Genomic DNA, 101,185 nt, shown 5'->3' with positions numbered 1-101,185 from the left:
AGCCGCGCCCGCCGCACCACCGTGGCCCGCCACCAGCCGCTGCCGGCCGGGCGGTTCATCCTGCGCTTCGCCGCGGGCTCGCGTCGCGTCCTGCTCGCCGGCGGGGTGCTCACCCTGCTTGGCACGTCGATGTCACTGGCCCAGCCGATCATCGCCCAGCACATTCTGGCCCGGCTCACCGCCGACCAGCCGGTCGGCCGGCTGCTCGGCGTCCTGACCGTCGCGGTCCTCGTCGGCACGGCGGTGTCCGCCGCCGGGTTCTTCCTCATCGAGTCGGTCGGGGAGACCCTGGTGCGGACCGTCCGCATCCGCCTGGTGGAACGCATCCTGCGGCTGCGGCTGTCCGCGACCGACGAGATCAAGCCCGGTGATCTGATGTCGCGGCTCGTCGGCGACACCACGCTGCTGCGCCAGGTGACGACCCAGGCCCTGGTGGCGAGCTGCACGGCGACGATCACCCTGGTCGGGGCGCTGGTGATGATGGCGCTCATCGACGTCGTCCTGCTCGGCGTGACGCTGACCTCGGTCGTCCTGATGAGTACCAGCGTGCGCTGGTCGGCGGCGCGGATCGGGAAGGCCACCGGACAGGCGCAGGCCGCCGTCGGTTTCATGGCCACCCTGCTCGACCGCGACCTCGGCGCGTTGCGCACGGTCAAGGCCTCCGGGGCGGAGGGCCGCGAGATCGGCCTGCTCACCGACGCGGCGCAGACGGCGTTCCGCCGCGGGCTGCGCGTCGCCGCCTGGCAGGCGGGCACCGGGGCGAGCGCCGGCATGCTCATGCAGGCGTCGTTCCTGGGGGTGCTCGGCGTCGGCGGCGCCCGGGTCGCCGCCGGGGACCTGCCCATCGCCGACCTGATCGCGTTCCTGCTCTACATGTTCTTCCTGACCCAGCCGGTGACGACCCTGGTGGGCGCCTGGGGCCAGTTCAAGGCGGGCGGGGCGGCCGCGGAACGCATCCAGGCGGTGCTGCGCCTGGCCGCCGAACCCACCTCGGACCGGCAACGCACCCCCGCCGGTCACCGCGATCCCGCCGCCAGCGGCCCGTTGTCCAGGCGCGGGCCCGCGGTCGTCCGCCGCACCGCCCTGGCCAGGCGCCCCACCGCGGACCGCCCGGCCGGCAGTGCGGCGGTGGCCTTCGACGACGTCGTGTTCGCCTACCGCCGGGACCTGCCGCCGGTGCACCGGGGGGTGTCGTTCACCGTCCCGCCCGACGGGATGACCGCCATCGTCGGCCCGTCGGGTGCCGGCAAGTCGAGCATCTTCCTGCTGCTCGAACGGTTCTACGACGTCACCGCCGGCCGGATCCTCGTCGACGGCCGCGACGTGCGCCACTGGCCGCTGGCGCAGCTTCGCCGCTCGATCGGCTACGTCGAGCAGGAGGCGCCGGTGCTCGCCGGTTCCCTGCGCGAGAACCTCACCCTCGGCCTTTCCGGGGTGAGCGACGAGGCCCTGTACGAGGCGTTGCGCCTGGCCCGGCTGGACCTGTTCGTCGCGGCGCTGCCCGGCGGGCTCGACGGCTGGATCGGCCACCGCGGCGGCACCCTGTCCGGCGGTGAACGCCAGCGCATCGCGATCGCCCGAGCCCTGCTGCGCCGGCCCCGGCTGCTGCTGCTCGACGAGGCGACCTCCGCGCTCGACGCCGGCAACGAGCTCGCCCTGCGCGACACCATCGCCGCCGCGGCCCGCACGACGACGGTGATGGTCGTCGCCCACCGGCTGTCCACCGTCGTCGGCGCCCGGCAGATCGTCGTGATGGAGGCGGGCCGGGTCCGCGCCGTCGGCAGCCACACGGAGCTGCTGGAGACCGACCCCCTCTACCGCGACCTGGCGACCACCCAGCTCCTCGTCCCCACCGGGTGACCCGGGCCAGACGACCTCCGAAGACAGCCGCAGCGATCGCGGCCGGTGGGACTGTAAAAACAACCGCAGGGCGTGGGTCTGGATGGCGGCCCGGGTCCGTGCCTTCCTGCGTTTCTCGCAGGCCAGGCGGTGACGGCGTGGGCCGGGTCCGGGACGGGGTTCAACCCGGGCCGGAGAGTGGCCCGCACGCCTGGCCCGGTTCCGCGGAACACCACGATCACGGGGACCGGCTTCGAGGCCAGGGTCCGGTGGCGGCGTGCGGTTCCGCGGCACCCCTGCGCCCCGGCCGGCCCTTCTACGCGACCGCCCAGCCGTCGCCGACATCCGCGATCAACCGTCGCCTGCCCGGGTGTCGCGGTAGGCTCCGCCCTGGAAAGTTACGATGGGCCGGCTTGCCAACTTTTCGAGTTCGGTCGGATCCACGGCTAAATCTCATTGATCGGGGCGTCATACGCCCGAGTAGTGGGCTACTCGAACGCGGCGACGAAGAGAATTGACCGCCCCGCAGCACGATGGCGAGCCCACGGGGGCCGCATCGGGCTGCCGGCGGGACGGGACTACCGCGGGGATGGCCAGATGAACCGGCCGCGGGCGATTCTGCTGGACTGCTATGGCACCATCGTCGCCGAGGATGACGACGTGGTGGCCGCGGCCTGCCGCAGCATCGCGCAGACCGCGACAGTCCCCGGCAGCGACTCGGCCGCGATTGGCCGGTACTGGTCGGACGTGTTCAGGCGACTGTGCGCCGACGCGGCGGGACCCGCCTTCGCCACCCTGCGGGAGGTAGAACGCCGGTCGTTACGGCACACGGTCCGGCATTTCGGTTCCCGGGCCGACGTCGAATCGCTCAGCCGCCAGCTGTTCGACTACTGGCGGCGGCCACCGATCTTCCCCGACACGGCACCTTTCCTGGCCGAGATCGGGCTGCCGCTCTGTCTCGTCTCGGACGCGCCCCGACGCAGGTGTGGCACGTCGGCGATTCGCCGAGCGCCGACGTGGCCGGCGCGAACGCGCTCGGGATTCCCGCCGTGTGGGTGAACCGCAAGGGCCGGCGGCGTCCGGCAGGGGCGTCGGTCGCCGCGGAGGTCATCGATCTCGCCTCGATCGGGGAACTGATCCGCTCAGCCTCGTGCCCGGCATGACGACGCCGCTCATCAGACCGCGGGGGCCTCACTGCCGGCGGTGGCGCGTCCCGCGGGGGTCAGGCGGGCGGCGCGGGTGATCAGGTATCCGAACACCGCCATGTGGGACGCCGGAAGAAGGCGGGCGACGGCGTCGACCGCCCTGGCCTGACGGGTGATGATCACTCGGGCCTTGCGGGCCTCGACCGCGGCGAGGATCTCCCGGGCGGCGGCGTCGGCCGGGTAGCTCAGCAGTTTCGCGAAATCCCGCCGGCCCGCCTCCGCGGCGTCGCTCGGCACGTCCCGCGCCACCCGTGCCGTCTCGGCGAGCCGGGTGCGAACCCCCCCGGGGAACACGGCCGTGACGCCGACCCGGCCGGCCAGCTCGTGGCGCAGTGCGTCGGTGAAGCCGCGGACGGCGAACTTGCTCGCCGAGTAGGCCGTCTGGCCGGGTGGTCCGATGAGCCCGAACAGGCTCGAGACGTTGACGATGTGGCTGCCCGGACTGGCGAGCAGGGCCGGCAGCAGCAGCCGGGTGAGCCGCACGGGCGCGCGGAAGTTGACGTCCATCACCCAGTCGAACTCCTCCAGCGTGAGGTGTTCGAAGCCGCCGCCAAACGCGACACCGGCGTTGTTGACCAGCAGTGTCACCCCGGGATGGTCGGCCAGTACGCGAGCCGCCGCGGCGTCGACGGCATCGGCGTCGGCGAGATCGACGGTCAGGGAATCGACCAGCAGGCGTGGATGGCGGGCACAGATCCTGGCGGCCACGGCCGCGAGGCGCGGTGCGTCGCGGTCGAGCAGCACGAGGTGGCTGCCGCGGGCGGCCAGCCCGTAGGCCATCTCCTCCCCCATGCCACTCGCGGCGCCGGTCACGACGGCGGTTCCGGCGGCGAACCGGTAGGGACGTAGCGGGGACGGCACGGACGGACTCCTTCGGCCAGGAACGAGGATGCCCAGTATGAGGATGCCCAGTATCCAGAGAGCCCGTCGGCCTGCAGAACCCGACGCTGACGCCGGCGATCGAGGCGAGCCGCCCGCGCACCGGCGAACGCGGCGCCCGCGCCCGACGCCGCCCCGCCACCAGGCTGATCGGCCAGGCTGATCGGCCAGACGGTGCGGGGCGGCGGGGCTGGCCGGCCGGGTAGGCCGGCGGTGGGGTCAGTGGAGCAGGACGTCGGCGAGGCGGCGCCACCAGGTGGACTCGGGCTCGCCGCCGGTGGCGTCGTTGACCTGGACGACGACCTGGTCGGCGCCGGCGGAGAGGTACTCGGCGACCCGCTTGCCGATGGTCTCCACCTCACCCCACACGGTGACCTGGTCGATGAGCCGGTCACTGAGGTCGGCGACGTCGTCGGTGGTGAAGCCCATCCGAGCCAGGTTGCGGACGTAGCCGGGGACGGTGGTCAGGAAGCGGATCGACTCGCGGGCGGCGCCGCGCGCGGCGGCCGGGTCGCGCTCGGGGATGACGGTGACGAGCACGGCCAGCGTCCGGTCGGGCCCGAGCACGGCGCGCGCGTCGGTGACGTACTGCGGGGTGACGAGGAACGGGTACGCCCCGGCGGCGCGGTCGCGGGCGAGGCGGAGCATGGCCGGGCCGAGGGCGGCGAGGACGCGCCCGGGGGCGGGCACCGCCGGCTGCGCGGCGTCGAGCTCGTCGAGGTAGGCGCCGAGGGTGCCCAGCGGATTCGCGCCGTGCGCGCCGCCGAGGCCGGCGAGGTAGCGGCCGGGATGGTCGGCGGCGAGCGCCGCGTAGGTCGCCGCGACCTCGGCGGCGGGGACCTGGTCGACGGACAGGATGCCGTTGGCGACCAGCAGGCTGCCCGTCCCCCGCACGACCTGCTCGACGAGGGAGATGTTGTTGCCCTGGCCGCCGGGCAGCCACAGCGTGGAAAAGCCCAGGTCCTCGACCTCGGCGGCCGCCGCGACGGCGGCGGGGACGTCCGTGTTGAAGGCGATGGTCGAACTAGCGATACCGATGTTGCCGAGAGTGGTCATGACCCGTGCAACCCCCCATACCGGGAGCCTCTTCCGGGTCGGCGGGCAACCTGCGGACCCGCTCGATCGACAACGAATCGCCACGCGCCCGACGCCTGCGGTGCGCGGCCGCCCGCGCGCACGAACCCGGCGACGACGCGCCCCGCCTCGGCGACGTCACCGGCGACCACCAGACGAGGCTGAACGGCAGGACACGATGCGCACCCCCCGACACATCGCCATGATCGGCTGCACCACGCCGAGCCACGTCTATCCCTCGCTCGGCGTCATCGCCGAACTCGTCCGCCGCGGCCACCGGGTGAGCTACGCCGTCGGCGACCGGCTCGCCGGGTTGATCGAGCCCACCGGCGCCCGCCCCGTCACCCACCCCTCGACGCTGCCCGCCGAGGACGGGGACTGGCCGGACAACCCGGCCGCCGAACTCGCCACCCGGCTGTTCCTGAACGAGGGGATCGCCACCCTCCCGCCGCTCGCCCGCCACTTCGACGACGACCGCCCGGACCTGCTGCTTCACGACGTCGCCGCGCAGGCGGGGCCGGTGCTCGCCGCCCGGTGGGACGTTCCCGCGGTGCTGCTGGCCCCGAGCTGGGTGCCGTGGGACGGCTTCGAGCAGGACAACGCCGAGGCCCTGACGGCGCTGCGCACGTCCGTACCGGGCAAGGAGTACCAGGCGGCGTTCACCGCCTGGCTGCGCGACAACGGCCTCGACCGCGACCCCTGGGAGTGGCTGGGCGCCGAACGGCCCGTCGTCTCGCTGATCCCCCCGGTGCTGCAGCCGCGCCTGGACCGGGTCCGGCCGGGCGTGCGTTTCGTCGGCCCGTGCCTGGACCCCGCGCGCCTGGCCGAGCCGACGTGGCCGGTGCCGGCCGGCGCCAGCCGTGTGCTGCTGGTGTCCCTCGGCACCGTCTACAACGACCGGCCGGACATCTACCGGGCCGCCGCCGAGGCGTTCGCCGGCACGGACTGGCACGTGGTCATGGCGCTCGGCCGGCGCGTCGACCCCGCCGAGCTCGGCCCGCTGCCCACCAACGTCGAGGCCCACCGCAGCGTCCCCCAGCTCGCCGTGCTCGCCGCGGCGTCGGCGTTCGTCACCCACGCGGGGATGGGAAGCTGCGTGGAGGCGTTGTGGTTCGGCGTGCCGACGGTCGCGATCCCGCTGGCCGCCGAGCAGTTCGGCAACGCCGCGATCCTCGCCGCCCTCGGCGTCGGCGAGCAGCTCGCCGCCGACCAGGTCAGCCCGCAGCTCCTGCGCGCCGCCGTCGAGTCCGTCGCCTCCCGCGCCGAGGTCGCCGGGCGGCTGGCGGGAATCCGGGCCGCGCTGCGCGCCCACGGCGGGATCGAGGCCGCCGCCGACGCGGTCGAGTCGTTCCTGCCCTGACGGCGAGCTCACCGACGTCCCCGGACCGCTACAGCTTCCGCCGACGGGCGGCCGGAGCAGAGTGTCCCCGCCTCGGGGAGAGCCCGCCGATCCAGGCCCACTCATTGTCCCCGGCTGGCCAGGTGACGTTGCAGCTCGACATGGCGGAACTGGTAGGAGCCGCCGACCTGGCGTAGTAGGCCGCGCTGCTGATGGGCATCAGCGAGAAAACCCATAAGACGCCATGGCAGCTGACGCCGCAACGCCAGCCAGCATCGCGCGAGGGCGAAAGACCCCCAAGCCGCCCGGAAAAAGCCGACCCCGAGCCCGACCGTAAGCCCACCGGCAAGCCCGACCCAAAGCCCGTTCTTCACTATGACGATGAACCCGACTTCCGCATTGCTCTCGCGTACCACGGCAAGCCCGACTATGAGCCCGGCCAGGATCCCGGTCATGAGCCCGACCGAAATTACGGTCACCAGGAAGGTCAACCGGTCCCGAGCCAGCACCTCGGGTGGGCGAACCGCTGCCGTCAAATTTGCTGGAGCGTCCGTAAGCCCGACCACGGGCGCTTCGAGAAGCCCGGCCGCAAGTCCGACCAGCAGGCCCACCATAGGTCTGACCGTGAGCCCGACCGCGAGCCCGACGGCGAGCGCCACGACAAGTGCGCCCACGATGCCGGTGCGCGACCAACGTAGCCCGCGCGCCGGCCTACGCCGACCCGCGAGCCCGACGGCGAGTCCCGTCGTGAGCCCGATCGCGAGCCCGTTGACGATCCCGGCCGTGACTCCCGACCAGAGACTGTCGACGAGTCCACCCGCCAGCCCCCCGACGAATCCGCCCGCTGCGCCGCTCACGAACCCGGCGATGGACCCGACCCCGATACCCGATCCGAGACCTATCGCAAGGGCGCCTGTAACGCCGTCCGCAAGTCCGATTCCGAGTTTGCTCAACAGCCCGGCCGACAGGGCCCCCAAGAGACCACCAGAAATCCCTCCAACAATTCCTCGCGTCTTCCCGTAACCACCCGCGGACCTGTGCGCAAATCGCACCATGAAGGCGACGCCGAGCCCGCAGAGAACCCCGATCCCCATCCCGATCCCGATGTTGGAGCCAAGTAGCGCCGCGAGCCCGCAGACAATTCCGGTAATCAGTCCGACGACAAGACCGGCGAGGGGCCCGGAAATGGTGTACTGGATTTTCCACCAAGAGAGATCGATATTGTCACCCGATTGATTCTCCAAGTAGCCGGCGAGGAAAGACAGCCACCGTTTGGATTGCTCGGCCGCCCAGGGGCAGGGACGGTCCGGGTGGGGCCGGTAGGAAGCGGGGATGAAACCATCGAACAGGTGGCGCTCCACGTCGGTGCGGGTGGAAAACCGCACCGGGTCGAGAAGTTCGATGGGCGAAAGACCGACGGTGGTGGCAGGTTCATCCGGGCGGGGGTTGTAAACGACCCGTGCCAGGCTGGCCATCAAGGGTGTGGTCAGGGCCTGCGATGCCGGCGATGCCGGCGATGCGGTGAGGGTGGCCAGGACCGGGTTCCAGCGATCGGCGGCGACCGGCCCGCCGGCCGAACCCCGCAGGTAGTCCGCCACGTCATCGGCCCGTAGCGGGCGCAACTCGACACCGGCGGCCCCGGTGAGACGAATCTGCACTTCGCCGGGGGGCCGAACCGCATCGCGATAGGGCTTGACCCGGGAGGTCACGACCAGCCGCTGACCCGGACGCAACGCGTCGTTCAACCGGGCCAGCGCCTTACTGCGCACAGCATCCGGAATCTCGTCTAGGCCGTCGAGCAGGAGCAGGATCAACCCGTCGTCCAGCAACGCCCGCGCCCGGGTGCGCTTCCTGTCGTCCGGCGCCGGCCCGGCGAGGCCCGGATAGTCGATGGCCAGCCTGCCCGCCAGCCATTCATACAGATGCGCGCCGGCCGGATCCCACGACGCCAGCGGCACCAGCACAGGCACCGGCCCACCCTGTTCACGGCAGGCGAGCAGATCCAGGACCAACCGGACCAGCAGCATCGTCTTGCCCGCTCCCGGTTCCCCCAGCACCACCAGCCGGCCGGTGGGCACCCGAGCCAGGACGTCGACCAGGTCGCCGTCGCTGCCAGCCAGACCCGCCGGCCCGTCGGCCCACCCTCGTTCCACCGGATCCGCGGACACATGCGGCCGACCCGCCCCGGTGACGGCCAGCCGGACCAGCGCCTCCCACCCGTCGACCAGGTCGGCGGGGGCCGGCTGCCACGACACCGGCAGGGGATGCGGATCGTTCAACCGACGCAGTTCCGCCTCTGTGGTCCACTGGACCCGCACCGCGCTGGCAAGCTGGTCGGCTACCTCGGCCAACGTCGGCACCCGTCTTCCGTCGGACCTGTCGTCGCGGTAGGACGCCCAGGCCAGGTAGAAGCCCGGCAGGCTCAGAACACCGAGCGCGACGGTGAACCAGTCGGCGGATGACTCCGGCTTCAGCATGGCCGCGATCGCCGCGGTCACGGCGGCGGACACGATCAGTAGGCCTGACATGACCCATGCGGTCCGCCTCGTTCGAGATCCCCCCATGTGTTCATCATCGCGACCGGCCGGGCGCCCATAGCAACCAACCCGGAACGCGAGGCAGCTTCACCTCGTCAGGACGGCCGAATTCCCGACGAGACCGAACTACGGCTCGGCGGTCAGGACGGGGGCGGTGTAGAGCACCGCCGGGTCCCGCGGGCCACCGGCGCCGTCGGTGAGGTTCGCCGAGTCGTGGGCGACGACGAGCAGCGTCCCGCCGGGCCCCACCAGGTCCGCGGCGCCGCGCAGCGCGGCCGATAGCGGGCGACCGCGTCCGGCCGATCGCGGCGGCAGGCCGCAGGCGGGGCTCGGCCGCCGGCGCCCGGTGAGCGGCCTCTGCGTCCGGGAAGTCACGCCGCCTGGGCGCCCGCGCGGCGGCGGGTGGCATCCCAGCCGGCCAGGGCGACGGCGACCAGGCCGAACACGGCGCCGGTGACGCTGACGGCGGTCCAGCCGCCACGGCTGTAGGCGGTGCCCGACGCGATCGAGCCGGCGAGGCCGCCGGCGAAGTAGGTCGCCATGTAGGCGGAGGTGAGCCGGCTGCGGGCCGCGGGGTTCAGCCGGTAGATCTCGCTCTGGTTGGCGATGTGCAGGCCCTGCGCCGCGAGGTCGAGGACGAGAATGCCGACGATCAGCGCGGCGAGCGAGTGGCCGCCGAGGCCGAGTGGCAGCCAGCCGGCGAGCAGCAACGCGGCCGTGCCCACGGTCGCCGCCCCGGCGCGCCCGCGGTCGGCGGCCCGGCCGACGAACGACGCGGCCAGCACGCCCATCAGGCCCAGCAGGCCGAACAGGCCGATGACGCCGGTGGAGTAGTGGTAGGGCGCCGCGGACAGCAGGAACGCCAGCGGCGTCCACAGTGCGCTGAACGCCCCGAACGACGCCGCCCCGTAGGCCGCGCGCAGCCGCAGCACCGGCTCGTCGCGCAGCAGCCCGACCACCGAGGCGATCAGCGCCCGGTAGCCGAGCCGCGGTGCCGCGGTGCGCGGCTCGGCCGGCAGCCGGGCGGCGAGCACGGCGCACAGCACGAGCTGGGCGGCCCCGGCGACCCAGAACGGGGTGCGCCAACCGCCGAGGTCGGCCAGGTAGCCGGCGACGGTGCGGGCCAGCAGGATGCCCAGCAGAAGGCCGCTCATCACCGTCCCGACGACCTTGCCCCGCTCCGCGTCGCCGGCCAGCGTCGCGGCGAAGGCGACGCCGATCTGCGCGGTCACGGACAGGGCCCCGACCGCGATGGCGGCGATCAGCAGCTGGGTGGCCGAGGCGGCGGTGGCGAGCACGAACAGGCCGACCGCCTGCGCGGCGACCAGCGCGGGAATCAGGCGGCGACGGGCCACGAGGTCGCCCACCGGGACCAGCAGGCACAGCGCCACCAGGTACCCGGCCTGGGTCACCGACACGACGAGACCGGCGGTGCCGGTGGACAGGCCCAGCGCCGCCCGGATCTCGCCGAGCAGCGGCTGGGCGTAGTACATCGCCGCCACGCACATGCCCGTGCTCACCGCGAGCAGTCCGACCAGGCCGTGACCGAGACCCGGCCCCGCCAGGGGCGCCGTGCCGCCAGAGGATGCACCGTCCCTGGACGCGCCGTCGGAGGATCCATGTGTCGTCACGCCGCCGTCGATCATGCCTTCAGCGTGCCGCGCCCCGGGTAACCTGTCCAACAGAACAATCAGCTTGGCTTCATCTGTCAGGGAGATGTATGGAGCTCCGCCAGCTCGAACACTTCGTCGCCGCCGCCGAGGAGCTGCACTTCACCCGGGCCGCGCAGCGGGTGAACATCGTCCAGTCGGGGCTGTCGTCGTCCATCGGCGCCCTGGAACGCGAGCTCGGCGCGAAGCTGTTCGTGCGCAGCACCCGCGCGGTGCGGCTGACCCAGGAGGGCGAGGTGCTGCTCACCCAGGCCCGTCGGATCCTGTCCGCCGCCGACGCGGCGCGCTCCGCGGTCGCCGGGGTGGCCGGCGGCATGGGGGGCCGGCTGACCGTCGGGATCATGCAGTGTTTCCGCCGTGGCCTCACCGAGGCGCTCGCCGCCTTCCACGCCGAGCACCCGCGGGTGGAGCTACGGCTCGTGCAGGCGCCCAGCGCGGACCTGCTCGACCGGGTCGCGGCCGGCGCGCTCGACCTGGCGTTCGCCTGCGCGCGGACGGCCCCGGCCGGCGTCCACCTGACCCCGCTGGACGACCGGCCGATGGTGTTCGCCTGCCACAGCGGGCACCGGCTGGCCGGCCGAGCGGCGGTGTCGCTGACCGAGACCGCCGACGAGGACTTCGTCGACTATCCGCCCGGCTGGGGGTCGCGCACGGTCGTCGACGCCGTGCTCGCCGACCATGGCCTGCGCCGCCGGCTGGCCTGCGAGGTCGGCGACACCGACACGCTGCTCGACCTCGTCGCGCACGGGCTCGGCGTCGCCGTCCTGCCGCCGAGCCTCGACACCCGCCACCGCGACGAGCTGCGGCTGATCCCGCTCGCCCCGCCCGTCCCCACCTTCCCGACGGGGATCGTCACCCCGGCCGGCGGCTCCTCGACCGCGGCCCGCATCCTGCTCGACACCGTCCTCGCCCGCCAACCTGCCCCGGTGGCCCGGTAAACGACCGGCACCGCGGTGCCCACAACCGCCCATGATCATCAGTGCCCGATCGCACGTCGTCAACAAAGTTGATTATCTTGTGAGGCGATGGAGGGCACGCCGCGGCGGATGCCGCGCCCAACGGGATGGCTCCGCATCGCAACCCCAGGTGCGGAGGACGGGCCAGGGTTGGCTGCCACTGTCGGCGTCTCCGGACAGCGGCTGCTGGGGGACCTGGCCGACGTCGTGGCAGGGCGAGGCGGGTTACGCGGGCGGCGCACGATCGAGTTGGCCGGTCGTGGCGGGTGTGTCACCGTCGGGCGATGCGCCGTTGGCTGTTCGCCGACCAGCTCGGGCCGCACTTCCTCGACGATCCCGACCAGCCGGTCCTGCTCGTCGAGTCGACCCGGGTGCTGGCCCGGCGGCGCTTCCACCGGCAGAAGGCGCAGCTGTTGCTCTCGGCCCTGCGGCATCGGGCGCGCGAGCTGGGCGAGCGCTGCGACCATCGGATCGGCGCGACCTACGGCGAGGTCGTCGCCGACTACGGCGAGCCCCTGGAGGTGCCCGACCCGAGCTCCTGGCCGGCGCGGCGCTTCGTCACGGACCTGCCCGGGGTGACGGTCGTGCCCACGGCCTACACCGCCACGAGCCGGGACGACTTCGCCACCTGGGCCGACGGCGGCGGCACCGGGACGGGCGGTCGGCGACGGCTGCTCATGGAGGACTTCTACCGCTGGCAGCGGCGCCGGTTCGGCGTGCTCATGGACGGCGACTCCCCCGTCGGCGGCCGGTGGAACTTCGACCACGACAACCGTCAGCCCCCGCCCCGGCGCCCCCACCTGGACCTGCCAGAGCCGTGGTCGCCGTCGGAGACCGAGGTCGACGCCGAGGTCCGGGAGCATCTCGAGCGGCTCGAACGCGACGGCCACGCCCGCTTCCGCGGCGCCGACGGCCCGCGCCGGTTCGCCGCGACCCGGGCGGAGGCGGGCCAGGCGCTGGACTGGTTCGTCCGCCACCGCCTCGCCGACTTCGGCCCCTACGAGGACGCGATGCTCGCCGGGGACTGGGCGATGGCCCACTCCACCCTCTCGCCGGCGCTCAACCTGGGCCTGCTGCATCCGCTGGAGGTCGTCGCCGCGGCGGAGCAGGCGTACCGGCGCGGCGAGGCGCCGATCGCCAGCGTCGAGGGGTTCGTCCGCCAGGTCCTCGGCTGGCGCGAGTACATCTGGGGGATCTACTGGTGGGCCGGCGAGGACTACGCCGACCGCAACGCGCTCGGTGCGCGGACCCCGCTGCCGCGCTGGTTCGACGACCTCGACGCGGACGCGGTCGGCGCCGCGTGCCTGTCCGACGTGCTCGCCGGGGTCCGCGACCGCGGCTGGGTTCACCACATCCCCCGGCTGATGGTGCTGGGCAACTGGGCGCTGCAACGCGGCTACGACCCGCGGGCCCTCACCGACTTCTTCCACGAGAGCTTCGTCGACGGCTACGCCTGGGTGATGGCGCCCAACGTCGTCGGGATGAGCCAGTACGCCGACGGCGGCCTGATGGCGACGAAGCCGTACGCGGCCGGTGGCGCCTACATCCACCGGATGAGCGACTACTGCGGCGGCTGCCGTTACCACCCGTCCCACCGCCTCGGCGACGACGCCTGCCCCTTCACCGCCGGCTACTGGGTTTTCCTCGACCGCAACGCCGAGGCGCTGGCCGCCAACCCCCGACTGCGCCGCCCGCTCGCGGGCCTCGCCCGCCTCGCCGACCGGGCCGCCGTCACCGCCGCCGAACACCACCGCGGCCCGGGCCCACCGTGACGGCAGCAGGCCCGGGCCGCGGGGTGCCGGCGGGCCGAGGCCGGCGGGCCGTCACCGGGCCGAGGCCGGCGGGGGTCGGCCGTGCTCCAGCAGCAGCGGGAGGAGCAGGTCGACCAGCTCGACACAGGCCGCGACGATCTCCGCGTCGCTGGCGGTGTCCGTCTCGAGGCCGTGCGCCAGCGCCTTCATGGTGATCGCGCCGTAGAGGCACTCGATGACGCGGGCCTGGGTACCCGGGTTGACGGGTTCGCCGCGCTCGGCGGCCCGGGCGAGCACCACGCCCGCGGCCCGGCGATGGCGATCGGCCACACCGGTGGTGACCTCGCGGGTGGCACGGCTCGCCACGGCCTCGACCGTGAGGCGCAGCGTCGCGAACCCGACGGGGTCGCGCAGGAAGCGCAGCATGTTCGCGCTCAGGGCGATCAGGTCGCCGCGCAGTGATCCGGTGTCGACGTCCTCGATCGTGCGGGATCGCGCCAGGACGCTGTCGACGAGGAGCGTGTCGCGGTCGGGCCAGCGCAGGTAGACCGTGGACTTGCCGACCCCGGCGCGCCGGGCGACGCCGTCGATGGTGAAGCCGGTCGCGCCGCGTTCGAGGTACTCGTCGATGGCGGCGTCGAGGATGCGCCGCTCGGCGTCGGCCCTGCGCGGCCGGCCTGGGGAACGCCGCGCAGCCGTCACGCCGTCACCCATGGATCTCCTCCCCGACGTGTCCCCGAGCCGATTCTCACCGTAGCGGCGAGCTGCGAGTTCCGCGGCGTCGATCTTGTCGCCAGGATTTACGGACGACTTTGTCCGATTCCTTGACACGTGAGGGGCGCCACAGTTCACTAAGGTTACTTAGTCATCCCACTCCTCCCCCTGGGCCACTCGGCCCCTGATCCGCTCACCCCTGATCCGCTCGCCTCTCAGCTGCGCGCCTCTCAGCTGCTCGCCCCTGATCCGCTCATCCACGCCGTCGTGCGCGCGGGAACGTCCCGAGGAGCCCCATGTCCGACATTGACCGCACCCCGCCGAAGGTCCACCTCCGCGTCAACGGCGAGAAACGTTCGTCCGGCTCGGGTGGCACCTACGGTCACGTCAACCCGGCCACCGGCGAGGTCGACGCGCAGATCCCGCTGGCGGACTCCGACGAGATCGACCTCGCCGTCGCCGCGGCGCACGAGGCGTTCCAGAGCTGGAAGCGGACCCCGCCCGCCCAGCGCCGCGCCCTGCTCGCCAGGCTCGCGGACCTGATCGAGGCCCACGCGGACGAGTTCGCCCGGCTCGGGGCGCTCGACAACGGCACGCCGCTCACCGTCGGAGCGGCCTTCCCGGTGCTCTCCGCGGAGTGGACCCGCTACTACGCCGGCTGGGCCGACAAGATCCAGGGCGACCTGACCGGCAATCCCGTCCACGACGGCGAGCTCGGTTACACCCTCGCCCAGCCGTACGGGGTCATCGGGATCATCATCACCTGGAACGGCCCGCTCATCTCGCTGGCGATGAAGATCCCCGCCGCGGTCGCGGCCGGGAACACCGTGGTGGTCAAGCCCTCCGAGCTCACCCCGTTCAGCGGGGAGCTGTTCATGGACCTCGTCGAGCAGGCCGGCTTCCCGCCCGGCGTCGTCAACGTCCTGCCCGGCACCGCCGAGGCGGGCGCGCAGCTCGTCGCCCACCCGCTGGTCAAGAAGGTCACCTTCACCGGTGGCCCGGCCACGGCGACCAGGATCCTCGAGGCGTGCGCGCCCAGCATGAAGCCCGCCGTGCTCGAACTCGGCGGCAAGTCCGCCAACATCATCTTCGCCGACGCCGACCTCGACGTGGCCTGCCAGCTCGGGACGACGTTCTCCCTCATCGCGCTCTCCGGCCAGGGCTGCGCCTTCGCGACCCGGATGATCATCCACGAGGACGTGTACGACGAGGTCGTCGCGCGGGTGACGCTGATCGCGCGGAACATCCCGATCGGCGACCCGTTCGATCCCGCCGTGGCGTCCGGTCCGGTCGTCAACCAGGCGGCCGTCGAGCGGATTCTCGGGATGATCGAGCGGGCCAAGGAGCAGGGCGCGACCCTGTTGGCCGGCGGAAGCCGGATCGACCGGGCCGGCTACTACCTCCAGCCGACGGTCTTCACCGACGTCGACCCGGAATCCGAGCTCGCCCAGACCGAGGTCTTCGGGCCGGTGCTGACGATTTTCAAGTTCCGGACCGAGGAAGAAGCGGTCGCGCTGGCCAACGGCACCCGGTACGCGCTGTCCTCCTACGTCCAGACCCGGGATCTGCAGCGGGCGCTGCGGGTCGCCGCCGAACTCGACGCCGGCGAGACGCTCATCAACGGCGCCACCAATCTGAAGGTCGGCCGGCCGTTCGGCGGATTCGGGCTCTCCGGCGTCGGCAAGGAGGGCGGCCGGCAGGGCATCGAGGAGTTCCTGCGCATCCGCAGCGTCGGCATCACCGTCTGACGCCGGTCGCACCTCGGCCGCGGCTATCCGTCGGCCGGTTCCCCGTCGGCCGGTTCCCCGTCGGCCCCGGCTTCACGTCGGCCCCGGCTTCACGTCGGCCCCGGTTCCCCGTCGGCTTCGGCTTCACGTCGGCCCCGACCTTTTCTTCGGCACGCGAGACAGGACAGGAACACATGACCGGAAAGCTCGAAGGGCGCGTGGCCTTCATCACCGGCGCCGCCCGCGGCCAGGGCCGCGCGCACGCCGTGCGCCTCGCCCGGGAGGGCGTCGACATCATCGGCGTCGACATCTGCGCGGACATCCCGTCGATGAACTACCCGTGCGGCACCTGGGCCGAGCTGGAGGAGACCGCCGACCTGGTGGGGAAGGAGGGCCGCCGGGCGATCATCGGCAGGGCCGACGTCCGTGACCAGGCCGCGCTTCGGGCCGTCTTCGACGAGGGGTACGCCGCGTTCGGTCGGGTCGACATCATCCTGGCCAATGCCGGCATCCTGCGGGTCGGCGACAGCGTCGACCCGGCACGCGAATGGCAGGACACCATCGACATCCTGCTCACCGGCACGTTCAACACCGTCCAGGTGGCCCTGCCGCGCCTGCGGGAGGGTGGGCGTGGCGGCTCGATCGTCATCACCTCCTCAAGCGCGGGGCTGAAGGGCACCGCGAGCGAGGAGCCGAGCGCCCAGGCCTACACGGCGGCCAAGCGGGGGCTCGTCGGCTACATGCAGGTGCTGGCCAACCAGTACGCCGCCGAGATGATCAGGGTCAACACCATCCACCCGACCGGAGTCGTCTCGGGGATGACGATGAACGCCGCGATGCAGGCGGCGATGGCGAAGGCGGACAGCAACGTCTCCGCGATGCAGAACGCCCTGCCGATCCCCATTCTTCAGCCTGAGGACATCGCGGGCGCCGTGGCGTACCTGGTCTCCGACGAGGCGAGGTTCATCACCGGGACCCAGTGGGCGCTCGACGCCGGCTTCTCAGTCCGCTGACGGCCCGGAACGACTGAGGAGAATGCGCGATGACAACGCCCACCACCGAGCTCACCGACCACCGCATCGTCGGAGTCGGCACGGTCGGCGACGCAGGCGACCGCTTCGGCGCGCTGCGTGCCTTACACCGCGTCGTCAGGGTGACCGAACCCGACCGCTCCTACTGGATGGTGCTGGATCACAATCTCGTGCGTGAATGCCTGCAGAATCCGGCGGTCTTCTCCAGCGAGGTCATCACCCCGCTCAGCCCGGACCCGCCGCTGTCGATGATTCCCATCCAGCTCGATCCGCCTGAGCACACGCAGTGGCGGCGGCTGCTGGCGCAGTACTTCTCCCCGCGCACGATGGGGCTGCTGCGGCCGCGCCTGGAGGAACGCACCGCCGAGCTCGTGGCGGCGATCCGCGCCAGGGGCGACTGTGACTACGTCGAGGACTTCGCGCTGGAGCTGCCGACGGTGGTCTTCCTCGAGCTGATGGGGCTGCCGATCGACGAGTTGCCGACCTTCCTGGAGTGGGAGAAGCAGGCGCTCGCCCCGACCGACAACGGTGACTTCGACAAGGATCGGCAGATCGGCGGGATCTTCTCGGTCGTCGGATACTTCCAGGCCGAGATCGCCCGTCGGCGGGAGAGCGGCGAGCGGGGGGACGGCCTGCTCGGCGCGATGCTCGACTGGGAGCTCGACGGTGCGCCGGCCCCCGACGACGCGCTGGTCAACTGCTCCCTGCTGCTTTTCCTGGCGGGCCTGGACACCGTGGCGATGAGCCTGTCCTTCGCGATGCACCACCTCGCGACGCACGACGCCGACCGCCGGCACGTCGCGGCGCTGGCCACCGCCGGTGAGTCGCTCGACGGCGTCGTCGAGGAGCTGCTCCGGTTCTACGCCGTGCCCGAGGTCGGCCGGAAGGTGAAGCAGGACATCGAGATCGGCGGCCAGCAGCTGCGGGCCGGTGATCTCGTGCTCTTCCCGCTGGTCGCCGCGAACCGGGACGAGGCGCTCGTCGCCGGCGCGGGCACCGTCGACCTCGTCTCCCGGCCGCCCGCCCCGCACCTGGCGTTCGGCGCTGGCCCCCACCGATGCCTGGGGTCCCACCTCGCCCGGATCGAGATGAACGTCGCGCTCGCCGGCTGGCACCGCGTCATCCCGGACTACGCCCTGCGCGAGGGCACCACGCCCCAGGCGTACTGGGGCAACGTCCACGGCATCTTCTCCCTGCCCCTGGCGGAGTTCGGGCCCTGACCCGGCGGAAAGGACGACCGATGAGGAAGGACGACCGATGAGGATCGTGGTCGACGCCGGGCTCTGCTCGGGCCACGCCCGCTGCAACGCCACCGCCGAGGACCTCTTCCCCCTCGACGACCTGGGCTACGTCGCCGTCACCGACCCGCAGATACCGCCAGGCCAGGACAAACGCGCCCGTGATGCCGTCGCCGCCTGCCCCGAGCGCGCCCTGAGCCTCGTCGACGAGTGACGGCAGACGGAGCCCTCGTAGGCTGATCGCCTGACCACCGGTCGGGTACGGATGGGCCCGATCTCGCTGCCAGGAGGATGTGACGTGCTCCTACGACGCGTGGTGACGGGTGTGGGCCCGGACGGTGCCGGGATCTTCGTCCAGGACGGGCCGGCGCCCCATGTGATCACCAACGACGACCGGCCAGGCCTCGAGGTGAGCTACCTGTGGTCCACCGAGGAGCCGCCCTCGGTGCCCGGCAGCGGCGCGGAAAGCACCCGGCTCGACCAGGAGCCCGTCCCGCCTGTGGGGGGAACCCGCCTCATCTCCGTGACGTATCCGCCCGGGTTCGGGCCTCGCGAGCCTGCCGCGAGGCCGCCCGCGGACGTCGACGACGCGGCTGCCGCCCCGTTCGACGACAGTCTGCTTCACACGACGGAGACGGTCGACTACGGCGTGGTGCTGCGGGGTGAGATCTGCATCGTGCTGACCGGCGGCGAGGAACGCGCGCTTGCAGCCGGGGACGTGCTGGTCCACAACGGCGCCGCGCACGGCTGGCGCAACCGCCGCGACGAACCCGCGGTCGTGCTCTACGTGATCGTGGGAGGTCGAGCCGTCGAGCGCTGAGGAGAACGTCACCGACGGAGGTGTGGAACGCTGCATCTGTGGCGGATGCGAACAATCTGATCGATGTGGCGGCGCTGACCGGCTGGTTGGACGAGCACGTCCCGAGTCTGGGCGACGGGCCCCTGAGGACGGCCCTGGTCTCCGGCGGGTCGACCAACCTGATCCTGAGCCTGGACCGGGGCGGCCGGAAGGCGATCTTCCGCAGCCCGCCCCTGGCGGGCAGCCCGCAGGGCGCACGCACGATCCAGCGCGAGGCCACCGTCCTGCGCGCGCTGACCGGGACGGACGTGCCGAGCCCGGAGTTCCTCGGCTTCTGCGCGGACGAGTCGCTGCTCGGGGTCAGCTTCTACGTCATGGAGCTGGTGGACGGCTGGGCGGCGACCATCACCGCGGAGAACGAGACGATCTGGCCGGCGGGTTTCGACGGCGGCCCCGACCAGCACTACATCTGCTGGGCGATGACCGACGGGCTGGTCGCGCTGGCCAACCTCGACTACACCGCGGTCGGGCTGGGCGGGTTCGGCCGGCCCGAGGGGTTCCTTGAGCGCCAGCCGGACCGCTGGCTGGGCCAGGTCGACGGCTACCAGCGGCGCTACCCGAAGTACGAGCGGCGTGACCTGCCCGGGTTGACGTACGTGGCGGACTGGCTGCGGGACAACGTCCCCGCGGGGTCGCGTCCCGCGCTCATCCACGCCGACTACGCGCCGAACAACGCGCTGTTCCACCACCGCCCGCCGGCCCGCCTCGCCGCGATCATCGACTGGGAGACCGCGACCATCGGCGATCCCCTGCTCGACCTCGCCGCCTTCGCGAACAACCTCGTCACCGAGGCGGAGGACGACGGCGCCATGCGGTACTTCGCGCCCGGGCGCTTCCCGCACCGCGACGACGTCATCGCCTACTACGGCGAGCGGACCGGCCGCGACGTCTCGACGATCGGCTACTACTCGGTGCTCGCCAAGTGGCGCGCGGCCTGCATGATCGAATACAAGGTCGCCGAGTCGATCCAGGGGCTGTCACCGAAGGCCAAGGGCGACCGCTTCGACGCCATCGTCCGCCGCCTGCTCCTCGACTCCGAGGCCCTGGCCCGCTCCCTGACCTGACCGCCAGACCCGCCGGCACCAACCACCGCCGCTACCGCCTGTTTGTCACCTCCAGACGAACGCCCCCAGCGCAGGCATGCCACCCCATGAGCTGACCAAGGCCGGCTGGTTGGCCCCTGGCTGCGGGCCGACGAGACCGAACCTCTGCCCGCAGCGGTGGTCAGACCTGCGCGGACGCGGCGAGGAGCTCGTCGGTGGCCTGGCGCAGGCGGCGGCGGGCGGCGGGGTCGTACGCCTGGGCCAGGGCGAGGGTCTGGCCCAGGCCGGCGAAGTAGCGGCCGGTGCCCGTGGCGGCGGCGGGGCCGTCGATCAGGTTCAGGGTGGCGTCGCCGCCCTCGGCGACGGTGCTGCTCACGGGGGATCCGGCCTGGCGGACCATCGTGGTGTCCATGAACGTCGCGGGGTGCAGGGCGTCGACGGTGACGCCGGTGCCGGCCAGCTCCTCGGCCAGGTCGAACGTGCCCATGATCTGCGCGAGCTTGCTGCGGCGGTAGGCACGGACGCCGTCGTAGTCGCGGGTGGTGAGCAGGTCGGCGAAGTCGAGCGGCTCCTGCCCGGCGGAGGCGACGTTGACGATCCTCGCCGGGGCGGACCGGGTCAGCAGCGCCAGCAGCAGCCGGGTGAGCCGGTAGCCGGCCAGGTAGTTGACGGCGAAGCGCAGCTCGATGCCGTCGGCGCTGGTCTCGCGGGTGGCGCCCGGCGTGCCAAACCCGACGCCGGCGTTGTTCACCAGCACGTCGAGGCGGTCGGTGTGCCGCTCGACGTCGGCGGCGAGGCGGGTGACGTCGCCCAGGTCGGCCAGGTCGGCGAGCAGCACCGCCGGCTCGGGGCCGCCGGCGGCCTCGATGCGGGCGCGCACCCGCTCGGCGCGCTCGGCGTCCCGGCCGTGGACGAGCACCCGCCAGCCCGCCGCGCCCAGCCGCTCGGCGAGATGGGCGCCCAGGCCGTCGGTCGCACCGGTGATGAGAATCGCTCGCCCGTCCATCGCGTGTTCTCCCGCTCGGTCGATCTTGGATTTCGATTGGTCGCGGATCCCGGTTGTTCCCGGGAACCCTGCCACTGCCTTCCTGCGGAAAACCCGCCGGCCGCCGCCGGTCTTCCGCGGCGATCGTGGATCGCCGGCCTGATCCTCGACGCCATCCCCCTGCCGATCCCCGGGGCGGCAGGCTCCTGACTTGTCCGGTGCCACGTCACCACCGCCGCCGGCCACCTGGCTGGCCACCCTGACGTCACCGAGCCCGAGGGGTGATGCTGCGGCCGGCTGCGACCAGGCGGCGAAACCGATCAGCCGAGCACACGGGTAGGAACGTTCGGTGCGGGAATAGGCACTATCAGTGATCGCCAGGTGTCGCCGAACCGGGACGACCTGAGGGCGCGGTCACCGGTCCGTCTGCGCGCGAGCCGGCGCGTGGGTTGCAGCGTGCGAGCCGGCGCGTGGGTCTGCGGCGTGCGACGGGCCGAGGGTTCCCGACAGCGCAAGAGACCCGACAGCGCAGGAGAGAGGTCGATCCAGATGACCACGACCGTGGAGCACGGAAGCATCACCGGGACGAAGGACACCCAGTACGACCTGCTGTGGTTCACCGAGATCTGCCTGAGCAACGCACTGCGGCTGGAGACCTACGCCGCCGACGCCGAGCGCGACGGCGACCAGGAGCTGCGCGACCTGTTCCGCCGGGCGCAGACCGAGAGCCGCAAGGGCGCCGAGCAGGGCAAGCAGCTCCTGCGCAACCGGCTCTGACCGCCGGCGGTTCCGGCCCCCGGCGGCGTCACGGCGCGCCGGGCGGGACGAACGGAAGGCCGGGCGGGGCTCCCTCGTCGAGCAGGCGGCGCAGGGCGGCGGTGTCGAGATGGTCGGCGACCAGATCACCGAGGACGTCGAGGCGGCGTCGACGCACGTCGGCAAACCGGGTGCGGGCGGGTACGAACGCCCGCCCGGCCGCGCGGGCGACATCGGTGAGGTAGGCGCGGCGGAACTCGTCGTTCTCCAGCAGCCCGTGCCAGCTCGTGCCGGCGACCGCGCCGACCCGGACCCCGTCGGCGGCGAACGGCTCCGCGGCGGGATGGTCGGCGATGGCCAGCCGGCCGTGGCGGATCTCGTAGCCGGTCAGCGGGCGACCTTCGGCGTCGGTCGCCGCGCGGCGGCCGAGCAGCTTCGACGCCTCGAACGTGGTCGTCACCGGCAGCAGGCCGAGGCCGGCGACCTCCCCCGCACCCGACTCGACGTCGTCGTGGATGCGCCGGCCGAGCATCTGGTAGCCGCCGCAGATACCCAGCACCGGCCGGCCGGCGGCGACGCGGGCGGCGACGGCGTCGGCGAGCCCGCGGCGGCGCAGCCAGCGCAGGTCCTCGACGGTGGAGCGGGTGCCGGGCAGCACCACCAGGTCGGCGTCGGCCAGCTCGTCCGGCCCGGTGACCAGCCGCACCACGACGCCCGGCTCGGCGCGCAGCGCGTCCAGGTCGGTCACGTTCGACAAACGGGGCAGCCGAACCACCGCCACCCGCAGGCTCTCCCGCCGCCCACCCTCCCTCGTCGACGCCTTCTCCCCCGCCGACGCGCCCATCTCCGCCGACGCGCCCATCTCCGCCGGCGCGCCCGCCCCTGCCAGCCCGGAGTCGGCGTCCGGCTCGGCGTCGGGCTCGGCGTCGGGGTAGGAGGCCAGGTCGAGGGAGTCCTCGACGTCGAGCCAGAGGCCGGAGCGGAACGGGACGACGCCGTGCACGGGGCGGCCGGTCAGCGCCTCGATCTGGCGCAGCCCGGGTTCGAGCAGCCGGGCGTCACCGCGGAAGCGGTTGATCACCCAGCCGGCGACGAGGGCCTGATCTGCGCGGTCGAGCAGCGCCAGGGTGCCGAACAGGGCGGCGAAGACCCCGCCCTTGTCGATGTCGCCGACGACGATCACCGGCAGGTTCGCCGCGCGGGCCAGGCCCATGTTCGCGATGTCGGTGGACCGCAGGTTGATCTCCGCCGGCGACCCGGCGCCCTCGCAGATCACCGCGTCGAACCGGCCACGCAGATCGTCGAGACACTCCAGGACGATCTTCGCGAGCCGTTCCTTGTGCGGACGGTAGCCCAGGGCGTCGACCTCGGCGACGGGACGGCCCAGCACGATGAGCTGGCTGTGGCGGTCGCCGCCCGGCTTGAGCAGCACCGGGTTCATCGCCGCCTCCGGCTCCACCCCGGCCGCCGCGGCCTGCATCGCCTGCGCCCGGCCGATCTCCGCCCCGTCCGCGGTGACGGTGGAGTTCAACGCCATGTTCTGTGCCTTGAACGGCGCGACGCGCACGCCCTCGCGGGCCAGCCACCGGCAGATGCCCGCGGTCAGCACGCTCTTGCCGGCATCCGACGCCGTTCCGGCGACCAGCAGTCCCCCGCTCACCGGCGCCACCCCCCCTCGACCACGGTGCGGCGCGCCCGGCGCGAGCCGGCGGCCAACAGCGCGCCCGCCGCGCCGCCCGGGCAGCGCCGTCACCGCGAGGCACAGCGCGCTGACCGCGCCGGACAGCCGCGCGGCGGCGACGACGTCTGCGCCCCGCGGCGGGCGGCCGAACCCCAGCTCGGGCCGGTGTTCGACCCGGTACGGATAGCGCACCTCCCCGCCGAGGCGCAGACCCACCGCCCCGGCGAACGCGGCCTCGGCCATCCCGGCGTTCGGGCTGGGGTGGGACCGGCCGTCGCGGCGCATCACCCAGAACGCGTCGGCGACGCTGCCCCCGACGACCGGCGCGCACACACAGGTCGCCACCGCGCACAGCCGGGCCGGCAGCAGGTTCACCAGGTCGTCGAGGCGGGCCGCCGCCCAGCCGAACCGTTCATAGCGGTCGCTGTGATGGCCGATCATCGCGTCGAGGGTGTTCACCACCCGGTAGCCGGCCAGCCCCGGCAGCCCGGCGAGCGCCCCCCACCACAGCGGGGCGACGACGGCGTCGCAGGTGTTCTCGGCGATCGACTCGATCGCGCCGCGGGCGATCCCCGCGGCGTCGAGCTGCGACGGGTCCCACCCTTCACAGCGTCGGCAGCCGCTGCCGGGCGGTGGCCAGGTCGTCGGCGAGCAGCTCCGCGCCGAGGCGCCTGCCCTGCCGGCGCAGAGACGCCCCGCCGAGCACCATCCAGGTCACCGAGGTGGTCATCGCGACCGGCGCGGCCGGCGCGACCGCCTCGCCGCCGCCCGCCCGTGCGCAGGCGCGCTCGGCGACGGCGGCGGGCACGGCGACCGCGGCCAGCAGCACGGTGGTGTGCGAGCGCCCCGGCCGCGCGGTCGTCCCGGTAGAGCAGCCGTTCGAGCCGGCCGGCGGCCCGCCCGAAGCCGGCGACCGGATGCAACCGCGCCGGATCGGCGAGCAGCGCGTCGAGGGCCGCGCCGAGCATCAGCCCACCGACTCGCGCCACCACACGCCGACGCCCCCAACCGCCAGAACGCACAGCACCGCCAGAACGCACAGCACCGCCAGAACGCACAGCACCGCCGGACGTGGCCGCCCCGCGCCGACCCACCGCACCGTCCACCGGCACCGGCTCAGACACTGGTGGCGTAGGCGACGACGCCGCGGCGCAGCGCGTCCATCGCGGCGCGGGCGGTGCGGCGCACCCGGGAGTCGTCAGGGGCGACCTTGGCGATCTGGTCGAGCAGGTCGAGCAGTTGGCGCATCCAGCGGACGAAGTCGCCGGCGGTCAGCTCCAGTCCGCTGTCGGTGAGGACCCGTTCCAGTGGCCGGCCCACCGCCCAGTCGTGGGCGGCGGGGACGAAGCCGAGCTCGGGCGGGCGCAGGAACGCCAGCCGGTGGCCCTGCTCGGTCTCGGCGAGCCGGAACGCCAGGCGGCCCATCTCGTCCAGACAGTCGCGCAGCGCCGCGCCGCCGGGCAGCGCCGGGACGCCCACGTCGTCGCCACGCGGCTCGAAGACCAGGCTGGACACGGCGGCGGCGAGCGCCGGCGCGCTCAGGTCCTCCCAGATGCCGGTACGCAGGCACTCGGCGACCAGCAGGTCCTGCTCGGAGTAGATGCGCGCCAGCACCCGGCCGGCGTCGGTGACCGTGTCGCCGTCGAGGTAGCCGAGCTCCGCCAGCGCCGCGCGGACCCGGTCGAACGTCTTCGCGACCGTGTTCGTGCGGCCCTCGACCTTCCGCGAGATCGCCGTGGTCTCCTTGACGAGCCGGTTGGCCTGCTCGGCGGAGCGCAGATGCTCCTCGCGCCGCGGGCAGTCGTGCACCGGGTGGGCGCGCAGCGCACGGCGCAGCCGGGCGAGCTCGGCGTCGTCCGCGGCCGCGGAGCGCGCCTTGGCCCGCCGGCCGGGCGGGCCGTCGGGGTCGACGTCCGCGGCCCGCAGCGAGGAGGCCAGATCCCGGCGGGACTGCGGCGAGCGCGGGTTGAACGACCGCGGCACCCGGACCCGCCCGAGCGGCTCCACCGCGACCGGGAAGTCGACCAGCGACAGCCGCCGCACCTGCTTGTCCGCGGTCAGCACGACGGGACGCGGCCCGTCGGCGCCGATCGCACCCGCGTCGGCGTCGAGGACGACGGCGAGCCCGCTGCGCCGCCCGGCGGGCACCCGCACGATGTCGCCGGTGCGCAGCCGGCCCAGCGCCGCCGCCGACTCGGCGCGCCGGCGCGCCGACCCTTCCCGGGACAGCGCCGCCTCCCGCTCGCGGATGTCGCGGCGGATCCGGTCGTACTCGGCGGCGTCCCCGCGGTCGCAGCTCAGCTGCGCGCGCATCTCGTCGATCGCCTCGGTGTTGCGCCGCACCACCCGCGCGAGACCCACCACGTCCCGGTCGGCCTGGAACTGCGCGAACGACGATTCGAGCACGGTGCGGGCCCGATCGGCGCCGAGCCGGCCGACGAGGTTCACCGCCATGTTGTAGGAGGGACGGAACGACGAGCGCAGCGGATAGGTGCGGGTGGAGGCGAGCCCGGCGAGCGCCAGCGGGTCCAGCCCCGGCTGCCACAGCACGACGGCGTGCCCCTCGACGTCGATGCCACGGCGGCCGGCACGGCCGGTGAGCTGCGTGTACTCCCCCGGGGTGATGTCGACGCGGCTCTCGCCGTTGAACTTCGTCAGCCGTTCCAGGACGACGGTGCGGGCCGGCATGTTGATGCCGAGCGCCAGGGTCTCGGTGGCGAACACGACCCGGACCAGCCCCTGGACGAACAGCTCCTCGACGATCTCCTTGAACGTGGGCAGCATCCCGGCGTGGTGGGAGGCGATGCCCCGCTCCAGGCCCTCCAGCCACGCCCAGTAGCCGAGGACGCCGAGGTCGGACTCGGGGATCCCGGCGGTACGCTCGCGGACGAGCGCCCGGATCCGCTGCTGCTCGGCCGGCCCGACCAGCCGCAGCCCGGCGCGCACGCAGGAGGTGACCGCGTCGTCGCAGCCGGCCCGGCTGAACACGAACACGATCGCGGGCAGCAGGCCGTCGCGGTCGAGGCGTTCGACGACCTCCGGCCGACCCGGCACCCACATGCGCCGCCGCGGTCCGGGCCCGCCGCGGCCCCGGCCGTTGCCGTAGCCGCCGGGCACCGCCCGGCTCTCCTCGCGGGCGAGCCGGACCAGGTCGGGGTTGACCACTCGGCCACCCACCGCGGCCGTCGCCCCGCGGGCCCCGCCGCCGGGACGAACGCCACCGCCCGACCGAGCGCCACCGGCGGGCCCGCCCGCGCCGTTGCCCTCGGCACGCGCCGCCGGCACCGACGGCGACCAGGCGCGAGCCCCGCCTGCGGCGCGCCCCCGCCCGTCGCGGCGCCGGCCGCGCTCACCACCGCGGCCCCGGTCCCGGGACCGCCCGCCCGCGCCGCGGGACTCCCCCGCCCCGCCGGACCGGGACGGGCCGCGATCCCCGGCAGGGCCGGCCTCGCCGGACGGTGACGCATCCCCGGGCGGTGCCGACGCGGCGGACGGTGATGCTTTGGCGGACGGTGATGCTTTGGCGGGCGGTGACGACTCGCCGGGGATGATCGCGCCGGCGGAACCGCCCGCGGGCGGGGAACCCCAGCCGGGCCGGGCGAGCTCCTCCTCGGACACCGCCCGGGCGAGCGCCGGCGCGCCGGGACCGTCCTCGAGGAACAGGTCGTGCAGGGTGCGGTCGGCGAGGACGTGCTGCCATAGCGGCACGGGCCGGTGATCGCTGACGATGACCCGGGTGTGCCCGCGGACGGTGACGAGCCACTCGCCGAACTCCTCGGCGTTGCTCACCGTCGCCGACAGCGACACCAGCCGGACGTGCGCCGGCAGGTGGATGATGACCTCTTCCCACACGGCGCCACGCTGGCGATCGGCGAGGTAATGCACCTCGTCCATGACCACGTAGGCAAGGTTGTCGAGGCCGCCGCCGCCGACCGGGCCGGCGTAGAGCATGTTGCGCAGCACCTCGGTCGTCATGACGACGACCGGCGCGGAGCCGTTGCGGGACGTGTCGCCGGTCAGCAGGCCGACCTTGTCGGCGCCGTAGCGGGCGACGAGGTCGGTGTACTTCTGGTTGGACAACGCCTTGATCGGCGTCGTGTAGAAGCAGCGCGTTCCCGTGCTTAGGGCGAGGTGGGCGGCGAACTCGCCGACGACCGTCTTGCCCGCTCCCGTGGGCGCCGCGACCAGGACCCCTTCGCCTGCCGCCAGCGCCGACAGCGCCTCGAGCTGGAACGGGTCGAACCCGAAGGGGAGGCTGGCGGCGAACTCCACGAGAGCCTCAGGCGTGGAGGACACATTGCCACCCTACGGGACGCGGCGCCCGCGCACCGGCCGCCACGGCAGGTGGGGATGCCCGTTGCGCGGGCCGCGGGGCGAGGCAACCGCCCCGGGCCGACCGGTGGGCGGTCGGCCGGGCGGCCGGGACGCGTCAGGTGATGTCGAGGTGCGACGGATCGCCGCCCATGGCCGCGGAGCCGGTCCCCGCGCCGACCGGCGACGACGGGGCCGCCTCGGCCGGCCGCCCGACGCCGGCCGCGCGGGGCGGGGCGTCGTCGTAGTCCAGCGGCGAGGTCTCGTCGTCGCCGAGGCCGGCGTACGGGGAGTCGTCGCCGCGGCGGGCCTTGCGCCGGTCGTTGATCCAGCCGACGATCAGCGCGACCTCGTAGAGGATCACCATCGGCAGGCCCAGCGCCAGCATGGTGAACGGGTCCTGGCTGGGTGTGACGATGGCGGCGAAGACGAACACGAGGAAGATCTCGGCGCGCCGCCAGGACCGCAGTTTGGCGGTGGTGACGACGCCGGCCAGGTTCAGCATGGTGACGAGCAGCGGCACCTCGAACGACAGCCCGAAGATCAGCAGCATCGCCTGGACGTAGCTGAGGTACTTGTTGCCGTCGAGGACGCTGACCAGACCGTTGCCGCCGAACCCGAGCAGCAGGCTCAGGCCGGTGGACAGGGTGTAATAGGCGAAGAAGGCGCCGGTGGCGAACAGGATCAGCGAGATCCCGACGAACGTGAGCGACCAGCGCCGCTCGTGGCGGTGCAGGCCGGGGGTGATGAACGACCAGAGCTGGTAGAGCCACACCGGGGAGGACACCACCGCCGCCGCGATCATCGAGATCTTCAGCCGGATGGTGAACGCGTCGAGGATGCCGAAGAAGTACAGCGTGCAGTCGGTGGCCGCCGCGCCGTCAGGGCTGAACCGCTTGCTGGCCGGCAGGTCGCAGTAGGGCGCCTTGAGCCAGTTGAAGATGTGCGGTTCGAGGATGAAGCACACGACCGCGGCGATCGCGAACCCCACGAGCGCGATCGCGATCCGGTTCCGCAGCTCACGAAGGTGTTCCGTGAGTGGCATCCGGCTGTCCTCGACCGTGCGGGTCCGCCGCTGGTTCACCGAGGCAAGGAGCCTCCGCGGCGTGGGGATCCCTGACACGTCGGCGTCTCCTGGTCGAGGGGGCGAGGGACGGGCGCCGGCGACTGGCACCCACCGGCCGGACGCTCAGGAGCCCGGCCGGCACGTGCGGTCAGTGCCGGTCGGCCACTGGGGCGGAGCCGTTCACCGCGACGCCGGGCTGGGCGCTCGGGGCGGGAGCGGCGGTCGGAGCCGGGGCCTCGATCGGCAGCGGGGCTGGCTGGGCGGCCGGGGCCGGGTGCTCGTCGTCACGCAGGCCCTTGGTCTCGGCCTTGAAGATGCGCAACGAGCGACCGAAGGAACGCGCCGCATCGGGAAGCTTCTTCGATCCGAACAGCACCAGCACGACGAGGGCGATGATGATGATCTCGGTGGTGCCAAGGGTTGGCATGGTCGGCGTCCTCCGATGAGCGGTACCGGCCCGGTCCCACGACCGGTGCGATCGATGCTACGTCCGCCAGCCTAGGAGGAGATAGAAGGCATACGGGTATCTCGCAGATGACGGCTGCACGACGAAGCGAGTGTGCCGGACGAATTGTAACCAGATCAGAACCCTTCGCGAGCGGGATCCTGCAGCGCAACCGACGATATCGCTCACAGCCATCGGATTGCGGCACCAAGTCAACGCCGTCGTGACCCTTTGTCGCGAGCCCGAACCCCGCAACCGCCAACCATGGATCACAACGGGACCACACTTGGGCCCGCCCGCCCACGCCCGGCATCCGGCCCGGTCGGGCTGGTCAGGAGGTGCGCTCGGCCAGCCGGGATGTGACCTCGGCGTGGTCCAGCCGGGCGGAGAGCTCCGCGGTGTCGGCGGCGAGACCCGACACCCGCGTCGACAGCTCGCCGAGGGCCCGGCGCACGCCGCGCACCTTCTGCCACACCCGCCAGGCGCACAGCGCGAGCAGGACGAGCCCGCCGAGGATGAGCACGAGGTAGACGAGCGCCCAGAACATGCCGATCACCCTACCGTTCGTCGCCGGCGCCGCCGGACGGGGCGTCGAGCCCGTAGGCGGCCAGCGCCTGGCGCGCCAGGGCGTGCACCTGCGCGGCGAGCCCGAGCGGCTCGACGACCCGCACGTCGGCGCCGAGGCCGAGCACGAGCCGGTGCAGCCAGGACGTCTCCCGCGCGTGCAGGATGACCTCCAGGCGGCCGCCGGGCAGCTCGCGCACCCCCGTGACGGGGTAGTAGTCGGCGACCCAGCGGGCCGGCGAGGCGAGTTCGAGGACGACCCGGACGTCGGCCGGGCCGGGCCGGTAGATCCCCTCGCTGGTGTCACGGGACACCGCCCCCGGCGGTGGGGCGGCCGGGATGTCGAGCACCTCGACTCCGCCGGGGCCGTCGATGCGGTCCAGCCGGAACAGCCGCACCGCCTCCGCCCGGTGGCACCAGCCCTCCAGGTACCAGTTGCCCTCCCGGACCAGCACCCGCATCGGATCGACGTCACGCTCGGTCAGCTCGTCCCGGGACCAGACGAGGTAGCGAAGGTGCACGCGGAGGCGTTCCCGCACCGCCCGCTGCACCGCCGCGAGCACCTCGGCGTGGGTGTCGAGGCTGACCCGCACCTGACCGGCGACGCTGCCCGCCGCGCCGACCGCCTTCTCCAGCTTCTCCAGCGCCCGGTCGAGGGCCTCCCGGCCGGCGAGCCCCGGCACGTCGGCGAGCGCGCGGGCGGCGACGACCAACGCCGTCGCCTCGTCCACGGACAGGCGCAACGGCCGGTCGAGGGTCTGCGGATCGGCTACGGTGATCCGGTCGCCGGAGTAGCTCAGGTCGATGAGGTCGCCCGGCGCCCCGCCGGGCAGCCCGCACACGAACAGCAGATCCAGGTCATCGCGCAGCTGTCGCGGGGTGACCCCGAAGGCCTCGGCGGCCGCCGGCAGCGGGATGCCGGGATGCGCCCGCAGCCAGGGGACGAGGGCGAGCAGCCGGCTCAACCGGTCGGTCGCGGCGCTCATCGATCATCGCCCGCCGGGGACCGGGGCGGTCTCGCGCGCGCCGGCGGTGCCCGCGGCCGCGGCCCGCAGCCGGGCGACGACGGCGGCGCGCAGCTCCGACGGGCCCAGCACGATCACGTCCGGCCCCGACCCGACGATCCAGCGGGCGAACCCCTCGGTGTCGGCGAACTCCATCTCCACCAGGTCCATGTCCGTCGGCACGACCAGCCGCCGCCCCAGGTCGGACGGCAGGTCGGACGGCAGGCAGGCGGGGCGGGCTCCGCGGCGCAGCGCGTGGCCGGTGCCGCGGCGCACGGCGAGCGTCGCGGTGCGCACCCGGTCCGGCGGGGCCTGGGTGGAGACCATGGCGTGCAGGTCGACGTCGGGCGGGACCCGCACGGCCCCGCCGGACCCGACCGCCCGCACGGGCCCGGCGAACCGGGACAACCGGAACACCCGCGGGGCACCGCGGACGACGTCGTGGCCCGCCAGGTACCAGCGGCCCCGCCAGGACAGCACGCCCCACGGCTCGACATGCCGCTCGGCGACGGCAGTCTCGCCGACCTTGCGGTAAGGGAAGCGGATCGCCCGGCCGGCCTGCACCGCGGCGAGGCACGGCTCGAACGCGGGCTCCGTCGCGTCGACCCGCGGCTCGAACCCGTCCAGGGCACCGAGGCCGTCGTCACCCACCGCGGCGCCGCCCGCGGCCAGCTTGCGCAGGGCGCTCGCCGCCGGCCCGGCCAGCGCCGTCGTCGACCACAGCGACCCGGCCAGCGCCAGCGCGGCGGCCTCGTCCGGCGCCAGGGCGATGTCGGGCAGGGCGTAGTCGCCGCGGCGGATTCGGTAGCCGACCTCGTCGCTGAACACCGAGTCCGTCCCGGTCTCCAGCGGGATGCCGATCTCTCGCAGGTACGCCTTGTCCCGTTCGAACATCCGCCGGAAGGCTTCCTGCTCCTCCTCGGTGACGCCGGGCTCGTAGCCATCCACCAGCTCGCCGAGCTGGGACACGGTGAGGAAGCGCGATGTCGCCATCAGGCACATCGTCAGGTTCAGCAGACGCTCCACCCGTCGCCGGGACACCTGACACACGCTAGTCGGCCTGCGGCGCCGGCCCGGCACCGCCCCCGCCGGCGACCCGCCACCCGGTCCGCCAGCAGCAGGGACGGCAGGGTCCGGTGGGCAGCGACACGGGCCAGGGATCCGCCCGGACGCGTGGCCCGGTTCCGCCGCCCGCTTGCCCGCCCGCTCGGCCGCCAGCTCGGATTGCGGCCGGATGGCGGCCAGATCGTGCCGAGGCTTACGCGCGGTTTGCGGCCCCAAAACCGCGACGAAGCCTCGGCATGACTCCATGAGTGCGACTGGTAACAGATAAGGCGCGGCGGCCGGTGGGGCGCGCCGAACCCGGAATGACCCAGAGTCCGCGGGCATCACGGCCGAGCCCGACCGCACTGCCGCGGCCGGCTAGGGCTGGACGGTCACCCCGCCGCTGCCCCCGTCGTTCGCGCCACCCTGGACGGCGAGCAGGTCGACCACGAAGACCAGGGTGTCGTCGGCGAGGATCGTCGGCGGCTGGCCGCCCACCGGCCCGTAGCCGAGGTCGGGCGGGATGACGATCTGGCGCCGGCCGCCGACGCGCATCCCGTCGATGCCCCGCCCGAAGCCGGCGACCGTGCTGCCCAGCGGGAAGGTGGCGGTCTGGCCGCTGCCCCACGTGGTGTCGAACTCCTGGCCGTTGCGCCACAGCACGCCGGAGTACTGGATGGCCACGGTGCTGGTGGCCGAGGCGCGCGCCCCGTGGCCGGTGACGAGGTCGTCGGTGACCAGCATGGTCGGTGGGGTGCCCTGCCCGGCAGCGGACAGCGGCTTGCGGGTCAGATCGTTGCCGTTGCGCACCGCGGGGAGCCGGGCGATCACCGGCGCGGCGCTCGTGCCGTCGGGGGCGTCCGAGGCGGAGCAGCCCGCGAGTACCGGGACGAGCAGCACGACGGGCAGCAACACGCCGGCGAGCAGGTTCCGGCGGCGCGCGGCCCGCACGGGCGGGGCCGTCGCGCGCAGGGTGGTCAGGGCGGCGCGGGCACGCCGCGAAACGGACATCACAGGGGGCGGGTCCTCACATGCTGGCGATAAGCTTGTCGACCCGGTCGTCGACGGAGCGGAACGGGTCCTTGCACAGGACCGTACGCTGGGCCTGATCGTTGAGCTTGAGGTGGACCCAGTCGACCGTGAAGTCGCGCCGCTTCTCCTGGGCCCGCTTGATGAACTCGCCGCGCAGCCGGGCGCGGGTGGTCTGCGGCGGGCGCGACTTGGCCTCGAACACGTCGAGGTCGCGGGTCACCCGCTCGACGAGGCCGGCCCGCTCCATGCGGTAGTACAGCCCGCGATCGCGGTGGATGTCGTGGTACTTCAGGTCGAGCTCGGCGACCCGCGGCGAGGCCAGCGACAGCCCGTGCTTGTGCCGGAACCGCTCGATGAGCACGTACTTCGTCACCCAGTCGATCTCCCGGGCGACGAGTTCGAGGTCGTCGGTCTCGATCGCGAGCAGCGTGCGGCCCCACAGGTCGAGCACCCGCTTGGCGACCTCGTCGCCGCCGCGGCGCTCGACGAACTCGACGGCCTTCGAGTGGTACTCCCGCTGGATGTCCAGCGCGCTGACCTCGCGACCGTTCGCCAGCTTGATCTTGCGCTGGCAGGTCATGTCGTGGCTGACCTCGCGGATCGCCCGGATCGGGTTCTCCAGCGTCATGTCGCGTAGCATGACGCCGGCCTCGATCATGCGCAGCACCAGGTCGGTGGAGCCGAGCTTGAGCAGCATCGTCGTCTCGCTCATGTTCGAGTCGCCGACGATGACGTGCAGGCGGCGGAAGCGCTCGGCGTCCGCGTGCGGCTCGTCCCGGGTGTTGATGATCGGGCGGGACCGGGTGGTCGCCGACGACACCGACTCCCAGATGTGCTCGGCGCGCTGGGAGATGCAGTAGACCGCCCCGCGCGGGGTCTGGAGCACCTTGCCGGCCCCGCAGAGGATCTGCCGGCTGACCAGGAACGGCACCAGCACGTCGGCGAGCTTGGAGAACTCGCCGTGCCGGCCGACGAGGTAGTTCTCGTGGCAGCCGTAGCTGTTGCCGGCGGAGTCGGTGTTGTTCTTGAACAGATGGATGTCGCCGGCGATGCCCTCCTCCCGCAGCCGCCGTTCGGCCTCGACGAGCAGACCCTCCAGGATCCGCTCGCCGGCCTTGTCGTGGGTGACGAGATCGGGGACGGAGTCGCATTCCGGGGTGGCGTACTCCGGATGGCTCCCGACGTCGAGGTAGAGGCGGGCGCCGTTTTTGAGGAACACGTTGCTGCTGCGTCCCCATGACACGACACGACGGAACAGGTACCGCGCCACCTCGTCCGGGGACAGCCGCCGCTGCCCCCGGAACACGCAGGTGACGCCGTACTCGTTCTCCAGTCCGAAGATGCGGCGATCCACGTCTGTGACCCTATGCTCGGATGGCACCCTGGCGTGGCCAGACGCTCGGGCTCGAGGTCACCGGGATTGCGATCCGCCCGCCGCAGCACCCCCCGCATGGCCTGGCGGCGGGCCGCCCGGACGGGTCGGGGGCACCAGCCGGACGCCGCCCGACGGCTCGATCGGCACGGTGCGTTCCAGCGGCGAACGCCACGTCGGCAGGGGCGCCGCGACCGCCGCCGGTGGCCCGCCGGGCCTGCTCCCGGCGCGCGCCGCCGGCGGTGAGTCCGCCGCCGCCCCGGGCAGAGCGGGGCCAGCCGGTCCAAGGGGCGCCCACGCCTCGTCCGCCGCGGTCGCGCCGGCCCGCGCGGGCACCGCCGCGCCCAGCCCCGGGTTCGCCGCGCCCGTGCCCGAACCTGCCGCGGTCGCGCCGGCCATATGCCGTTGCGGAGCCTGGCCCGGCCGGGGGGCCCCGCGGTTACCCGGGTACAGCGCCGGGGCGGCGCCGCGCTCGCCCACGAAGGCCAGCCAGAGGCCGACTATCAGCCAGACAGCCAGCACGACCACCGGGCGGCCACCGGCCGCGCCGTCGAAGTAGTTGGTGGAGCGCAACAGGGTCACCCCCGCCCCGGGCGGGGCGAACTGGCCGATGTCCCCCCACGGCCGGGGCAGCATCTCCGGCGCGGACTCCGCCGCCGACAGCGCGGCGCCCACGACCGTCACCAGGACGATGCCGACCAGACCCGGCGTCCCCGCCACCGCGCCGACGCCGACGACCGGCCCGGCGACCGCCAGGGCCAGCAGGGTCAGCACCGCCATCGTCGCCAGGAAGGAGCCCGGCAGGACGTCCAGTGCGCCCTGCAGTGCCACCGTCCCGGCGAAGCCGCAGAGCACCGCAAGCGCCGCGATCCCGGCCAGCCGGACCGCCCGCGAGCGGATCAGCCGGGTCAGCAGCACGCCGGCGGCCGCGATGACGAGCACGAGCGGCAGGTAACCGGCGGCCAGGCCCCCGCCGGCCTGGTCTCGGGACGCGTTCGCGACCACGTCGACGACGGGGATCTCCAGGCCGGGCATGAACACCCGGATGCCGCGGGTGATCGCCTCGGTCACCGCGGGACTGGCGGCGGAGGCGACCCGCAGCGTCAGCCCGTCGTCCCCGATGACGATCGCCGCGTAGGCGTCCCGATCGCGCAGCGCCCGGTCTGCGGCGGCGACCGTCGGCACGGTGCGCACCGTGAGGGCGCCGGGCTCGACCCGGCTGATCTGGTCGGCGAGCGCGGTCGCCGCGGGCGCCGGCCCGACGGTGAGGATCGGCAGATCCCGTGGCCGCAGGCTGGTCACCGACGTCCCGTAGAGCCAGACCAGCAGCCCCAGCAGCACGGCCATCCCGACGGTGATGGCACCGGCCCGGCGCACCCCGCGCAGCCCGAGCGGGTCGCGACCCGGGACGTGCTCCGCCGTGGCCCGGGGCCCAGGGCCCCCCGACCCCACGGCGCCCCGTCCCGCGGGGATCGGCCCGGTCGCACCCGACTCCACGGCGGCGAACCCGCCTTTCCCCGCACCGGCGCCATGCGGCGCGACGAGGCCGGTCCCGCCCGGCTCCGTGACGCCGCGCCCGGCCGCGCTGTCGGAGTGCCTACCGGCGGCCGCCGCCGCGCCGCGATGGACGCCCGCCACGAGATCATCGGGCGCATCGTCCGCGCCGGCGACTGCCTCCCCCGAATCAGGGACACCAACCGGGCCAGGGGCACCGACCGAACCAGGGGCACCGACCGAACCAGCGACACCGGGACCGACACCGGCCGGGGGCTCGCCCTGCAGGTTGCCATCGGTGGGGACGCTGCCGTCCGGGGTCGGGAGCACGCTGCCGTCGGCGGCATGGCGGTGGCGGTACGCCGGTCGTTGGTCCGGCGAGCCGGGAACGCCCGGACCGTGATCGTGCGGCGGGTAACCGGGATGGGCGTGCCGCCCGGCGGCGGGACCGACCCCGTCCGCACCGCGGTGGCCGTCCGGCCCGCGGTGGCCGTCAGGGCCGCGGTGGCCCTCCGGCTCGGCGTTCGGACCGGGGTCGCCGTCCACCGGCGGGCCGGGCTGGTGACGTTGCCCGGGCAGGGGACCGTGGTCGCCCTCCCGGTTGCGCCCGCCCGTCACCACGGGGCCGCTCCCCCGGTCGCGCCGGCCCGCGCCGCGCCCGCCGTACCCCGCGAGTCCGCCGTCGCACGCGCACTCACCGTCCTGTTCGGCAGCGGTCTGCTCACCGCATCCTCCCCTCCGTCCGGCGGAGCCCGCCGAGACGCTACGGGGAGTAGCGTGACGCCTTCGCGGTGTCGCGGCCTGTCCGACGGCGTGTCGCGGCACGGCGTTTCGCGGCGGATCCGCCATCACCCGGCGGTTCCCGGCGCCGTCCGGCAGCCTGCGGGTGAGGGCGGATCCGCCATCACCCGGCGGTTCCCGGCGCCGTCCGGCAGCCTGCGGACGGGAGCGCGTGGGCGCCTGGGTGGGGGGATCCGCGCCGGTCGTCGCGGTTGTTGCGCGCCGACATCTGCCGCGACGGTGGCCTGTCTGATGCCAGTCGGGCGGTCACGGGCGCGGCGACGGGGAAGGATGGCCGCCATGACAACCGGAACGAACGACACGACGTCCAGCCGAGCCAGCCAGACCGGCACCCTGAAGAGCCACCTGCGGGCGGAGGTCGCCCGGCGGGGCTCGGTGCCACTGACGATCATCGCCCCCGCGGCGGACGATCCGCCCCGGGGTGGCGTGGTCGTCGTGCAGGACGCCCGTGGCATCACCCCGTACCTGGTGTCCGTGTGCGACCGGCTGGCCGGGGCCGGCTGGCTGACCGTGGCCCCGCACCTGTATCACCGCGACGGGCGGGACGAGGTCGACCCGGCCGGCGGCTGGCCGGGGGCGATCCCGGCGATGGAGGGTCTGACCGGGACGGGCATCGACGCGGATGTGGATGCCGCCCTGGCCCATCTCGCCGACTCCGGCTTCGACGCCGGGCAGAGCGCGATCGTCGGGTTCTGCATGGGCGGTACCGTCGCGCTGCACACCGCCACCCGCCACCCGCTGGCCGCGGCGGTGTCGTTCTACGGCGGCGGGGTGAGCACGCCGTACTGGCCGGGGGTGGCGCCGCTGGTGGAGGCGGCCCCGGCGCTGCGCGGCCCGTGGCTCGGTCTGTACGGCGAACAGGACGACCTGATCAGCACGGACGAGATCGCCGCGCTGCGGGCCGCGGCGGCCCGCAGCGGCGTGCCGACGGAGCTCGTCAGCTACCCGGGCGCGGGACACGCCTTCCACAGCGACGACCGGGAGGCGGTGTACCGCCCGGTCGCCGCGGCGGACGCCTGGTCCCGGGCGCTCGCCTTCCTCGACGAGCACGTCCGCCCGCGCTGAGCGGCCACCCGGCCGGTCCGGCGGTCGCCCCATGGGCCCCGACCGGACCGACCGACGCGGTCGGTCAGGAGGACGTGGCGGTCTGGGCGAGCAGCTCGGCGAGGGCGGTGCCGGCGATCCGCTTGAACTGCCGCCTGGAGCGGGTGCGGTCGAGCATCCCGACCTCCAGGTTGGCCTCGGTGAGCACCCGCTCGCCGTTCTGCGGCAGGCCCGGCGGCACGCTGACGGTCAGCGCCCGCACGGCGACCCGCAGGGCGTCGGCGAGGGGCTGGCCGTCCCGGTGGTGCTCCTTCAGCGAGGTCGTGACCTGGTCGGAGGCCCCGCCGATCGCGACGAAGCCCCGTTCGTCGGCGATCGATCCGTCGAACGTCAGCTTGTAGATCTTGTCATCGCCGCTGGTCCGACCGACCTCGGCCACCACGATCTCGACCTCGTAGGGCTTCACGCTCTCGGTGAAGATCGCGCCGAGGGTCTGCGCGTAGGCGTTGGCCAGGGCGCGGCTGGTCACGTCGCGCCGGTCGTACATGTAGCCGCGGGAGTCCATCAGGCGGATGCCCGCCGTGCGCAGGTTCTCGAACTCGTTGTACTTGCCCACGGCGGCGAACGCGATGCGGTCGTAGATCTCGCTGATCTTGTGCAGGGTCGCCGAGGGGTTCTCGGCGACGAACAGGATCCCGTCCGCGTAGGTGATGACGACGACGCTGCGCCCGCGCGCGATGCCCTTGCGCGCGTACTCGGACTTGTCGCGGACCTGCTGTTCGGGGCTCGCGTATCCGAACGGCATGGTCACGTCAGCCTCCCGCGCTCGTGGAACGGTCCGCGATGATGGCGGTCACCACGGGTTCTACCTCATCGTCGCCGTAGCGCCGGTACCCGTCGGACGTGACCGACGCGACGATCGGGTACAGCTTGCGGATCGAGTCCGGGCCGCCGGTGGCCGAGTCGTCGTCGGCGGCGTCGTAGAGGGCCTCCAGCGCGATGCGGACCGCGTCGGCCTGGGACTGGTCGGCGCGGAAGAGCTTCTTCAGCGAGCCCTTCGCGAACACCGAGCCGGAGCCGATGGACTCGTACGTCCGCTCCTCGGACTTAGCCGCGGCGATGTCGTAGGAGAAGATCCGGCCCTTGTCCAGGTCCGGGTCGTAGCCGGCGAACAGGGGAACGACGGCGAGACCCTGCAGGGCCATCGGAAGGTTGCCCTTGACCATGGCCGCCAGCCGGTTGGCCTTGGCGTCCAGGCTCAGGGTCGCGCCCTCGATCTTCTCGTAGTGCTCCAGCTCCACCTGGAACAGCCGGATCAGCTCGGCGCCGACCCCGGCCGTGCCGGCGTAGCCCACGCAGGAGAAGTCGTCGGCGTGGTGCACCTTCTCGACGTCCCGCTGGGCGATCATGTGCCCCTGCGTCGCCCGCCGGTCACCGGCCATGATCACACCACCGGGAAAGGTCACCGCCACGATCGTCGTGCCGTGCGCCACCTCGGTGACAGGGCCCGGCAGGCCACCCTGGGCCCCAGGCAGCAGGTGCGGCGCCGACTGCGACAGGAAATCGGTGAACGACGAGGTTCCCGGTGTCATGAACACAGCCGGTAGGCGCCCGGCGCCACCCAATGGATCAGCCACGCATCCCCCTTCCGATAGACGGTCACACGGGCCCCGGCCTCCCGGTCGTCTCCGGGAACCGCGGGCGACGTGCGCATGAGCACAACATAGGGCCATCGCCTCCCGGTGCGGTCCGCCAGGGCGACCGGCCGGGTGATCGACAGCGATCAGCCCGCGGCGCACCGACCTCGCATCGGCCCCGCGGAGCACCCGCGGGACGTCCGCCGGCGCCCGGCCGATCCGGCGGCAGCGCCTGGCCGCACCCGGCGGCCCGCCGCACAGCGGATCACGGTTGTCCGGGCACGCTCGGGACGCCGCCGACGCGACCAGCAACGATCCGCACCCCGCGGACCGCCTCGGCGCGGCACAACGGTGAGCGAAAACACGGTTCCCCAGTGCGGCGGATCACCTGCGACCCGGCCTCACCCACCGGCGGTGCCGGCGGGCGGCGCGCGGGAGGCGGGTGGCGACCCGGCCGGCGGCGGTCAGGCGACCTGGAGCGACCGCCACGATCGGGAGGCACCTTCGGTGCCCCGGGCGTTCGGTGCCCCGGGCGCGCCCGGCGCCCGGGGCAGACCGTCTGCGCGGCGAGGGCCTCAGCCCTGCCGGCGCCGGGGCCAGCGCCCCGCGGTCACTCGCCGCCCTTCTGGACGTAGCCCTTCACAAACTCCTCGGCGTTCTCCTCGAGGACGTCGTCGATCTCGTCGAGGAGCGAGTCGACGTCCTCGGACAGCTTCTCGTGCCGCTCCTTGAGGTCGGAGGCGTCGTTGTCCTCGGTCGTGACCTCGTCGGCCTCGTCCGCACGCCGGTTGGTGTGCTGCTGCCCGCCGCTGTCCCTGGTGGCCATGAAGCCCTCCTTCGATCGCCTGGCGCGACACTATCCCGCCCCACCGACACCATCAGCCGGATCGGTGAGAGGTCCACTCCATCACGAACTGACCGTCTCGTCGCGACGTCCGCCCAGGGCGCAACGCGCGCAGGTCAGCAGGCAGCAATCACCGGCCCGGCGCGGTCGGCCCGGCGCGGTCGGCCCGGCGCGGTCGGCCCGGCGCGGGCCGCTGGCCGAGGGCGGCGGGAACCGGCCGCGCCGGTCGGCTCAGCGGCCGGCCAACGCGTCGACCAGGTCCGTGGCGGTGGCGCAGCGGTCCAGCAGCTCGCCCACGTGTGCCTTGGTCCCCCGCAGCGGCTCCAGCGTCGGCACCCGCTGCAGCGAGTCCCGGCCGATGTCGAAGATGACCGAGTCCCAGGACGCCGCGGCGACCTGCTGCGGGTAGCGGGCGAGGCAGCGGCCACGGAAGAACGCCCGAGTGTCCTCCGGCGGCTCGGTCATCGCCCGAGTCACCTCGTCCTCGCTGACGACCAGATCGAACCGGCCCCGGGCGACCAGGCGGTTGTACAGACCCTTGTCCGGCCGCACGTCGTGGTACTGCAGGTCGACGAGCTCCAGGCGGGGCGAATCCCAGTCCAGGCTGTCACGCGAGCGGTACCCCTCCAGGATCGACAGCTTGGCGACCCAGTCGAGTTCCCGGGCGCAGCTCATCGGGTCCACCTCGAGGCGGCCGAGGACCGACTCCCAGCGGGAGAGGATGTCGGCGGTCTGCGGGTCGACGTCCGAACCGAACCGGTTCTCCACGTACTTGCGGGCCTGCTCGAAGTACTCCATCTGCAGCTGGACGCCGGTCATCTTCCGCCCGTCGCGCAGCGTCACCAGGTGCTTGAGCGAGGGGTCGTGCGAGATCGCCCGCAGCGCCGCCACCGGGCCGTCCACGGACAGGTCGACGCTGAACCAGCCATCCTCGATCATGGCGAGGACCAGCGACGTCGTCCCCACCTTCAGGTAGGTGGCGACCTCGCTCATGTTCGCGTCGCCGATGATGACGTGCAGCCGGCGGTACTTTTCCGGGTCGGCGTGCGGCTCGTCGCGGGTGTTGATGATCGGCCGCTTCAGCGTCGTCTCCAAGCCCACCTCGACCTCGAAGAAGTCGGCCCGCTGGCTGATCTGGAAGCCGGCCGCGCGGCTGTCTACACCGAGGCCGACCCGGCCGGCACCGCAGACGACCTGGCGGGAGACGAAAAACGGGGTGAGGTTGCGGACGATCTCCCCGAACGGGGTCGACCGGGCCATGAGGTAGTTCTCGTGGCAGCCGTAGGAGACGCCCTTGTTGTCGGTGTTGTTCTTGTACAGGTTCACGGGCTTCGAGCCCGGCACCGTCAGGGCGCGCCGCGCCGCCTCCGCCATCACCCTTTCACCGGCCTTGTCCCACAGCACGACGTCACGCGGGTTGGTGACCTCGGGCGAGGAGAACTCCGGATGCGCGTGATCGACATAGAGCCGCGCCCCGTTGGTCAGGATGACGTTGGCGAGGCCCAGGTCGTCCTCGTTGGCAGGCGCGCTGGGATCGACCGCGGGCTCCCGGGGCAGCTCGAAGCCTCTCGCGTCCCGCAGCGGCGATTCCTCTTCGAAGTCCCACCGGGCGCGACTGCCCGAGGCCGACGTTCGGTTGGCATAGGAGTTCACCACCAACGACGAGGCCAACATCTGATTGGTGTTCGGCTGACCGGGCACCGACACTCCGTACTCGGTCTCGATTCCCATGATCCGGCGCGCGCTCACTCTGCAAGCGTAGGTGCTGCGCGGGCGGTCGGTTAGCCGGACGTCCGGCTTGTTTGTTCTGGGCGATGCGGGCGGTCCCCTCCCGGGCTACACAGATCCGCGCCGCGAACATCCGACCCGGACCCGCCCGGGGCCCGGGGATCCCCCGATCGGGGGCACCCTGGGCCGGGCCGAATCGCGCCGCAACCGGCCCGCGGGTGGCACCCCATGCAGGTGGCGGCGCACCTCGGCGACGGCCCTCCTCAGTGGGCCGCAGCCGCACGAACGAGGCCGCGCGGCCTCACCGACAGGGCCACAGCCTCAGCGACACGCCACAGCCTCACCGACAGGGCCACAGCCTCAGCGACACGGCCACAGCCTCAGAAGCGAGCCACCGCCTCAGGGGCGGACCGCAGTCTCAGGGGCGGACCGCAGCCCGGCGAGGGCAGCGCCACACGGCAGGCGGCCTCCTGCCGTGTGGGGGGCTGTACCTCACAGGTGGGTGGCCGCGACCTCACAGGTGGGTGGCCGCGGCGTCCCGCGCATGCCGCGGCGCCCGGGACCGCTTGGGGTCCCGGGCGCCGGAGTGCAGGACGTGCCGCCCACCGCGGTCACACCGTCAGTGTGACCGCGGTGGAACCGCGCGGCGTGGTCCGCCGGCCGTTACAGGTACTGGCCGGTGTTCGCGATGGTGTCGATGGAGCGGCCGGCCTCGGTGCCCTTCGTCCCGGTGACGAGCGTACGGATGTAGACGATCCGCTCGCCCTTCTTGCCGGAGATCCGGGCCCAGTCGTCCGGGTTGGTCGTGTTCGGCAGGTCCTCGTTCTCCTTGAACTCGTCCAAGCAGGCAGCGAGCAGGTACTGCATGCGCAGACCCTTGAGACCGCCCTCGATGTGCGCCTTGACCGACATCTTCTTGGCGCGGGCAACGATGTTCTCGATCATCGCGCCCGAGTTGAAGTCCTTGAAGTACAGGACCTCCTTGTCGCCGTTGGCGTAGGTCACCTCGAGGAAGCGGTTCTCCTCGCTCTCCGCGTACATCCGCTCGACAACGCGCTGGATCATCGCGGCGACCGTGGCATCTCGGTTGCCCTCGAACTCGGCGAGGTCCTCCGGGTAGAGCGGCAGGCTGGGCAGGACGTACTTCGCGAAGATGTCGCGAGCCGCCTCGGCGTCGGGGCGCTCCACCTTGATCTTCACGTCGAGCCGGCCCGGCCGCAGGATCGCCGGGTCGATCATGTCCTCGCGGTTGGACGCGCCGATCACGATGACGTTCTCGAGCTGCTCGACGCCGTCGATCTCGCTGAGCAGCTGCGGAACGATCGTGTTCTCCACGTCCGAGGACACACCCGAGCCGCGGGTCCGGAAGATCGAGTCCATCTCATCGAAGAACACGATCACCGGCATCCCCTCGGATGCCTTCTCGCGCGCCCGCTGGAACACCAGCCGGATCTGCCGCTCGGTCTCGCCGACGAACTTGTTGAGCAGCTCGGGGCCCTTGATATTGAGGAAGAACGCCCGGCCGTTGCCCTGGCCGGTGATCGCCTCAACCTTCTTGGCCAACGAGTTGGCGACCGCCTTCGCGATCAGCGTCTTGCCACAGCCGGGCGGGCCGTAGAGCAGCACACCCTTCGGCGGCTTGAGCTGATGCTCCCGGTAGAGATCCTTGTGCAGGAACGGCAACTCCACCGAGTCGCGGATCGACTCGATCTGGCTCTTCAGCCCGCCGATCTGCTCGTACCCGATGTCGGGGACCTCTTCGAGCACGAGCTCCTCGACCTCGGACTTCGGGACCCGCTCGAAGGCGTAGCCGGAGCGGGGCTCGATCAACAACGAGTCCCCTGCGCGGATCGGACCGTCGAGCAGCGGCTGGGCCAGCATGACCACCCGCTCCTCGTCGGTATGACCGACCACCAGTGCTCGGTCACCGCTTTCGAGGACTTCCTTGAGCAGGACGATCTCGCCCTGCCGCTCGAACGAGCGCGCCTCGACGACGTTGAGGGCCTCGTTGAGCATGACCTCCTGGCCAGGCAGGAGCGATCCGACGTCGACACTCGGCGACACGGTCACCCGGAGCTTTCTGCCCTGAGTGAACACGTCGACGGTGCCGTCGTCATACCGGGAGACGAAGATCCCGTAGCCGCTGGGCGGCTGCGCGAGTCTGTCGACCTCCTCCTTCAGGGTGACGATCTGGTCGCGCGCCTCCCGGAGGGTGGCGACGAGTCTGTCGTTCTGTCCCGTGGCGGACGACAGCTCGGCCTGAACCTCCGCGAGGCGTTCCTCCAGCACCCTGACCTGCCTGGGCGATTCGGACAACCTACGCCGCAGCATGGCCACTTCCTCTTCCAGGAAGGCGACCTGCGTCGTGAGCTCGTGTGCTTCCTTCTCGTACGCCGACCGCCGTGATTCGGCATCACCTGGACGACCCGTGCTCCCACCGGAGCCAGAGCCCGAACGGGGACCGGACACTGCGCCTCCACCTCCCCCGTGCTGACCGGGACGCACCCACACTACCGTTGTGACCGCCGCTGGCAGGCCGGTCGCGCAAGGACGGCCAAGCTTTGCCGTAAACAGCGGGTTACGGTGCCATGGTGACAGAAGATCGGAGCCCTGTGGCAACTCCAGCGAAGCCGGGCGTTTCGGCAGGCCTGCGCGTGCGGGTCGACCAGAACGCCTGCACCGGCGACGGTCTGTGCGTCCAGCTCGCCCCGAGCGTCTTCGAGTTCGACGTCGACGGGCTGGCCTACGTCAAGGATGAGGTCGGCGAGCTCCAGACAGCCGCAGGAGCGTACGTGCCAATCCCCCTCCCCGTCGTGGACGCGGTCGTCGACGCGGCCGACGAGTGTCCGGGGACGTGCATCTACGTCGAGCGCCCGGACGGCACCCTGGAGGCCGGCGGCCCCCTGAGCTGACGTCGCGGGGCGATCCGGCCACCGGACGAGCGGTTCCGCACCGTCCTCGTGACCCCGGCCAGGGCTCGTCGGACCCTGCCGGCATGCCAGCGTGATTCCCGGCCAGATCGCGGCCAGATCGCGCCGAGGCTTCGGCACGGTTGTCGGGCCGAAAACCGTATCCAGGCCTCGGCGTGACTCCGTGCGCGGCTAGTCACCGAAACACACGAATATCCGATGATCGGTGGCTCGCCCCGAGCCCGGGGCAACCCCGTCTCCCGAGTCACCCGATCAGCGCCCGCGGCGACTGCTCGCTCAGGAATCACTCGCCGCGAGGCCACTCGGGCCAGGGGCGGAGTCAGCCCTCGCCCGCAGCCCCCCGTGCGGGCCCCACACCCGCCGGCCCCGGCCTGATCCAGGGCCTGGGTTGCCTAGTCGGCGGAGTTGATCCCGTCCTCCGCGGTCCCGTCGGCCGAGGGCTGCGCACCGGGAGGGGCCACGGCGACCGGCTCGCCGAGGGCGCCCTTCGCTGGCCGCCGGCGGCGGACCGGGGGGGTGACCCCGTCGGCGAGGCGGCGCGCGGTGACGAGGAAGCCCGTGTGGCCGACCATGCGGTGGCCGGGGCGGACCGCAAGGCCCTCGACATGCCAGTCCCGCATCATCGTCTCCCAGGCGGCGGGCTCGGCGAACGTGCCGTGCGCCCGCAGGGTCTCCACGATGCGGGACAGCTGCGTCGTGGTGGCGACGTAGGCGCAGACCACCCCACCGGGCACGAGCGCCGCGCTGACGGCGTCCACGACGTCCCAGGGCGCGAGCATGTCGAGGACGACCCGGTCGATGTCCCGCTCGGTCGTCTCGGCCAGGTCGCCGACGATCACCGTGTGCGCCGGATGCGGACCGCCGAAGAACGTCTCGATGTTGCGCTGGGCGATGGCGGCGAAGTCCTCCCGCCGCTCGTAGGAGACCAGCCGCCCCGCATCGCCGATGGTGCGCAGCAGGGAGCAGGACAGCGCGCCCGAACCGACGCCGGCCTCGAGCACCCGGGCCCCGGGGAAGATGTCCGCGTAGGTGACGATCTGGGCCGCGTCCTTGGGGTAGACGACGGTCGCCCCGCGGGGCATGGACAGCACGAAGTCGACGAGCAGGGGGCGCAGCGCAAGGTAGTCGGTGCCGCCGGTGCTGGTGACGACGATGCCCTCGGGCTGGCCGAGCAGCGCGTCGTGCTCGACGGCGCCGCGGTGGGTGTGGAACTGCTTGCCCGGTTCCAGGACGACGGTGTGCTTACGCCCCTTGGGATCGGTGAGCTGCACCCGGTCGCCCTTGGTGAACGGTCCTCGCCGATGGGCCGCGCCGGTGGGGCTGGGGCGAAGGTCGGGAGCGGTCACCGCTGCGCCACCATGCGCGCGGCGGCGGCCGGGTCGAGGCGGGCGACCAGGTCGACCATGGCGAGCACGCCCACCGGCCGGCCGTGCTGCAGCACCAGGTACTCCGAGGCGGGCACGCGCTGCACGGCGGCGAGCAGGTCCTCGCCTTCCAGATCGGCCTCGAGCACCATCCCGGGCGCGATCGCCCGGCTCACCTCGTCCACGGACATCCACGGCCTCCGATGCTCGGGCAGCGCGTCGACCGCCGAGCCATTCATGATCTTGATGGGGTTACCGTCACGGTCGATCACCGCGACGGCGGTGGCGCCGACCTCCTGGGCCCGCCGCAGCGCCTCCGCCAGCGGCACGGCGCCCTCGACGGGCAGCGTCCGGCGCACCAGCCGGCCGGCGGACAGCCCTGGCAGCCGCCCGCGCAGCTGAGCCGCCCGCAGCGACTGGTATGCCGCGAACGCCAGGAACGCCGCCAGAGCATACGTGTAGAACAGGCCGAAGCTGTCGCCGGAAATCGTCGTACCCCACACGACCATGCCCGCGGCCACCACGAAGCCGCCGTAGGCGCCGGCCCGCAGCCCGCGCAGCTTGTCTCCGGTCACCGCCCACACGGCGGCGATGACCACCCTCCCGCCGTCCAACGGCACACCGGGGGCCAGGTTGAACACGAACAGCGCCAGGTTGATGATCCCGAGATCCCGCAGCACCACCCCGACGTGGGTGTCGTCACCGATGCCGAGCAGGCCGAGGTAGCACAGCCCGGCGAGCAGACCGTTCGCCGCCGGACCGACGAAGGCGATGAGGAACTCGCGGCCGGGGCTGCGGGGCTCGGGCTCGAACTCGGTGAACCCGGCGAACCCGTGCAGCGTCACCGAGCGGACGGTGTGACCGAAGGCGAGCGCGGTCAGGCAGTGGCCGATCTCGTGGACGAGCAGGGAGACCAGGAAACCGACGGAGATCACCGTGGCTATCGCGAGGACCTGGCCGTCCGACGCGGTCGGCAGCCGGTCCCGGATGGAGCCGGAGAGCAGGTAGGCCACCAGCAGAGCGAAGATCAGCGCGAGCGGCGACACCATGATCGGGACACCTCGGATGCGCCCGATCATCACTCCCGACGGGCGTTCACCCGGATGCCGCGACGCACCACCCGTGCCGCCATGGGCATCCGAGCCGGCGCCACCGCGCTGATCCGTCATGGAACCGATGCTACGGACCAGATCCGGCCGCGTCTGCCGGCCCTGTCCGCGCCGGTGACCAGCGGGGGGCCGGGGGCCTCCGGCCAGGGCGGCCAGGGCGCGCCGGTGCCCGCCCGGACGCCAGCGACCGGGGCCACGCCGGCGACCGGGGCCACGCCGGCGACGCCGCCACCGGCCGGACCGCCACCCGCCGGACCCCACGCGCCGGACCGCCACGGGCGTCGGCCGCCATCGGCCGGGACCAGCGGGGGTCGACCGCCGCCGGCCGGGGCCGACCCGCGGGAGTGTCGGTGGCGGGTTCTAGGGTCGGTTCATGACCACGACGCCGCCGCCCGGTTCCGCGGCATCCAGCGGGTCCCCGGCGCCGCCCACCGCGCCGGCGGCCGTCGACGCGTCGGCCGGGCCTGCGCCCTGCGGGCCGCGGGGCGCCGACCGGCCGCTGATCGGGTCGTTGTCCCCGTCGCGGGCGGCGGACTTCGTCAACTGCCCGCTGCGCTACCGCTTCCGGGTCGTCGACCGGCTGCCCGAGCCGCCGAGCGAGGCGGCCAGCCGCGGGACCGTCGTGCACGCGGTGCTGGAGAACCTGTTCGACCTGCCCCCGGCCGGGCGGACCCTCGAGGCGGCGCGCACGCTGGTCGAGCCGGCCTGGCAGGCGCTGCGCGAACGGGAGCCGGCGGTCGAGGCGCTCTTCGACGACCCGGCCGCGCTGGCCGCGTGGCTGGATTCGGCGCGCGAGCTGCTCGCCGGGTACTTCGCGCTGGAGGATCCGGCCCGGCTCGCCCCGTCGGCCCGCGAGCTCTACGTCGAGCATGTGCTCGACTCCGGGCTGCGACTGCGCGGCTACGTGGACCGGCTCGACGAGGCGACGACCCCGCAGGGCCTGGCCCTGCGGGTGGTCGACTACAAGACCGGCCGCTCCCCGGGCCCGGCGTTCGAGGGTTCGGCGATGTTCCAGATGAGGTTCTACGCCCTGCTGCTGTGGCGGATCCGCGGCGTGATCCCCCGGGAGCTGCGCCTGTACTACCTCGGCGACCGCACGTGGCTGCGGGCCGCCCCGGACGAGGCGGACCTGCGGGCCACCGAGCGGCGGATCGAGGCGCTGTGGGCGGCGATCGACCGGGCGCACCGCACCGGGGACTGGCGGGCCACCCCGAGCCGCCTGTGCTCATGGTGCCACCACCAGGCGCTGTGCCCGGCGTTCGGCGGCACGCCGCCGCCGCTGCCCCGGCAGGCGCCCGCGGTCCCCCTCGACGACACGGCGCCGGCTGTCTGCGAGGCGGACGGCTGAGCTCCCGCAGGGGATGGCGGGCCCGCAGGGGACGACGGTGGGACGAGGGATGTGTCCGGGGTTTCTGGATCGGTCCCGAGATGCGGATCATCCCTCGGTCGTTGGGGACTCCGACGGCGCAATCGGGGTGATCCGGGCCAACCGGCCGGTGGCCGCACCCTGCCGAGAGCGGCAGTCCGCGCGCCGATACACGTACATAGGACGATGGGACGGCCCTATCCCCCAGCGGCGGGCAGGGGCATCGGCAGACGCGCCGAGCGCGCGAGGAGAGGACGTCACGATGGCCCGACGGACCGAATCATCCCCAGGCGGGAGGCGGGACGCGGGCAGGGGCGCTCCGCCCGGGCGCCCGCAGCGGGTGGCGCGGGCCGCCGAGCGCGGGGACGACCGCCGCGATCAGCCCGCCGCGACCGGCGGCGCGGTCCCGGCGGCGCGGGCCGACCGGCTGACGAAGGTCTACGGCTCCGGGGACACCACCGTCACGGCGCTGCGCGGGATCGACCTGGACTTCCCCCGCGGTCGCTTCACGGCGATCATGGGACCGTCGGGTTCGGGCAAGTCCACGCTCATGCACTGCCTGGCCGGCCTGGACACGGTGACCCGCGGGCGGGTGTTCATCGGCGACGTCGACCTGTCGCGGCTGTCGGACAAGGAGCTCACCCGACTGCGCCGGGACCGGATCGGTTTCATCTTCCAACAGTTCAACCTGCTGCCGACGCTGACCGCGGCGGAGAACATCACGCTGCCGCTGAGCATCGCGGGCCGCTCCCCGGACCAGGCGTGGATGCGCACCGTCGTCGACGCGGTCGGTCTGGCCCCCCGGCTGGGGCACCGGCCGAGCGAGCTGTCCGGCGGCCAGCAGCAGCGGGTCGCCTGTGCCCGCGCCCTCGTCACCCGACCCGAGATCATTTTCGCCGACGAGCCGACCGGCAACCTGGACTCCCGCTCGGGCGCCGAGGTGCTGTCGTTCCTGCGGGACTCGGTCACCGAGCTCGGGCAGACGATCGTCATGGTGACGCACGACGCCACGGCCGCCTCCTATTCGGACGAGGTGATCTTCCTCGCGGACGGCCGGCTCGTCGACGCGATCGAACAGCCGACCGCGGACGAGGTGCTCGACCGGATGAAGCACCTCGACGCCGCCCAGCGCGGGCTGCTCCCGGACGACGCCGACGCGGCCCGAGAACAGGACGGCTACGACGACCGGGACCACCGAGACGACCGGGACCACCGAGACGACCGGGACCACCGAGACGACCGGGACCATCGCGGCGACCGGGACCACCGCGACGACCGGGACCACCGCGAGCGTCAGGCAGACCGCGGCCGCCACGACGGCTACCCGACCGGTCCGCGGGGCTACCCGGACGGCGACGACCAGTACGGCGACTACGACTACCCAGGTCAGCGCTACGGCAACGACGGCCGGCCGGCGCGGCCGGCGCCCTATGACGGCCGCTACGCCGAACCGTTCACCGGGGAGTTCGACCCGGTCACCGGCCATGAGACCGCGCAGCTGGACGAGACCGGACCGCTGGACGAGGGCGGGCCGGGCGGCGGCCGCTACGGCGGCCCGGCGGGCGCCCCGAGGCGGCACCGGCCGGTGCCGCGTCCCACCGGCCCGCGCGATTCCGACGACGCCGGCGGCTACGGCGCCCCGGGCGGCTACCGGGCGGACGAGCCGGGGTCGGCGGGCTGGGCCTGAGCCGATGCTGCGCGCCACTCTCAAGAGCCTGCTGGCCCGCAAGATCCGGCTGGCCCTGTCCATGCTGGCGGTCGTCGTCGGCGTGAGTTTCGTCACCGGGACCCTGGTCCTGACGGACACGCTCAACCGGACGTTCGACACCCTGTTCGCCGACATCAACAAGAACGTCAGCGTCGCGGTCCGGGCGGTCAACCAGATCGACCCGACGAGCGACTCCGGCCGACCGCCGCTGCCCGCGTCGGTCCTCGACACCGTCGCCAGGGTCGACGGGGTGCGGGCGGCCGTCGGGTCGGTCGACGGCCAGGCGGTGCTCATCAACCCGCGCACCGGCAAGCCTGCGAAGGAGGGCGGGGCTCCGGGGCTCGGCACCAACTGGACGGGCGGCCAGCCGACCGCGTCCGAGCAGCTCGCCGAGGGCCGCGCTCCGGGCCCCGGGGAGATCGTGGTGGATCGGGCGACCGCGCAGGATCTGCACCTCGCCCTCGGGACGCGGATCTCCGTGCAGACCAAGGGGGCGCCCGCGACCTACACGCTGGTCGGCACGTTCCGCGTGGCCGGGCAGGACAGCCTCGGCGGCGCCGCGGTGACCGCCTTCGACACCGCGACCGCCCAGCGGGTGCTGCTGGCCCCCGGCCAGTTCAGCTCCGTCCACCTGGCGGCCGCCCCCGGCCTCGGCCAGCAGGAGCTGCGCACGCGGGTCGCCGCCGTGCTCCCCGCCGGCGTGGAGGCGATCACCGGCGCGCAGCTGTCGGAGGAGAACGCCAGCGCCGTGCAGCAGGCGATCAGCGGCTTCTCGACCTTCCTGCTGATCTTCGCGGCGATCTCGGTGTTCGTCGGAGCGTTCATCATCTTCAACACGTTCACGATGCTGGTGGCGCAGCGGGTGCGGGAGCTGGCGCTGCTGCGGGCGATCGGCGCGAGCCGACGTCAGGTGCAGGTGTCGCTGCAGGTCGAGGCGGCTCTGGTCGGCTTCGCCGGGGCGAGCGTGGGACTGCTGTTCGGCGCGGGGCTCGCCGTGCTGCTGCGGGCCGCGGTCGGGGCGTTCGGCGTCGACCTGCCCAGCGGCTCGCTGGTGTTCGAGGCGCGCACGATCATCGTGGCCTACGCCGTGGGGGTCCTGATCACCTCGGCCGCGGCCTTCGTGCCGGCGCGCAAGGCGGCGTCCGTGCCGCCGATCGCGGCGATGCGGGAGACCTACGTGCTGCCGACGCGCTCGCTGCGCACCCGGGCCGTCGCCGGGACCGCCCTCACGGCGCTCGGGGTGCTGCTGCTCGTCCTCGGGACCGCGTCGGCGGGCAAGTCGGGAGCCACCGCCGTCGGGGGCGGCGCCGCGGGGATCTTCCTCGGTATCGCCACCCTGTCGCCCCTGCTGTCCGGCCCGATCATCCGGGTGCTCGGCGCGCCGTTCGTCTCGCTGTTCGGCACCACGGGCCGGCTCGGCCGGGAGAACGCGATGCGCAACCCGCGGCGCACCGCCTCGACCGCCTCCGCCCTCATGATCGGACTGGCCCTGGTCAGCGCCTTCTCGATCCTCGGGCAGTCGATCAAGGAGTCGGTGCGGACGACCGTGCAGGACAGTCTCGGCGCCGACTTCTTCCTGACCGCCCAGGGCTTCGGCCAGGGCTTCAGCGGCCAGGTGGCACGCGACCTGGCCGGCAAGCCCGGCATCGAGGTCGCGACCGGGCTGCGCGGCGGCCTGGTGAAGGTCGCCGGACGCGACGCCCAGGTGCTCGCCGGGGATCCGGCCGGCCTGCCCAAGGTGCTGGCGCTCAAGAAGGTGTCCGGGGACATCCATGCCCTCGGCGACGGCACGATCCTCGTGGAGGACACCACCGCCGCCGACCGCCACCTCACCGTCGGCCAGAAGATCCCCGTCACCTTCCCCGACGGCGCCCAGGACCTCACCCTCGTCGGGACGTACAAGAAGAGCCAGGTGGCCGGCTCGTGGATCATCTCGACCGGCCAGCTCGCCCGGCACTCCACCGACGACCTCGACCTGTTCGTGCTGGTCAAACGCGCCGACGGGGCCGACCCCGCGGCCGTGCGCGCCGAGATCGACAAGGTGGTCAAGCCGTACGCCACGGTGGAGGTGCGCGACCAGTCGGAGTTCGTCGCCCAGCAGGAGAAGCAGATCGACCAGCTGCTCGGCTTCATCTACGTCCTGCTGGCCCTGGCGGTGATCATCGCGCTGTTCGGCATCGTGAACACGCTCGCCCTGTCCGTGATCGAACGAACCCGGGAGATCGGGCTGCTGCGCGCCGTGGGCATGAGCCGCGGGCAGATGCGGGCCATGGTCGTCATGGAGTCGACGATCATCTCGGTCTTCGGCGCCGTGCTGGGGGTGGCCGTCGGCAGCGTCTTCGGCTGGGCCCTGACCAAGGCCCTGGCCTCCCAGGGCATCAGCACGTTCGCCTACCCGGTCCCGACGATCATCGTCGTCATCATCGTCGGCGTCCTGCTCGGCATCCTCGCCGCCGTCTTCCCCGCCCGCCGCGCCGCCAGAATGGACGTCCTGCGCGCCATCTCCGCCACCTGACCCGCCCGGCAAGCTCCCAGCGCCACCGGGCAGCGCACCCCGCTCGTGGGAGCGGCCGACAGCGCAGCCTCCGCGACACGGACCTGGCGGCCGCGGCGCTGGCGGACCTCCGGACGCCACCGGCCCGCCGGCGCCTCGGCACGTCGCCACGTCGCCACGTCGGCACGTCGGCACGTCGAACCGGCCCAGTCCGTCGTCTACCCCCCGTAGCACGGCCCGGCCACATTGCTGCCAAATCATGCCGAGGGTTAGGCACGGTTTTCGGGCGAAAAACCGTGCCTAGCCCTCGGCACGGCTCCGTACACGGGCGATTACGGAAAAACCTGCCTCCAAAGTCCTCATCCACAGGCTTCCGGCTCGTCCACAGATGGCCATGTGCCGCTGCCCGGGAGCCGAAGGGCGGGCCAGGCTGGCGGGGTGGACCTTCCCGTGCTCCCGCACTCCGTGCGTCGGCTCGCTGCCCGACAGGACGGCCTGCTCAGGTGGGCGAGGAGGACCGGGGCGGCCCGTCGGGACCGGACGCGCCGGCGCACCGCCCGACGCGCGCATCCTCGGGCGCGGGGAGGACGACCCGCGCGCAGGCCGACCGGCGAGTCACGGCGCCCTCCGGCGAACCGGTCCACCTTCTGCTCCCCCGATCCGCTCACGCGGCCGCCGACATCGTCGGTCTCATCCGGCATCTGGGCGCCTGTCGCCCCGACGAATGGCAGCTATGGCGCGGCATCCCCGTCACCACCGCCGAGCGCACGCTGGCGGACCTGGTCCTGGCCGGCGATCGGGAGACCGCCGTGAGCCTGCTGGACGCCGCGCTGCACCAACGGCGAGTGCCGGACATCGACGCCGTGCTCAGGTCGGCAGCCGGCCGACGGGGAGTGGTCGCGCGTCGGGACTGGTTTCGCGCTCGTCGACGGGCGGGCCGAGTCGCCCCTGGAGACGCGGCTACGCCTGCTGCTGCTCGACGCCGGCCTGCCGCCGGAGGAGCTGCAGTGGCAGGTGTGGGGTCCCAGGAGCCCGACGACGGACAAGCCGACGGGGCTCGTGGGCGTCGGCCTCCTCGAAGGGACGCCGGACGACCTGCCGCAGCAGGACCGGGCCCTGGGAGGCCGTCCAGTCGCCCGGCTCGACCTCGCCTGGCCGAGCCGGCTGGTCGCCGTGGAGGCGGACGGCGCCGCCTACCACCGCCAGCCGCGCGCGCTGTTCCGCGACCGCGCGCGGCAGAACGACCTGCTCTCGGTCGGCTGGACCCTGCTGCGTTTCACCTGGGCCGATGTGCTGGGCCGCCCGGCGGGCGTCGTCGATCTGGTGGGACGCGCGCTGGCACTGGCAGATGCCGCGGTCAGCTCGCCACCGGCCGGGCGCTCAGCAGCTCGTCGAGCAGATCGAGGGTGACGTCGTGCAGGCTGGCGACGATCGCGGCGAGGCCGGCGGGCACGGGCTCGGCGGTATCCGGACCGGCGGGGTGGCTCGGGCCGGAACCGGTCGCGGCGCCGGCGGGGATGACCGAGGGCGCCACATCGGCGGGCGGCGCGGGGGCGGGCGGCGCGGGGGCGGTGGGGGCGAGCAGGTCCGGCATGGAGGGGACCAGGACGGTCGCGCAGCCGGCGGCCACGCCGGCGCGGGCGCCCGACGGGCTGTCCTCCAGGACGACGCAGCGCCGCGGGTCCACGCCGAGCAGGCGGGCGGCGGTCAGGTAGGGCTCGGGATCCGGCTTGCGCCGGCTCACCTCGTCGCCGGCCACCGTCGTCGCGAAGAGGTCGCGGCCGATGACGCCGAGCACGGGGTCCATCAGGTCCCGGAAGGACGAGGAGACCAGCGCCGCCGGGACGGCGCGCTCCCGCAGGGTGGCGAGCAGCTCGACGGCGCCGGGCTGCGGGACGATCACACCAGGCTCGCGGAACAGTTCGGCGGAGCGTCGCAGCAGGAAACGCTCCGTAGCCGGGACGTCGGCCGGCGGCCGGCCGAGCATCGACACCATGATCGGCACTGCCGTGTCGATGCCGTGGCCGATCATCGCCCGCTTCATCGCCGGCGTGAACTCGCCGCCGAGACGCGCCGCAGCCTCGTGCTCGGCGACGGTCCAGATCGGTTCGGTGTCGACGAGCAGGCCGTCCATGTCGAAGAAGACCGCCGCGAGGCTTCCCACGTTCGCTCCTAGCTCGAATCGGCGCGCCCCGGATGGTTCCGGATGCGCGGGACGACATGCCTTGCCTGGACGCGGGTCGCCGCCTGCCGATTGCCCACGCCGGCCGGTCGCGCCCGGGGGATCTCCGGCCTGGAGAGGGCCCCGCTCCGCCCGGTACGGACCGGTCCTGTCCGTATGCTGCCGGATCGCGGCCGCACATCGGCGGGCGGGCGGCACACCGGGCTCGGAAAGCCGGGCTTGCCGAAGGCGAGCCGGGCCGGGGCAGACGGGACTCGGGACCCGGCCTACGGTGCTCGAGACACGGCACACGGGGCTCGAGACACGGCCTACGGGCTCGAGACACGGCCTACGGGCTCGAGACACGGCCCACGGGCTCGAGACACGGCCCACGGGCTCGAGACACGGCACAAGGGGCTCGGATTACGGCGCTCGGGATACGGGGCCTCGGGGCACGGGCGGGCCTCGGGGCACGGGGCCCTGGATCCGGGGCGCGGCCCGTCCGGGCGACCGGGACCTGAGGATCTCGTTACACCGCTCGTCGGCGGGAATGCCGCACGGGAAGGGGGCGGCGCCCGGCAACATGGGGACCATGGCGCCAGAGGGCCTCCGGCACACGTCGGGACAGGACGGACAGCGGATCATCGGACATCCGCCGGGCACCGCGGCAGCGGTCGCCTCAGTGCGGGCGGCCGCCGCGCCGGGGCAGCCCGCCGCGGGCGCCGATCGCCGCGGGCCTGCGCCCGTCCGCTCGGCGGCGCGCCCGGCCGGGAATGGTGTCGTCGGACCGCGGGTTGGCGAGGACGCGGCCAGGGGTGGCCGGGTGAGCGTGGCCATCCGTTGGGGTGGTAGGACGGGCGGCGCGGGAGTCAACGGTGGCGGTGCGGCTGGGCGCGGCGGGCGCGCGCTGCCCCTACCGGAGCGGGCGGGGCCGCGGCGGACGCCGGGGTTGAGAGACGAGCCGGGAGACGGGAGTGAGCGGGTGTCGCAACGACGACAGTCCTCGCTGCGACCGTTCGCCTTCCCGCGGCAGCGGGTACTCGTCGGGAGCCGGTACGGTGCAGCCACCGCGTCGATCCGGAACGGATGTCCGATCCGCCCGGCGTTGTTCGTCATCGCCAGACCGAGGAAAGGCGTTCCCACGAGAACACCGGCAGACTGGTCCCGCGGAGGTTCACCGCGGGCGAGGGCAGGTTCCCCACCGGATGCAAGGAGGGCTGACGTAACGGATGTCGGCTCTGGGCAGGAGTCGTCTCCGTGAGGACGTACCGTTGCACTGTCACGGGGGCAGTGGGCCGCCGCTGGGCGGCAGGAGGTGGTAGGTGATCGAGTTCTCCGGCGTCGGTCAACTGCGGTCGCCGGTCGTGGTAGCCGCCTTCGAGGGTTGGAACGACGCCGCCGACGCGTCCTCTGCCGCCGTGGAGCATCTGGAGACGGCGTTCAAGGCCCGGGTGATCGGTGCGATCGACCCGGACGACTACTACGACTTCCAGGTGAACCGGCCGACGGTGAGCGGAACCGACGGGGCGTCCCGGAAGATCACCTGGCCGACCACCCGGCTGTCGGTGGCGCGGCCGCCGAAGTCGGAGACGGACCTGGTGCTCATCCGCGGGCTGGAGCCGAACATGCGCTGGCGCGGCTTCACCGACGAGCTGATCGAGGCGGTGCACGCCCTCGGTAGCGACATGGTGATCTCGCTCGGTGCGCTGCTCGCGGACTCCCCCCACACCCGTCCGGTGCCCATCAGCGGGACGGCCGGGGACGCGGCGACGGCGGCGAGGCTCGGGTTGGAGCCGTCGCGCTACGAGGGTCCGACCGGCATCGTCGGCGTCTTCGGTGAGGCGTGCGCGCGGGCGGAGCTGGCGTCGGTGTCATTCTGGGCGGCGGTGCCGCACTACGTCGCGAACCCGCCGTGCCCGAAGGCGACGCTCGCCCTGCTGCGGCGGGTGGAGGACCTGCTCGACATCGAGATCCCGCTCGGGGATCTGCCGGAGCGGGCGAAGGCGTGGGAGCGTCAGGTCGACGAGCTCGCCGCGGGGGACACCGAGGTCGCCGAGTACGTCCGCTCGCTGGAGTCCCGGGAGCCGGAGACGGCGCTACCGGAGGCCAGCGGCGACGCGATCGCCCGCGAGTTCGAACGCTACCTGCGACGCCGCGGGCAGTAATTCCGCTCACACCCTGACTCCGCCCGGCGGCCGGACCCGCCCAGTCCGACCAGGTCCGGGCCGCCGGCAGTCCAGGTGGTCGGGACCTGCCCGCAGTCCAGGTGGTCGGGACCGAACGGCCGCCCGGACGGTCGGGGCCTCGACGGTCCCGGGCCGAGCCGGCCGGGCGGTCCCAAGCCGGGCCGGGCGGCGGCGCGTGGAATCCGCCGCCGCCGCGGACGGGGGCGGCGGCCTACTCCTCGACGATCTCGGCGTCGATGATGTCCTCGTCGGCGCCTCGCCGGAAGGGGACGCCGGCGGTGCTGGCCGCCGGCTCCCGCGGCGCGGTGCTCACCGGGTACGGCTCGGCGTCGGCGACGTCGCCCTGCCGATGCCGGCCAGGCGGGCGCCGGCCGAGCCCGGATGCGCCCGCGCGGCCCGCGACCCGACCGGCCGCCGCGCCAGCACCGACGGTCGGGCCGGCGGCGCCCACGGCCGGCCCACCGGCGTCGGCGGCACCGCCGGACGCCCCGAAGACGCCAGCCGCCTCCCAGGCCGAACCGGCGCCCGCCGCCCCCGGCCAGCCCGGGCCGTGCTGGCCGGGGGCGGCTGGGGACGTCGCCGCGTCGGGGTTACCGGCCGCCCTGGGCGGCGGGGGTGGCGCGCCGACGGGGGGCGTGGACGGCATCGTCGGCCCGTCCACCACCGTCGGCGCCGTCGTCTCCGGCCCGCCCGGGAAGCCGCCGCCGGTTGCCTGCGCCGCGGAGGCGCCGGGAACGAAACCGTCCGGCGTAGCGCCGGTGGGGAAGCCGCCGGCGGCTGCCGGGTCGCCGGGTCCGCCCGCTTCCGGCGGGGCCGTGCCGGCGCGGGCCAGGTCGGTGACGGCGCGGTCGACCTCGTCGGAGCCGAGGATGCGGCGCAGCCGCAGCACCGCTCCGATGATCTCGCCCTGTTGGTGGCGAAGCGTGTCGAGGGACGCGGAGCTGCGGGCGATCTCGTCCGCCAGCTCCCGGTGGCGTTCGAGGGCGAGCCGACGGCTCTCCTCCACCGCGTCGAGCAGAAGCTTCTCGGCCTGCTCGCGGGCCTCGCGGACGATCGGATGGTTCGCCCCGGCGTCCTCGATCACCTCCTCCAGGGCCGACTCGGCGATCTGGCGGGCGCCGTCGATGATCTCGTCGGCCTCCCGCTGGGCGATGGCGAGCATCTGCCCGATCCGGCCGCCGGCCTGGGCGGCGAACTCCTCGGTGCCGGCGACGCCCGCATTGCGCTCCCGCTCGTGCCTCAGCGCGCTCTCGGCGGCGGCCGCGCGCGAGGTCACCTGGCTGGCGTAGCGCCACAGCGTGGCGAGGTAGTCGTCCACCTGGCGCGGGTCGTAGCCGTGGGCGACCTCGTCGAAGGCGGGTCGTTCGGTCGCTGCCCCGGGATCTGTCCTGCGGTGGTGAGCCCCCATCCCTCAGCTCCCTCTGGGTCGGACGGGTTCAAGGTCTACACCGAGCAGTGTGTCAACGAGACGAGCGACGAGTGCGGGCGCCTCCCCCCCGGCACCCGCCGCACCGCCGAAACCGCGAGAGGACGTGCCGGCCGGGCCACCGGCGTCGGTTCCACCGGCGTCGGCGAGCGCCGCCTCGACCCAGGCATCGACCGCGGCGAGGGCGCCGGGGGCGTCGAGGTCGTCGGCGAGCCGCTCCCGGACGGTGGCCAGCACGGGCGTCGCGTCCGGGCCGGCGGGCAGGGCGACGGCGGCCCGCCACCGCTCGACCCGGGCCACCGCGTCCGCCAGCAGGCCCGCGGTCCACTCCCAGTCGTCGGTGTGGCGGTGGTCGAGCAGGGCGAGGCGCAGCGCGGCCAGGTCCGTCCCGGCGCGGCGCAGCCGGGAGACGAACTCCAGGTTGCCGCGCGACTTCGACATCTTGTGGCCGTCGAGGCTGACCATCGCGGTGTGCACGTAGCTGCGGGCGAACGGGCGGGCACCGGCGGCGACCTCGGCGTGCGCGGCGCTGCACTCGTGGTGCGGGAAGGACAGGTCGGTGCCCCCGCCCTGGATGTCGACGACACCGCCGAGGTGGTGGCGGGCGATCGCCGAGCACTCGATGTGCCAGCCCGGGCGGCCGGGACCGAACGGGGAGGGCCACGACGGCTCCCCGGGGCGCTGCGCCCGCCACAGCAGCGGGTCCAGGGGGTCCTTCTTGCCGGCGCGCTGCGGATCGCCGCCCCGCTCGGTGCAGATCGCGAGCATCTCGGCCCTGGACAGGTGGGAGATGTCGCCGAAGGCGGGGGCGGCGGCGATGGAGAAGTACAGGTCGTCGTCGACGTGGTAGGCCGCGCCCCGGTCGACGAGCTCGGCGACCATGTCGACGATCATCGGGATGGCCTCGACCACACCGACGTAGGCGTCCGGGGGGAGCATCCGCAGCGCGGTCATGTCCTCGCGGAACAGCGCGATCTCCCGGGCGGCGAGGTCACGCCAGTCCAGGCCGTCCCGGTCGGCCCGCTCCAGCAGGGGATCATCAATATCTGTAACATTCTGTACATAAAGGACGGTATGACCGGCATCCCGCAGGACCCGCTGCGCGAGGTCATACGTCAGATACGTGAAGGCATGGCCCAGGTGCGTCGCGTCATACGGCGTGATGCCGCAGACGTAGAGGCGAGCCGTGGGCGCGGAATCCAGGGCCCGCACGCTCGACGTGGCCGTGTCGAAGATCCGCAAGGGCCGGCCGCGGCCTGGAAGTGGACGTATCGGAGGAGATGGCCACGCCTGCATGCGTGTCAGAGTAACCGCGAACGGCTCCGCCGGCGGGCACAAGACGGGTAACCACCCCGTAACCGACCTGCGAAAACGGCCAGCCGAGCAGACGTCACCGTCAGTAAGCTGACGATTTAGAACGGCGGCCACGGGATCGGCGGCCAGTCCCCCGAGGGCAGCGGGAAACGGCCCTCGTCGAGCAGCCGGTCCACCCGGGCGGCCAACGCGTCGACCTCGGTGACGGTGAGCAGCTGCGCGAGCCGGTCGCCGAGGTCGCCGGCGAGCGCCTCGCGCAGGCAGCCGAGCAGGGCCGTCTCCTCGGCGACCAGCCGCCGGCCCCGCCACGTCCACAGCAGCGTGCGCAGCTTGACCTCGGCGTGGAAGGTGACGCCGTGGTCGATGCCGTGGATGCGCCCAGACGGCGCGGGCAGCAGGTGGCCGCCCTTGCGGTCGGCGTTGTTGATGACGGCGTCGAACAGCGCGATCCGGCGCAGCTGCGGGTCGTCGGAGCGGGTGAGGGCGACCAGGTCGACGGTGACGTCGGTGTCGATCCACAGCTGGACCATGCCCTCGCCGAACGGACCGTCGCGCACGATCGTCGGCGGCACGATCCCGAGGTCGAGATGGGCGGAGACCTCGTAGGCGGCCAGCTCGCGGGCGGCGAGGGTGCCGTCGGGGAAGTCCCACAGCGCCCGTTCGCCGCGCACCGGCTTGTAGACGCAGCGCCCGGCCACCTCGCCCGCGGTGATGTCGCAGTACAGCGTCGTGTTGCTGGCGTCGGTGAGCCTGGCGCTGACCGTCAGCTCGCCGCGGCGCAGCAGGTCGAGGGCGGCGGGGGCGTCGAGGCCGCCGCCGTCGATCGGATCGAGTGACGGCCGCCGCCCCGGAGTGGGACCCGCCGCGGGAACACCCATCAGCCCAGTGTGTCCGCTGTGCGCCGGCTCTGTCGCCGGGTCCGGATAGTGAGCGGGGTCTCTCCAGCCCGAACCCGCACGCCGCGGTCCCGGCCGGTCCCCGGGGCCGGCGCCCGACCGGGCGTGCCGCGCAGGGGCAGGGCGCGCAGGGTCAGGGGCAGGGCGTGCAGGGGCAGGGCGTGCAGGGGCAGGGCGTGCAGGGGCAGGGCGTGCAGGGGCAGGGCGTGCAGGGGCAGGGCGCGCATCAGTGCCGGTGCCCGTTCTGTCGCGGGCAGACGTGGCCGTCGTCGAGCGGCAGGCCGCACAGCGGACACGCCGGGCGACCGGCGGCGACGAGCAGCCCCGCCCGACGGGCGAAGGCCCGGGCGGGGCCCGCCTGCAGCAGAACCCGCAGCGCGTCGGGGCCGTCGGGGTCGTCGCTGAACCCGGGGACCGACTCGTCGCCACCTGCCGCCTGCGCCTCGACGACGACCCGGCTGCCGCGCGGATCCCACCCGAGGGCGATCGTGGCGACCCGGAACTCCGCCTCGATCGGCTGCTCCAGCGGCGAGGTGTCAGGCGCGGCCGCGGGGTCGGCCGACCCGATCGCGACCCCGCGGCGGCCCAGCTCGTCGAGCAGCTCGGTGAGCTGCTCGGCCAGCAGGGCGACCTGGGTCTTCTCGACCGCGACCGTGACGAGCCGCGCGTCGGTCCGGGCCTGCAGGTAGAACACGCGGGCGCCGGGCGAGCCGACGGTGCCCGCGACGAACCGTTGCGGCGGGTCGAAGACGTGTATCCGGCGCGCCATGGTGGGTCAGACCGCCCCGCCGCCCGCGGGGGGCGGGTAGGACCCGGCGCCGCCGCCGACGACCTCGTCGGGACTCAGTGCCGGACGGGGCGCCGCCTCGTCCCCGGCGGCCGAGCCGACGGCGCCGTCAGTGCCGGCGCCGCCCGCGCCGCCCGCGCCGGCCTCCCCCTCGGGCTTGGGGGGCGCCGGGAGCAGCTCGGCGACATCGCCACCGATGTCGTTGATCCGCCGGACGAACGGTCGCCGCTCGCCGTAGCGGATCACCGTCAGCGAGCACGGGTCGACGGTGATGCGGTGGTACATGTCGAGGTGCATGCCCAGGGCGTCGGCGACGATCGTGCGGATGACGTCGCCGTGCGAGCACAGCAGCCAGGTCGCGTCCGGGCCGAGCCGGTCGTTCCACTCCCGCACCGCGGTGACGCCGCGGGCCTGGGTGTCGCGCAGCGCCTCCCCCTCGGGGCCGGGGAACACCACGGCGCTGGGATGGCTCTGCACCACCGCCCACAGCGGGTCCTTGGCCAGGACGGCGAGCTCCTGCCCGGTCCAGTCGCCGTAGCGGCACTCCCCGAACCGCTCGTCGACGGCGACCGGCTGGACGCCGCCGGCGGCCTGCGGACCGTCGGGCCGGCGGGCCGCGATCGTGCCCGCCGTCTCCCGGCAGCGCTCCAACGGGCTGCTGACGATCGCGGCGAGCGGGATGTCCGCGAGCCGACCCGCCAGGTCCGAGGCCTGCCGCCGGCCCCGCTCGTCCAGGCTGACGCCGGGGGTCCAGCCGAGGAGGATCTTGCCCGTGACGGCGGTCAGGCCGTGGCGGACCAGCAACACAGTGGTCAACCGGTCGGTCCCTTCAAGGTAGGACGGGTCCGCGACGCAGCCGGACCCGCGGGCGGCCAGGACCGGGCTCGGCGCGAGGCCGCGGCGCCGGACACGCCGGGTGCGGACCACGGCGCGCCCTGGCACGGCCACCGGTGGTACCACGCTACCCAGCGGGCTTCGTCGGGCGCCGAGTGGTGCGTCGTTACGCTTCCCGGCATGCCCGACGAGTACCTGACCGCCGCCCCGGGACCCGATCCCGCCCCGGGAGCCGACTCCACCGGGCGGCCCGGCCCCGCCGCCGGACCAGACCCGGGTCACGCTGCCATCTCAGGTCACGCTGCCACCTCAGGTCACGCTGCCACCTCAGGTCACGCTGCCACCTCGGGTCACGAGGCCGGCACCGGAACCGGCGTGGGAGCCGATCCGGCCGGTGCCGAGGCCTCCGCGGACCCGGCGGCGGTGTTCTCCGCGTTCTGCGAGGCCGCGCTGTGGCCGGGGCTGGGCCGCACGACGGCCACCCGCCTGCCCGCCGCCGGCATCACCCGGCCCGAGCATGTCGACGTCGGCCGGCTCGGCGCCGTCGAGGGGGTCAACGGCCCGCGGGCCCGCCGGCTCGCGGACAGCTTCCGCGCCGCGGCGGGCACGTACGCGGTCGTCGAGCTGCTCGTCGCGGCGGACCTCCCGGCCCGCCTGGCCCGCGGGGCCACCGACCGGCTCGGCCCGACTGCCGCCGAGGTCCTGCGGGCCGACCCGTGGATGCTGCTGACCGCCGCCGACGCCGAGATCGGCCAGGCCGACCGGTTCGCCCGCCGCCGCGGGCTGCACCGCGACGACCCGCGGCGCGGCCCGGCGGTGCTCACCCATCTGCTGGGCCGGGCGGCGACGCGGGCCGGGGACACCGCCGGCCCGGTCGACGCCGTGCTGCGCGCCGCCGCCCGGGAGGGGGTGGCCGATCCGCGCCGGGCGCTGGACGCCGCTCTCGACGACGGGCGGATCATCGCCGTCGGCGACCGGATAGCGCTGGAGCGCTACGCGATGGCCGAGCAGTCCATCGCCGACGGCGTCGAACGGCTGGTGGCCACCGCCGAGCCGCTGCGCGCGGGCGTGCCCAGGGTGCGCCGCCGCCCGGAGGACGACGACGGCGACGATGAAGCGGACGGTTCGCACGCCGCGGCCGCGCCGCCGCCGACCGCGCTGATGTTCGACGACGAGGACGCCGCGGGCGACGACCCGCCGACCGCGGGGAACCGCGCGCAGGACGACACCGGGCCGGGCGACGGGTCCGAGGCCGGGGACGCGGATGGCCCGGCCGGCCCGACAGACCCGGCAGGATCGGCCGGCGGGGCCGGGGACGACCCGGTGGGCGACCTGGACGAGGTGCAGCTCGCCGCGGCGCGGGCGGCACTGGAGTCGGGGGTCAGCGTGCTCACCGGCGGGCCGGGAACGGGCAAGAGCCGCACCGTCGCCGCCGTCGTCCGCCTCGCCTGGGCGGCGGACGCGCAGGTCGCGCTCGCCGCGCCGACCGGTCGGGCCGCCAAGCGGCTGGAGGAGCTGTGCGGGGCGCCGGCGAGCACCCTGCACCGGCTGCTCGGCGCGCAGGGGCGCAGCGGCGGCTTCGCCCGTGGCGAGCACAACCCGATCGACGCCGACCTGGTCGTCGTCGACGAGGCGTCGATGCTCGACGCGGAGCTCGCCGCCGCGCTGCTCGACGCCTGCGCCGACGGCACCCACCTGATGTTCGTCGGGGACCCCGCCCAGTTGCCGAGCATCGGACCGGGCCAGGTCCTCACCGATCTGCTGGAGTCCGGCGAGGTCCCGGTGACGGAGCTGCGCCGGCTCTACCGGCAGGTCGACGGCGGGGCGATCGCGATGATGGCCGCCGCGGTGCGCGGCGGGGAGCTGCCGCCGCCACCACCGGGCCCCGGCCGCGAGGTGGTCGTCGTCCCCTCGGGCAGCTCCGGGGAGGCAGCGCACCGCACCGTGCAGCTCGTCACCGACTCGATCCCGCGGGCGTTGGGAATCCCCGTCGCCGACATCCAGGTCGTCACGCCGGTGCATGCCGGGCCGGCCGGCACGAGAGCGCTGAACGCGGCGCTCAAACGCGTCCTCAACCCGGGCGCGGGCGCCGTGTCGGGGTTCGACGTCGGGGACCGGGTGGTGGCCACGGCCAACCACATCGACGTGGGGTTCGCCAACGGCGAGATCGGCACCGTCGTCGCCGCGGGCGAGCGCGGGGCGTTGCGGGTCGCCTTCCCGGGCGGGGTCGTCGAGGCGCCCGCGGGGGTCCTCGGGGATCTGCGGCACGGCTGGGCGGTGACGGTGCATCGGGCGCAGGGCAGCGAGTGGCCGGCGGTCGTCGCCGTCTTCCCGCCGGAGGCCGGCCGGATGCTGACCCGCCCGCTGATCTACACCGCGCTCACCCGGGCGGCGACGCACCTGTCGATCGTCACCGTGAACGGCCCCGCCGTGCGCAACGCGGTGCGCAACGCAGGCGGGCGGCGGCGGCTGACGTCGCTTGCCGCCCTGCTCGCCGGGGAGATTGCCGGCGAGCTGGCCGAGGACGACGAGGACCTGGAGGACGGGGACCTGGAGGACGGGGACCTGGAGGACGGGGACCTGGACGGCCGGGGCCCGAACCGCGAGGGCCCGGACGGCGCCCGGTCCGGCGGTGCGGCGGCGGGGAGCGGCCTCGAACGTCTCGGGACCGGTGCCGCGGCGTTGCGCGCACGGGCCGCCGGCGCCGGGGTGACCGGCGGATGACAGGCTGATGGCGGGGCGACGGCGGACGGACATCGCCGCCGCGGGAGCCTGCGCTACCCCCGACGCGTCGGGGGCCCCCGACGGGAGGCAAGATCGTGCATCATGAGGGTGACTACTCCACCCCGTGAAGGGGGCGGCTTCTCAGACTGCGAACGCGGCTTGTGTTCTGCGGTTGTCGGCGTGGCAGTGTCCGCACGCCGCGCAGGTACGGGAAGTGTTGGCGGGGTTCACCCCGGCCGCCGCGCCGGTCGCCGGGAGCGGCTCGGCGGGCACCCCGTCGCAGGACAGCAGCGCATACCAGCGACAGCCCTCCCGTTTGACCCTGATCGTCTCGACGGTGCCGAGCACAGGCCGGTGCTGGTTGACCTTGACGTGGCCGTCCTTCGGCCACTCCACGCTGTCGAACCAGCCGGCGCCCTTGCAGCGGGGGTAGCCGGGCTTCTTCCCGGCCTTGACGCGCCCGAACGTCCGCCTCACAGCCGCTGCCTGTGCCACGGCCGCTCGTACTGGGTGTCGATGTACCGGCGGACCGTGTCCGCCGAGACCGCACCCACAACGGCGACGCCACACGACCGCGACCACACAGTCACCAGCCGACTGTGCACCTGCGGGAACTCGACACGCAGGACCCGGCCAGTGAACCCCTTGAGCTGGTTGGCCACATACGACGGGGAGTGCTTCGGATGAGCCTTCACGAACAGCTACACATGACCGGGCACGACGTCCAACGCGACGACCGGCCAGTCGTGCTCCGCACACTTCTCGCGGACCAGCTCGTCACACCGGTCACGGACCGGGCCGGTGAACACGGGTCGGCGGTACTTCGGACACCACACGACGTGATACCCAAGGTCGTCAACATACCCAAGGTCGTCAACGTACCCAAGGTCGTCAACGTACCCAAGGTCGTCAACGCCTCCCGCGCCCGCCGTCACCCGACAGACCATGATCCGAGTATGCCAGTGCCGTACATCTATCAGGGTTACGGTCCGTTCCCGATTCCCCGGACGCCTGAAGGCGTCAGGCTCCTCGGGGGTCTCTGATGAGTAGCGTTCCCATCGTGGACGCAGACGCACCCGGGACGCCGGCCACCGGGTCCGGGCCGACGGTTCTGCCCGGTCCGCGCTCGCCCCAGGCCTCGGACGGCGTCCCGCACGAGGGCCCCCCGAGCGACGCAGGCGTGGCGACCGTCCCCGCCGTGCCCGCCGCAGCGACCACGACGACGGCACCGGCGACGGCGACGGACACGGCGACGGACACGGCGACGGACACGGCGACGGCGACGGCGACGGCGACGGACACGGACACGGCGCCGACCAAACCCGGCGAAGGTGTGTCCGGCGACCGGCTGGCCGGCGAGGTCGTGGCCGGCGATCGGGCGCCGGCGGCCTGGCGGCGTCGGGTCGAGCGCGTCGAGCGGCTGGGGCGCGCCGCGGGGACCCGTATCGTCTCGCTGGTCCCGCGGCTGCTGCTGGCCGTCGTCGCGGTCGCGGTCGCCGTCGGCGCGGTCATGCGGTTCGCGACGCCGAGCCACCTGTGGCTGGACGAGTCGCTGACGGTCGCGATCGCCTCCCGGCCGGTGCCGGACCTGCTGCACGCGCTGCGCCACGACGGCTCACCGCCGCTGTACTACCTGCTGCTGCACGGCTGGATCCACGTCTTCGGCGACGGCGACGTCGCGGTGCGGGCCCTGTCGGGCGTGCTGTCGCTGCTCACGCTGCCGCTGGCGTGGCTCGCCGGGCGTCGCGTGGGGCGCACCGCCTTCGCCGCCGGCAACGGCGAGCGCGATGCCCCGCTGTGGGTGGGCGTGGCGACGCTGCTGATGTTCGCCTGCTCCCCGTACGCCATCCGCTACGGCAGCGAAACCCGGATGTACTCGCTGGTCGTGCTGCTGGTGCTGGTGTTCGGGTTCGCGGCGGTGCGCGCGCTGGAGCGCTCGACCCTGCCCCGGCTGGGGACACTGACGCTGGCCACGGCGGCGTTGGTCTACACCCACTACTGGACGTTCCTGCTGATCTTCACTGTGGCGGCGTTCCTGCTGTTGCAGGCCCGCCGGCGCCCGCACTACCGCCGGGTCACGCTGCGGGCGTTCGCGGCGATGGCGGCCTCGGCGGCGCTGTTCGCCCCGTGGATGCCGTCGTTCCTGTTCCAGATGCTGCACACCGGCACCCCGTGGGCGCCGAAGGTGCAGGCCCAGGTGCTGCTGGACACGGTGTTCGACTGGGCGGGGCCGCAGTCGACGGGGGCGCTGCTCGGCGTGGTGCTGCTCGGCGGGGCGCTCATCGGCCTGACCGCCCGGCCGGTCGGCAGGCAGGAGCTCGCGGTCAGGGTGACCGGCCGGGTGCCGGGCCGCTACCTGGCGGCGATCTGGCTGCTGCCGCTGGTGCTGGCGTACTTCGTGAACATGTTCGGCGGCAGCGCCTACGCCGAGCGGTACACCGGCATCGCGCTGCCGGCGTGCCTGCTGCTGGCCTCCCTGGGCATCGCCCAGCTGCCGGGGGCGAAGGTGCGGGCGATCGTGCTGGTCGTGGCCGTGTTCAGCGGTCTGGCCGGCGGCTGGCAGCTGGCCCGCACCGAACGCACCCAGGCCGGGGAGATCGCCGGGCGGATCGTCGCGCTCGCCCGGCCGGGCGACGTGGTGGCCTACTGCCCCGACCAGCTCGGCCCGGCCGTGCACCGGGCGCTGGTCCGGCACGGCCCGCTGACCGTCCGGGAGATCGTGTACGCGGACACCGCCGGCCCGGCGCTCGTCGACTGGGTCGACTACGCCGACCGGATGCAGCGGGCCAACGGCACGGCGTTCGCCGCCGAGGTCAACGGACTCGCCGGCCCCGACCACGCGGTGCTGCTCGTGCGCGCCGACGGGTACCGGTTCCTGGAAGGTGCCTGCGCGGTGCTGTCCGACCAGCTCGCGACCCTGCGCGACCGGACCGTCCAGGTCGAGCGGCGCGACCTCTACGAGGGCGCGTCCCTGGAACGCTTCTCCACGCTGCGCTGACCAGCGACGCCGCGCTGAACGGCGATGCCATCCCGAGCGACGACGCGCTGACCGGCGGCGGCCTGGGCGGGCACGATCCCGCCCAGGCCGCCGCGGCCGGAGCCAAGGGCCGCCGCGGCGAGGATCAGCAGGCCCATCGGCAGCGTGTAATGGTTGAAGAACGTCTGTTTGTTCATCAGGTTCAGGGCGAGCAGGACCAGCGCGGCCCCGAGACAGAAGCCGGTGGCGTCGCCGCGCGCCCGCCAGGCGGCGGCGTACGCCGCGACCAGCGCCACCGCGGCCGGCGCGAAGCCGAGCGTGACCCCGAAGTGCGACGCCCAGCCCGGCACGGACAGGGAGTGGCCGAGTACCCGGTAGTGCAGGTTCGTCCAGACGGCGTCGTCGACGAAGTCCCGCGGCCCGGCCAGCACCCAGGGGGCGACGAGCAGCGCCGCCGCGCCCGCGGCCACCACCGTGCGCCGCGGCCCGAACGCCGGCCAGGCCGCCGCGACCGGCAGCAGCAGGGCGATGTGCTGCTTGGTGGCCAGCGCCAAAGCAAGGGCGACGGCCGCCGTGCACCCGTGGCCGCCGCGGACGGCCAGCACCATCATGGCGAGGCAGGCGACGAGCAGCGGCTCGGTCCACGACTGCTGCAACGCGTACATCGACTCGGGAAAGATCACGACCAGCAGCGGCAGCACGGCGACCGCGACCGGCCCCCCGGCCCTGCCGCGCAGGCCGGTGGCGAGGCCGCGCGCGCAGACCGCCGCCGCCATGAGCGCCAGCAGCAGGCCGTAGCGGACGTCACCCAGCAACAGCCGCAGCGGCGCCAGCAGCACCGAGGTCAGCGGCAGGTAGGGGTAGACGTCGAACAGGCCGTCGACGGGATAGGCGGCCCGGCTCGGCGCCCACTGCTGGCGGTACATGTCCGCGCCGTGCGCCAGCCCCGACGCGGAGACCTGCAGCAGGTGGAACACGTCGATGCGGGGCGCGGGCGCCGCCCGGATCGTGGCGATCCCCGCGGCGCCCCCAAGGCCCAGCACGGCCCAGAACAGCGCGGGCGAGCCGAGCGCCCCCCGCAGCGCCACGAGGCCCGCGGCTCGCCGGCCTGTGCCGGCCGGCGGCGCGGGCAGCGCCACCAGGATCGCGGCGGCGGCGAGCAGGCCGGCGACGATCGCGAGCGCGTCGGCGGCCGCGGCCAGCGGCCCGGCGGCGTAGTAGCGGGGATGGCGCACGATCGGCCCCAGCCCGACGGTGAGCGCGACGAGCAGCCAGCCACCGACCCACGCTCGCCCGCCGGTGGAAACGCCGGCCGCGGGAGCGGGAGCGACGCCCGCAGAAGCAGCGGGCACGGCGGAAGCAGCGGGCACGGCGGGAGCAGCGGGCACGGCGGGAGCAGGAACGCCGTCCGCGGGCGCGGGCGCGGCGGTCTCGGGTCGTGGGCGGTGGCGGACGGTGGCGAGCGCGGCGGCGGCGACGCCGAGCAGGACGCCGGCCATCGCCCACGCGCCGTACCGGCCGTCCTTCGCCGCGATGCCCCAGGCGACGGCGCACCAGCCGACGAGGATCGCCGGCAGCGTCCGGCGCGGACCCGGGTCGCCACCTTCGGGCCGCGCCACGGCTGGCCGCCGCGTGCCGGCTACAGGCAAGCCCATGTCACGCACGATGCCAGAGCCGGGACAGGGTCCGGGCGGCGGACTCACCCGGGTGGACGGGTGGACAGGGGGAATAGTCCGGATGTACCACGGATGATCGTGCCGGTGACGGCGAGGGGGTGCGGGTGGGTCACAGCCGTCCGCATGCAAGACTTGCCCCCCGAGGCCGGTCCCAGGGTCCGGCGCCCCCGGTGGCCGATGCCCGGCATCCGGCCGCGGGAGTGACCATGAAGGTGTTTTGAGGAGAGGTCCGGCACAGTGACCGAAAAGCCAGAGGTAGTCGTCATCGGAGCCGGGCCGGCAGGTCTGACCGCCGGCTGGGAGCTGGTGAAACGGGACGTGCCCGTGACGATTATCGAGGGTGACTCGGTCGTCGGCGGAATCAGCCGTACCGCGGAGCGGGACGGCTGGCGTTTCGACATCGGCGGCCACCGTTTCTTCACCAAGGTGCCCGAGGTCGAGAAGCTCTGGCACGAGATCCTGCCAGACGAGGACTTCCTGCTCCGGCCACGGTCCAGCCGCATCTACTACAACGGGAAGTTCTTCGACTACCCGCTCAAGGCGACGAACGCGCTCGGCGGGTTGGGCCTGCTGGAGGCGGCGCGCTGCATCGCCTCCTACGCCGCGGCCCGGGTGCGCCCGCCGCAGGACCAGAGCAACTACGAGAACTGGTTGGTGGCCCGCTTCGGCTGGCGGCTGTACCGCACGTTCTTCAAGACCTACACCGAGAAGCTGTGGGGCGTTCCGGTCAGCGAGATGCCCTCGGACTGGGCGGCGCAGCGCATCAAGAGCCTGTCCATGATGAATGCCATCGTGAACTCGGTGATGCCCAAGCGGAACCAGACGGACATCACCTCCCTCATCGAGCAGTTCCAGTACCCGAAGTTCGGGCCCGGAATGATGTGGGAGACCGCCACCGACAAGATCGTCAAGCAGGGCGGTCGGGTGGTCTTCGAGGAAAAGGTCCGCAAGATCCACCACGCCGACGGCCGGGCGACCGGCGTCACCACCACGGTGACCGGCGGATACGGCCCGGGGGCCGGCGCGCCGGAATCGTCGCGCACCGACATCGGCAGCGAGTACCAGTACGCCGCCGACCAGATCATCTCGTCGATGTCGTTCTCGTCGCTGGTTCGCGTGATGGACCCGCCGGTGCCCGACCACGTTCTGGCCGCGGCGAACGCGCTGAAGTACCGCGACTTCCTCACCGTCGCCCTCGTGGTGCCGGAGGAGGCCGGGTTCCCGGACAACTGGATCTACATCCACTCCCCCACGGTCAAGGTCGGGCGGATCCAGAACTTCGCCTCCTGGTCGCCGTTCCTGGTGAAGGACGGGCGGACCTGCCTGGGGCTGGAGTACTTCGTCTTCGAGGGCGACGAGACGTGGAGCAGCTCGGACGAGGACCTCATCAAGCTCGCCACCAAGGAACTCGTCGAGCTCGGGCTCATCCGGGCGTCCCAGGTCGAGCAGGGATTCGTCGTGCGGATGCCGAAGGCGTACCCGTACTACGACATGCAGTACAAGAACAATGTCGATATCATTCGGGCCTGGCTGGCTGAGAACGCGCCGAACGTGCACCCGGTCGGCCGTAACGGCATGCACCGCTACAACAACCAGGACCACTCGATGCTGACCGCCATGCTGACCGTCGAGAACATCGTCGACGGTACGAAGCACGACGTCTGGGAGGTCAACGTCGAGGAGGACTACCACGAGGAGGTGTCGTCGCCCGGCGGCGGCGCGGCCAAGCGCTGACGCCCGGACCGACCGGCTGAGCGCGGCGGCTCGGCCCTCCGGGACATCCGGGTGGGCCAAGCCGCCGCGCGGCCGACGGAAGACCCGGCCGGGATCCTCGATCGCCGGCGGACGGCCGCGTCCGGCGTGCCGTCGGCGGCGGACCCGGCCAGAATGCGGGACGGTACGCTCCGCGGCGCCCACCCGGCGCGCCCTGGCGGCGGCACAGTGGCCAGCCCACCGCCCCGGCACCTCACGCAATCCGCGGTCTGCCCCCCGCGCCCGCCCGGCATTGCCGCGGCGCGGGGAGCTGCCGCACGAGACCAGCACCGGGTGCGCACCTGCCTGGTCGGCCGATCGTGGCCCGGCTGACCCGCCGCACCGCGGGCAACGTGGACGGAAGGGACTGACCGTGACGGATGTCGCGGTCCGGCCGGCGGAGCAGCTCCCCGAGCCGGTCGATCAGGTCGGGGACGCACCCGACCGCACGGCGCGGGTGTTCGCCGCGGTGATGGGGGTGCTTGTCGCCGCCGCGGTCATCGTGCGTTTCACCGCCGACCAGGCGCTGTGGCTGGACGAGGCGCAGAGCGTCGCCATCGCGCGGCTCCCCCTCGGCGGGTCGGGCGTGACCATGTGGGACGGCCTGCTGCAGGACGGCTCACCGCCGCTGTACTACCTGGTACTGCACGGGTGGATCACCGTGTTCGGGGAGGGCAACCTCGCCGTCCGGTCCCTGTCCGCGCTGATCAACATCGCCGCGGCGTGGCCGCTGTTCCTGCTGGGCCGCCGGGTGGTGAACGCCCGCGCGGCGAAGGTCACCGTTGTGCTGTACCTGACCTCGCCGTTCGCGCTGTACTTCGGCACCGAGACCCGGATGTACAGCCTCATCGTGCTGCTCACCGCGCTCGGCGGGCTCGCCCTGGAACGGGTGCTGCGGGCACCGTCGGTACGCTCGGTGATCGGCCTGGCCCTCGCCGCCGGCTGCCTGGCGCTGACCCACTACTGGTGCCTGTACCTGTTGCTCACCGTCGCGGTGTGGCTGATCGGGCTGCTCACTCTGCGGCCCTGGTACCGCGCTCGCCGCTCCCGACAGCTCGGCGCGGCGTCGCCGACCGGGCCGGTCTCCTCGCCCACCGGGCCGGCGTCGGCTCCGAGGCCGGGAGCCGGGGCGGCCGACCGCGGGCCGGTAGCCCGCCCGGGCGGCACGCGTAGCCATCGTTCCTCCGGCCGGTACCTGACGCCGCAGCGGCGCGGGCCGGTCTACGGGCTGCTCGGCATCGTCGGCGGCGCGATCGTCTTCTCCCCGTGGCTGCCGAACTTCTTCGACCAGCTCGCCCACACCGGCACCCCCTGGGGCGAGCCGGCCAGCTACGCGGCGATCTCCCACGCCTACGGCCAGTGGGCCGGCGGGCCGACGACGCTCGGCCGGCTGCTGCTGTTCCTCATCACGGGCCTGGCCGCCGCCGGGATCGCCGGGCGCAGCCGCGGCAGCCGGTTCGTCCTGATCGACCTGCGCGGCCTCGAACCGGGCCGCACCATGTTCTTCCTGGCGACGGGCACCCTCGTCGTCGCGGTCACGGCGGGCAAGCTCGTCGGCAACGCCTGGGCGGACCGGTACACGGCCACCGCCTTCGTCCCCTTCCTGCTCGTCATCGGCCTCGGTGCGACGGTCATCGGGGAACGGCGGGTGTTCCACGGGGTCATCGCCGTCGCGGCGCTGGTCGGCCTGCTGGCCGGCACCTCCGACGTCCAGCGGGAACGTTCACAGGCCGGCGAGGCCGCCCAGGTACTCGAACGGCTCGCCCGGCCCGGCGACGTCATGCTGGTCTGCCCGGACCAGCTCGGCCCGGGGCTCGCCCGCACCGTGCCGCCGTGGATGAAGGTGTACGTGGTACCGACCTACGCGCCACCGGACCGGGTCGACTGGGTCGACTACGAGGAGCGCAACGAAAGCGCCGACGGCCAGGCGATCGCGCGGCGCGCGCTGAACGAGGCCGGCCCGCAGCACACCGTCTTCCTCGCCGGCTCCGGCTCCTACCGGACCTACGAGGAGCTGTGCACGGTGGTCCGCGCGACCCTGCAGAACGCCCGCCCGCACGCGGACGAGGTCATGAAGCAGGGCTTGCCGGCGAAGGTGTACGAGAACTACTCGCTGCTGCGCTTCCAGGCGTCTTGACCAGCGCGCGGGGGACGTCCGCCCACTCCGGACCGCAGCCGGGCCCGGCGACCGGGACGGGGACGCCCCCCGCGCAGAACCCCGCTGTCACTGCGCACGACCCCGCCGTCTCCCCGCTCGACCCCGTCTCCCCGCTCGACCCCGCCACCCCGCGCGACCCCTCAGTCCCACGCGACCCCTCAGTCCCGGGCGACCGCCGAGCCGCGTCGCGGCGGCGCACCACATCCCGCCGGGGCGCCGGGTCCCGCCGGCACACCACATCCCGACGACGCGCCGTGGTCCCCCGGGACGACCCGTGGTGCCTGCGCGAGGTCGTGCTCGCCTGGCTCGCCGCCCGGCTCGTCGTCGGCGCCGCCCTGGCGATGACGAAGTTCATCGCCGACAACGCCCGCGGCGACCAGGGCGCCCGGCTGCAGACCACCGACCTGCTCGGCTGGGACGCCGGCTGGTACAGGACGATCGCCGAGGTCGGTTACAGCGGCGCCGGTGACGAGAGCCGCCGGTTCTTCCCGTTGCTGCCCATGCTGGTGCGGGCCCTGTCCCACCTGCCGGGCGCCGGCGGCCACGTCGGCATCGTGCTGCTGCTGCTGGTCAACCTGTGCGCCCTCGGCTTCGCCCTGCTGCTGGTCCGCCTCGCCCGCATCGAGGGGCTCGGCTCCGACGCGACCTTCCGGCTGATCTGGTTCACCGCCCTCGCACCACCCGCGTTCGTCCTGGTCATGGGGTACGCCGAGGCACTGGCCGGGCTCCTGGCCGTGGCGGTGTTCCTCGGTGCGCGCAGTGGCCGGTGGGAGCTCGCGGCCGTAGCCGGCCTGCTCGGCGGGCTCTGCCGGCCGCTCGGCGTGCTGCTGGCCATCCCCATCGCCGTGGAGGCCGCCCGCGGGTTGCCCTGGCCGGGTCTGCGCCGCCTCGGCCCGCCCCCGCGCCGGCGGGCGGCGTCGGCGGGCGGGAGCTGCTACGCCGGCTGGTGGCCCTGATCGCGGCACCGGCCGGCGCCGCGATCTACGTGCTCTGGTCGGCCCGGACCTACGGCGACGGCCTGGCGCCGTTCACCCTCCAGCGCGACGAGGCCCGCCATGGCAGCACCGGCAACCCGCTGTCGGTGCTGTGGCACGCCGCCCGCGGGGCCTTCTCCGGCGAGCTGGGCACGGGCCTGCACGTGCCGTGGCTGCTGCTGGCCCTGGTCGCCCTGGTGGTGATGGCCCGGCGGCTGCCGGTCTCCTACGTGCTGTGGAGCGCGCTGGTGCTCGCGGCCGTACTCACCGGCAGCAACCTCGACTCGGCGGAGCGCTACGTGTACGGCGCCTTCCCGTTCCTGCTGGTCGCGGCGCTGGTCACCGCCCGCCGGGAGGTCTTCACGTTCGCGCTCGTCGCCTCGACGGCGGCGATGACGCTCTACGCCACGCTGGCCTTCACCCTCTCCTACGTGCCCTGAGACCTCCTACGTGCCCTGAGACCTCCTACGTGCTCTGAGGTTCCTCGAGCGTCGCTCGCGCGTCGGCCCGTCCCGACGTGCCATGATCGGCAGGTCGGTACGAACCCGCAACAGCCGGGCCCCCATCGCGCCGAGAACCCTTGCGGGAGGTAGCGGGACGGTTAACGTGGTGGGACCGAGCGGTGGTCCTGCCCCCGCCGGGACGGGACATCCGCACGTCGCGCCGTCCGCAACGTCCCATCGTCCGCAACGTCGAGGTCAGGTCGCTTTGGCTGGGGTCGAGCTGGAATACCAGAAGCTGTACATGCCGCCGGGCACGGACCGCCGGGCGGCCGTCCAGATCCTGACGATGCACGCCGAGTTCGGCGACTGGGAGCTGGAACGCCTGCGGCTGTTCCCGGACGGGTCGCGCCGCGTCGTACTGCGCCGCCGCCGGCGCCCGGGCGGCCTGCCCGGCTACCTGCCCACCTGAGGCCGCCTCTCCCACCCAACGCCGCGCGACACGGCCCACGCCCGTCGCCCCACCACGCGGCGCCGCCCCGCCATCCGGCGCCGCCCCGCCATCCGGCGTTGCCCCCGCGCGACGCGCCTCGCCGTTCGCCGAGGCCTCGCCACTCCCGGCCGGCCGTCGCTGGTCAGCGGCCGACCTCGCGGCGGACCTGGGCGGGAGTGCGCACCTCCACGGCGTCCGGGACGATTCCGCGGCTTTGGAGATGCCGCCCCGACAGCGCCCAACCGACCGGGACCGCCGGCGTGTCCGGCTGGCCGGCGCGGTCCGGGCCGGCGGGTCGGCCCAGGGACCAGACGTCGGCGCGGAACCACAGGTCGCGCCACCGGGCGTCCTCGTCGGCCCGCAACTGGACGAAGCGACGGTGCAGGACCTGCCAGGCGACCTGCGCCGCGGTCCCCGGGCTGTGTTCGAAACCGCCGGACGGCTCCGTCCGGTCGGCCACCCACCGGCTGCCGTCCGGGCTGACCTGGACGAGGTAGGCGAAGGTGACCGCCGGGCGGTCCGGCTCGGCCTCCACGGGCGGGCCGAGACCGAGGCCGAAAGCGGACAGTGCGTCGTCGGTCACACCCACCATGATGTCACGTAACGACGTTAACAATTACACGATGAGTAACAGTTTGCGAAGAACGGCCAGGAAAGTCCCCGGGATTCCCCGCGGGCGGGGCAGGCGGGGGCTCGGGGTCAGCAGGCGCGCAGGAAGCGATCCAGGACCCGGACGCCGAAGCGCAGGGAGTCGACCGGCACCCGCTCGTCCACGCCGTGGAACATCCCGGAGAAGTCCAGGTCCGGGGGCAGCAGCAGGGGGGAGAAGCCGAAGCAGCGGATCCCCAGGCGGGAGAACGACTTCGCGTCCGTCCCGCCGGAGAGCATGTAGGGAACCGGCCGGGCGATCGGGTCCTCCGCACGCAGCGAGGCGGCCATCGCCTCCACCAGCGCCCCGTCGAAACCGGTCTCGACGGCTCCGTCGTGGACGACCCACTCGCGGCGGATGTCCGGTCCGAGGATCTCGTCGAGCTGGCGGATGAACTCCTCCTCCTGGCCCGGCAGGTAGCGACCGTCGACGTAGGCGATGGCCTCGCCCGGGATGACGTTGACCTTCTCGCCGGCCTGAAGCTGGGTGGGGTTGACGGTGTTGCGCAGCGTCGCGCCGATCATCCGGGCGACCGGGCCGAGCTTGCTGACCGTGGTCTGCAGGTCGTCGAGGTCGAACTCGATGCCGAGCGCCTCCCCCAGCTCGTTGAGGAACACCCGCACCGTCGGCGTGAGCACCAGCGGGAACTCGTGGCGGCCCAGGCGCGCCACCGCCTCGCACAGCGCCGTGACCGCGTTGTCGTCACTGATCATCGACCCGTGCCCGGCCCGGCCGGACGCGGTCAGCTTCATCCAGGCCAGGCCCTTCTCGGCCGTCTCGATGAGGTAGAGCCGCAGGTCGTCGGAGACGGTGTAGGAGAAGCCGCCGACCTCGCCGATCGCCTCGGAGCAGTCGGCGAACAGGTCGGGATGGTGCTCGACGAGCCAGCGGGCGCCGAGCACGCCGCCGGCCTCCTCGTCGGCGAGGAAGGCGACGACGAGGTCACGCGGCGGCCGGCGGCCGGAGCGGGCGAGGTCGCGCACGACCGCCAGGGTCATCGCGTCCATGTCCTTCATGTCGACGGCGCCGCGCCCCCACAGGCAGCCGTCGACCTCCTCGCCCGCGAACGGCGGCACCCGCCACTGGCTGGCGTCGGCGGGCACCACGTCGAGATGGCCGTGGATGAGCAGCGGCGCGCGGGACGGGTCGGTGCCCTCGATCCGGGCGACGACGCTGGTGCGCCCCGGCTCCGACTCCAGAATGGTCGGTTCGATCCCCACCTCGGCGAGCTTCGCGGCGACGTACTCGGCGATCGGGCGCTCGTGGCCGTCGCCGTTGCCGCGGTTGACCGACTCGAAGCGGAGCATCTCCCGACAGAGCTCGACCACCTCGGTCTCGGCGTCCGGTGCGGTCACCGGCAGCCGGATGCCACCGGTCGGGTCGGGGGACGATGACGGCGCGCTAGGCATGCCACCAGTCTGCTCCGCCGGGGATGCGTATGCCGGCCGTGGCCCGTACCGTGAAACATTGCCGTAGCCGGCCAGCAGCATTGCGTCGCCGCGTCCCCGACCGAGGTGGCCCCACGGTGATCGTTCGAGGCGTGATCGTCCGAGGCGTGATCCACGGCGGCGACCGCGACTGCGCCAGTGGGAGGTCCCCGTGACCATCTATCCGTGCCCGCGCACCGACCTCGCCTGCACCGCCCGCTTCCCCAGCACCGGCGACCTCGACTACCACTTCCGCCTGGCGCACGGCTACCGGGGCGTGTGGCGGATCGCGGCGAGCCTGCGCCCCGCCCATTCGCTGCCGGTCGGCCCCCGCCCGGCCCGGCACGTCCCCGACGGCCTGGTCGAGGGCCAGGGCACCCCCACCATGGGCGGGCGGGAGTCGACCCCGCAGCTCGTCGCCGCCCCAGGTGAACGCCAGCCGGTGCGGCGGCTCGAAGGCGCGGCGCCCGCCAGCGCGCGGCGACGCGCCGGCCGACGGACCCATGCCCGGAACCGGACGGACGCCCACGGTCGAACGGACGCCCACGGCCAGCGGAACCGGGCGCGCACTGGCTGATCAGCGTTCGACGTGGGCTATGAAGCGACCGGGCGGCCAGGTTTGGCGGCCCGCAGCGAATACATGAGCGGCACCCGGTGACGCCCCTCGGGCAGCCGGAAGCCGTCCGGGCCGCGGACCAGCGCATCGAACTGGGCGAACAAGGCGAGGTCGTGCTCGTGCAGGAACTCGATCCGCAGCCCGGCACCGGCGATCGCCGAGATCACGCTGCCGAGCCGGTGCTCGTACTGCACGGTGGTGTTCTGCGTCGTGGCGGCGAGCCGATCGGCGTAGCTACCCGCCTCGGTCGAGACGTGCGGACCCTCGTCGAAGTAGTCGGAGGCCACCGTGGTGCCCGCGGCCTCGTCCAGGGTGTGGGCGAACGGATGGGATTCGGCCAGGTGGAGGAACCCGCCGGGCGCGAGCAGACGTTCCACCACCCGGGCCCACCGGCGCAGATCCGGCAACCAGGGCAGGGCCCCGCTGCCCGTGTAGACGACGTCGAAGGTCTCGCCGTCCAGCGCCTGCGCCGCGTCGTACACGTCGGCCACGACGAACCGGGCGTCCACTCGCTCGGCCAGGCATACCGGATGTCGATCGGATAGGTGCGCACCCCGTCCGACCCGATCGTGAGGTGGTGGCTGCGGACCCGCTGGGAGCCCGGATCGTGGAGCGAGACGCTGAGGCGCGTCGTCTCCCCGTCCAGATCGTCCACCCGCACGCGCTGGCCCCGGTCATACATGGCGACGTCGGCGAAATCGCCGACCACGACATCGACTTTGGATCCGCCGGGCTTGTTCCACGGCGGCCGGGGGCGATCCCTACCGCGTGCGGCCCCGGGCCGGCAGGATGAACGGCAGTCACCGACGTTCCCCAACGTGCCCTGACGCGCGGGGCTCCCCGACCCGACGCCTCCCAAGCCGATGCACTCCGAGCCGATGCACTCCGAGCCGATGCCTCCCGACCCGAAGCTCCTCGACCCGAAGGATGGCGCATCCATGTCCCCGCACGCGGCGCACGCCCCGCACCCCACCGGTTCGGCGTCCGGGACGGCACCGGCGCCGCAGCCGGAGGTGCTGGTGCAGCCGGACGTGCTGGTGCAGCCGGACGTGCTGGTGCGGCGGGAGGGGCGCGATGGGCGGCTCGGGCGGCTCACCCTCAACCGGCCGCGGGCGATCAACGCGCTGACCGGGACCATGGTCGACCTGCTCGACGCGGCGCTGCGGGACTGGGCGGACGACCCGACGGTGACCGCGGTCGTCATCGACGGCGCGGGCGAGCGCGGGCTGTGCGCCGGCGGGGACATCCGGGCGATCCGCGAGGCGGTGCTCGCCGGGACGCCCGAGCGGGCGCTGGCGTTCTGGGCCGACGAGTACCGGCTCAACGCCCGCATCAGCCGCTTCCCCAAGCCGTACATCGCGATCATGGACGGGATCGTGATGGGCGGCGGCATCGGCGTCTCGGCGCACGGCGGGGTCCGCGTCGTCACCGAGCGGTCGGTGCTGAGCATGCCCGAGGTCGGCATCGGCTTCATCCCCGACGTCGGCGGCACGTGGCTGCTGTCCCACGCCCCCGGCGAGCTCGGGACGCACCTCGCGCTGACCGCCGCCCGCATCGGCGCCGCCGACGCGATCACCGCCGGCCTCGCCGACCACTACCTGCCCGCCGATCGCCTCCCCGACCTGCTCGACACGCTGCGCCGCGCGCCCGACCCGGCCGCCGCGATCGCCGCCTTCGACTTCGCCGCCCACACCCCGCCGCCCGGCCGGCTCACCGCCGACCGGGCGTGGATCGACGAGCTCTACCGCGGCGACAAGGTCACCGAGATCGTCGCGGCGCTCGCGGCGAGCCCCGTACCGGCGGCGGGCGCCGCAGCGGCGGAGATCGCCGGCAAGTCCCCGACGTCGCTGGCCGTCACGCTGCGCGCGCTGCGGACCGCCCGGTCGATGACGAGCCTGGAGGCGGCGCTCGACCAGGAGTACCGGCTGGCCCGGGCGACCCTCGCGACGGCGGACCTCGTCGAGGGCATCCGGGCGGCCGTCGTCGACAAGGACCGCAACCCCCGCTGGTCCCCGGCCCGCCTCGACGACGTCGATCCGGCCGACGTCGACCGCTTCTTCGCCCCCGTCGACGTCGATCTCGGCCTCGCCGCCGCGCTCACCGCCGCCCTCGCAGCCGCCCCGGACGCCGGCCGCTGACCGTCGACCCGCTGGCAGCCGCCTGCTCGCGGCGGCTCGGGTCGACCTCCGGTCAGCCGGGCGGCGAGTTCGACCAGCTGGTAGGGGTCGAAGGTGCGAGCGAAGCCGAGCAGGGCCTGTTCTGCTGCGACCCGCTGCTCGGGCGTCACCCCGGCGGGCAGGGACCGCATCGAGCCTGTCAGATGACCACCGCGTGTCTCATAGTTCAATTGAGGCACTGCTCGTTTTAGAATAGTCCTATAACGATTACTGATCCTTTCGTCTCTGCTGGTTCAAATGTCGGGCTGTTGCGTCCGGTGGGGTATGTTCGTATCTCGCTGGATCGGGAGGGCGCGGGTCTGGGGGTTGCCCGTCAGACTGCGGACTTGAACGATGTGGCGGATCGGCTGGGGATGCCGCGTCCGGAGGTCGTGACGGACAACGATGTGTCGGCGTATTCACGGAAGCGGCGTCCGGGGTATAAGGAGTTGCTGTCCGGGATCGCGTCGGGCCGGTGGAACTTTCTCCTCATCTGGCATGTGGACCGGTTGACCCGTAACCCGAAGGAACTCGAAGAGATCGTCGATTTGGCGAATCAGACCGGGTTGCGTATCGAGACGGTCAAGGGCGGTCGGGTTGACCTGTCGACCGGTGAGGGCCGGTTGCATGCTCGGATCCTCGGGGGGTTGGCGCGTTACGAGTCGGAACATCGTTCGGACCGGATCCGGCGGAAGATGTTGCAGAACGCTGAGGCGGGTCTTCCGCATGGGGGCATGCGGCGCCCGTTCGGCTACGACAAGGATGGGATGACGGTCCGCCCGGATGAGGCGGAAGTGATCCGCTGGGCGATCGGCGGAGTGATCGCGGGCCGTACGCATCCCGTGCTGGGCGCTGTGCGTCCCTTGCGCGGGCGGGAGGTTCCGAGGTAGCCCTCCGGGGACCGGGCGGCGGAGGCGATCAGCGGACGTACCGCATCCTCGCTCCTCCAGAGAGAGGGCCGGGGCGCGGGGCAGAGCCCCGCCAACACAGAGTCCTGGATACGGCGGCATTGGCGGCTCTCAAAGAGCGTGAAGGGTTCACCTGGCTCACGGAGAACACCGGGAACTTCTGGTGCGCGGCAGCAGACTAGCCAAGGTCCCACAGCCGCACCGCATGATCGTAACCTGTGCTGGCGAGGGTCCGGCCGTCGGCCGCAAACACGACTGGCCCTCCCTCGGTGGTGGGGACGACAAGAGATGCCAGGAGTTGAGGTCGGGTGGGATCATGAACATTCCACAGCCGCATCGTGTCATCGATGCTGGCGCTGGCGAGGATGCGACTGTCGGCTACGAACGCCACAGAGAACACCCAGTTGGGGTGGCCAGTAAGGGTGGCGAGAGACTGAGGCCGGGCAGGGTCACGGACGTCCCAAAGCCGCACGGTGAGATCGTTGCTGCCGCTGGCGAGGATGTTGCCGTCGGCGCTGAAGGCAACCGACAGCACCGGCCCGGTGTGGTCGGCAAGGATGGAGAGAGGCTGAGGCCGGGCGGGGTTGCGGACATCCCATAGCCACACGGTGTGATCGAAGCTGGGGCTGGCAAGAACGCGGCCGTCGGCAGTGAACGCCACAGACAAGACGCCGCTGGTGTGGCCGGTGAGGGTGGAGAGATGCTGGGGTTGGGCGCGGGCACGGACATCCCACAGCCACACGGTGTCATCCTTGCTGCTATTGGCGAGGATGCGGCCGTCGGCCGTCAACGCCACGCTGCCGCTGGTGTGACCGGTGAGGGTAGAGAGATGTTGAGGTCGGGTGGGATCACGGACGTCCCACAGCCGCACCGAGCCATCGGCACTGGCGCCGCTAGCGCTGGCGAGGGTGTAGCCATCGGCTGTGAACGCCAACCAGTGCACCACACTGGTGTGGCCGGTGAAGGTGGCAAGAGGTTGAGGCCGGGTGGGGTTACGGACGTCCCACAGCCGCACTGTGCCATCCTCCTCGCCGCTGGCCAGCATGGAGCCGTCGGCCGTGAACGCCACCGACAGCACCAAGCCGGAGTAGCCGGTGAGAGTGCTGAGGGGGCGGAGGATCCCTTGGATCGGTGTCCGACCGGGGAAGGACGGCGGCTCGACCAGTAGCGGTGCAGGGCGCGGGTGTACCGGGAACTCTGGTTCGATGTCGGGTTTCAGTCGGCCGGCCAGTGCTCCGCGTACTCCGGCGAGCAGGCGGCGTCGTGCGACGTCTGGGGCGACGTTGAATAGGTCGACCGACACCACGGTCTTGAGGACTCCGGGGCGGTCGCACTCCTCTATCCGGACGGGAAGGAGCTGGCGGGCGAGTCCTTCGGGGTCGGCAGCTCGGGCGGCCCGCCACTCCTCCCCCCCGTAGACGGAGGACAGATACGCCTTGGAGAGCACGGCGATGGTCCGCGTGGCCCGGGAGATGCCCTGTTCCATCTTGAACCGCCAGTCCGAGCCGGGCACGAAGTCCCAAGCCTGGATCAGCACCCGGTAGCCGGCAGTTTCCAACTGCCAGGCCACCCACTCGGCCCACCGATGATCATCTCTGGTGTAGGAGATGAAGAAGTCCCACCCGGCCACAGAGTCGCGATTCCCCGACATACCGCAGCATCTTCTACCACTCAAACCCTGACCCGCACATCAGAGCCAGGCGGACGATCCGGTGCTCGAACTCGCGAGGGCGGTGACGCTCCGACGTATCGACGCCCCGCCGCGCCCATGGGGGCGACGCTCCGGCGGGGTGCCGACCGGAGGGAGGCGGGGCCTCGTCGTGGTGCGGCGACCCTATCGGCGCGGCGCGGGCGGCGAAGCGCGGCGCGTGCGGAACCACCCTCGCGGCGGCCCGGAGGGCCGCCCTTGAAAGTCTGCGATGGATCTTCTTCGTCTGTTTGTGGTGGTCAGACGGTTGTAGCTCCGGTGGTTGCTCGGAGGTGTTCGGCTAGGTCCTTCGCGCCGGGGTGGCCGGTGGCGTGTACCTCTCGGCAGACTTCGGCGAAGCTGTCGCCGAAGAGGGCGGAGGACGTCAGGGGCGTTGTATCGATCGCGTCGTGGGCGAGGCGGACCGCGGCGTCGGGGTCTCCGGATCGTGCGTGGGCCACGGCGAGGCTTGCCTGGAATTCGAGTAGGTCACGGGGCATGTCCGGGTCGACGTGGTCGATGGCGGATCGGACGTGGGGGATCGCGGCGGCGGGGTCACCGCTGAAGATCATGGAGACGCCGGTTTGGTAGGTGATGTGGTGGGCGGATACCCAGTAGACGTGGGGTGGGTCCTCGTCGGGCCGGGCCTGCGCGATGTGGTCGCGGGCTTCGTCGGCGGCGGCTTGGGCTGCGTGGCGGTCCTGGGCGCGGCCGTGGGCGACGGCGAGTTGTCCGGCGAGGATGGCGTTCTCGGTGGCGGTGAGTCGTCCGCGTGCGCCGGCTCGGGCTGAGCGGAGGAGTTCGATGCCGGTGCGGGGGTCACCTCGGCCGCATGCCTGTTCGGCCATGCAGCGCAGGATGTTCGCGCCGATGCCGGGGTCGTCGGCTTCGTGGGCGGCGCGCAGGCCGAGCAGGTAGAACCGTTGGGCGGTGCCGTGGGCGCCGGTGTCCTGGGCGGTCCAGCCGGCCATGCGGGACAGTTCGGCGGCGATGGCGTGCAATGCCTTTCCGTCCGCCTGGCTGTAGCTGGCGTTGCGGAGGAGTCCGACGACTAGCCGTAGCTGTTCGACGGTCATGCCGTAGACGGCCTGGCCACCGAGTTTGTCGTCAAGGCGGCGGAGGAGATCAACGCCGCTGTTCAGGTCGGCGATCACGCTCGCGTCGGCTTGACGGCCGGTCAGAGCCGCGGAGATCCGCGCGGGGTCGGCAACCAGCCATTCATGGGCGGCGGCGGCCAGCGCGACGCCGGACAGGGTGAGGAACTGGCGGCGTGGGAGGGGGGAGGCGGTCAGGGTGGCCGTCACCTCCTCGAACACCGCGGGCAGCGTGCCGGGCTGCCAGAGCCGTTCCAACCCGATGTTGGCTGGCACGGCGCCGGTTCTCCTATGGTGACCCAGCCGGCCGGGGGTTTCCACCCCGTCACCGGTGAGCGACGGGTCACTCTGGCGGATGGCAGGGTGGTGCGGGCCGCTGAGCTGGGGCGGGCCGAATCCGAGGGCGGAGCGGGTGGTGCGGTAGAGGGCGGCGTAGGCGCGCTGGTAGCCGATCCCGGGGTGGACCTGGCCGCGTTCGTGGCGGCCGATCATCTGGAACGTCGCGGCGGGTGGCGTGGTGCCGTCGGGGAAGGACAGGTTACGGATCTTCTCGGCGGCCTGTTCCATGGTCAGGCCGGCGGCGTGGCGGTGTTCCCGGAGCAGGGCCGGGTTCCACTGCGGGTGCTCGGTCTGTGCCACCGTCCCCCCGTTCGCGTGACCGTGTTGCGCCGTGTGGTGAGGACGCTAACGGATCACGAACGGTTCCGCCCCGTGTCCACGCGGATACCCGAAATCCGAATTCGGATCATGGCTAAATGGCTCGGCGGATGACTAAATCTGGGCGACGGCGCACGGATGGCTCATGGATGACTAACGCGGGATGGAGCAGGACGGTCGAGTGCTCCTGTGCCGTCTCCCTCGCGGCGCGTATGACGTAGAGCTGGCCATACATGACACACGGTTAAAGGTGCTGCTAACGGGTGCGCTGTCGTGCTGTCGGTCTGCGGGTTGGACTTGTCGGTGACGGTTCCGGTCGGGTTGACCGCGTATCCCCGGCCGGAGCCGTCGTTCACCGTCCGGCGACAGAGGGGAGGTTCTGGCGTGGGTGCCTGGGAGGACGAGCATTTCGCGCAGGTCGAGTGTGAGTTGGGGGTCTGGGGCCGGGACCGCCTGCTGTGGCTGCGGTCGTCGCGGGCCGGGCCGGGTGCGGTGGAGGTGGCGGCGGTGCCAGGCTGGTCGCCGGTGTCGAGGCTGGCCGGGCCGGGGGTGGCTGTGCGGCATGGCCGGGGTCCGCTGGCGGGGGCGGCGTTGCTGTTCGAGCTGTCGGAATGGTCGGCGTTCGTCGCCGGTCTGCGTAGCGGGGAGTTCGCGCGGCTGCGTCGGATGGCGCTGGCGTCGGCGCCGCACCGGGAGGGTTCCGCGGAACCGCGGCAGGCGGCGGCCGGCGATGGGTGAGGCGGCCGGTGCGCCGGTGCTGTGGTCGGTTGCCGTGTTGCAGGGCTCGGCCCGGGTGGTGACCGGGACGGTCGGCCCGTTCCCGACGCCTGGGGCGGCGGAAGGCTACGCGCAGGAACACCATTACGGGGACTGGCGCATTGTGCCGCTGGTGCTGTTGCCGCTCCCGGTAGAAGTGGCCGGCCGATGAGCGGCCTTCCGCCGGTGCAGGACGACCGATATTACTCGCTGGTGGACATGGAGGTTCCCGACCGCAACGGGCTGCTGGTCGCGGCGCCGCTGTCGTATGACGTGGGCCGGGGTTGGGCGCCGGTGGAAGCGGAATTCATCCCGGTGTCGGCCGATCGGCTGGTCGAGGTCGCCATGGGCCTGGTGACCATGGCGGACGTGGGGATTGTCGCGATGCATTCGCAGGACACTGCGGCGGAGGCGACCCGGTTGGCGTTCACGGTCGGGTTGCGGCTGGGAGTGCTCGCCCGGCCGTTCGGACTGGTCCTCGCCGGGGTGGAACCGGTAGGACCTGAGACGTTCGCCCATGGCCGTCGGGTGGTCGTGCACGGCGTCGAGGTGCTCGCCGATGCCGGGCAGGGGGTCGGTGTTCCGGAAGCGGCGCCGTGGGTGCGCCGACAGGTGTGGGAGGTCATGCCGGCTGGCCGGTATGCGGCGTGGCAGGCGGCCGGTCGCTCCGGCTGACCGAACCTGGTGGCGGCGGAACCCTCTCTCCCTCGACCGTCGCCGCTATCGGGAGGACCCTGCCCCTCCAGCGGGGTCCTCCATCCTCGTGACCGGCACCCGATTCGGCTGCGCACGGTGGAGGGCTGGGCCAGCACCGCGTTCGTCGAACGCGCGATTTTGGAGGGTGCGGAGTCGTCGCCCGACCTGTCGGCGCTGGCGTTTCAGTGATAGGGCTGGCACGGAAAGACGCATGCCCCTACCCTCTGCGTCGGGTACTTACGCCTAGATTGACTGATATCGATCACTTCGGTGAGGGCTGACCCTGGGCAAGGTCACCATGTCAGGAGGAAGCGGTGCGCGCGAACAGCCACACCTGGACGGCTCTGGGTGCCCTGCTCGCCGCCGCGACCCTTCTGGCCACCGGCTGCTCCGCGAGCGGAAGCACCCCAGGGCCGACCTCGACCGCCAGCAGCTCGACGGCGGCAGCCACCCCCCAGCCGGCCACTTCACCGTCGCCAAGTCCGTCCTCGACCTTCGGGAACACCGGGGATCCGATCGACGACGCCTACGAGCAGTTCTGGCTGGGGTTTCTTAACGCCCAAACACTCGGCGATCCGACCTATCGGGACATGACCCGGCGCGCCACTGGTCAGGCCCTCGCCTGGGCCCAGGAGGTGGTCCGCGCCTACGTGGCCAACGGCTGGGTCCGCTCGGTCAAACCGGGCTTCGCGCTCCACGAACGGGTCACCAGCAGATCGGAGCAGCAGGCACGAGTCACCGACGTCCAGGACTGGACATTGTGGCCGCTGGTCGTCCGCAGCACCGGGCAGCAGGTGCCCAACTCGACGCCCCGCCAGTGCATTACCGCAGACCTCACCCGGCAGGACGGCACCTGGCTCGTCACCACGCTCGTGTTCACGCAGAGCGGGTGCTAGCGGGGGTACAGGGGCATTGGTACTGGCGGCCGTGGGCCTGGCTGCCAGTCTTCTCCTTCTCCCGAACATCGTCGCGGCGCTAACGGCCTCGCTCTCACCATGCCCCGCGTCTTGTGCGGCGGCTGGTCACGTGCGCCCCGGGCGGGATGTTGTCATCTGCCCGGGGTCTTTTTGCATGTCGGGGAACCCATGTACGTCGTGATGCGTTGATATGGGTGGCTGAGCTATTGCTATTGCCATTACTTAGAACGGGTCACGCCAATAAGACGGGCTGCCAATAGCTGGCCGGGCTCGGGGCGTCAACGACCGCCCTTGCCCGTTGACCTGTGTGCCGCCTGGTGTGAACCGGAGTTGGCCCGGGTCCGCCTGGAAGCGGTATCTCCCTATGTCCCAGGGTGTTCCCGACTCTCGTCGTGTTCCTGTTGTTGCTGGTGGTTGTTCTTCTCCGATTCGCCTGACCGGTCATACCGATCATGTTGATCGGAGTTCCGGCGAGGTCCGGCGGGTGTTCTCGTCCGCTGGTCAACCCGGCGGTGTGGTGCATGTGCGGTGTAACAATCGGCGGGAGTCGGTGTGTCCGGCGTGCTCGCAGGTTTACAAGCGTGATGCCCGGCGGATTGTGCTGTCCGGGTTGGCCGGGGGCGGCGGGGTTCCCGACACGGTGGCGGGTCATCCGGCGTTGTTCGTCACGCTGACCGCGCCCAGCTTCGGCCCGGTGCATTCCCGCCGCTCGCCCGGGAAGGACGGGCAGGCGCGGGCGTGCCGGCCCCGGCGGGGCACGTGTCCGCATGGCCGGGCGGCGGGATGTCATGCCCGGCACGGTGACGGGGATCCGCTGCTCGGGTCGCCGTTGTGCGCGGACTGCTTCGACTATCCCGGTGCGGTGGTGTGGAACAGCCTGGTTCCCCGGTTGTGGAAGGCGACCCGGGACGGCGTCGAGTCCGCGGTGGCCCGGTCGGCGGGGCTGACCGTGGCGGGGCTGCGCCGGCAGTTGCGGATCACGTTCGTGAAAGCAGCGGAAATGCAGGCCCGCGGACTGGTTCACCTGCACGCCGTGATCCGGCTCGACGGACAGGCCGAAGATCCCGAGCAGATCACGGCGCCACCCGCGTGGGCGACCACGGACATGGTCGGTGACTGCCTGCGCGGCGTCCTGGCGGACGTGACCGTGCCCGCCCCGGACCCACGCGACCTGGCCGGAACCGGAACGTGGGCGGTGCGCTGGGGTGCGCAGGTCGACATCTCCCCGATCGTCCTGGACCGTTCGACCGACGCCGGCCGGATTGCGAACTACCTGGCGAAGTATCTGACGAAGAGTGTGCAGGCCGGGGGGATGCTCGACCGGCCGGTGCGCAGCCTCGCGCACCTGGAACGGCTACCGCTGAACGCGCACGGGCGGCGGCTGGTCGAGACCTGCTGGCAGCTCGGCGCTGACGAACGGTATGCCGCCGCACTTGATGAGGCGGCCGGACGGCTGCCCGCGCGGACGGTGGGGCTGCTGCGCTGGTCGCATCAGTGGGGCTTCGGAGGTCACTGGCTCACGAAAGCCCGCCGCTACTCCACCACGTTCACGGTCCTGCGCGACGGACGGCGCGTCTGGGCTCGCACGATGATCGCTGCACAGTCCGGGCGGCCTCTTGGTGACGCCTTCGGCCGTGCGGACGGCGATCCGGCGACGGTCACCGTCCGGGCCTGGAGCTACGCCGGCAGGGGCGGCCCGGACAGTCCACCACCACGGGTGGTCGGGTCGGGAAGCGTCCGCGGGGTGCAGCGGTGAACGGGCCGGGAGTACAGCCGTCCCTGTTCGACGATGACGCTCGGGGCGGGAACGACCCGGATCGGCTGGACGCCGGCCGGGACATGAGCACCGAAGGTCCCTGCTCGACACCAGCCCCGGACGTCACGCACGTCCCGCAGCGACCGGAACCGGCGGACGGGTGGGTGGGTGGGTGGGCGGGCCCCGGCCCGATCTGGGGTTGAGGATCATGTGGCGCGGCTGCTCGCGTGGGCCCCGCGGCTGACCGACCGGCAGAAAGCGGATCTTCGGCGGCTGCTGGGTCCTCCGTCCCGGTGGGCATCATGATCGAATGGTGGTGCCTCAACCGAACTGTGAGCTGCTCGACCGTGAGCTCGCCGCCGGCCAACGCCGCGCCGGTGGCCTGACACACCTCGTGGACATCGCGGGCGAGGGCGACCTGCCGGCGCGCCTCCCCGGGCGCGAGGGACAGCCGGTTCCGTAACCAGCCGGCGGTGGCCACCGCCCCCTGACGCAGCGCGAACCCCCGATCCTGCGCCTCGACCAGCAGCCGGCCACGCGCGGGCGCCACCCGCCCGACCAGCCGGCAGACCCCCTCCATCAGCGCCTCCAACTCGCCGTCCGACAGCCGCCAGGTCGCATCCGACAGCAATCCGTCGAGCTGCCCGGCGATCACCGCCAGCCGCGCCGGTGGCGCCGGCCCGTCTCGCGCACCGCCCTCGAAGCTCAGGGATCAACGGTAGGCCAACCCGCGCCCGATGTCGAACCTATGTTCGCCTGCGTTAGCGCGCAGCGCCGTGATCCCGAGTTCGCGCACGGCGGTCACGGCCTCCGTGAGAACGCCGGTTTGGCCGGTCAGGCCGGCGATGATGTCGTCTACGCCACGCATTCCCCCGCGGTCCAGCAGCCGCTTCTCGTTGGTGACCCCTGCGCCCCTCGCGGCGAGGACCGCGTGCGCGTAGTCGGAGGCGGCGAGCGCCAGGAGGCCCGCGCACTGCGCTGCTCGCCCGTGCGGAGCGTGGTTGTGCTCGGCGTACGAGAGCGTCAGCGCCGCACGATCGGACCAGATCCGTGGCGCCGACAGCCGCAGCGCCTCGGGATAGCCGGGCCTGGGCAGCGATCCGACCAGCACCCGGTTGATCGCGAGTTCGCCGACGACGAGATAGCTCGGGATGCCGGCCAGGTGGAACATCAGCGGCTCGCTGTGGAACTCCCCGCGTTCCGCCTTCGCGAGCTGTTCCTCCACCACGTCGAGGTCGCGGTAGTGCACGTCCACGGGCCGACCGGCGATGCGCAGCCAGGCGCCGCCGTTGAAGACCCCGCCGCCCCAGCCACCGACCTCGGACACCTCACCGTCGTAGCCGAGGTCCCGCAGACACTGCGGGTCGAAATCGCCGCGGTAGTAGATCGCAAGGTCCCAGTCACTGTCCGGTCGATGGGCCCCCTGCGCCCGCGACCCGCCAAGCGTCACCGCCTCGACCGTGGGCAGACCGGCCAGCGTTTCGGCGACCTCGGCGAGGAAACGACCGTCGTTCATGACTGTTCGCCGGCCAGCGCACTCAGTCGAGGATGTCGGCGTCGGCCGTGGAGGCGGACGGGCGGCGGTCGACCGGGGCGGGCCCGGCCGCGGATGGGCGGCGGCGCAGCAGGTAGATGTCCATGATCCAGCCTTTGCGGCGGCGGGCGTCGGCGCGGGTGCGGGCGATGGAGCTGCCGACGTCGCCGACCCGGCCGTGCATGAGCATCTCGTCGGGCGTGCCGAGGTAGGCACCCCAGTAGATGTCGACGTCGGGGTCGTCGAGGGTGCGGAAGGTGGTGTCCGCGTCGAGCATGACGACGACGTCGTCGACCCCGGACGGGAACCCCTCGGCCAGGCGCCGGCCGGTGGTGATCTCGACGGGGCCGCCGATGCGGTTGAGCACCAGCCGGTGGCTCGCGGCCAGCGCCTGCACGCTGGTGATCCCGGGGATCACCTCGTAGTCGAACGCCACCCGGCCGCGCGCGGCGACCCGCTCGATGATGCGCAGCGTGCTGTCGTACAGCGACGGGTCGCCCCAGACGAGGAACGCACCGCAGCCGTCCCCGGGCAGCTCGTCTATGATCATCCGCTCGTACAGCTCGGCGCGGCGGTCATGCCAGTCCTCGACCGCGGCGGCGTAGGCGGCCGAGTCCGCGGGATTGCGGTCGCGGCGTGGGTCGCGGGCCTCGACGATCCGGTAGCCGCCCGCGCCGACGTGTCGGTCGAGGATCTCCCGACGCAGCCTGACCAGGTCGTCCTTGGCCGGGCCCTTGTCGAGCACGAAGAACACGTCGGCGCGGCCCAGTGCCTTGACCGCCTGGATCGTGAGCTGGTCGGGATCCCCGGCCCCGATCCCGACCACCAGGATCGTGCGCATGGCCACCGTCCTTCCGCCTGCCCGCCTGCCCGCCTGCCCGCCTGGCCGCCTGGCCGCCATAAACGGTCGTGCCGCTCCAGCGGTTCGCCGCGCGGCCGGTCCCGAAGCCGGGGGCTAGTCCCCCGCCGGCCCGCCGCCGACGGCCGCACCCGCGTCCGCGCCGTCCGGGATGATCTTGCCGGGGTTGAGGTTGCGGCCGGGGTCGATGCCGTCGAACAGGGCCGACAGCAGGCGCACGCCGGCCGGCGAGATGTCGTCGCCGAGCCAGGAGGCGTGCTCGACGCCGACCGCGTGGTGGTGCGACAGGGTGCCCGCGAGGTCGAGGAAGCCCTGCTGGATCGCGGACTTCACCGTGTCGTAGCCCTCGATCGCCGCGAGGGTGACCGGGGATTCGTAGGCGAACGTGAAGTACAGGCAGGCGCCGGAATGGTACGAGTGCGACAGGTGGCACATGATCCAGCCGTCGACGCCGATCTCGGCGAACGCCTTGTTGGCCCGGGCGACCACACCCCGGTAGAGCGGGCCGAGCTGGGACCAGGACGCCGACGTCTCCGACACGTCCGCGACCGCGCCCTGGCCGAGCAGGAAGTCGCGGATGTAGGGGGTGTCGAACTTCTTCTGGTCGTAGAGCTGCCCGGGACCGGTGCCGACGCAGATGCCACCGTGGCGCCCGACGATCTCGCCGACGAGCTTGCGCTGGGCCTTGACGTGCGCCGGCGTCCCCTCGAACCCGATGAACGACAGGCACATCTGGTCCAGGTCGTAGTTGCGGACCCGGCGCAGGTACTGCTTCAGCCCGGCGGAGACCAGCCCCGAGGCGAGCGAGCCCTTCTTACGCGTGGCGAAGGAGAACCGGGTCTCGTTCGCGTCGGACACCCGGGTGACGGTCGGGCTGGCCTCGCTTTCGGCGATCTGGCGCATGGCGACGAGCGCGTCGTCCCAGGTGGGGAAGAAGTAGCCGAGGATGACACGTTCCTCGGGCACCCGGTGGACCTGCACCGTCGCCTCGGTGATGATGCCGAGCCGACCCTCGCTGCCGAGGATCATCTCCCGCACGCTCGGCCCGGTCGACTGGCTCGGCACGGGACGGGTCGCGAGGACGCCCGCGGGGGTGACGACGCGCACCGCCCGGGTGATCTCGGCGATGTCTCCGTACTTGTCGGACTGCATGCCCGACGAGCGGGTGGCGATCCACCCGCCCAGGGTGGAGTGGGAGAAGCTGTCCGGGAAGTGGCCCAGCGTCCAGCCCTGGGCGTTGAGCTGCTCCTCCAGGTGCGGGCCGAGAGCCCCGGCCTGGATGCGGGCGAGCCGGGCGTCGGTGTCGATCTCCAGGACGCGGTCGAGGCGCCCCAGGTCCACGGAGATCACCGGCCGGGTCTCCGCGCGCGGCGCCTCCAGGCTGCCGGAGATGTTGGTGCCGCCGCCGAACGGGATCACCACGGCGTCGGCGTCGAGCGCCGCGGCGAGCACGGCGAGCACCGCCTGTTCCCCGTCCGGGTAGACGACGGCGTCGGGCAGCCGGCCGAGGTCGGCGTTACGGATCCGGACCAGGTCACGCAGGCTCTTGCCGTAGGCGTGCACCACCCGGGCGTGGGCGTCGGTGTGGACGTGCTGCGCGCCGACGGCAGCGACGAGCGCGGCGCGCAGCGGCTGCGGCAGCGTCGGCTCGGGGATCTTCAGGTCCGCGAAGGCCGGCGGCTGCGCGGGCGGACGGGTGATGTCGAGACCGATGTGCGTGCGCACGAACGGCGCCAGGTCGGGCTTGTCGCCGTGGCTGAAGGAGACGCTCTCCTGGCCCCAACCCCACCACTTCATGTGCTCGACCAACGCTGGCTCCTCGACGACGACGGACGTTCGGACGGATTCGGGACGTACCGGCGGACCGGCAGGGACGGGGCGCAGCCCGGCGGCCGGGTCAGGTACCCGCGAGCCGCGCCACGACGGGTGCCAGCGCGGTCAGCGAGTCGAGGGCGACGCCGATGGTGCTGATCCCGAACCGCTCCCGGCGTTCGACGAGATCGTCGACGATCTGGTCGACCGAGCCGCACAGCGCGTGCGGGGTGGCGTATGCCTGTTCGGTGGTCAGCCCGAACCCGGCGGCAAGCTGCTCGACGATCTCGTGGCGGTTGTCGGTGACGATCGCCAGGTGGATGCGCACCTGCAGGGTGAGCTCATCCCACCGGGCGCCGGCGGCCTCGCGGATCCAGCCGATCTTCTCCTCGGTGGCGGCCGTCGTCGCGTTCGGGCCGAGGGAGGCGTCGATCACCCCGCCGACCATGTTCATGTTCAGCCCGATGATGTCGGCCTCCCGCGCGGCCAGCGACAGCAGCCGCCGCCCGCCGCCGCCGATGACGATCGGCGGGTGGGGACGCTGCACCGGCTTCGGCGTGCCGCTGAGCCCCGCCACCTGGTAATGCGTGCCGTGGTAGGTGAGCGGGCCGTCGGCGAACATGCCCTTGATGACGGCGAGGGACTCGGCGAGGCGGCTGATCCGCACCCCCGGTGGGTCCAGCGGCAGGCCGGCGCGCTCGTAGTCCGAGGTCATCCAGCCGGCGCCCAGGCCGAGCTCGAACCGGCCCCCGGACAGCGCGTCGAGGGTGGCCGCCTCCTTCGCGAGCACGACCGGATGCCGATAGTCGTTGCTGAAAACCATCGCGCCGATACGCAACGTGGTCGTGGCGTCGGCCGCGGCCATCAGCGCCGCGATCGGGGCGACCTGCTCGTCGAGGTGGTCGGAGACGGTCAGCGTCGCGTACCCCAGGTCCTCGACCTGCCGGGCGAGGTCCGCCCACGAACGGGCGTCGACCTGCGCGGGCGAGGAACACTGGATGTTGAACCGGAACGGCCGTTTGTACGGCCCGCCGGAGAACTCCGTCACCGCGGCCACTCCTCACTCCCCGACATCACTCGCCGACATCGTCGACGCACCGGCGCTCTCCCGGGCGGCGCTCTCCCGGGCGGCGTTCTCGCGATTCTCGCGGGCGGGAGGATGCCAAGATAGCCCGCCCCGCGTCTGGTGCGCCGCCGTCACCGGCGCGCCCGGCTTCACCCGTCCGCCCGCGTCACCCGTCCGCCCGCGTCACCCGTCCGCCCGCGTCACTGGTCCGCGCGGCGCAGAGCGCGCAGCTCCTCGCCGGCCGCGCGCACCTGCTCCGGACTCGGCGGCGGCTCGCGCAACGCCTGCACGGCCGCCCTGCGGTCCTCGCCGGTCAGCCGGTCGAGATACAGGGTGCCGTCGAGATGGTCGACCTCGTGCTGGAAGCAGCGGGCCAGCAGACCCTCGCCGGCGTACTCCACGGCTTCCCCCGTGGCATCCACCCCGCGGACGCTCGCCCGCAGCGCCCGCGTCGTCGGGAAGTGCAGGCCCGGCACGGACAGGCAGCCCTCCGGGCCGTGCTGGCGCTCGCCGTCGGCGTCCAGCTCCAGCACCGGGTTCACCACCACGCGCGGCACGCGGGGCACTTCTGCGTCGCGCGGGTCGTAGCCGACGTCGAAGACGAACACCCGTAGGCCGACGCCGATCTGCGGGGCGGCCAACCCCACGCCGGGCGCGTCGTACATGGTGTCGATCATGTCTGCGACGAGCCGCGCCAGGGCGGCGTCGAACGTCGTCACGAGCGCGGTCGGGGTGCGCAGCACGGGGTCGCCGACGGTACGGATGGGGAGCACGGCCATGGCGGACACTGTGTCATAAGGCGGCCCACCGCCGTGAGCCCACCGCCGGGCACCGGTCACCCGGCGCCCGGCGTGGCCAGGTCGCCAGCCCTTCGAGCAGCTGTACCCGTCAGGACCCGTCAGGCCGGGCGGGGCCGGCCCGACGGGCGGCCCACGCACCGGTCGATCACGAAGGCGTTTTTCTCATAACCGTTCCGGTGACCGGACCGACGCCTTACCTCCCACGGATTCAGAACTTACTTTCGGGGTGACGGGCTCCCGGCCACCAGACGGTGTCCCACCATCAATGCCTGGCGCAGGCGCGGCCGGCCGGCGGACCCGTCGGTTCGGATTCACCATGGCGGCGACGCGTCCGGATTCCGGCGTGCACGCGCCCCGCGTTTCCGCGTCTCGAGCATTGGCGTCCACCGGATTCCCAGAGCGAGCTTCCCAGACCGGGGCTCCCAGACCAGATTCCCGGACCGAGGCTCCCCGATCGCGGTCACCGACGACCGGGCCTGCGGCGGTCGAAGTTGGCGATGGTCGGGTCCTCGGTCGCGCATCCACCGACTTCAGGAGGAGAAAGCGTGTCCCTCATCAGACGAGTGATGATCATGCTGGCCGTGGCCGTGGCCGCGGCGGTCTCGATGATCGCGATCGGCCCCGGCACCGCCTCCGCGGCCGGCCCGTGTGATCCCCGGCTGGCACCCTACGGACTGATCGGCGAGCGGTGGCACCAGCTCGGCGGCGCCGGCAGCGCCCTGGCCTGTCCGACGACCGGCGAACGCGACGTGTACCTCACCAACGGCGAATGGGCCGGCAAGCGTCAGTACTTCCAGGGCGGGGAGATCACCTGGTCGCCCCGCCAGGGGTCGCGCATGGTGATCGCCGCCTGGGAGAGCGGCGGCTACGCCCACGTGAACTGGGGCCCGACCGATCCCTACCACTACGACCGGTTCCTCGTGCGCTACACCGCCCACGGCAGCACCGTGCAGCGGGAGGTCCGGGGCGGGACCTCCGGCCAGTTCCGCGTCGTCAGGGAGACCACCGGCGGCTACCGGTTCATCATCGAGGGCTGCGACGGCGGCGGCATCGGCGGCTCGAAGTGCCGCCAGGGCTGGACCCTGTCCACCGCGACCTACCGCTAGCCCTGTTCACCGCGGCCTACCGCCAGAGCGTCGACCACGGACGTAGGCCGGTCGCGGTGCGCGCCGGGCACGGCACGGCACGGTGCGGTGCGGTGCGAGAGGACCGCGGGAGGGCCGGGTAGGACGTGAGGGGATGGTTCGGTGCGGCCGGCGGGGCCACCGCGGCAGGCGGGAGCGTCGCCGGCCGGCCGATCGTTGTCCGGAGGTGGACGTCATGCAGGACCGCCGGCCCGCCGGTGCCGCCGGTGCCGCCGAGCGAGACGCCGTCGCCGGCCGGCAGGACCTGGCCGCGGCCGGGATCGCCGAGCTGCGGGCGCTCGGTGAGCGGGTGACCCCGGCGCGCCGGGCGGTGCTGCGGGTCCTCGCCGAGACCAGCGAGCACCTCTCCGTCGACGACGTCCTCGCCCGCGCCGACGCGATCGTCCCGGGGCTGCACCGCACCACCGTCTACCGGGCGGTGGAGACCCTCGGGGACCTCGGCCTGGTCACCCACGTGCATCCCGACCACGGGCCCGCCGTCTACCATCTCGCCTCGTCCCTGACCGGCAGCGGCCACCTGCACGTGCGCTGCCGCCGCTGCGGGGAGATCCGCGACATTCCCGCCGACCTGCTCGACGACGTCGCCGCGCGGCTGGCCCGCCAGATCGGCTTCCGGCTCCAGCCCGATCACGCCGCGCTCACCGGCCTGTGCCGGACCTGCGCCGACGCGGCCGACAGCACGCAGGCCGGGCCCGCGGAACCCCCGGTCGACGACCCACGCTGACCTGGGCTGACTCGCCAGCCCGGGGCCGGCGTAGTCTCACCGAAGAGACATCTGTCCCTTCGTTCGGGACAGCGCTGGTAGGGGCGGTGGCGGTCCGCCATCGCCCGAGGGAGGCCACAAACGATGCCGGTGCAGCCCAGCCCGGTGGTGATGGGCATCGAGACGTCCTGCGACGAGACCGGGGTCGCCCTCGTCCGCGACGGCGTCCTGCTCGGCGAGGCGCTGTCGACGAGCATGGACCAGCACGCCCGCTACGGCGGCGTGGTGCCGGAGATCGCGGCGCGGGCACACGTGCAGGCGCTGGTCCCGTGCGTGCGCGCGGCGCTGTCGTCGGCCGGGCTGACCACGGCCGACATCGGCGCCGTCGCCGTCACCGCGGGCCCCGGCCTCGCCACCGCGCTGCACGTCGGGGTGTCCGCGGCCAAGGCGTACGCCACCGCCCTCGACGTGCCGCTCTACGGCGTGCACCACCTCGCCGGCCACCTCGCCGCGGACCTCGTCGACGGCGAGCCGCTGCCCGACCCGCTCATCGCGCTGATCGTCTCCGGCGGGCACACGTCGCTGCTGCGCGTCGGTGACCTGGCCCGGGACCCGATCGTCCATCTGGGCGACACCCTCGACGACGCCGCCGGCGAGTGCTTCGACAAGGTCGCCCGCGTGCTCGGCCTGCCCTACCCGGGCGGGCCGGCGGTCGACCGCGAGGCGGTCGGCAACGACCCGGCGGCGCTGGCGTTCCCGCGGCCGCTGACCGGCCGCACCGACTCGCCGTACACCTTCTCCTTCTCCGGGCTGAAGACGGCCGTCGCCCGCTGGGTGGAGGCCCATCCCGACTCCACCGTCCCTGCCGGGGACGTGATCGCGTCGTTCCAGGAGGCGGTGGTCGACGTGCTCACCGCCAAGGCGATCCGCGCCTGCCGCGACCACGAGATCGGCGACCTGCTCATCGTCGGCGGCGTCGCGGCGAACAGCCGGCTGCGGGCCCTGGCAGCGCAGCGGTGCGAACGGGCCGGCATCCGGCTGCGGATCCCGGCCCGCAAGCGGTGCACCGACAACGGGGTGATGATCGCCGCACTCGGCGATCTGCTGGTGCGCTCGGGGGCGGCGCCGTCCCGGCCGGACCTCGCGGCGATGCCCGGCGCCTTCCTCGACCAGGCCCAGCTCGGCGTCGCGCACCCGGCGCGCCGCGCCGCCTGACGCCCGCCGCCCCGTCCGACCGCACCCGGGAGACCTCCGACGATGCACCTCGGTCACGACGAACTGCACCCGCCGCACGCGCACGGCGGCGGCGGCCCGGTGCCGCTCGGGCGGGCGCCGCGCATCGGCGTCGGCGGGCCGGTGGGCAGCGGCAAGACGGCGCTCGTCGCCGCGCTGTGCCGCTCCCTGTCGCCGAGCCTGCGCCTCGGCGTCGTCACGAACGACATCTACACGACCGAGGACGCCGACTTCCTGCGCCGCGCCGGGGTGCTGGACCCGCGGCGGATCCGCGCGGTGGAGACCGGCTGCTGCCCGCACACGGCGATCCGCGACGACATCACGGCCAACCTGGACACGGTCGAGGATCTGGAGGCCGACACGGGCCCCCTCGACCTCGTCCTCGTCGAATCCGGCGGCGACAACCTCACCGCGACGTTCAGCTACGGCCTCATCGACCGGCAGATCTTCGTCGTCGATGTGGCCGGCGGCGACAAGGTGCCGCGCAAGGGCGGCCCGGGGGTCACCCTCAGCGACCTGCTGGTCATCAACAAGACGGATCTCGCGCCCCTGGTCGGCGCGGATCTCGGGGTGATGGCCCGCGACGCGGCGGCGGCCCGCGGCAGCCGTCCGGTGCTGTTCACCTCACTGAGCGCCGACCCCGCGGCCGTCGACGTGACAGCCTGGGTGCGGGCCCAGCTCGCCGACCTGTCCCCGCACGGCCCCCGAGGCGCCGCCCCGGCCGCCGCCGGGTAAGCCGAGCGGCCGCGTCACGACCCGCGGCAGCGGCCCCGGTCCGACCGCCGGACCAGCTCGCGTGGCCGGACGCCGGCCGCGGGGCGAGCGCGAGGGGAGCCGCGATGACAGCAGCCGTGCCGGTGCACCGCAGGACGATCGACATCGAGGTCTGCCAGGTCGACGACCTGCTGGTCGCCCAGGCGAGGCTGCGCGACACCCGGCCCTGGCACCCCGACCCGGCCCGGGTGCTGCTGCACGACATGGAGCTCGCCCTGCACGTGCGGACGGCGGACCTGACGATCGTCGCCGTCGAGTCGCGCATGAACGCCTTCCCGCACACCGAGTGCCCGCTGATCAGGCCGAGCTTCGACCGCCTCGTCGGGTTGTCGGTGCGCCGCGGATTCACCCGCGCGCTGCGGGAGACCGTGTCCGGCGTGCACGGCTGCTCGCACCTGCACGAGATCGCCCGCGCCGCCGGCCCCGCCATCATCCAGGCGACGCTGAGCGCCGCCGACGCCCGCCGCCGCGGCCTGACCCCCGGCGCCGAGCCGCCGGACCGGCGCCAGTCCCCCACGGACGCCGAGACGAACGACCGGCGCCGACCCCCGACGGACGTCCACCCGCCGGAGGAACCCGCATCGACGGAGGGACCCGTATCGACGGACGGGCCTGCTTCGACGGACGGCGCAACGCCGAACGGGCCCGGAACCTCGGCGCCCGTGGTGAGCGGGCGACAGGCCGCCGCCCTCACCGGAAGCTGCCACATCTGGGCGCCCGACGGCATCGCCACGCGGAAACTCGCCGCCGGCTGGCGCCCGGGATTCGACCCCTACCCCGCGCCGCCGCTCACCGCGTACGAGCCGAGCTGACCGTCCCCCGACCGGCGGACCATCGGCCGTCCGACCGACATGTCGGGGCGTTTTCCCGCGCCGGAGGCGGCCGCAAGAAAGGAGAAACACGGACTGATTCCCGCGTGTCGCGAGCACGACGAAATGCGGCGGAAACCGGTGGTTGAGCGCAGTCTCACAAGTGTTCCGAACCACCTCCATCCACCTCCACTCACGCGACGCGGGAGACCTCCTCATGGCACTTGTCTGGCCCATTCAGAAGCCCGGTGATGCCGGACTCACCGTGCAGCTCGTGCAGTATCTTCTCGGCGCGCACGACCTGCGCGTCCCGGTTGACGGCGCGTACGGACCGCGGACCGCGGCCGCCGTGCGCGATTTCCAGACCCGGCACCGGCTGACGCCCGACGGGCAGGTCGGCCAGCGGACCTGGCCGGTGCTGATCGTGCCGGTGCGGTCCGGTTCGCGCGGCCAGGCCGTCCACGCCGTGCAGGACGCCTCCCACACGCTCGACCCCCACTACCAGCCGAAGCTGGCGGTGGACGGCGAGTTCGGGCCGCGCACCGTCGCCTGGGTGCGGCACTACCAGGGAGCCCTCCACGCCGTCGTCGACGGGGAGGTCGGCCCCACCACCTGGAACCACCTGGCCAAGGGCGACCGGGCCAGCTGACCGCGCCGCCCAGGCGGCGCCCGGAACCGACCGGCCCCTCGCCCGCGACCGGCAGTTCGCGGGGGCCGGTCGGATCCCCGCCCTCAGACGGTCGCCTGCGGCCGCCGAGCAGGAGAACTGTGGGCGCCTACTCGACGGTCTCGGGCGCGGTGAACACCGAGGCGGGCTGGATCGGCGGCCCGGCCGCAGCGTCGCCGTCGCGGCGGGCCAGACCGTGCAGCAGCAGGCCGGCGAGCTGGGCGTAGGCGTCGGCGTCGGCGAGGCCCGTCTCGCGTTCGATCGTGCCCTGCTGGATGCCGACCATCGCGAGCGTGGCGACCTGGCCGACGAAGCGCGCGTCGACCTCCCGGAAGACGCCCGCGGCCACCCCCTCGGCGACCAGGGTGCGCAGCCTCGCCGCGGCGAAGCTGGTGTTGCGCTCGTAGATGGCGCGGGCCGGCGGGAACGCGGCGAGGTCGGCGCGGAACGCCGCGGAGGCGGGGCGCAGCTCGGCGGCGACCCCGTCGAGATAGCGGCGGAGCCGGTCGGCCGGGTCGGGCGCGCCGCACAGGCTGTCGTCGATCCGCTCGGCGGCGGTACGGAAGAAGTGCACCACGACGGCGACGGCGAGTTGTTCCTTGCTGTGGGCCAGCGTGTACAGCGTCGACTTCGAGCATCGCAGCCGCCCGGCGAGGTCCGCGAGGGTGAACCGGGCGAACCCCTCCGCGAGGAAGATCTCCACGAGGGCGTCGAACAGGTCCGACTGGCGGCTGGTCCTCGGCCCACCAGCCGTCGCGGCCGACCAGGTGTCGACGTCCCAGTTCACCGTCATGATCGATCAATCTACCCCAGCACCGGACAGTACCCAGGTACTCCGTGCGGTACCGTTGGCGTTGCGTCGCACGGCACGCGCCGGACGACTCCCCGTTCCTCGGTGCGATCCCTGGAGGCACGCCATGGCGGCCGAACGCCTACTCCCTTCCTCCGAGGCCGGCGAGCTGATCGACCTCGTCCGCACCATCGGCGAGAAGGAGATCGAGCCCCGGGTCGTCGACGACGAGGCC

88 protein-coding genes and 2 pseudogenes (1 of these 90 cut by a window edge) are annotated in these 101,185 nt (G+C 73.2%); 42 read left to right on the top strand and 48 right to left on the bottom strand.

Going from position 1 to position 101,185, the window contains the following annotated elements; translation table 11 throughout:
• The first annotated feature begins 21 nt into the window (after window positions 1-21).
• The 3 genes from FRAQA3DRAFT_RS04155 to FRAQA3DRAFT_RS38400 all read left to right on the top strand — a co-directional run bounded on the left by FRAQA3DRAFT_RS04155 (window position 22) and on the right by FRAQA3DRAFT_RS38400 (window position 3,002).
• On the top strand, window positions 22-1,860 hold the full coding sequence (locus FRAQA3DRAFT_RS04155) for an ABC transporter ATP-binding protein (RefSeq protein ID WP_232292086.1): 1,839 nt from the start codon (window positions 22-24) through the stop codon (window positions 1,858-1,860).
• A 576-nt stretch (window positions 1,861-2,436) separates the two neighbouring features.
• Complete coding sequence (locus tag FRAQA3DRAFT_RS04150) at window positions 2,437-2,898, top strand: hypothetical protein (protein ID WP_009737816.1); 462 nt, start codon at window positions 2,437-2,439, stop codon at window positions 2,896-2,898.
• Window positions 2,823-3,002: an HAD hydrolase-like protein gene (locus FRAQA3DRAFT_RS38400; RefSeq protein ID WP_198287022.1), complete on the top strand. Its 180-nt coding sequence runs from the start codon at window positions 2,823-2,825 to the stop codon at window positions 3,000-3,002. Before FRAQA3DRAFT_RS04150 ends, FRAQA3DRAFT_RS38400 begins: the two co-directional genes overlap by 76 nt.
• 12 nt (window positions 3,003-3,014) lie before the next feature.
• Here the strand turns inward: FRAQA3DRAFT_RS38400 and FRAQA3DRAFT_RS04145 are convergent, their stop codons facing one another.
• Entirely contained in the window at window positions 3,015-3,905 is an 891-nt protein-coding gene (locus FRAQA3DRAFT_RS04145; RefSeq protein ID WP_009737815.1) for an SDR family oxidoreductase, read from the bottom strand.
• Window positions 3,906-4,142: 237 nt separating this feature from the next.
• Window positions 4,143-4,979, bottom strand: coding sequence for a TIGR03620 family F420-dependent LLM class oxidoreductase (locus tag FRAQA3DRAFT_RS04140; protein WP_009737814.1), 837 nt, complete (start codon window positions 4,977-4,979; stop codon window positions 4,143-4,145).
• Between the two features lie 196 nt (window positions 4,980-5,175).
• On the opposite strand from FRAQA3DRAFT_RS04140, the gene FRAQA3DRAFT_RS04135 reads away from it, so the two are divergent.
• A complete protein-coding gene (locus tag FRAQA3DRAFT_RS04135) occupies window positions 5,176-6,357 on the top strand; it encodes a macrolide family glycosyltransferase (protein WP_009737813.1) in 1,182 nt (393 codons plus the stop codon).
• A gap of 101 nt (window positions 6,358-6,458) precedes the next feature.
• On the opposite strand, the gene FRAQA3DRAFT_RS36640 is transcribed toward FRAQA3DRAFT_RS04135, so the two are convergent.
• The 3 genes from FRAQA3DRAFT_RS36640 to FRAQA3DRAFT_RS04120 all read right to left on the bottom strand — a co-directional run bounded on the left by FRAQA3DRAFT_RS36640 (window position 6,459) and on the right by FRAQA3DRAFT_RS04120 (window position 10,519).
• Window positions 6,459-8,864 carry an NACHT domain-containing protein gene (locus FRAQA3DRAFT_RS36640; protein ID WP_009737812.1) on the bottom strand — a complete coding sequence of 802 codons (2,406 nt, stop codon included), beginning with the start codon at window positions 8,862-8,864 and terminating at the stop codon, window positions 6,459-6,461.
• A gap of 135 nt (window positions 8,865-8,999) precedes the next feature.
• Entirely contained in the window at window positions 9,000-9,248 is a 249-nt protein-coding gene (locus FRAQA3DRAFT_RS35730; RefSeq protein ID WP_035920553.1) for a hypothetical protein, read from the bottom strand.
• Entirely contained in the window at window positions 9,245-10,519 is a 1,275-nt protein-coding gene (locus tag FRAQA3DRAFT_RS04120) for an MFS transporter (protein ID WP_009737811.1), read from the bottom strand. Before FRAQA3DRAFT_RS04120 ends, FRAQA3DRAFT_RS35730 begins: the two co-directional genes overlap by 4 nt.
• A 74-nt stretch (window positions 10,520-10,593) precedes the next feature.
• On the opposite strand from FRAQA3DRAFT_RS04120, the gene FRAQA3DRAFT_RS04115 reads away from it, so the two are divergent.
• Together FRAQA3DRAFT_RS04115 and FRAQA3DRAFT_RS04110 are read left to right on the top strand one after the other, a co-directional pair.
• A complete protein-coding gene (locus tag FRAQA3DRAFT_RS04115; protein WP_009737810.1) occupies window positions 10,594-11,481 on the top strand; it encodes a LysR family transcriptional regulator in 888 nt (295 codons plus the stop codon).
• 302 nt (window positions 11,482-11,783) lie between these two features.
• A complete protein-coding gene (locus tag FRAQA3DRAFT_RS04110; protein WP_009737809.1) occupies window positions 11,784-13,271 on the top strand; it encodes a cryptochrome/photolyase family protein in 1,488 nt (495 codons plus the stop codon).
• Between the two features lie 51 nt (window positions 13,272-13,322).
• On the opposite strand, the gene FRAQA3DRAFT_RS04105 is transcribed toward FRAQA3DRAFT_RS04110, so the two are convergent.
• On the bottom strand, window positions 13,323-13,964 hold the full coding sequence (locus FRAQA3DRAFT_RS04105; RefSeq protein WP_009737808.1) for a TetR/AcrR family transcriptional regulator: 642 nt from the start codon (window positions 13,962-13,964) through the stop codon (window positions 13,323-13,325).
• A 296-nt stretch (window positions 13,965-14,260) separates the two neighbouring features.
• On the opposite strand from FRAQA3DRAFT_RS04105, the gene FRAQA3DRAFT_RS04100 reads away from it, so the two are divergent.
• The 6 genes from FRAQA3DRAFT_RS04100 to FRAQA3DRAFT_RS04075 all read left to right on the top strand — a co-directional run bounded on the left by FRAQA3DRAFT_RS04100 (window position 14,261) and on the right by FRAQA3DRAFT_RS04075 (window position 19,883).
• Window positions 14,261-15,712: an aldehyde dehydrogenase gene (locus FRAQA3DRAFT_RS04100; RefSeq protein WP_009737807.1), complete on the top strand. Its 1,452-nt coding sequence runs from the start codon at window positions 14,261-14,263 to the stop codon at window positions 15,710-15,712.
• A 173-nt stretch (window positions 15,713-15,885) separates the two neighbouring features.
• The gene (locus FRAQA3DRAFT_RS04095) at window positions 15,886-16,704 is read left to right on the top strand and encodes a mycofactocin-coupled SDR family oxidoreductase (RefSeq protein WP_009737806.1); all 819 of its coding nucleotides are present in this window, start codon (window positions 15,886-15,888) and stop codon (window positions 16,702-16,704) included.
• Between the two features lie 29 nt (window positions 16,705-16,733).
• On the top strand, window positions 16,734-17,942 hold the full coding sequence (locus FRAQA3DRAFT_RS04090; RefSeq protein ID WP_009737805.1) for a cytochrome P450: 1,209 nt from the start codon (window positions 16,734-16,736) through the stop codon (window positions 17,940-17,942).
• Between the two features lie 37 nt (window positions 17,943-17,979).
• Window positions 17,980-18,174, top strand: coding sequence for a ferredoxin (locus FRAQA3DRAFT_RS04085; protein WP_009737804.1), 195 nt, complete (start codon window positions 17,980-17,982; stop codon window positions 18,172-18,174).
• 84 nt (window positions 18,175-18,258) lie between these two features.
• The gene (locus FRAQA3DRAFT_RS04080) at window positions 18,259-18,780 is read left to right on the top strand and encodes a cupin domain-containing protein (protein ID WP_009737803.1); all 522 of its coding nucleotides are present in this window, start codon (window positions 18,259-18,261) and stop codon (window positions 18,778-18,780) included.
• A 38-nt stretch (window positions 18,781-18,818) separates the two neighbouring features.
• Complete coding sequence (locus FRAQA3DRAFT_RS04075) at window positions 18,819-19,883, top strand: phosphotransferase family protein (RefSeq protein WP_009737802.1); 1,065 nt, start codon at window positions 18,819-18,821, stop codon at window positions 19,881-19,883.
• A 160-nt stretch (window positions 19,884-20,043) separates the two neighbouring features.
• Here FRAQA3DRAFT_RS04075 and FRAQA3DRAFT_RS04070 read toward each other — a convergent pair whose 3' ends face one another.
• Window positions 20,044-20,868 (bottom strand): SDR family NAD(P)-dependent oxidoreductase, encoded by an 825-nt coding sequence (locus tag FRAQA3DRAFT_RS04070; protein ID WP_009737801.1) that lies wholly within the window; start codon window positions 20,866-20,868, stop codon window positions 20,044-20,046.
• A gap of 528 nt (window positions 20,869-21,396) precedes the next feature.
• On the opposite strand from FRAQA3DRAFT_RS04070, the gene FRAQA3DRAFT_RS04065 reads away from it, so the two are divergent.
• Window positions 21,397-21,624, top strand: a complete 228-nt coding sequence (locus FRAQA3DRAFT_RS04065; RefSeq protein WP_009737800.1) for a hypothetical protein — start codon at window positions 21,397-21,399, stop codon at window positions 21,622-21,624.
• Between the two features lie 28 nt (window positions 21,625-21,652).
• Here the strand turns inward: FRAQA3DRAFT_RS04065 and FRAQA3DRAFT_RS04060 are convergent, their stop codons facing one another.
• From FRAQA3DRAFT_RS04060 to FRAQA3DRAFT_RS35725, 12 genes and pseudogenes are all read right to left on the bottom strand, one after another.
• Entirely contained in the window at window positions 21,653-23,263 is a 1,611-nt protein-coding gene (locus tag FRAQA3DRAFT_RS04060; RefSeq protein ID WP_035922155.1) for a cobyric acid synthase, read from the bottom strand.
• Window positions 23,264-23,446: 183 nt separating this feature from the next.
• Window positions 23,447-23,830 (bottom strand): annotated as a pseudogene (locus tag FRAQA3DRAFT_RS38395) (cobalamin biosynthesis protein); the annotation flags it as partial.
• Between the two features lie 58 nt (window positions 23,831-23,888).
• Window positions 23,889-24,113, bottom strand: a complete 225-nt coding sequence (locus FRAQA3DRAFT_RS36630; RefSeq protein ID WP_063820780.1) for a hypothetical protein — start codon at window positions 24,111-24,113, stop codon at window positions 23,889-23,891.
• A gap of 287 nt (window positions 24,114-24,400) precedes the next feature.
• Complete coding sequence (locus FRAQA3DRAFT_RS04050) at window positions 24,401-27,580, bottom strand: RNA helicase (protein WP_035920551.1); 3,180 nt, start codon at window positions 27,578-27,580, stop codon at window positions 24,401-24,403.
• Window positions 27,581-27,713: 133 nt separating this feature from the next.
• Entirely contained in the window at window positions 27,714-28,718 is a 1,005-nt protein-coding gene (gene tatC, locus FRAQA3DRAFT_RS04045; protein ID WP_009737797.1) for a twin-arginine translocase subunit TatC, read from the bottom strand.
• Window positions 28,719-28,809: 91 nt separating this feature from the next.
• Window positions 28,810-29,088, bottom strand: coding sequence for a Sec-independent protein translocase subunit TatA (gene tatA / locus FRAQA3DRAFT_RS04040; RefSeq protein WP_009737796.1), 279 nt, complete (start codon window positions 29,086-29,088; stop codon window positions 28,810-28,812).
• 349 nt (window positions 29,089-29,437) lie between these two features.
• Complete coding sequence (locus FRAQA3DRAFT_RS04035; RefSeq protein WP_009737795.1) at window positions 29,438-29,653, bottom strand: hypothetical protein; 216 nt, start codon at window positions 29,651-29,653, stop codon at window positions 29,438-29,440.
• A 10-nt stretch (window positions 29,654-29,663) separates the two neighbouring features.
• Window positions 29,664-30,656, bottom strand: coding sequence for a YafY family protein (locus FRAQA3DRAFT_RS04030; protein ID WP_009737794.1), 993 nt, complete (start codon window positions 30,654-30,656; stop codon window positions 29,664-29,666).
• Between the two features lie 3 nt (window positions 30,657-30,659).
• Entirely contained in the window at window positions 30,660-31,667 is a 1,008-nt protein-coding gene (locus tag FRAQA3DRAFT_RS04025; protein ID WP_232291908.1) for a YafY family protein, read from the bottom strand.
• A 429-nt stretch (window positions 31,668-32,096) separates the two neighbouring features.
• Entirely contained in the window at window positions 32,097-32,732 is a 636-nt protein-coding gene (locus FRAQA3DRAFT_RS04020; protein WP_009737792.1) for an FKBP-type peptidyl-prolyl cis-trans isomerase, read from the bottom strand.
• A 13-nt stretch (window positions 32,733-32,745) separates the two neighbouring features.
• Window positions 32,746-34,104 (bottom strand): Pup--protein ligase, encoded by a 1,359-nt coding sequence (pafA, locus tag FRAQA3DRAFT_RS04015; RefSeq protein ID WP_009737791.1) that lies wholly within the window; start codon window positions 34,102-34,104, stop codon window positions 32,746-32,748.
• A gap of 57 nt (window positions 34,105-34,161) precedes the next feature.
• Entirely contained in the window at window positions 34,162-35,760 is a 1,599-nt protein-coding gene (locus tag FRAQA3DRAFT_RS35725) for a hypothetical protein (protein ID WP_198287020.1), read from the bottom strand.
• A 936-nt stretch (window positions 35,761-36,696) separates the two neighbouring features.
• Between FRAQA3DRAFT_RS35725 and FRAQA3DRAFT_RS04005 the strand changes: the two genes are divergently transcribed.
• Window positions 36,697-37,482, top strand: a complete 786-nt coding sequence (locus tag FRAQA3DRAFT_RS04005; protein WP_009737789.1) for a dienelactone hydrolase family protein — start codon at window positions 36,697-36,699, stop codon at window positions 37,480-37,482.
• Between the two features lie 64 nt (window positions 37,483-37,546).
• On the opposite strand, the gene prcA is transcribed toward FRAQA3DRAFT_RS04005, so the two are convergent.
• The 5 genes from prcA to arc all read right to left on the bottom strand — a co-directional run bounded on the left by prcA (window position 37,547) and on the right by arc (window position 44,139).
• The gene (gene prcA, locus FRAQA3DRAFT_RS04000) at window positions 37,547-38,272 is read right to left on the bottom strand and encodes a proteasome subunit alpha (protein ID WP_009737788.1); all 726 of its coding nucleotides are present in this window, start codon (window positions 38,270-38,272) and stop codon (window positions 37,547-37,549) included.
• Between the two features lies 1 nt (window position 38,273).
• Window positions 38,274-39,098 carry a proteasome subunit beta gene (gene prcB, locus FRAQA3DRAFT_RS03995; protein ID WP_009737787.1) on the bottom strand — a complete coding sequence of 275 codons (825 nt, stop codon included), beginning with the start codon at window positions 39,096-39,098 and terminating at the stop codon, window positions 38,274-38,276.
• 610 nt (window positions 39,099-39,708) lie between these two features.
• Window positions 39,709-39,924, bottom strand: a complete 216-nt coding sequence (locus tag FRAQA3DRAFT_RS03985) for a ubiquitin-like protein Pup (RefSeq protein WP_009737786.1) — start codon at window positions 39,922-39,924, stop codon at window positions 39,709-39,711.
• A 249-nt stretch (window positions 39,925-40,173) separates the two neighbouring features.
• On the bottom strand, window positions 40,174-41,691 hold the full coding sequence (gene dop / locus FRAQA3DRAFT_RS03980; RefSeq protein ID WP_369809391.1) for a depupylase/deamidase Dop: 1,518 nt from the start codon (window positions 41,689-41,691) through the stop codon (window positions 40,174-40,176).
• 642 nt (window positions 41,692-42,333) lie between these two features.
• Complete coding sequence (gene arc, locus FRAQA3DRAFT_RS03975) at window positions 42,334-44,139, bottom strand: proteasome ATPase (protein ID WP_009737784.1); 1,806 nt, start codon at window positions 44,137-44,139, stop codon at window positions 42,334-42,336.
• 119 nt (window positions 44,140-44,258) lie between these two features.
• Between arc and FRAQA3DRAFT_RS03970 the strand changes: the two genes are divergently transcribed.
• Entirely contained in the window at window positions 44,259-44,582 is a 324-nt protein-coding gene (locus FRAQA3DRAFT_RS03970; RefSeq protein ID WP_009737783.1) for a ferredoxin, read from the top strand.
• A gap of 410 nt (window positions 44,583-44,992) precedes the next feature.
• On the opposite strand, the gene FRAQA3DRAFT_RS03965 is transcribed toward FRAQA3DRAFT_RS03970, so the two are convergent.
• On the bottom strand, window positions 44,993-45,946 hold the full coding sequence (locus FRAQA3DRAFT_RS03965) for a tRNA (adenine-N1)-methyltransferase (protein WP_009737782.1): 954 nt from the start codon (window positions 45,944-45,946) through the stop codon (window positions 44,993-44,995).
• On the bottom strand, window positions 45,943-47,133 hold the full coding sequence (locus FRAQA3DRAFT_RS03960; protein ID WP_035920546.1) for a site-2 protease family protein: 1,191 nt from the start codon (window positions 47,131-47,133) through the stop codon (window positions 45,943-45,945). Before FRAQA3DRAFT_RS03960 ends, FRAQA3DRAFT_RS03965 begins: the two co-directional genes overlap by 4 nt.
• A gap of 313 nt (window positions 47,134-47,446) precedes the next feature.
• Here FRAQA3DRAFT_RS03960 and FRAQA3DRAFT_RS03955 point away from each other — a divergent pair, with 313 nt between their 5' ends.
• From FRAQA3DRAFT_RS03955 to FRAQA3DRAFT_RS03940, 4 genes are all read left to right on the top strand, one after another.
• On the top strand, window positions 47,447-48,421 hold the full coding sequence (locus FRAQA3DRAFT_RS03955) for a PD-(D/E)XK nuclease family protein (RefSeq protein WP_009737780.1): 975 nt from the start codon (window positions 47,447-47,449) through the stop codon (window positions 48,419-48,421).
• 280 nt (window positions 48,422-48,701) lie between these two features.
• Window positions 48,702-50,126, top strand: coding sequence for an ABC transporter ATP-binding protein (locus FRAQA3DRAFT_RS03950; RefSeq protein WP_009737779.1), 1,425 nt, complete (start codon window positions 48,702-48,704; stop codon window positions 50,124-50,126).
• Between the two features lie 4 nt (window positions 50,127-50,130).
• The gene (locus tag FRAQA3DRAFT_RS03945) at window positions 50,131-52,662 is read left to right on the top strand and encodes an ABC transporter permease (protein WP_009737778.1); all 2,532 of its coding nucleotides are present in this window, start codon (window positions 50,131-50,133) and stop codon (window positions 52,660-52,662) included.
• A 993-nt stretch (window positions 52,663-53,655) separates the two neighbouring features.
• A complete protein-coding gene (locus FRAQA3DRAFT_RS03940; RefSeq protein WP_232291906.1) occupies window positions 53,656-54,051 on the top strand; it encodes an endonuclease domain-containing protein in 396 nt (131 codons plus the stop codon).
• Here the strand turns inward: FRAQA3DRAFT_RS03940 and FRAQA3DRAFT_RS03935 are convergent.
• Window positions 53,999-54,805, bottom strand: a complete 807-nt coding sequence (locus tag FRAQA3DRAFT_RS03935; protein WP_009737777.1) for an HAD family phosphatase — start codon at window positions 54,803-54,805, stop codon at window positions 53,999-54,001. The two genes, FRAQA3DRAFT_RS03940 and FRAQA3DRAFT_RS03935, sit on opposite strands and share 53 nt — an antisense overlap.
• A 1,319-nt stretch (window positions 54,806-56,124) precedes the next feature.
• On the opposite strand from FRAQA3DRAFT_RS03935, the gene FRAQA3DRAFT_RS03930 reads away from it, so the two are divergent.
• Window positions 56,125-56,967, top strand: coding sequence for a PAC2 family protein (locus FRAQA3DRAFT_RS03930; RefSeq protein ID WP_009737775.1), 843 nt, complete (start codon window positions 56,125-56,127; stop codon window positions 56,965-56,967).
• A gap of 232 nt (window positions 56,968-57,199) precedes the next feature.
• On the opposite strand, the gene FRAQA3DRAFT_RS03925 is transcribed toward FRAQA3DRAFT_RS03930, so the two are convergent.
• The 6 genes from FRAQA3DRAFT_RS03925 to FRAQA3DRAFT_RS03900 form a co-directional block, all read right to left on the bottom strand.
• On the bottom strand, window positions 57,200-58,396 hold the full coding sequence (locus FRAQA3DRAFT_RS03925; RefSeq protein WP_009737774.1) for a hypothetical protein: 1,197 nt from the start codon (window positions 58,394-58,396) through the stop codon (window positions 57,200-57,202).
• A 3-nt stretch (window positions 58,397-58,399) separates the two neighbouring features.
• Window positions 58,400-59,710: a cysteine--1-D-myo-inosityl 2-amino-2-deoxy-alpha-D-glucopyranoside ligase gene (mshC, locus tag FRAQA3DRAFT_RS03920; protein ID WP_035920544.1), complete on the bottom strand. Its 1,311-nt coding sequence runs from the start codon at window positions 59,708-59,710 to the stop codon at window positions 58,400-58,402.
• Window positions 59,711-59,826: 116 nt separating this feature from the next.
• Entirely contained in the window at window positions 59,827-60,606 is a 780-nt protein-coding gene (locus FRAQA3DRAFT_RS03915; protein WP_009737772.1) for an SCO1664 family protein, read from the bottom strand.
• Window positions 60,606-60,851, bottom strand: coding sequence for a hypothetical protein (locus tag FRAQA3DRAFT_RS03910; RefSeq protein ID WP_009737771.1), 246 nt, complete (start codon window positions 60,849-60,851; stop codon window positions 60,606-60,608). Before FRAQA3DRAFT_RS03910 ends, FRAQA3DRAFT_RS03915 begins: the two co-directional genes overlap by 1 nt.
• Window positions 60,851-61,393, bottom strand: coding sequence for a DUF3090 domain-containing protein (locus FRAQA3DRAFT_RS03905; RefSeq protein WP_009737770.1), 543 nt, complete (start codon window positions 61,391-61,393; stop codon window positions 60,851-60,853). Before FRAQA3DRAFT_RS03905 ends, FRAQA3DRAFT_RS03910 begins: the two co-directional genes overlap by 1 nt.
• Window positions 61,394-61,399: 6 nt before the next feature.
• On the bottom strand, window positions 61,400-62,227 hold the full coding sequence (locus FRAQA3DRAFT_RS03900; protein WP_035922147.1) for a histidine phosphatase family protein: 828 nt from the start codon (window positions 62,225-62,227) through the stop codon (window positions 61,400-61,402).
• 393 nt (window positions 62,228-62,620) lie between these two features.
• Between FRAQA3DRAFT_RS03900 and FRAQA3DRAFT_RS03895 the strand changes: the two genes are divergently transcribed.
• Window positions 62,621-64,969, top strand: coding sequence for an ATP-dependent RecD-like DNA helicase (locus FRAQA3DRAFT_RS03895; protein WP_009737768.1), 2,349 nt, complete (start codon window positions 62,621-62,623; stop codon window positions 64,967-64,969).
• A 141-nt stretch (window positions 64,970-65,110) separates the two neighbouring features.
• Here the strand turns inward: FRAQA3DRAFT_RS03895 and FRAQA3DRAFT_RS03890 are convergent, their stop codons facing one another.
• Window positions 65,111-65,446 carry a hypothetical protein gene (locus tag FRAQA3DRAFT_RS03890; RefSeq protein ID WP_051054143.1) on the bottom strand — a complete coding sequence of 112 codons (336 nt, stop codon included), beginning with the start codon at window positions 65,444-65,446 and terminating at the stop codon, window positions 65,111-65,113.
• Window positions 65,443-65,916: pseudogene (gene tnpA, locus FRAQA3DRAFT_RS03885) on the bottom strand (IS200/IS605 family transposase). Before tnpA ends, FRAQA3DRAFT_RS03890 begins: the two are co-directional and overlap by 4 nt.
• A 95-nt stretch (window positions 65,917-66,011) precedes the next feature.
• On the opposite strand from tnpA, the gene FRAQA3DRAFT_RS03880 reads away from it, so the two are divergent.
• Window positions 66,012-67,967 (top strand): glycosyltransferase family 39 protein, encoded by a 1,956-nt coding sequence (locus tag FRAQA3DRAFT_RS03880; RefSeq protein WP_009737767.1) that lies wholly within the window; start codon window positions 66,012-66,014, stop codon window positions 67,965-67,967.
• On the opposite strand, the gene FRAQA3DRAFT_RS03875 is transcribed toward FRAQA3DRAFT_RS03880, so the two are convergent.
• A complete protein-coding gene (locus tag FRAQA3DRAFT_RS03875) occupies window positions 67,925-69,565 on the bottom strand; it encodes a glycosyl transferase (RefSeq protein WP_009737766.1) in 1,641 nt (546 codons plus the stop codon). The genes FRAQA3DRAFT_RS03880 and FRAQA3DRAFT_RS03875 overlap by 43 nt on opposite strands.
• 294 nt (window positions 69,566-69,859) lie before the next feature.
• On the opposite strand from FRAQA3DRAFT_RS03875, the gene FRAQA3DRAFT_RS03870 reads away from it, so the two are divergent.
• From FRAQA3DRAFT_RS03870 to FRAQA3DRAFT_RS03855, 5 genes are all read left to right on the top strand, one after another.
• Window positions 69,860-71,356 (top strand): NAD(P)/FAD-dependent oxidoreductase, encoded by a 1,497-nt coding sequence (locus FRAQA3DRAFT_RS03870; protein WP_009737765.1) that lies wholly within the window; start codon window positions 69,860-69,862, stop codon window positions 71,354-71,356.
• Between the two features lie 391 nt (window positions 71,357-71,747).
• Window positions 71,748-73,511: a glycosyltransferase family 39 protein gene (locus FRAQA3DRAFT_RS03865; RefSeq protein ID WP_009737764.1), complete on the top strand. Its 1,764-nt coding sequence runs from the start codon at window positions 71,748-71,750 to the stop codon at window positions 73,509-73,511.
• Between the two features lie 275 nt (window positions 73,512-73,786).
• Window positions 73,787-74,488 carry a hypothetical protein gene (locus tag FRAQA3DRAFT_RS36625; protein ID WP_009737763.1) on the top strand — a complete coding sequence of 234 codons (702 nt, stop codon included), beginning with the start codon at window positions 73,787-73,789 and terminating at the stop codon, window positions 74,486-74,488.
• A complete protein-coding gene (locus FRAQA3DRAFT_RS36620) occupies window positions 74,479-74,946 on the top strand; it encodes a hypothetical protein (protein WP_009737762.1) in 468 nt (155 codons plus the stop codon). Before FRAQA3DRAFT_RS36625 ends, FRAQA3DRAFT_RS36620 begins: the two co-directional genes overlap by 10 nt.
• Window positions 74,947-75,214: 268 nt before the next feature.
• The gene (locus tag FRAQA3DRAFT_RS03855) at window positions 75,215-75,418 is read left to right on the top strand and encodes a DUF5703 family protein (RefSeq protein WP_009737761.1); all 204 of its coding nucleotides are present in this window, start codon (window positions 75,215-75,217) and stop codon (window positions 75,416-75,418) included.
• Between the two features lie 163 nt (window positions 75,419-75,581).
• Here FRAQA3DRAFT_RS03855 and FRAQA3DRAFT_RS03850 read toward each other — a convergent pair whose 3' ends face one another.
• Both FRAQA3DRAFT_RS03850 and FRAQA3DRAFT_RS03845 read right to left on the bottom strand, forming a co-directional pair.
• Window positions 75,582-76,031 carry a hypothetical protein gene (locus FRAQA3DRAFT_RS03850; protein ID WP_009737760.1) on the bottom strand — a complete coding sequence of 150 codons (450 nt, stop codon included), beginning with the start codon at window positions 76,029-76,031 and terminating at the stop codon, window positions 75,582-75,584.
• Window positions 76,032-76,138: 107 nt separating this feature from the next.
• A complete protein-coding gene (locus tag FRAQA3DRAFT_RS03845; RefSeq protein WP_051054141.1) occupies window positions 76,139-77,497 on the bottom strand; it encodes a M20/M25/M40 family metallo-hydrolase in 1,359 nt (452 codons plus the stop codon).
• A gap of 190 nt (window positions 77,498-77,687) precedes the next feature.
• On the opposite strand from FRAQA3DRAFT_RS03845, the gene FRAQA3DRAFT_RS03840 reads away from it, so the two are divergent.
• Window positions 77,688-78,092 carry a hypothetical protein gene (locus FRAQA3DRAFT_RS03840; RefSeq protein WP_009737758.1) on the top strand — a complete coding sequence of 135 codons (405 nt, stop codon included), beginning with the start codon at window positions 77,688-77,690 and terminating at the stop codon, window positions 78,090-78,092.
• A gap of 17 nt (window positions 78,093-78,109) precedes the next feature.
• Here FRAQA3DRAFT_RS03840 and FRAQA3DRAFT_RS03835 read toward each other — a convergent pair whose 3' ends face one another.
• Window positions 78,110-78,640: a class I SAM-dependent methyltransferase gene (locus FRAQA3DRAFT_RS03835; RefSeq protein ID WP_051054140.1), complete on the bottom strand. Its 531-nt coding sequence runs from the start codon at window positions 78,638-78,640 to the stop codon at window positions 78,110-78,112.
• A gap of 354 nt (window positions 78,641-78,994) precedes the next feature.
• Here FRAQA3DRAFT_RS03835 and FRAQA3DRAFT_RS03830 point away from each other — a divergent pair, with 354 nt between their 5' ends.
• Entirely contained in the window at window positions 78,995-80,269 is a 1,275-nt protein-coding gene (locus FRAQA3DRAFT_RS03830) for an enoyl-CoA hydratase/isomerase family protein (protein ID WP_009737757.1), read from the top strand.
• 296 nt (window positions 80,270-80,565) lie between these two features.
• Entirely contained in the window at window positions 80,566-81,177 is a 612-nt protein-coding gene (locus FRAQA3DRAFT_RS03825) for a recombinase family protein (protein WP_051054138.1), read from the top strand.
• 196 nt (window positions 81,178-81,373) lie between these two features.
• On the opposite strand, the gene FRAQA3DRAFT_RS03820 is transcribed toward FRAQA3DRAFT_RS03825, so the two are convergent.
• Together FRAQA3DRAFT_RS03820 and FRAQA3DRAFT_RS03815 are read right to left on the bottom strand one after the other, a co-directional pair.
• Window positions 81,374-82,846 (bottom strand): TIR domain-containing protein, encoded by a 1,473-nt coding sequence (locus tag FRAQA3DRAFT_RS03820; RefSeq protein WP_009737756.1) that lies wholly within the window; start codon window positions 82,844-82,846, stop codon window positions 81,374-81,376.
• A 296-nt stretch (window positions 82,847-83,142) separates the two neighbouring features.
• Window positions 83,143-84,615 carry a helix-turn-helix transcriptional regulator gene (locus FRAQA3DRAFT_RS03815; protein ID WP_009737755.1) on the bottom strand — a complete coding sequence of 491 codons (1,473 nt, stop codon included), beginning with the start codon at window positions 84,613-84,615 and terminating at the stop codon, window positions 83,143-83,145.
• Between the two features lie 402 nt (window positions 84,616-85,017).
• On the opposite strand from FRAQA3DRAFT_RS03815, the gene FRAQA3DRAFT_RS03810 reads away from it, so the two are divergent.
• The 5 genes from FRAQA3DRAFT_RS03810 (at window position 85,018) to FRAQA3DRAFT_RS03790 (ending at window position 88,758) form a co-directional block, all read left to right on the top strand.
• Entirely contained in the window at window positions 85,018-85,371 is a 354-nt protein-coding gene (locus FRAQA3DRAFT_RS03810) for a DUF397 domain-containing protein (RefSeq protein ID WP_009737754.1), read from the top strand.
• Window positions 85,364-85,561 (top strand): hypothetical protein, encoded by a 198-nt coding sequence (locus tag FRAQA3DRAFT_RS03805; RefSeq protein WP_009737753.1) that lies wholly within the window; start codon window positions 85,364-85,366, stop codon window positions 85,559-85,561. Before FRAQA3DRAFT_RS03810 ends, FRAQA3DRAFT_RS03805 begins: the two co-directional genes overlap by 8 nt.
• On the top strand, window positions 85,558-86,064 hold the full coding sequence (locus FRAQA3DRAFT_RS03800; RefSeq protein WP_009737752.1) for a hypothetical protein: 507 nt from the start codon (window positions 85,558-85,560) through the stop codon (window positions 86,062-86,064). Before FRAQA3DRAFT_RS03805 ends, FRAQA3DRAFT_RS03800 begins: the two co-directional genes overlap by 4 nt.
• A 335-nt stretch (window positions 86,065-86,399) precedes the next feature.
• Window positions 86,400-86,981, top strand: coding sequence for a hypothetical protein (locus FRAQA3DRAFT_RS03795; protein ID WP_009737751.1), 582 nt, complete (start codon window positions 86,400-86,402; stop codon window positions 86,979-86,981).
• A gap of 385 nt (window positions 86,982-87,366) precedes the next feature.
• Window positions 87,367-88,758 (top strand): replication initiator, encoded by a 1,392-nt coding sequence (locus FRAQA3DRAFT_RS03790; protein ID WP_232291905.1) that lies wholly within the window; start codon window positions 87,367-87,369, stop codon window positions 88,756-88,758.
• On the opposite strand, the gene FRAQA3DRAFT_RS36615 is transcribed toward FRAQA3DRAFT_RS03790, so the two are convergent.
• The 6 genes from FRAQA3DRAFT_RS36615 to def form a co-directional block, all read right to left on the bottom strand.
• On the bottom strand, window positions 88,661-89,338 hold the full coding sequence (locus FRAQA3DRAFT_RS36615; RefSeq protein WP_232292085.1) for a DUF222 domain-containing protein: 678 nt from the start codon (window positions 89,336-89,338) through the stop codon (window positions 88,661-88,663). The two genes, FRAQA3DRAFT_RS03790 and FRAQA3DRAFT_RS36615, sit on opposite strands and share 98 nt — an antisense overlap.
• Before the next feature lie 132 nt (window positions 89,339-89,470).
• On the bottom strand, window positions 89,471-90,274 hold the full coding sequence (locus FRAQA3DRAFT_RS03785) for a nucleotidyltransferase domain-containing protein (protein WP_009737749.1): 804 nt from the start codon (window positions 90,272-90,274) through the stop codon (window positions 89,471-89,473).
• Between the two features lie 22 nt (window positions 90,275-90,296).
• Entirely contained in the window at window positions 90,297-91,133 is an 837-nt protein-coding gene (cobF, locus tag FRAQA3DRAFT_RS03780) for a precorrin-6A synthase (deacetylating) (protein WP_009737748.1), read from the bottom strand.
• A gap of 114 nt (window positions 91,134-91,247) precedes the next feature.
• Window positions 91,248-92,960: an FAD-binding oxidoreductase gene (locus FRAQA3DRAFT_RS03775; RefSeq protein WP_009737747.1), complete on the bottom strand. Its 1,713-nt coding sequence runs from the start codon at window positions 92,958-92,960 to the stop codon at window positions 91,248-91,250.
• A gap of 88 nt (window positions 92,961-93,048) precedes the next feature.
• Window positions 93,049-94,011: an LLM class F420-dependent oxidoreductase gene (locus FRAQA3DRAFT_RS03770; protein ID WP_009737746.1), complete on the bottom strand. Its 963-nt coding sequence runs from the start codon at window positions 94,009-94,011 to the stop codon at window positions 93,049-93,051.
• A gap of 218 nt (window positions 94,012-94,229) precedes the next feature.
• Window positions 94,230-94,808, bottom strand: coding sequence for a peptide deformylase (gene def, locus FRAQA3DRAFT_RS03765; protein WP_009737745.1), 579 nt, complete (start codon window positions 94,806-94,808; stop codon window positions 94,230-94,232).
• 566 nt (window positions 94,809-95,374) lie between these two features.
• On the opposite strand from def, the gene FRAQA3DRAFT_RS03760 reads away from it, so the two are divergent.
• The 6 genes from FRAQA3DRAFT_RS03760 to FRAQA3DRAFT_RS03735 all read left to right on the top strand — a co-directional run bounded on the left by FRAQA3DRAFT_RS03760 (window position 95,375) and on the right by FRAQA3DRAFT_RS03735 (window position 100,142).
• Window positions 95,375-95,935, top strand: a complete 561-nt coding sequence (locus tag FRAQA3DRAFT_RS03760; protein ID WP_009737744.1) for an LGFP repeat-containing protein — start codon at window positions 95,375-95,377, stop codon at window positions 95,933-95,935.
• Window positions 95,936-96,149: 214 nt separating this feature from the next.
• Complete coding sequence (locus tag FRAQA3DRAFT_RS03755) at window positions 96,150-96,698, top strand: Fur family transcriptional regulator (protein ID WP_009737743.1); 549 nt, start codon at window positions 96,150-96,152, stop codon at window positions 96,696-96,698.
• 123 nt (window positions 96,699-96,821) lie between these two features.
• Window positions 96,822-97,892, top strand: coding sequence for a tRNA (adenosine(37)-N6)-threonylcarbamoyltransferase complex transferase subunit TsaD (gene tsaD, locus FRAQA3DRAFT_RS03750; protein ID WP_009737742.1), 1,071 nt, complete (start codon window positions 96,822-96,824; stop codon window positions 97,890-97,892).
• 42 nt (window positions 97,893-97,934) lie between these two features.
• Window positions 97,935-98,645, top strand: coding sequence for an urease accessory protein UreG (gene ureG, locus FRAQA3DRAFT_RS03745; RefSeq protein WP_009737741.1), 711 nt, complete (start codon window positions 97,935-97,937; stop codon window positions 98,643-98,645).
• Between the two features lie 104 nt (window positions 98,646-98,749).
• Window positions 98,750-99,496, top strand: coding sequence for a DUF2889 domain-containing protein (locus tag FRAQA3DRAFT_RS03740; RefSeq protein WP_009737740.1), 747 nt, complete (start codon window positions 98,750-98,752; stop codon window positions 99,494-99,496).
• A 214-nt stretch (window positions 99,497-99,710) separates the two neighbouring features.
• Window positions 99,711-100,142, top strand: a complete 432-nt coding sequence (locus FRAQA3DRAFT_RS03735) for a peptidoglycan-binding protein (RefSeq protein ID WP_009737739.1) — start codon at window positions 99,711-99,713, stop codon at window positions 100,140-100,142.
• Between the two features lie 127 nt (window positions 100,143-100,269).
• Here the strand turns inward: FRAQA3DRAFT_RS03735 and FRAQA3DRAFT_RS03730 are convergent, their stop codons facing one another.
• The gene (locus FRAQA3DRAFT_RS03730) at window positions 100,270-100,953 is read right to left on the bottom strand and encodes a TetR/AcrR family transcriptional regulator (RefSeq protein WP_009737738.1); all 684 of its coding nucleotides are present in this window, start codon (window positions 100,951-100,953) and stop codon (window positions 100,270-100,272) included.
• A gap of 124 nt (window positions 100,954-101,077) precedes the next feature.
• On the opposite strand from FRAQA3DRAFT_RS03730, the gene FRAQA3DRAFT_RS03725 reads away from it, so the two are divergent.
• A protein-coding gene (locus tag FRAQA3DRAFT_RS03725) for an acyl-CoA dehydrogenase family protein (RefSeq protein WP_009737737.1) crosses the window boundary here: on the top strand, window positions 101,078-101,185 show its 5' portion. 1,041 nt of this gene lie beyond the right edge of the window; the window shows 108 of its 1,149 coding nt (coding positions 1-108); it begins with the start codon at window positions 101,078-101,080; the stop codon falls past the right edge of the window.

The sequence above is a fragment of the Frankia sp. QA3 genome, assembly GCF_000262465.1.
Classification (GTDB): Bacteria; Actinomycetota; Actinomycetes; order Frankiales; family Frankiaceae; genus Frankia.
Note: the sequence above shows the minus strand (reverse complement) of the source record. Positions and strands in the feature narration are given on the sequence as shown.

Excerpts from the sequence above, each read along its gene's own strand:
- FRAQA3DRAFT_RS04150 (WP_009737816.1), top strand. The coding sequence starts at position 2,437 with ATGAACCGGCCGCGGGCGATTCTGCTGGACTGCTATGGCACCATCGTC.
- FRAQA3DRAFT_RS04140 (WP_009737814.1), bottom strand. The coding sequence starts at position 4,979 with ATGACCACTCTCGGCAACATCGGTATCGCTAGTTCGACCATCGCCTTC.
- FRAQA3DRAFT_RS04135 (WP_009737813.1), top strand. The coding sequence starts at position 5,176 with ATGCGCACCCCCCGACACATCGCCATGATCGGCTGCACCACGCCGAGC.
- FRAQA3DRAFT_RS36640 (WP_009737812.1), bottom strand. The coding sequence starts at position 8,864 with ATGTCAGGCCTACTGATCGTGTCCGCCGCCGTGACCGCGGCGATCGCG.
- FRAQA3DRAFT_RS04120 (WP_009737811.1), bottom strand. The coding sequence starts at position 10,519 with ATGATCGACGGCGGCGTGACGACACATGGATCCTCCGACGGCGCGTCC.
- FRAQA3DRAFT_RS04115 (WP_009737810.1), top strand. The coding sequence starts at position 10,594 with ATGGAGCTCCGCCAGCTCGAACACTTCGTCGCCGCCGCCGAGGAGCTG.
- FRAQA3DRAFT_RS04110 (WP_009737809.1), top strand. The coding sequence starts at position 11,784 with ATGCGCCGTTGGCTGTTCGCCGACCAGCTCGGGCCGCACTTCCTCGAC.
- FRAQA3DRAFT_RS04105 (WP_009737808.1), bottom strand. The coding sequence starts at position 13,964 with ATGGGTGACGGCGTGACGGCTGCGCGGCGTTCCCCAGGCCGGCCGCGC.
- FRAQA3DRAFT_RS04100 (WP_009737807.1), top strand. The coding sequence starts at position 14,261 with ATGTCCGACATTGACCGCACCCCGCCGAAGGTCCACCTCCGCGTCAAC.
- FRAQA3DRAFT_RS04095 (WP_009737806.1), top strand. The coding sequence starts at position 15,886 with ATGACCGGAAAGCTCGAAGGGCGCGTGGCCTTCATCACCGGCGCCGCC.
- FRAQA3DRAFT_RS04090 (WP_009737805.1), top strand. The coding sequence starts at position 16,734 with ATGACAACGCCCACCACCGAGCTCACCGACCACCGCATCGTCGGAGTC.
- FRAQA3DRAFT_RS04085 (WP_009737804.1), top strand. The coding sequence starts at position 17,980 with ATGAGGATCGTGGTCGACGCCGGGCTCTGCTCGGGCCACGCCCGCTGC.
- FRAQA3DRAFT_RS04070 (WP_009737801.1), bottom strand. The coding sequence starts at position 20,868 with ATGGACGGGCGAGCGATTCTCATCACCGGTGCGACCGACGGCCTGGGC.
- FRAQA3DRAFT_RS04065 (WP_009737800.1), top strand. The coding sequence starts at position 21,397 with ATGACCACGACCGTGGAGCACGGAAGCATCACCGGGACGAAGGACACC.
- tatA (WP_009737796.1), bottom strand. The coding sequence starts at position 29,088 with ATGCCAACCCTTGGCACCACCGAGATCATCATCATCGCCCTCGTCGTG.
- FRAQA3DRAFT_RS04035 (WP_009737795.1), bottom strand. The coding sequence starts at position 29,653 with ATGTTCTGGGCGCTCGTCTACCTCGTGCTCATCCTCGGCGGGCTCGTC.
- FRAQA3DRAFT_RS04030 (WP_009737794.1), bottom strand. The coding sequence starts at position 30,656 with ATGAGCGCCGCGACCGACCGGTTGAGCCGGCTGCTCGCCCTCGTCCCC.
- FRAQA3DRAFT_RS04025 (WP_232291908.1), bottom strand. The coding sequence starts at position 31,667 with ATGGCGACATCGCGCTTCCTCACCGTGTCCCAGCTCGGCGAGCTGGTG.
- FRAQA3DRAFT_RS04005 (WP_009737789.1), top strand. The coding sequence starts at position 36,697 with ATGACAACCGGAACGAACGACACGACGTCCAGCCGAGCCAGCCAGACC.
- FRAQA3DRAFT_RS03985 (WP_009737786.1), bottom strand. The coding sequence starts at position 39,924 with ATGGCCACCAGGGACAGCGGCGGGCAGCAGCACACCAACCGGCGTGCG.
- FRAQA3DRAFT_RS03970 (WP_009737783.1), top strand. The coding sequence starts at position 44,259 with ATGGTGACAGAAGATCGGAGCCCTGTGGCAACTCCAGCGAAGCCGGGC.
- FRAQA3DRAFT_RS03960 (WP_035920546.1), bottom strand. The coding sequence starts at position 47,133 with ATGACGGATCAGCGCGGTGGCGCCGGCTCGGATGCCCATGGCGGCACG.
- FRAQA3DRAFT_RS03955 (WP_009737780.1), top strand. The coding sequence starts at position 47,447 with ATGACCACGACGCCGCCGCCCGGTTCCGCGGCATCCAGCGGGTCCCCG.
- FRAQA3DRAFT_RS03950 (WP_009737779.1), top strand. The coding sequence starts at position 48,702 with ATGGCCCGACGGACCGAATCATCCCCAGGCGGGAGGCGGGACGCGGGC.
- FRAQA3DRAFT_RS03945 (WP_009737778.1), top strand. The coding sequence starts at position 50,131 with ATGCTGCGCGCCACTCTCAAGAGCCTGCTGGCCCGCAAGATCCGGCTG.
- FRAQA3DRAFT_RS03925 (WP_009737774.1), bottom strand. The coding sequence starts at position 58,396 with ATGGGGGCTCACCACCGCAGGACAGATCCCGGGGCAGCGACCGAACGA.
- mshC (WP_035920544.1), bottom strand. The coding sequence starts at position 59,710 with ATGCAGGCGTGGCCATCTCCTCCGATACGTCCACTTCCAGGCCGCGGC.
- FRAQA3DRAFT_RS03915 (WP_009737772.1), bottom strand. The coding sequence starts at position 60,606 with ATGGGTGTTCCCGCGGCGGGTCCCACTCCGGGGCGGCGGCCGTCACTC.
- FRAQA3DRAFT_RS03910 (WP_009737771.1), bottom strand. The coding sequence starts at position 60,851 with ATGCGCGCCCTGCCCCTGCACGCCCTGCCCCTGCACGCCCTGCCCCTG.
- FRAQA3DRAFT_RS03905 (WP_009737770.1), bottom strand. The coding sequence starts at position 61,393 with ATGGCGCGCCGGATACACGTCTTCGACCCGCCGCAACGGTTCGTCGCG.
- FRAQA3DRAFT_RS03880 (WP_009737767.1), top strand. The coding sequence starts at position 66,012 with ATGAGTAGCGTTCCCATCGTGGACGCAGACGCACCCGGGACGCCGGCC.
- FRAQA3DRAFT_RS03850 (WP_009737760.1), bottom strand. The coding sequence starts at position 76,031 with ATGGTGGGTGTGACCGACGACGCACTGTCCGCTTTCGGCCTCGGTCTC.
- FRAQA3DRAFT_RS03845 (WP_051054141.1), bottom strand. The coding sequence starts at position 77,497 with ATGCCTAGCGCGCCGTCATCGTCCCCCGACCCGACCGGTGGCATCCGG.
- FRAQA3DRAFT_RS03830 (WP_009737757.1), top strand. The coding sequence starts at position 78,995 with ATGCACTCCGAGCCGATGCACTCCGAGCCGATGCCTCCCGACCCGAAG.
- FRAQA3DRAFT_RS03820 (WP_009737756.1), bottom strand. The coding sequence starts at position 82,846 with ATGTCGGGGAATCGCGACTCTGTGGCCGGGTGGGACTTCTTCATCTCC.
- FRAQA3DRAFT_RS03805 (WP_009737753.1), top strand. The coding sequence starts at position 85,364 with ATGGGTGAGGCGGCCGGTGCGCCGGTGCTGTGGTCGGTTGCCGTGTTG.
- FRAQA3DRAFT_RS03800 (WP_009737752.1), top strand. The coding sequence starts at position 85,558 with ATGAGCGGCCTTCCGCCGGTGCAGGACGACCGATATTACTCGCTGGTG.
- FRAQA3DRAFT_RS03790 (WP_232291905.1), top strand. The coding sequence starts at position 87,367 with ATGTCCCAGGGTGTTCCCGACTCTCGTCGTGTTCCTGTTGTTGCTGGT.
- FRAQA3DRAFT_RS36615 (WP_232292085.1), bottom strand. The coding sequence starts at position 89,338 with ATGGAGGGGGTCTGCCGGCTGGTCGGGCGGGTGGCGCCCGCGCGTGGC.
- FRAQA3DRAFT_RS03785 (WP_009737749.1), bottom strand. The coding sequence starts at position 90,274 with ATGAACGACGGTCGTTTCCTCGCCGAGGTCGCCGAAACGCTGGCCGGT.
- cobF (WP_009737748.1), bottom strand. The coding sequence starts at position 91,133 with ATGCGCACGATCCTGGTGGTCGGGATCGGGGCCGGGGATCCCGACCAG.
- def (WP_009737745.1), bottom strand. The coding sequence starts at position 94,808 with ATGGCCGTGCTCCCCATCCGTACCGTCGGCGACCCCGTGCTGCGCACC.
- FRAQA3DRAFT_RS03755 (WP_009737743.1), top strand. The coding sequence starts at position 96,150 with ATGCAGGACCGCCGGCCCGCCGGTGCCGCCGGTGCCGCCGAGCGAGAC.
- tsaD (WP_009737742.1), top strand. The coding sequence starts at position 96,822 with ATGCCGGTGCAGCCCAGCCCGGTGGTGATGGGCATCGAGACGTCCTGC.
- ureG (WP_009737741.1), top strand. The coding sequence starts at position 97,935 with ATGCACCTCGGTCACGACGAACTGCACCCGCCGCACGCGCACGGCGGC.
- FRAQA3DRAFT_RS03740 (WP_009737740.1), top strand. The coding sequence starts at position 98,750 with ATGACAGCAGCCGTGCCGGTGCACCGCAGGACGATCGACATCGAGGTC.
- FRAQA3DRAFT_RS03735 (WP_009737739.1), top strand. The coding sequence starts at position 99,711 with ATGGCACTTGTCTGGCCCATTCAGAAGCCCGGTGATGCCGGACTCACC.
- FRAQA3DRAFT_RS03730 (WP_009737738.1), bottom strand. The coding sequence starts at position 100,953 with ATGACGGTGAACTGGGACGTCGACACCTGGTCGGCCGCGACGGCTGGT.